This window comes from Advenella sp. S44 (genome assembly GCF_002810445.1).
Lineage (GTDB): Bacteria > Pseudomonadota > Gammaproteobacteria > Burkholderiales > Burkholderiaceae_B > Advenella.
Genome location: NZ_NEXS01000001.1, coordinates 519045 through 633827 on the forward strand (window position 1 = coordinate 519045; position 114783 = coordinate 633827).

Annotated in this window: 107 protein-coding genes, 2 pseudogenes and 1 riboswitch (1 of these 110 cut by a window edge); of the genes and pseudogenes, 73 read left to right on the forward strand and 36 right to left on the reverse strand. The window is 54.3% G+C overall.

Annotation, left to right across the window (positions count from 1 at the left end):
* A protein-coding gene (locus CAP48_RS02435) for a 2-hydroxyacid dehydrogenase (protein WP_100694410.1) crosses the window boundary here: on the forward strand, positions 1 to 159 show its 3' end. The gene continues 843 nt to the left of window position 1, outside the view; only the last 159 of its 1002 coding nucleotides appear in the window; its start codon lies off the left edge, out of view; it ends in the stop codon at positions 157 to 159.
* Between the two features lie 117 nt (positions 160 to 276).
* On the opposite strand, the gene CAP48_RS02440 is transcribed toward CAP48_RS02435, so the two are convergent.
* Positions 277 to 1323, reverse strand: a complete 1047-nt coding sequence (locus tag CAP48_RS02440) for an MBL fold metallo-hydrolase (protein ID WP_100694411.1) — start codon at positions 1321 to 1323, stop codon at positions 277 to 279.
* A gap of 293 nt (positions 1324 to 1616) precedes the next feature.
* Here CAP48_RS02440 and CAP48_RS02445 point away from each other — a divergent pair, with 293 nt between their 5' ends.
* Positions 1617 to 3071, forward strand: a complete 1455-nt coding sequence (locus CAP48_RS02445; protein WP_100694412.1) for a YdgA family protein — start codon at positions 1617 to 1619, stop codon at positions 3069 to 3071.
* 111 nt (positions 3072 to 3182) lie between these two features.
* Here CAP48_RS02445 and CAP48_RS02450 read toward each other — a convergent pair whose 3' ends face one another.
* On the reverse strand, positions 3183 to 3590 hold the full coding sequence (locus CAP48_RS02450) for a RidA family protein (RefSeq protein ID WP_100694413.1): 408 nt from the start codon (positions 3588 to 3590) through the stop codon (positions 3183 to 3185).
* A 139-nt stretch (positions 3591 to 3729) separates the two neighbouring features.
* Here CAP48_RS02450 and CAP48_RS02455 point away from each other — a divergent pair, with 139 nt between their 5' ends.
* From CAP48_RS02455 to CAP48_RS02500, 9 genes are all read left to right on the forward strand, one after another.
* Complete coding sequence (locus CAP48_RS02455) at positions 3730 to 4653, forward strand: LysR family transcriptional regulator (protein ID WP_100694705.1); 924 nt, start codon at positions 3730 to 3732, stop codon at positions 4651 to 4653.
* A gap of 111 nt (positions 4654 to 4764) precedes the next feature.
* The gene (locus CAP48_RS02460; protein ID WP_100694414.1) at positions 4765 to 5100 is read left to right on the forward strand and encodes a helix-turn-helix transcriptional regulator; all 336 of its coding nucleotides are present in this window, start codon (positions 4765 to 4767) and stop codon (positions 5098 to 5100) included.
* Positions 5097 to 5864 (forward strand): arsenical resistance protein ArsH, encoded by a 768-nt coding sequence (gene arsH / locus CAP48_RS02465; RefSeq protein WP_100694415.1) that lies wholly within the window; start codon positions 5097 to 5099, stop codon positions 5862 to 5864. Before CAP48_RS02460 ends, arsH begins: the two co-directional genes overlap by 4 nt.
* Before the next feature lie 675 nt (positions 5865 to 6539).
* Positions 6540 to 10292, forward strand: a complete 3753-nt coding sequence (locus tag CAP48_RS02475; RefSeq protein ID WP_100694416.1) for a nitrate reductase subunit alpha — start codon at positions 6540 to 6542, stop codon at positions 10290 to 10292.
* 15 nt (positions 10293 to 10307) lie between these two features.
* Positions 10308 to 11873, forward strand: a complete 1566-nt coding sequence (narH, locus tag CAP48_RS02480; RefSeq protein WP_100694417.1) for a nitrate reductase subunit beta — start codon at positions 10308 to 10310, stop codon at positions 11871 to 11873.
* Positions 11870 to 12586, forward strand: a complete 717-nt coding sequence (gene narJ / locus CAP48_RS02485) for a nitrate reductase molybdenum cofactor assembly chaperone (protein WP_100694418.1) — start codon at positions 11870 to 11872, stop codon at positions 12584 to 12586. The genes narH and narJ overlap by 4 nt, the downstream gene beginning before the upstream one ends.
* Positions 12587 to 12596: 10 nt before the next feature.
* A complete protein-coding gene (gene narI / locus CAP48_RS02490; protein ID WP_100694419.1) occupies positions 12597 to 13283 on the forward strand; it encodes a respiratory nitrate reductase subunit gamma in 687 nt (228 codons plus the stop codon).
* Between the two features lie 13 nt (positions 13284 to 13296).
* On the forward strand, positions 13297 to 14043 hold the full coding sequence (locus CAP48_RS02495; RefSeq protein ID WP_100694420.1) for a peptidylprolyl isomerase: 747 nt from the start codon (positions 13297 to 13299) through the stop codon (positions 14041 to 14043).
* 39 nt (positions 14044 to 14082) lie between these two features.
* Entirely contained in the window at positions 14083 to 15333 is a 1251-nt protein-coding gene (locus CAP48_RS02500; protein WP_100694421.1) for a nitrate/nitrite transporter, read from the forward strand.
* A 286-nt stretch (positions 15334 to 15619) separates the two neighbouring features.
* Here the strand turns inward: CAP48_RS02500 and CAP48_RS02505 are convergent, their stop codons facing one another.
* Entirely contained in the window at positions 15620 to 16063 is a 444-nt protein-coding gene (locus CAP48_RS02505) for an SgcJ/EcaC family oxidoreductase (protein WP_100694422.1), read from the reverse strand.
* A gap of 109 nt (positions 16064 to 16172) precedes the next feature.
* Between CAP48_RS02505 and CAP48_RS02510 the strand changes: the two genes are divergently transcribed.
* Complete coding sequence (locus CAP48_RS02510) at positions 16173 to 16832, forward strand: NAD(P)-binding oxidoreductase (RefSeq protein WP_100694423.1); 660 nt, start codon at positions 16173 to 16175, stop codon at positions 16830 to 16832.
* A gap of 32 nt (positions 16833 to 16864) precedes the next feature.
* On the opposite strand, the gene nadB is transcribed toward CAP48_RS02510, so the two are convergent.
* Positions 16865 to 18595, reverse strand: a complete 1731-nt coding sequence (gene nadB, locus CAP48_RS02515) for an L-aspartate oxidase (RefSeq protein ID WP_242444296.1) — start codon at positions 18593 to 18595, stop codon at positions 16865 to 16867.
* The gene (nadA, locus tag CAP48_RS02520) at positions 18592 to 19767 is read right to left on the reverse strand and encodes a quinolinate synthase NadA (RefSeq protein ID WP_100694425.1); all 1176 of its coding nucleotides are present in this window, start codon (positions 19765 to 19767) and stop codon (positions 18592 to 18594) included. Before nadA ends, nadB begins: the two co-directional genes overlap by 4 nt.
* Before the next feature lie 156 nt (positions 19768 to 19923).
* Here nadA and CAP48_RS02525 point away from each other — a divergent pair, with 156 nt between their 5' ends.
* Positions 19924 to 20865, forward strand: coding sequence for a hypothetical protein (locus tag CAP48_RS02525; RefSeq protein ID WP_100694426.1), 942 nt, complete (start codon positions 19924 to 19926; stop codon positions 20863 to 20865).
* A gap of 119 nt (positions 20866 to 20984) precedes the next feature.
* Entirely contained in the window at positions 20985 to 21842 is an 858-nt protein-coding gene (nadC, locus tag CAP48_RS02530; RefSeq protein ID WP_100694427.1) for a carboxylating nicotinate-nucleotide diphosphorylase, read from the forward strand.
* Positions 21843 to 21940: 98 nt separating this feature from the next.
* Here nadC and CAP48_RS02535 read toward each other — a convergent pair whose 3' ends face one another.
* Positions 21941 to 22855 carry a LysR family transcriptional regulator gene (locus CAP48_RS02535; RefSeq protein ID WP_161495181.1) on the reverse strand — a complete coding sequence of 305 codons (915 nt, stop codon included), beginning with the start codon at positions 22853 to 22855 and terminating at the stop codon, positions 21941 to 21943.
* A gap of 181 nt (positions 22856 to 23036) precedes the next feature.
* On the opposite strand from CAP48_RS02535, the gene CAP48_RS02540 reads away from it, so the two are divergent.
* Together CAP48_RS02540 and CAP48_RS02545 are read left to right on the forward strand one after the other, a co-directional pair.
* A complete protein-coding gene (locus CAP48_RS02540) occupies positions 23037 to 24305 on the forward strand; it encodes an amidase (protein WP_255411694.1) in 1269 nt (422 codons plus the stop codon).
* Positions 24277 to 25272, forward strand: coding sequence for a tripartite tricarboxylate transporter substrate binding protein (locus CAP48_RS02545; protein ID WP_100694430.1), 996 nt, complete (start codon positions 24277 to 24279; stop codon positions 25270 to 25272). Before CAP48_RS02540 ends, CAP48_RS02545 begins: the two co-directional genes overlap by 29 nt.
* 207 nt (positions 25273 to 25479) lie before the next feature.
* Here the strand turns inward: CAP48_RS02545 and CAP48_RS02550 are convergent, their stop codons facing one another.
* On the reverse strand, positions 25480 to 26325 hold the full coding sequence (locus CAP48_RS02550) for a LysR family transcriptional regulator (RefSeq protein WP_100694431.1): 846 nt from the start codon (positions 26323 to 26325) through the stop codon (positions 25480 to 25482).
* 262 nt (positions 26326 to 26587) lie between these two features.
* Here CAP48_RS02550 and CAP48_RS02555 point away from each other — a divergent pair.
* The 3 genes and pseudogenes from CAP48_RS02555 (at position 26588) to CAP48_RS02565 (ending at position 29005) form a co-directional block, all read left to right on the forward strand.
* Positions 26588 to 27257: pseudogene (locus CAP48_RS02555) on the forward strand (ankyrin repeat domain-containing protein).
* Positions 27258 to 27276: 19 nt separating this feature from the next.
* A complete protein-coding gene (locus CAP48_RS02560; RefSeq protein ID WP_100694432.1) occupies positions 27277 to 27750 on the forward strand; it encodes a nucleoside deaminase in 474 nt (157 codons plus the stop codon).
* Between the two features lie 4 nt (positions 27751 to 27754).
* On the forward strand, positions 27755 to 29005 hold the full coding sequence (locus CAP48_RS02565; protein WP_100694433.1) for a cyanate transporter: 1251 nt from the start codon (positions 27755 to 27757) through the stop codon (positions 29003 to 29005).
* A gap of 12 nt (positions 29006 to 29017) precedes the next feature.
* On the opposite strand, the gene CAP48_RS02570 is transcribed toward CAP48_RS02565, so the two are convergent.
* The 4 genes from CAP48_RS02570 to msuE all read right to left on the reverse strand — a co-directional run bounded on the left by CAP48_RS02570 (position 29018) and on the right by msuE (position 33068).
* On the reverse strand, positions 29018 to 30070 hold the full coding sequence (locus CAP48_RS02570) for an MBL fold metallo-hydrolase (RefSeq protein WP_100694434.1): 1053 nt from the start codon (positions 30068 to 30070) through the stop codon (positions 29018 to 29020).
* Between the two features lie 112 nt (positions 30071 to 30182).
* Positions 30183 to 31106 (reverse strand): LysR family transcriptional regulator, encoded by a 924-nt coding sequence (locus CAP48_RS02575; RefSeq protein ID WP_100694435.1) that lies wholly within the window; start codon positions 31104 to 31106, stop codon positions 30183 to 30185.
* 221 nt (positions 31107 to 31327) lie between these two features.
* Positions 31328 to 32449, reverse strand: coding sequence for an FMNH2-dependent alkanesulfonate monooxygenase (ssuD, locus tag CAP48_RS02580; RefSeq protein WP_100694436.1), 1122 nt, complete (start codon positions 32447 to 32449; stop codon positions 31328 to 31330).
* A 37-nt stretch (positions 32450 to 32486) separates the two neighbouring features.
* Positions 32487 to 33068 (reverse strand): FMN reductase, encoded by a 582-nt coding sequence (msuE, locus tag CAP48_RS02585; RefSeq protein WP_100694437.1) that lies wholly within the window; start codon positions 33066 to 33068, stop codon positions 32487 to 32489.
* 192 nt (positions 33069 to 33260) lie between these two features.
* On the opposite strand from msuE, the gene CAP48_RS02590 reads away from it, so the two are divergent.
* From CAP48_RS02590 to CAP48_RS02610, 5 genes are read left to right on the forward strand one after another with little or no spacing between them, the layout of a single operon-like run.
* Positions 33261 to 34244 (forward strand): aliphatic sulfonate ABC transporter substrate-binding protein, encoded by a 984-nt coding sequence (locus CAP48_RS02590; RefSeq protein WP_242444297.1) that lies wholly within the window; start codon positions 33261 to 33263, stop codon positions 34242 to 34244.
* Entirely contained in the window at positions 34225 to 35067 is an 843-nt protein-coding gene (gene ssuC / locus CAP48_RS02595) for an aliphatic sulfonate ABC transporter permease SsuC (RefSeq protein WP_100694438.1), read from the forward strand. The genes CAP48_RS02590 and ssuC overlap by 20 nt, the downstream gene beginning before the upstream one ends.
* Before the next feature lie 33 nt (positions 35068 to 35100).
* Entirely contained in the window at positions 35101 to 35868 is a 768-nt protein-coding gene (locus CAP48_RS02600) for an ATP-binding cassette domain-containing protein (protein WP_100694439.1), read from the forward strand.
* Between the two features lie 33 nt (positions 35869 to 35901).
* Positions 35902 to 37011, forward strand: a complete 1110-nt coding sequence (locus CAP48_RS02605; protein WP_192871264.1) for an LLM class flavin-dependent oxidoreductase — start codon at positions 35902 to 35904, stop codon at positions 37009 to 37011.
* A 12-nt stretch (positions 37012 to 37023) separates the two neighbouring features.
* Positions 37024 to 38112 (forward strand): LLM class flavin-dependent oxidoreductase, encoded by a 1089-nt coding sequence (locus CAP48_RS02610; RefSeq protein ID WP_100694440.1) that lies wholly within the window; start codon positions 37024 to 37026, stop codon positions 38110 to 38112.
* Between the two features lie 123 nt (positions 38113 to 38235).
* Here CAP48_RS02610 and CAP48_RS02615 read toward each other — a convergent pair whose 3' ends face one another.
* From CAP48_RS02615 to soxC, 5 genes are all read right to left on the reverse strand, one after another.
* A complete protein-coding gene (locus CAP48_RS02615; RefSeq protein ID WP_100694441.1) occupies positions 38236 to 39093 on the reverse strand; it encodes an ABC transporter ATP-binding protein in 858 nt (285 codons plus the stop codon).
* Positions 39069 to 39938: an ABC transporter permease gene (locus CAP48_RS02620; protein WP_100694442.1), complete on the reverse strand. Its 870-nt coding sequence runs from the start codon at positions 39936 to 39938 to the stop codon at positions 39069 to 39071. The genes CAP48_RS02615 and CAP48_RS02620 overlap by 25 nt, the downstream gene beginning before the upstream one ends.
* The gene (locus CAP48_RS02625; protein WP_100694443.1) at positions 39935 to 40981 is read right to left on the reverse strand and encodes an ABC transporter substrate-binding protein; all 1047 of its coding nucleotides are present in this window, start codon (positions 40979 to 40981) and stop codon (positions 39935 to 39937) included. Before CAP48_RS02625 ends, CAP48_RS02620 begins: the two co-directional genes overlap by 4 nt.
* A 189-nt stretch (positions 40982 to 41170) precedes the next feature.
* Complete coding sequence (locus CAP48_RS02630; RefSeq protein ID WP_192871282.1) at positions 41171 to 41725, reverse strand: cytochrome c; 555 nt, start codon at positions 41723 to 41725, stop codon at positions 41171 to 41173.
* Between the two features lie 64 nt (positions 41726 to 41789).
* Positions 41790 to 43103 (reverse strand): sulfite dehydrogenase, encoded by a 1314-nt coding sequence (gene soxC / locus CAP48_RS02635; RefSeq protein WP_100694445.1) that lies wholly within the window; start codon positions 43101 to 43103, stop codon positions 41790 to 41792.
* Between the two features lie 270 nt (positions 43104 to 43373).
* Here soxC and CAP48_RS02640 point away from each other — a divergent pair, with 270 nt between their 5' ends.
* From CAP48_RS02640 to CAP48_RS02665, 6 genes are all read left to right on the forward strand, one after another.
* Entirely contained in the window at positions 43374 to 43985 is a 612-nt protein-coding gene (locus CAP48_RS02640) for a TRAP transporter small permease subunit (protein ID WP_100694708.1), read from the forward strand.
* 1 nt (position 43986) lies between these two features.
* Entirely contained in the window at positions 43987 to 45720 is a 1734-nt protein-coding gene (locus tag CAP48_RS02645; RefSeq protein ID WP_100694446.1) for a TRAP transporter large permease subunit, read from the forward strand.
* 112 nt (positions 45721 to 45832) lie between these two features.
* Positions 45833 to 46795 (forward strand): amidohydrolase family protein, encoded by a 963-nt coding sequence (locus tag CAP48_RS02650; RefSeq protein ID WP_100694447.1) that lies wholly within the window; start codon positions 45833 to 45835, stop codon positions 46793 to 46795.
* Between the two features lie 17 nt (positions 46796 to 46812).
* Positions 46813 to 47655, forward strand: a complete 843-nt coding sequence (locus CAP48_RS02655) for an alpha/beta fold hydrolase (protein WP_192871265.1) — start codon at positions 46813 to 46815, stop codon at positions 47653 to 47655.
* Between the two features lie 85 nt (positions 47656 to 47740).
* Positions 47741 to 48787, forward strand: a complete 1047-nt coding sequence (locus CAP48_RS02660; RefSeq protein WP_100694448.1) for a peptidase M29 family protein — start codon at positions 47741 to 47743, stop codon at positions 48785 to 48787.
* On the forward strand, positions 48777 to 49412 hold the full coding sequence (locus CAP48_RS02665) for an N-carbamoylsarcosine amidohydrolase (RefSeq protein ID WP_100694449.1): 636 nt from the start codon (positions 48777 to 48779) through the stop codon (positions 49410 to 49412). The genes CAP48_RS02660 and CAP48_RS02665 overlap by 11 nt, the downstream gene beginning before the upstream one ends.
* A gap of 106 nt (positions 49413 to 49518) precedes the next feature.
* On the opposite strand, the gene CAP48_RS02670 is transcribed toward CAP48_RS02665, so the two are convergent.
* From CAP48_RS02670 to CAP48_RS02685, 4 genes are all read right to left on the reverse strand, one after another.
* Positions 49519 to 50037, reverse strand: a complete 519-nt coding sequence (locus tag CAP48_RS02670) for an aromatic-ring-hydroxylating dioxygenase subunit beta (protein ID WP_100694450.1) — start codon at positions 50035 to 50037, stop codon at positions 49519 to 49521.
* A 14-nt stretch (positions 50038 to 50051) separates the two neighbouring features.
* On the reverse strand, positions 50052 to 51341 hold the full coding sequence (locus CAP48_RS02675) for an aromatic ring-hydroxylating dioxygenase subunit alpha (RefSeq protein WP_100694451.1): 1290 nt from the start codon (positions 51339 to 51341) through the stop codon (positions 50052 to 50054).
* 35 nt (positions 51342 to 51376) lie between these two features.
* Positions 51377 to 52663: an NAD(P)/FAD-dependent oxidoreductase gene (locus tag CAP48_RS02680; RefSeq protein WP_100694452.1), complete on the reverse strand. Its 1287-nt coding sequence runs from the start codon at positions 52661 to 52663 to the stop codon at positions 51377 to 51379.
* A gap of 64 nt (positions 52664 to 52727) precedes the next feature.
* On the reverse strand, positions 52728 to 53036 hold the full coding sequence (locus CAP48_RS02685) for a non-heme iron oxygenase ferredoxin subunit (RefSeq protein WP_100694453.1): 309 nt from the start codon (positions 53034 to 53036) through the stop codon (positions 52728 to 52730).
* A 351-nt stretch (positions 53037 to 53387) separates the two neighbouring features.
* On the opposite strand from CAP48_RS02685, the gene CAP48_RS02690 reads away from it, so the two are divergent.
* From CAP48_RS02690 to CAP48_RS02720, 7 genes are all read left to right on the forward strand, one after another.
* Complete coding sequence (locus CAP48_RS02690) at positions 53388 to 54479, forward strand: TRAP transporter substrate-binding protein (RefSeq protein WP_100694454.1); 1092 nt, start codon at positions 53388 to 53390, stop codon at positions 54477 to 54479.
* Between the two features lie 31 nt (positions 54480 to 54510).
* A complete protein-coding gene (locus CAP48_RS02695) occupies positions 54511 to 56928 on the forward strand; it encodes a xanthine dehydrogenase family protein molybdopterin-binding subunit (RefSeq protein WP_100694455.1) in 2418 nt (805 codons plus the stop codon).
* Complete coding sequence (locus CAP48_RS02700) at positions 56925 to 57773, forward strand: xanthine dehydrogenase family protein subunit M (RefSeq protein ID WP_100694456.1); 849 nt, start codon at positions 56925 to 56927, stop codon at positions 57771 to 57773. The genes CAP48_RS02695 and CAP48_RS02700 overlap by 4 nt, the downstream gene beginning before the upstream one ends.
* Positions 57766 to 58965, forward strand: a complete 1200-nt coding sequence (locus tag CAP48_RS02705; RefSeq protein WP_100694457.1) for a 2Fe-2S iron-sulfur cluster-binding protein — start codon at positions 57766 to 57768, stop codon at positions 58963 to 58965. Before CAP48_RS02700 ends, CAP48_RS02705 begins: the two co-directional genes overlap by 8 nt.
* 83 nt (positions 58966 to 59048) lie before the next feature.
* On the forward strand, positions 59049 to 60068 hold the full coding sequence (locus tag CAP48_RS02710) for an ABC transporter substrate-binding protein (protein WP_369806314.1): 1020 nt from the start codon (positions 59049 to 59051) through the stop codon (positions 60066 to 60068).
* Entirely contained in the window at positions 60065 to 60781 is a 717-nt protein-coding gene (locus tag CAP48_RS02715) for an ABC transporter ATP-binding protein (RefSeq protein ID WP_100694458.1), read from the forward strand. Before CAP48_RS02710 ends, CAP48_RS02715 begins: the two co-directional genes overlap by 4 nt.
* Positions 60782 to 60783: 2 nt before the next feature.
* A complete protein-coding gene (locus tag CAP48_RS02720; protein ID WP_100694711.1) occupies positions 60784 to 61551 on the forward strand; it encodes an ABC transporter permease in 768 nt (255 codons plus the stop codon).
* Positions 61552 to 61774: 223 nt separating this feature from the next.
* Here CAP48_RS02720 and CAP48_RS02725 read toward each other — a convergent pair whose 3' ends face one another.
* The 3 genes from CAP48_RS02725 to CAP48_RS02735 all read right to left on the reverse strand — a co-directional run bounded on the left by CAP48_RS02725 (position 61775) and on the right by CAP48_RS02735 (position 64102).
* On the reverse strand, positions 61775 to 62296 hold the full coding sequence (locus CAP48_RS02725) for a MarR family winged helix-turn-helix transcriptional regulator (RefSeq protein WP_100694459.1): 522 nt from the start codon (positions 62294 to 62296) through the stop codon (positions 61775 to 61777).
* Positions 62297 to 62419: 123 nt separating this feature from the next.
* Entirely contained in the window at positions 62420 to 63325 is a 906-nt protein-coding gene (locus CAP48_RS02730; protein ID WP_100694460.1) for a LysR substrate-binding domain-containing protein, read from the reverse strand.
* Positions 63326 to 63352: 27 nt separating this feature from the next.
* Complete coding sequence (locus CAP48_RS02735; RefSeq protein WP_100694461.1) at positions 63353 to 64102, reverse strand: aspartate/glutamate racemase family protein; 750 nt, start codon at positions 64100 to 64102, stop codon at positions 63353 to 63355.
* Between the two features lie 224 nt (positions 64103 to 64326).
* On the opposite strand from CAP48_RS02735, the gene CAP48_RS02740 reads away from it, so the two are divergent.
* The 3 genes from CAP48_RS02740 to CAP48_RS02750 all read left to right on the forward strand — a co-directional run bounded on the left by CAP48_RS02740 (position 64327) and on the right by CAP48_RS02750 (position 66064).
* Entirely contained in the window at positions 64327 to 64878 is a 552-nt protein-coding gene (locus CAP48_RS02740) for an AAA family ATPase (RefSeq protein WP_100694462.1), read from the forward strand.
* 196 nt (positions 64879 to 65074) lie between these two features.
* Positions 65075 to 65467 carry a lysozyme inhibitor LprI family protein gene (locus tag CAP48_RS02745; protein ID WP_100694463.1) on the forward strand — a complete coding sequence of 131 codons (393 nt, stop codon included), beginning with the start codon at positions 65075 to 65077 and terminating at the stop codon, positions 65465 to 65467.
* Between the two features lie 114 nt (positions 65468 to 65581).
* Positions 65582 to 66064 carry a GNAT family N-acetyltransferase gene (locus CAP48_RS02750; protein ID WP_100694464.1) on the forward strand — a complete coding sequence of 161 codons (483 nt, stop codon included), beginning with the start codon at positions 65582 to 65584 and terminating at the stop codon, positions 66062 to 66064.
* 507 nt (positions 66065 to 66571) lie between these two features.
* Here CAP48_RS02750 and CAP48_RS02760 read toward each other — a convergent pair.
* Complete coding sequence (locus CAP48_RS02760; protein ID WP_100694466.1) at positions 66572 to 66778, reverse strand: CsbD family protein; 207 nt, start codon at positions 66776 to 66778, stop codon at positions 66572 to 66574.
* A 326-nt stretch (positions 66779 to 67104) separates the two neighbouring features.
* Between CAP48_RS02760 and CAP48_RS02765 the strand changes: the two genes are divergently transcribed.
* Entirely contained in the window at positions 67105 to 67287 is a 183-nt protein-coding gene (locus CAP48_RS02765; RefSeq protein WP_100694467.1) for a DUF3008 family protein, read from the forward strand.
* Between the two features lie 287 nt (positions 67288 to 67574).
* Here CAP48_RS02765 and CAP48_RS02770 read toward each other — a convergent pair whose 3' ends face one another.
* Positions 67575 to 68075, reverse strand: a complete 501-nt coding sequence (locus CAP48_RS02770) for a CinA family protein (protein ID WP_192871266.1) — start codon at positions 68073 to 68075, stop codon at positions 67575 to 67577.
* A gap of 426 nt (positions 68076 to 68501) precedes the next feature.
* Between CAP48_RS02770 and CAP48_RS02775 the strand changes: the two genes are divergently transcribed.
* The 3 genes from CAP48_RS02775 (at position 68502) to CAP48_RS02785 (ending at position 70253) form a co-directional block, all read left to right on the forward strand.
* Positions 68502 to 69026, forward strand: coding sequence for a cytochrome b (locus CAP48_RS02775; protein WP_100694713.1), 525 nt, complete (start codon positions 68502 to 68504; stop codon positions 69024 to 69026).
* A 230-nt stretch (positions 69027 to 69256) separates the two neighbouring features.
* Positions 69257 to 69466: a DUF2945 domain-containing protein gene (locus tag CAP48_RS02780; protein ID WP_100694468.1), complete on the forward strand. Its 210-nt coding sequence runs from the start codon at positions 69257 to 69259 to the stop codon at positions 69464 to 69466.
* Positions 69467 to 69605: 139 nt separating this feature from the next.
* Positions 69606 to 70253 carry a uracil-DNA glycosylase family protein gene (locus tag CAP48_RS02785; protein WP_100694469.1) on the forward strand — a complete coding sequence of 216 codons (648 nt, stop codon included), beginning with the start codon at positions 69606 to 69608 and terminating at the stop codon, positions 70251 to 70253.
* A gap of 130 nt (positions 70254 to 70383) precedes the next feature.
* On the opposite strand, the gene CAP48_RS02790 is transcribed toward CAP48_RS02785, so the two are convergent.
* Positions 70384 to 71445 (reverse strand): LacI family DNA-binding transcriptional regulator, encoded by a 1062-nt coding sequence (locus tag CAP48_RS02790; protein ID WP_100694470.1) that lies wholly within the window; start codon positions 71443 to 71445, stop codon positions 70384 to 70386.
* Positions 71446 to 71994: 549 nt separating this feature from the next.
* Between CAP48_RS02790 and CAP48_RS02795 the strand changes: the two genes are divergently transcribed.
* The 5 genes from CAP48_RS02795 to CAP48_RS02815 all read left to right on the forward strand — a co-directional run bounded on the left by CAP48_RS02795 (position 71995) and on the right by CAP48_RS02815 (position 77731).
* The gene (locus CAP48_RS02795; RefSeq protein WP_242444298.1) at positions 71995 to 72987 is read left to right on the forward strand and encodes a tripartite tricarboxylate transporter substrate binding protein; all 993 of its coding nucleotides are present in this window, start codon (positions 71995 to 71997) and stop codon (positions 72985 to 72987) included.
* A gap of 13 nt (positions 72988 to 73000) precedes the next feature.
* Positions 73001 to 74746, forward strand: coding sequence for an L-arabinonate dehydratase (gene araD / locus CAP48_RS02800; RefSeq protein ID WP_192871267.1), 1746 nt, complete (start codon positions 73001 to 73003; stop codon positions 74744 to 74746).
* Between the two features lie 41 nt (positions 74747 to 74787).
* The gene (locus tag CAP48_RS02805; RefSeq protein ID WP_100694473.1) at positions 74788 to 75597 is read left to right on the forward strand and encodes an HpcH/HpaI aldolase/citrate lyase family protein; all 810 of its coding nucleotides are present in this window, start codon (positions 74788 to 74790) and stop codon (positions 75595 to 75597) included.
* Between the two features lie 57 nt (positions 75598 to 75654).
* Positions 75655 to 76638 carry a tripartite tricarboxylate transporter substrate binding protein gene (locus CAP48_RS02810; protein WP_153045646.1) on the forward strand — a complete coding sequence of 328 codons (984 nt, stop codon included), beginning with the start codon at positions 75655 to 75657 and terminating at the stop codon, positions 76636 to 76638.
* 391 nt (positions 76639 to 77029) lie between these two features.
* Positions 77030 to 77731, forward strand: a complete 702-nt coding sequence (locus CAP48_RS02815; protein WP_100694475.1) for a TerC family protein — start codon at positions 77030 to 77032, stop codon at positions 77729 to 77731.
* 256 nt (positions 77732 to 77987) lie between these two features.
* Here the strand turns inward: CAP48_RS02815 and CAP48_RS02820 are convergent, their stop codons facing one another.
* Positions 77988 to 78566 (reverse strand): TMEM165/GDT1 family protein, encoded by a 579-nt coding sequence (locus CAP48_RS02820; RefSeq protein ID WP_100694476.1) that lies wholly within the window; start codon positions 78564 to 78566, stop codon positions 77988 to 77990.
* A riboswitch (yybP-ykoY riboswitch) is annotated at positions 78550 to 78738 on the reverse strand. Its footprint overlaps the gene before it by 17 nt.
* A 182-nt stretch (positions 78739 to 78920) precedes the next feature.
* Here CAP48_RS02820 and CAP48_RS20530 point away from each other — a divergent pair.
* On the forward strand, positions 78921 to 79052 hold the full coding sequence (locus CAP48_RS20530; protein ID WP_255411692.1) for a hypothetical protein: 132 nt from the start codon (positions 78921 to 78923) through the stop codon (positions 79050 to 79052).
* Positions 79053 to 79111: 59 nt separating this feature from the next.
* Here the strand turns inward: CAP48_RS20530 and CAP48_RS20390 are convergent, their stop codons facing one another.
* Entirely contained in the window at positions 79112 to 79246 is a 135-nt protein-coding gene (locus CAP48_RS20390; protein ID WP_369806315.1) for a putative transporter small subunit, read from the reverse strand.
* Positions 79247 to 79257: 11 nt separating this feature from the next.
* Positions 79258 to 80955: a sodium:solute symporter family protein gene (locus CAP48_RS02825; RefSeq protein ID WP_100694477.1), complete on the reverse strand. Its 1698-nt coding sequence runs from the start codon at positions 80953 to 80955 to the stop codon at positions 79258 to 79260.
* A gap of 758 nt (positions 80956 to 81713) precedes the next feature.
* On the opposite strand from CAP48_RS02825, the gene CAP48_RS02830 reads away from it, so the two are divergent.
* The 12 genes from CAP48_RS02830 to CAP48_RS02885 all read left to right on the forward strand — a co-directional run bounded on the left by CAP48_RS02830 (position 81714) and on the right by CAP48_RS02885 (position 96432).
* Positions 81714 to 82601 carry a LysR family transcriptional regulator gene (locus tag CAP48_RS02830; RefSeq protein ID WP_100694478.1) on the forward strand — a complete coding sequence of 296 codons (888 nt, stop codon included), beginning with the start codon at positions 81714 to 81716 and terminating at the stop codon, positions 82599 to 82601.
* Between the two features lie 104 nt (positions 82602 to 82705).
* Positions 82706 to 83959: a CaiB/BaiF CoA-transferase family protein gene (locus tag CAP48_RS02835; RefSeq protein WP_242444299.1), complete on the forward strand. Its 1254-nt coding sequence runs from the start codon at positions 82706 to 82708 to the stop codon at positions 83957 to 83959.
* Positions 83956 to 84714, forward strand: a complete 759-nt coding sequence (locus CAP48_RS02840) for an enoyl-CoA hydratase/isomerase family protein (RefSeq protein WP_100694479.1) — start codon at positions 83956 to 83958, stop codon at positions 84712 to 84714. Before CAP48_RS02835 ends, CAP48_RS02840 begins: the two co-directional genes overlap by 4 nt.
* Before the next feature lie 20 nt (positions 84715 to 84734).
* Positions 84735 to 85703, forward strand: coding sequence for a tripartite tricarboxylate transporter substrate binding protein (locus CAP48_RS02845; RefSeq protein ID WP_100694480.1), 969 nt, complete (start codon positions 84735 to 84737; stop codon positions 85701 to 85703).
* A gap of 227 nt (positions 85704 to 85930) precedes the next feature.
* Positions 85931 to 87028, forward strand: a complete 1098-nt coding sequence (locus tag CAP48_RS02850; protein WP_100694481.1) for an AraC family transcriptional regulator — start codon at positions 85931 to 85933, stop codon at positions 87026 to 87028.
* A 453-nt stretch (positions 87029 to 87481) separates the two neighbouring features.
* Entirely contained in the window at positions 87482 to 89572 is a 2091-nt protein-coding gene (locus tag CAP48_RS02855; protein ID WP_161495183.1) for a TonB-dependent receptor domain-containing protein, read from the forward strand.
* Positions 89573 to 89589: 17 nt separating this feature from the next.
* Positions 89590 to 90711, forward strand: coding sequence for an ABC transporter substrate-binding protein (locus CAP48_RS02860; protein WP_100694483.1), 1122 nt, complete (start codon positions 89590 to 89592; stop codon positions 90709 to 90711).
* The gene (locus tag CAP48_RS02865; protein ID WP_197707224.1) at positions 90701 to 91792 is read left to right on the forward strand and encodes an iron ABC transporter permease; all 1092 of its coding nucleotides are present in this window, start codon (positions 90701 to 90703) and stop codon (positions 91790 to 91792) included. Before CAP48_RS02860 ends, CAP48_RS02865 begins: the two co-directional genes overlap by 11 nt.
* The gene (locus tag CAP48_RS02870; RefSeq protein ID WP_100694484.1) at positions 91789 to 92598 is read left to right on the forward strand and encodes an ABC transporter ATP-binding protein; all 810 of its coding nucleotides are present in this window, start codon (positions 91789 to 91791) and stop codon (positions 92596 to 92598) included. Before CAP48_RS02865 ends, CAP48_RS02870 begins: the two co-directional genes overlap by 4 nt.
* A gap of 12 nt (positions 92599 to 92610) precedes the next feature.
* Positions 92611 to 93738 (forward strand): siderophore-interacting protein, encoded by a 1128-nt coding sequence (locus tag CAP48_RS02875; protein ID WP_100694485.1) that lies wholly within the window; start codon positions 92611 to 92613, stop codon positions 93736 to 93738.
* Positions 93735 to 95123, forward strand: a complete 1389-nt coding sequence (locus CAP48_RS02880) for an MFS transporter (protein WP_100694486.1) — start codon at positions 93735 to 93737, stop codon at positions 95121 to 95123. Before CAP48_RS02875 ends, CAP48_RS02880 begins: the two co-directional genes overlap by 4 nt.
* Before the next feature lie 61 nt (positions 95124 to 95184).
* Positions 95185 to 96432 carry an MFS transporter gene (locus CAP48_RS02885; protein ID WP_100694716.1) on the forward strand — a complete coding sequence of 416 codons (1248 nt, stop codon included), beginning with the start codon at positions 95185 to 95187 and terminating at the stop codon, positions 96430 to 96432.
* A gap of 86 nt (positions 96433 to 96518) precedes the next feature.
* On the opposite strand, the gene CAP48_RS02890 is transcribed toward CAP48_RS02885, so the two are convergent.
* The 3 genes from CAP48_RS02890 to CAP48_RS02900 form a co-directional block, all read right to left on the reverse strand.
* Complete coding sequence (locus CAP48_RS02890) at positions 96519 to 97796, reverse strand: TRAP transporter large permease (protein WP_100694487.1); 1278 nt, start codon at positions 97794 to 97796, stop codon at positions 96519 to 96521.
* On the reverse strand, positions 97793 to 98341 hold the full coding sequence (locus tag CAP48_RS02895; RefSeq protein WP_100694488.1) for a TRAP transporter small permease: 549 nt from the start codon (positions 98339 to 98341) through the stop codon (positions 97793 to 97795). The genes CAP48_RS02890 and CAP48_RS02895 overlap by 4 nt, the downstream gene beginning before the upstream one ends.
* 112 nt (positions 98342 to 98453) lie before the next feature.
* Entirely contained in the window at positions 98454 to 99458 is a 1005-nt protein-coding gene (locus CAP48_RS02900) for a TRAP transporter substrate-binding protein (protein ID WP_100694489.1), read from the reverse strand.
* Positions 99459 to 100308: 850 nt separating this feature from the next.
* On the opposite strand from CAP48_RS02900, the gene CAP48_RS02910 reads away from it, so the two are divergent.
* From CAP48_RS02910 to CAP48_RS02950, 9 genes are all read left to right on the forward strand, one after another.
* Entirely contained in the window at positions 100309 to 101445 is a 1137-nt protein-coding gene (locus CAP48_RS02910; RefSeq protein ID WP_100694491.1) for a penicillin-binding protein activator, read from the forward strand.
* Positions 101446 to 101475: 30 nt separating this feature from the next.
* Positions 101476 to 102348: a branched-chain amino acid ABC transporter permease gene (locus tag CAP48_RS02915; protein WP_100694492.1), complete on the forward strand. Its 873-nt coding sequence runs from the start codon at positions 101476 to 101478 to the stop codon at positions 102346 to 102348.
* Entirely contained in the window at positions 102345 to 103340 is a 996-nt protein-coding gene (locus CAP48_RS02920; protein ID WP_100694493.1) for a branched-chain amino acid ABC transporter permease, read from the forward strand. Before CAP48_RS02915 ends, CAP48_RS02920 begins: the two co-directional genes overlap by 4 nt.
* Positions 103337 to 104146, forward strand: coding sequence for an ABC transporter ATP-binding protein (locus CAP48_RS02925; protein WP_100694494.1), 810 nt, complete (start codon positions 103337 to 103339; stop codon positions 104144 to 104146). Before CAP48_RS02920 ends, CAP48_RS02925 begins: the two co-directional genes overlap by 4 nt.
* Before the next feature lie 29 nt (positions 104147 to 104175).
* Entirely contained in the window at positions 104176 to 104910 is a 735-nt protein-coding gene (locus CAP48_RS02930; protein ID WP_197707237.1) for an ABC transporter ATP-binding protein, read from the forward strand.
* A gap of 110 nt (positions 104911 to 105020) precedes the next feature.
* Positions 105021 to 106250, forward strand: a complete 1230-nt coding sequence (locus CAP48_RS02935; RefSeq protein ID WP_100694496.1) for an FAD-dependent monooxygenase — start codon at positions 105021 to 105023, stop codon at positions 106248 to 106250.
* 119 nt (positions 106251 to 106369) lie between these two features.
* Positions 106370 to 107200 (forward strand): alpha/beta fold hydrolase, encoded by an 831-nt coding sequence (locus CAP48_RS02940; RefSeq protein WP_100694497.1) that lies wholly within the window; start codon positions 106370 to 106372, stop codon positions 107198 to 107200.
* 36 nt (positions 107201 to 107236) lie between these two features.
* Positions 107237 to 108298 carry a 2,5-dihydroxypyridine 5,6-dioxygenase gene (locus tag CAP48_RS02945; protein ID WP_100694498.1) on the forward strand — a complete coding sequence of 354 codons (1062 nt, stop codon included), beginning with the start codon at positions 107237 to 107239 and terminating at the stop codon, positions 108296 to 108298.
* Positions 108295 to 108927: an N-carbamoylsarcosine amidohydrolase gene (locus CAP48_RS02950; RefSeq protein WP_100694499.1), complete on the forward strand. Its 633-nt coding sequence runs from the start codon at positions 108295 to 108297 to the stop codon at positions 108925 to 108927. The genes CAP48_RS02945 and CAP48_RS02950 overlap by 4 nt, the downstream gene beginning before the upstream one ends.
* Before the next feature lie 65 nt (positions 108928 to 108992).
* Here the strand turns inward: CAP48_RS02950 and CAP48_RS02955 are convergent, their stop codons facing one another.
* Positions 108993 to 109685, reverse strand: coding sequence for a TetR/AcrR family transcriptional regulator (locus CAP48_RS02955; protein WP_100694500.1), 693 nt, complete (start codon positions 109683 to 109685; stop codon positions 108993 to 108995).
* Positions 109686 to 110068: 383 nt separating this feature from the next.
* Between CAP48_RS02955 and CAP48_RS02960 the strand changes: the two genes are divergently transcribed.
* A complete protein-coding gene (locus CAP48_RS02960) occupies positions 110069 to 110893 on the forward strand; it encodes an SDR family oxidoreductase (RefSeq protein ID WP_100694501.1) in 825 nt (274 codons plus the stop codon).
* Positions 110894 to 111011: 118 nt separating this feature from the next.
* Here the strand turns inward: CAP48_RS02960 and CAP48_RS02965 are convergent, their stop codons facing one another.
* The 3 genes and pseudogenes from CAP48_RS02965 to CAP48_RS02975 form a co-directional block, all read right to left on the reverse strand.
* Positions 111012 to 111821, reverse strand: coding sequence for a substrate-binding domain-containing protein (locus CAP48_RS02965; protein ID WP_100694502.1), 810 nt, complete (start codon positions 111819 to 111821; stop codon positions 111012 to 111014).
* 356 nt (positions 111822 to 112177) lie between these two features.
* On the reverse strand, positions 112178 to 113875 hold the full coding sequence (locus CAP48_RS02970; RefSeq protein ID WP_100694503.1) for an L-lactate permease: 1698 nt from the start codon (positions 113873 to 113875) through the stop codon (positions 112178 to 112180).
* Positions 113876 to 114133: 258 nt separating this feature from the next.
* Positions 114134 to 114229 (reverse strand): annotated as a pseudogene (locus tag CAP48_RS02975) (DUF1348 family protein); the annotation flags it as partial.
* A gap of 76 nt (positions 114230 to 114305) precedes the next feature.
* Here CAP48_RS02975 and CAP48_RS20180 point away from each other — a divergent pair.
* The gene (locus CAP48_RS20180; protein ID WP_161495184.1) at positions 114306 to 114455 is read left to right on the forward strand and encodes a hypothetical protein; all 150 of its coding nucleotides are present in this window, start codon (positions 114306 to 114308) and stop codon (positions 114453 to 114455) included.
* Positions 114456 to 114783 lie beyond the last annotated feature (328 nt).

Genomic DNA, 114783 nt, shown 5'->3' on the forward strand with positions numbered 1-114783 from the left:
GGATTTGACAACGTGATGCTCACCCCGCACATTGGCGGAGCCGTTTTCGATAATGTGCAAAATATGGCTACGCACTGTTTTAACAATATGAAGCTATTTATGGCAGGACAACCATTGCCTTTTCGCGATGTCATTGTGAAGGGCAATTCGATGGTTTAAATGAGATTAAGGCCTCTATGATCTATTGATGGTCAATATTGAATGAATCGGAGTTCAATAAATTCCGTCCTGGCGCAGGATGGAACGAAAATCGCACATTCGTCCGCACCTTATCCCTTACACGCTCCACGCCGCCTTGGTCGCCAGCGCACATTCATGCATCACGGTCAACGCGCGCTGCGTGGTTTCAGCGCTTCCCACGAACGGATTGGGTCCGCCCTGTGACATCTGCGCAAGTTTGACATCGGCCAGGTCCATGCCGCTGTGGTTGGACAGGAAGACATCGACGTTCTGCTTGCCGGCCATGTCACGCACGCGGTCGGTCGAATCGATGTAAGCTTGCAGGCGCTCCATGCGATTGGGCTGTTTGCCGAAATTGAATGACGTGCCGCCCCACAGGAAGGCGCGATGGGTTTTGTCGCCCTCTTTGGCGTCGAACGCGACCGAGATGGTTCCCATCGTGTGGCCCGGCGTCATTACGATGTCGACGGTGGTGTCGCCCAGGGTCAGCTTGGCGCCGTCCTCGACGACCGCGTCACGCTTGGGCGGGCGACCCCAGCTGGGCACGTCGAACTCCAGCTTGGTTTCCATCATGGTCCAGTCGGCTTCACTGGCAATAATCTGAGGATGAAAATGCTCCACCAGATAATTGGCGCCGCCGTAGTGATCGCCATGGCCGTGCGTGATGACGACCATCTTGATTTGCGCCGGATCCAGCCCCAGCTTGCGCATGCCGGCGACAATCACATGTTCGGCGTCATCCGCATTATTCATCGCGTCGATCAGGATGATGCCCGCCGATGTCGTAACGGCCCAGGCGCTGACCCATTTGCCTCCGACGAAATACAGATTATCGAACGCTTTGCCTGGCGGCGGTGCTGGCTGCGCCATCAGAGCTTGGACCGATGGACCTTTTTTTTGGCTGGCTGGCAAGGCGACGTTTCCTAGCTTCAATAACTGTGTGAGGTCGCTGCCAGCGGCAGTGCGTGCAGCAGCCAAGTGTCGCTGGACATCGGGCGACTGAGCTGCCGCAGGCGAGATGTTTAGCGCATAGGTAGCACAACAGGCGCAACCTGCTGCCAGAAAATAACGTCTGCCGGACGATGCAACCTGGTTATCGCCAGTGTTGTCATTGTTGTTGATCCATGAGCCGAAAAGCCGCATTAGTGTCTCCTGTTGTTGTCATTAACCTAACGTGCCGCACGCCGCAGGCCTGCGACGCCAATCAATTATAGTCAGATCGCGGCCGGTCACGAGGCCTTGTCAAATTTTTGCCTGTCTTGCCGATTGAATTATTGGTGAACAAGAGCAGTCAAGGCCACAAACCGGTAGCTATTTTTTGTTGACTAAATAACGTTAAGGTGACCATTGGGCAAGCCGCTGAGTCGGGTTTGCCAGCTATAATTGTGTTGACATTTCCAACCATTCTCGGTTCACGTTCTATAGGAATTAATTTGATGAGTAAAGCCGCAATCGTGGCCGGTATTGTTATTGCCGCCGGCGCAGTCTGGACCGGATCAAGCTGGTATCTGGGTACGCAGATTCAGGAGCGACTTGACGACTATCTGGTAAAGACCAACGACTATCTGAAAAAGGAAGGCGAAGGACGAATCAGTATGCAAGTGGTCAGTTATGACAAGGGCGTTTTCTCATCTGACGCGGTATATAAAGTCAATATGAATGTTCCGGAAATCTCGGGCCTGCCCAAGGAAGTTCTACTTAAGAGCCACATTGAACATGGACCGATATCGCTCAATGCCTTGCTCAGTGGCCAGTGGGTCACCGGATACGCAACTGCCTCCACGACACTGGTCAACGACGAAAAGACCAAGCCACTGTATGACGCAGCCGGCGGCAAAGAACCGTACGTGCAGAGCGATCGTATTGATTTTTCTGGAAATGTGCACTCCGTGGCCATGTTGGCGGCGCTGGATGCGACGTTCAGTCAGGCCACCTTCAAATCTCAGCCGGTAACGGTAACATCGGTTGTAAACAAGGACTTTACTCAGGTCGACATGACGTTTGATCTTTCCGAGGCGAGCCTGGCTAATTATGCCGATGTCGACTTTTCCATGAAAAACGTGAAAGGGCAGGCCAGTTCCAGCAAAACTGCTTCGGGCCTGTTCGTGGGTCCGGGGGGAATGAGCATCGGCATGCTTGAGATCAAGCCAAAAAATGATAGGGCTGTATCAATCGCCGATTTCAAGGTCGATGTGAAAACGGAAGAAGTGGATGATTTCCTGAACCTGAGTGTGGGTTACGAGCTTGGCAAGATGCTGGTAAACAATGTCGATTTTGGCGCTATCAAGTTGAATGTCGCCTTTGACCATCTTGACCGCCAGGCGGTTGAGAAATTCAAACAACAAGCCGGCTCGCTAAATCTCACGGCAGACAACATTGAACAGCAAGGTGAGCAAATTGAACAGTATTATGCAGAATTGTTCACGAACCTGATACGCCAGAAACTGCAGGTGCGTGTTTCTCCGTTCTCATGGAAGACAGCAAACGGGGAGGGTTCGCTGAACGCGTCCGCCAATTTTGATGGAGCCAGCCAGTCTGAGGGACAGACTATGCAAGACAAGCAGTTCCTGGTCGAGTCGCTCAAGACAGTTGATTTCGGGTTGAAGGTCGATACCGCCTTGATCCGAGATGTGGTCTCGGGCAGTGCCCAGCTAGAGGGGGCGACCGACAAGACCGCGGCAGACAAGAAAGGCGATGGTCTTGCCAGCATGGCAGGGTTGATGACGCAGACCACGGGCCTTGGGAAATTCGAGAACGGCGTGATCACGAGCGATATTGCGTACGATTCAGCCAAAGGTTCAGCCGAAAAAATCACGCTGAACGGCGAGACCATGAGTCTGATGGAGCTGGCCGGTAAAGCGGGCTCTTTATTTATGGGTGCTCCCCGCTAACCGGCGAGTGTGGGCCGGGCAATCCCGGCAAGTCTTGCAGCGTAACGGCGCCAACTGCACAGTGTTGGCCTCCGGATATGGTTGGTGGCCAGTGGTTTGCCGAGGGGCAGCCTATTGCTTTGTGGCCTCCTTGGGCAGCTTTGCGATGACCTTGATCTCGAAGTCAAATCCGTAGAGCCAGGTAACGCCCACGGCAGTCAGTGTCGGATAAGGGGCCTGGCCCCAATATTCGGGTACGACTTTCCATATCGTTTCGAATGTCGACTGCGGATCGACCATGAATACCGTCACGTCAATCACGTCTTCGAAACTGCTGCCTGCCGCCTTCAAAATACCATTCAGGTTATCAAATGCTCGCCTCACCTGTGCTTCCAGATCCGGTTCGGGCGAACCATCTTCCCGGCTACCGACCTGTCCGGAAACGAACAAAAATCCATTGGCCCGAATCGCTGGTGAATAGTGATTCTTGTCATACAGTGCCTGGCGCCCAGGCGGAAAAACGACATCGCGTTTTGTCATAGCTTCTCTCCATGAATGAGTCTGGCTGACTCGATACCAACAATGAAGTGATTCTATGTTTTCCGGTTTGACGGATAAACCGGCAAATCTGTCCATCACTGTTTGTAAAATACAAACAATCCTATACCTGGGAGCAGACATGGACCGATTCGATGCGATGTGGGCATTTGCCCGGGTGGTGGAAACCGGCAGTTTTACCAAGGCGGCAGAGACGCTGCACATGAGCCGAACCACCGTCACACAATTGGTACAGCAGTTGGAGGCGCGTCTGCGAGTCCGCCTGCTTAACCGGACCACACGCAAGGTCAACGTAACCGCTGATGGTGCTGCCTACTACGAGCGTGTGATCAGATTGCTGGCCGACATGGACGATGCTGAAACCAGCCTGTCCAGCGCTGCAGCACTGCCTCGGGGCAGGTTGCGAGTCGATGTTCCCAGTCCGTTTGCGCGCATGGTGCTGGTGCCGGCGCTGCCGGCATTCCATGCCCGGTATCCTGATATCCAGCTCGATATGGGTGTGAGTGACCGCGTGGTGGATTTGATAGATGACAATGTCGATTGTGTTGTGCGTGGGGGCGAACTCACCGATCTGTCGCTGATGGCCCGGCATATTGGCGACTTGCAACTTGGTATTTATGCCTCGCCGGATTATCTGTCGCGAGCTGGCGTACCGCAGCATCCTCAGGAACTGAATAGCCCGGGCCATCATGTCGTGGCGTTCCTGTGGGCCCGCAGTGGAAAGGCGTTGTCGCCCACCATGCGCTATCGCGATGAACGCGTCACCATACAGGGCAGATACATTCTTTCCGTTGATGATGGCAATGCCTACCTGGCGGCTGGTCTGGCTGGCCTGGGGGCACTTTGGCTGCCTGATTATATGTCCCGGGAACATGTGGCAACGGGTCAATTGACTCCCTTGTTCCAGGATTGGGCGCTGGATCCGATGCCCATGTATGTTGCCTATCCGCCTAATCGACATGTCAGTGCGAAGCTGCGCGTGTTTATTGACTGGGTTGCCCAGCTCACGGCAGAGCATGCGCCCATCGCGCAGCGCAAGAGGTAATCAAGTCCCGGATCCTTCTGCAAAGCGACAAGCGTGGGGCGTCTTGCCTTGGCGAGGTATGAGCGGGAAAAATTGCTTGAATAACTTTGATATTTCCAATAATATTGAAATATGGAAACGAAAAACGCTATCGTCGCCCTTGCGGCCCTCGCCCAGGAATCTCGCCTCACGGTATTTCGACTGCTTATTCAAGCCGGTCCTGCCGGTATGGCAGCCGGGAAAATCAGCGAAGCCGTGGGCATTCCGCCTTCGTCCTTGTCTTTTCATCTGAAGGAACTCTCGCATGCTGGCATGATTGCGTCGCGGCAGGCGGGCAGATCGGTTATCTATACGGCAGAGTATGCAAGGGCAGCCAGTCTGGTTACCTTTCTGACAGAGAACTGCTGCAGTGGGCAAGACTGCGATCTTTCGTGTGCGCAAACTGAAAAAACGACGGTGACAAAATGAGAATCCGCAAGCTTATTGACGCTGAATACCTGCCTGCACTGGATCCGACCTTCGCACAGAACAGACCGGCTTGGGGTCTGGCACCAGACGCCCCGCCCTTGCGCATTTTGCTGTTGTACGGTTCATTGCGTCCACGCTCTTTTTCCCGCCTTGCCGTCGAAGAAGCGGCGCGCATATTGCAGTTTTTTGGCGCTGAAACCCGGATTTTTGACCCCTCGGATTTACCGTTGCCGGACCAGGTGAAAAATGATGATCATCCCGCTGTCAAAGCGTTGCGGGAACTGTCAGCATGGTCAGACGGCCAGGTCTGGTGCAGCCCGGAAAGACATGGTCAGATCACCGGAATTATGAAGGCACAAATAGACCACTTGCCACTGGAAATGGCCGGCATCAGGCCTACTCAGGGGCGTACATTGGCTGTCATGCAGGTATCGGGCGGCTCCCAGAGCTTCAATGCGGTAAATACCCTGCGTTTGCTTGGTCGATGGATGCGCATGTTCACCATTCCCAATCAGTCCAGCGTGGCCAAAGCCTATCAGGAATTTGACGAGGCGGGACGTATGAAACCCTCGCCCTATTACGACCGTATTGTTGACGTCATGGAAGAGCTGGTGCGCTTTACCGCGTTGCTGCGCCCGCATCAGGATGCACTGACCGACCGATACTCTGAACGAAAAGCCAGTGGCCGGATTATCGACCCCAATAAAGATCTTTCATCCATTGCCATGACTCCTCAAAACCGGATTGAACGCGAAACGTCTTAGCCGAGAGAGCCTATATCGTGTCTATGCTGTGTCAGGCAATTTTATCCCCGGCTATAGTGCTAAATTTCCAACCAGCGCGTTGGCCATGTCGGGGGACGCGCTGGCCGGTCTTAATCGGATAGTCGGGCCCTTAATCAGATAGCCTTGCTAATGCCGCGCGAACTGCAGCAAGGACGCATTTGCACGGCAATAAACCAGGATCGTCCTGGACAAACCGCATTGACCATAATTGAAATAATCGCGAATTTAGTGCAGTACGCAACAGCGTTTGCACTGTTGGTGCAAAATATCCGCTGACAGCCCCGCGCAGCATAACGTACCTCACGTTGATCTTCGGTGTTGCCTCCACTATTTTTTGGCCCATCGCAATGGCGTTGCATACGCAGCTATCGCAACTTTCACAAGCCAAAATTCAGCCATTTACAATGAGCAGGTTTACGGACTTGTCATTGTAACGGGCTGGGTATGTCGTAGATATATATTATCCAAACCGGCTCCCGCGTGCGCTGTGCACGTCGCGCCAACGTCGCGAGATAATATTGCAAATGAAATTTAACCTTTCTTGACTCTTTGATGGAAATTTAGTTACTATTTTCATCAGATCTTTATGCAAAACGAATTTCGCTCTATTTTCCAGGGTCAAATTAGCCCACTCTAAGTATACGAGGAGCTGTGGTGAGTCATGTTATTGATCGTCTCAAATATTTCAGTCGCAAGAAAAATGAATTTTCAGATGGACACGGCAATCTCGTAAATGAAGATCGGTCCTGGGAACAGGCTTATCGCGATCGATGGCAACACGATAAGATTGTCCGTTCCACGCACGGCGTCAATTGCACCGGTTCCTGTTCCTGGAAAATCTATGTAAAAGGTGGCATCGTCACTTGGGAAACGCAACAGACTGATTACCCAAGAACGCGGGCAGACATGCCCAATCATGAGCCGCGCGGTTGTTCCCGCGGCGCCTCCTATTCCTGGTACCTATACAGCGCCAATCGCATTAAATACCCGATGCTTCGCGGCAGGCTCGCGCGGATGTGGCGCGAAGCGCGTAAAACAATGTCGCCGCTGCAGGCCTGGGAATATATTTGCACCAATCCGCAATTGGCCGATGAGTACAAGAAAATACGCGGCAAGGGTGGTTTTGTGCGCACTACATGGAATGAGGCCAACGAGCTGATTGCCGCTGCGAATGCATACACGATAAAGCGCTTTGGACCGGACCGGGTCGTCGGGTTTTCGCCTATTCCGGCCATGTCGATGGTATCGTTTGCCGCAGGCAGCCGGTATTTGTCGCTGCTGGGGGGCACTATACTCAGTTTTTATGATTGGTACTGCGATCTTCCTCCGTCCAGCCCACAGACGTGGGGCGAGCAGACCGATGTATCGGAGTCTGCCGACTGGTTCAACTCCAGTTTTATTGTTATGTGGGGATCCAATGTGCCCCAGACCCGAACGCCTGACGCCCATTTTATGGTTGAGGCGCGCTATCGGGGAGCCAAGATTGTTTCCATTTTTCCGGATTACGCCGAGGGCGCGAAGTTTGGCGATATCTGGCTGCACCCGAAACAAGGTACAGATGCCGCCCTGGCGCTGGCCATGGGTCACGTCATTCTCAAAGAGTTTCATCTTCAGGGAAAAAGCGAATATTTTCGTGAATACTGCCGTCAGTACTCGGACATGCCCTTTCTGGTGCGGCTGGTCAGGCAAGGGGATAGATATGTACCGGAACGCATGCTGCGAGCTTCGGATTTTGTCGATTCGCTGGATCAGAAGAATAATCCTGCCTGGAAAACCGTTGCTTACGACGAATTGACCGGAAAAATAGTCGTGCCGCGCGGATCAATCGGTTTTCGCTGGACGGGCGAGTACGCACAGGACCAGGGTAAGTGGAATCTGGAACCGTGCGACGACCACGGCAAGCCGCATCGCTTGCGTTTGTCCATCGTGGGCGAACACGATGAGATCGTTCCGGTCGCATTCCCTTATTTCGGCAGCCAGGTCAACGACTTTTTCCAGGGAACGGACCACGACGACGTGTTGTTGCGAAACATGGCGGTGTTGCGGATCAGCACTACGGAAGGAGACGTGCTGGTCACGACGGTCTACGATCTGCTTATGGCCAATTATGGGCTGGATCGGGGCCTGGGTGGAGGCAATACTGCAAGCACTTATGATGACGATGTGCCGTACACGCCGGCCTGGCAGGAACGGATCACAGGTGTGAAACGTCAGGATGTGATAACGGTTGCCAGGCAGTTTGCAGAGAACGCAGATAAAACCCAGGGCAAATCCATGGTGATCCTGGGCGCGGGCCTGAATCACTGGTATCACATGGATATGGCCTATCGGGGCATTATTAATCTGGTGGTCATGTGCGGCTGCGTTGGCAAATCAGGCGGCGGCTGGTGCCACTATGTCGGACAGGAAAAACTTCGCCCGCAGACGGGCTGGAGTACGCTGGCATTTGGCCTGGATTGGTGTCGGCCGCCACGCCACATGAACGGCACGTCTTTCTTTTATGCGCATACCGACCAGTGGCGGTACGAGAAGCTCAAGGTGTCGGAGCTGTTGTCGCCCTTGGCAGACCCGCAAGCTTATCAGGGCAGTTTGATAGACTTCAATGTCCGGGCCGAACGCATGGGCTGGCTGCCCTCTGCGCCTCAATTGCAGACAAACCCCTTGCAGGTGGTGCGCCAAGCCCAGGAGGCAGGGCAGGATCCGGTGCAGTACGCGGTGCAGGAGCTCAAAAGCGGCAAGCTCAAGCTGTCATGTGAAGATCCTGATCATCCTGATAATTTCCCGCGCAATATGTTTATCTGGCGCTCCAACCTGCTCGGCTCTTCCGGCAAGGGGCATGAATACTTTCTTAAACATTTGCTGGGTACCGATCACGGCATTCAGGGTAAGGAGCTGGGCGAGGATGGCGATCAAAAGCCTGTCGAAGTCGCCTGGCATGACAGCGCCCCGCATGGGAAACTGGATCTGCTGGTTACCCTTGACTTTCGTATGTCAACGACCTGTGTCTATTCAGATGTTGTGCTGCCTACTGCAACCTGGTATGAAAAAAGTGATCTGAACACGTCTGACATGCATCCGTTTATTCACCCGCTGTCGGCAGCGGTAGACCCGGTGTGGGAATCACGCAGCGACTGGGAAATTTATAAAGGCATCGCCAAAGCCTTTTCCGGTATAGCGCAAACCGAGCTTGCTACCGTGAAGGATCTGGTCTTGACGCCGCTGCAGCATGACAGCCCGGCCGAATTGGGAGACCCTTTTGGTGTCACGGACTGGAAACATGATGAAGGACCAATGATCCCGGGAAAAACCATGCCGTCATTGACCGTCGTGGAACGCGACTATGCGTCGCTTTACAAGCAGTTCACCTCTCTGGGGCCTTTAACCGCAAAACTCGGGGTTGGCGGCAAAGGCATCTCATGGCAGGCCAATGATGAATGTGATTTGCTGGCGCAACTGAACTATCGTGTGACCGATGAGGGCGTCAGCTATGGTTTGCCAAAGCTGGACACCGATATTGACGCAGCCGAGACGATTCTGACGCTTGCTCCTGAAACCAATGGCGAAGTATCAGTCAAGGCATGGGAAGCCCTTTCCGCATTCACGGGGCGCGATCATTCGCATCTGGCCAAACCTCGCGAACACGAGAAAATTCGTTATCGCGATCTGCAGGCACAGCCGCGCAAGATCATTTCCTCGCCGACCTGGTCCGGGCTGGAGTCTGATCATGTCAGCTACAGTGCCGGCTATACCAATGTGCATGAGCTGATTCCGTGGCGCACCTTGACCGGGCGCCAGCAGCTGTATCAGGATCATACCTGGATGCGGGCCTTTGGCGAAGCCTTATGTGTGTACCGCCCGCCGGTGGACACCAAATCGATTACGCCAATGCTGCAGTCGCGCGGCAATGGCAATCCGCATCTGCTCCTGAATTTCATTACACCGCACCAGAAATGGGGCATCCATTCTACCTATACCGATAATCTGATCATGCTGACCCTGTCCCGTGGCGGGCCTATCGTATGGCTATCAGAAGTTGATGCAGCAAAAGGCGGTATTGTCGATAACGACTGGATTGAAGCCTTCAATGTAAATGGGGCACTGGTGGCACGCGCCGTTGTCAGCCAGCGGGTGCCCCAGGGTATGACAATGATGTATCACGCGCAGGAGAAAATCATCAATATGCCGGGCTCAGAAATCACAGGAGCCCGCGGAGGCATTCACAACTCCGTGACCAGAACCGTGATTAAGCCCACGCATATGATTGGCGGCTATGCCCAGTTGTCTTATGGCTTGAATTATTACGGGACGGTGGGCTCCAATCGTGACGAATTTGTGATCGTACGGAAAATGTCGAAAACTGACTGGCTCGAATCGCCGCTACGGGATTCGCAAGCATCGAAAACCTAGCGATGGGAGAGGACAATGAAAGTACGGGCACAGATTGCAATGGTACTGAATCTGGACAAATGTATAGGTTGTCATACCTGTTCGGTCACCTGTAAAAATGTCTGGACCGCGCGCGATGGCATGGAGTATGCGTGGTTCAATAATGTCGAGACCAAACCTGGCATTGGCTATCCTAAAGACTGGGAGAACCAGAAGCACTGGAACGGCGGCTGGAAGCGCAATGCAAACGGCCGGATTGAACCCCGGCAGGGCGGGAAGCTCAAATTGCTGGCCAATATTTTCGCCAATCCGAATCTGCCGGACATTGACGACTATTATGAGCCGTTCACGTTCGACTATGATCATCTGCAATCTGCACCGGAGTCCAGGGCGGCGCCGACGGCCCGCCCCCGCTCGGTTATTACCGGCAAGATCATGGAAAAAATAGAGTGGGGGCCGAACTGGGAAGAGATTCTCGGCGGCGAATTTTCCAAACGGTCCGCAGATTACAATTTCGAAGATATCCAGAAAGATATCTATGGGCAGTTTGAGAACACCTTCATGATGTATCTGCCCAGATTGTGCGAGCATTGCCTGAATCCCAGCTGTGTTGCCAGTTGCCCATCGGGGTCCATCTATAAACGGGAAGAAGATGGTATTGTCCTGATCGACCAGGATAAATGCCGTGGTTGGCGTATGTGCGTATCGGGCTGTCCATACAAGAAAATCTACTATAACTGGAAAAGCGGCAAGGCAGAAAAATGCATATTCTGTTATCCCCGCATAGAGGCCGGCCAGCCCACTGTCTGCTCGGAAACCTGTGTTGGTCGTATCCGCTATCTGGGTGTGTTGCTTTACGATGCTGACCGGATTGAGCATGCGGCCTCTGTGCAGGACGAGGCCGCGCTATACGAGGCGCAACTGGAGGTATTCCTGGACCCTGACGATCCTGCCGTGATAGCCCAGGCTCTGGCAGACGGTGTGCCTCAGGGCTGGCTGGATGCCGCGCAGCAATCTCCGACATACAAAATGGCTGTGGAGTGGCGGATTGCCTTTCCATTGCATCCGGAATACCGGACGTTGCCCATGGTCTGGTATGTCCCGCCGTTGTCCCCCATTCAGTCGGCGGCCAATAGCGGCGATATAGGTACATTCGGTGCTCTGCCGGATATCAAGTCATTGCGAATACCGCTGCGTTATCTGGCTAATCTGTTGACTGCAGGAGACGAGGCGCCGGTCGCGCTGGCGCTGGAGCGCTTGCTGGCCATGCGGGCTTATATGCGTGCCAGAACCGTCGATGGTGTGGAACGGCTAGACATTTTGCAGCAAGTGGGGCTGACCCTTGCACAGGTGGAGCAAATGTATCGATACCTGGCCATTGCCAATTATGAAGACAGGTTCGTTATTCCCACTTCCCATCGTGAATATGCAGAAGATGCGTTCGATATGAAAGGCGGATGTGGCTTTTCTTTTGGTGACGGCTGTTCGGGGGGGACATCCAAAGGCAGCCTGTTTGGCAAAAAACCCAAGGGCGATGCACGGCAAGTTGTGTTCATGGATCTGCAACGCAATAAGGCAGTTCCTTCAGGAGAACCCACATGAATCCGGCCTCATCTGCGCAATCACAAACGCAAGAACCTTCACAACAGCGCACCTATGCCGTATTGTCTGCCTTGCTGGGCTACCCGGACGAAGAGCTGGTTGATGCGGTGCCCCTGTTGCGATCATTATTGAACCAGGAGCAAGCCGGCCATTTGGCGCCGATGCTCGATCTGTTTGACAACAGCCCCGATCTGATTCAATTACAAGAGCAATACGTGGAGACGTTTGACCGCAAACCGAGCCACTCTTTGCATCTGTTCGAGCATATCCATGGCGAATCGAGGGATCGGGGGCAGGCCATGGTTGATTTGCGTAATGAATATATTGAATACGGCCTGCTGCCGAAGACCACCGAGCTACCCGACTATATCCCCCTGTTTCTTGAGTTTCTGTCGCAAATTCCGGAAGAAAAGGCCGCCGATCTGCTGGGCGACGCCATTCATATTCTATCTCGCCTTGAAGAAAAGCTCGCCAAGGTACAAAGCCCGTATGTTGTCGTATTCCAGATGTTGCGCAGTATGACTACGGTGGTGCCCGAGCCGCTGCCTGAGCCGCCGCAAGGCGATATGGAAGAAACCATGGTGACCTTCGGGCCGGCTGCCGATGGCACCGAGCCAATGCTTTATCGCAAGCCAATAGTTGATCAGCCGGTTACTTTTTATGAAACCGATCCCAGGAAAGAGACTATCTCAAATATAGCGGCAGAAAAATAGGGAGCGCTCAATGTACTCTTATCTACATCACTTTTTCTTCGGAATATATCCGTACATTGCGTTGGTGATATTTCTGCTGGGCAGTCTGATGCGATTTGAGCGTAGCCAGTACACCTGGAAGAGCGATTCAAGCCAGTTGCTCAAACGCAGCACGTTGCGCCTGGGCAGCATCTTATTTCATGCTGGTATTATTGCGCTGTTCTTCACCCATCTCTTCGGTCTGTTGACCCCGCCGGCGGTCTATCATGCGCTTGGCGTTTCCACGCAGGCAAAGCAGTGGCTGGCCATTGTGATTGGGGCCGTGCTCGGAGTTGTCTGTCTGATCGGGCTATTGCTGCTGATATACCGACGGGTGTCCGAGCCGCGGCTGGTTGCCACGTCAAGATTCAGCGACTGGCTGACCTTGTTCTGGATACTGGTCGTGTTGTTACTGGGGCTACTTTCGATTTTCACATCGGTGCAGCATAAGGATGGTGCGGTCATGCTGATGCTGGGCGATTGGGCGCAACGTATCGTGACATTCCGCAGCGGCGCTGCCGATGTGATGCTGGGCGCGCCCTGGGTCTACCAGGCTCATATGATATTGGGAATGACCTTGTTTTTGATTTTTCCTTTCACCAGGCTGGTCCATGTCTGGAGCGGCTTTGCATCGGTCTCCTATCTTACTCGGGCATGGCAATTGGTGCGCTCACGCTGATGGAGAAATAATCATGATTGTGGTCAATGGCATAAATATTGATGAGGCACAATTGGCAGCTGAATTGCCCAGGCACAGCGAGCAGCGTGATCCGGTCAAAAGCGCAAGCCATGAACTGGTGCTCAGGGAACTGGTGCGTCAGCGCGCAAGAGTGTTGGGTATCAAGCAAGCCAGCACGCAGGCATTGATACAGGCGGTGTTTGACGCCGAAATTCAGACGCCCGAACCGGATGAGCAAGCCTGTCGTCGATATTACGAACAGCATAAAAACCAGTTCATTCACAATGACAGCGTCCAGGTCTGGCATATCCTGTTTCAGCTTACGCCGCAGATTGACGCGAAGCGGCTGCGTGCACATGCAGGGGATATTCTCAACAGCCTTTATCAGGATGTGCCGGAGGCCTTTTCCGAATATGCACGCAAGTATTCCAATTGCCCAACTTCATCCAGTGGCGGATCCCTGGGTGTTATTCACCGTCGCGAAACGGTGCCGGAGTTTGAAAAAACGGTGTTTGCCATGCCAGCGCACTCGCTCCTGAATCGCTTGGTCGATACCCGTCACGGATTCCATATTGTGCGCACCGGCACGAAGCATGCAGGAGAGGTGATGGCATTTGACGTGGTACGCGAGCGCATTGCGGACTGGCTCAGTCAGTCCAGCCGGCGTCGCGCCACCTCGCAATATTTGCAATTGCTGGTAGGGCAGGCCCACATCAAAGGATTGGATATGGAGGGGGCCGATTCGCCGCTGCTGCAGTAATCAACGAATCCCTTCTTACCGTCACATGAGAGACGAACGATGAAGACCGAAAGTCCTAAAGCGTATGCTGTCTTATACAGCAGCACCTTTGCATTTATGGTTTGCTTTGTTGTATGGATGATGTTCGGCGTCCTTGGCATTCAGATCCGTCAGGAACTTGGTCTGAGCGCCTTTGAGTTCGGGCTTCTGACCTCGACGCCGGTCTTGACTGGCGCACTGTTCAGGCTGCCCCTCGGGATATGGACTGATCGCTTCGGCGGACGGGTCATGATGACGATCCTGCTGGCAGGCGCATCCGTTCCGGTCTATCTGGTGAGCTATTCCCAGCAGTTGTGGCATTTCCTGGTCATTGGATTATTTCTTGGACTGGTCGGTGCGTCATTTGCCATCGGCACCCCCTATGTTGCGCGCTTTTTCTCGGGTGACAGAAAAGGCTTTGCCATGGGTTTTTTCGGCGCTGGAACGGTGGGCGCGGCGGTAAACCTGTTTTTAACGCCCATCCTGCTTGAGAGTTTTGGCTGGCGTACTGTACCCAAAATCTATGCAGTTGTTTTATTGATAACGGCGGTCGCGTTCTGGTTTGTGTCGGCGGCTGACCCTGGCGCCGGCAAGACCACTGGTAGTCTTGCCGATCAATTCAGGATTCTGAGAAATCCCAAAGTCTGGCGATACTGCCAGTATTATTCGATCACGTTTGGCGGATTTACCGCGCTGTCCTTGTGGATTCCACAGTATCTTCAGGGTGAGTATGGTTTGACGCTGGTTGCCGCTGCGGCTCTGGCCGCCGGCTTCTCGTTGCCGGGCGCCATAATGCGGGCGGTCGGCGGTGGGCTGGCAGACCGGTTTGGGGCGCACAATGTTACGTGGTGGTGTCTTTGGGTCGCATGGGTTTGCCTGTTCCTGCTGTCGTATCCGGATACCCAACTGACCATCAAAACGCTTGAGGGTTCGGCGACATTCCATTTATATATGCCGATATGGCTGTTTGTTGCGATCTTGTTTGTGCTGGGCGCGGTCTTTGCATTTGGTATGGCGTCCACCTTCAAATATGTGGCAGATGACTTTCCGGACAATATGGGAACCGTCACCGGCATTGTCGGATTGGCAGGGGGGCTGGCCGGATTTTTGTTGCCCATTATGTTCGGCATTCTCGCCGAGCTTTTTCAGATCCGCTCAAGCTGTTTTATGCTGCTTTATGGCGTGGTGTGGGTCTCGTTGATTATCATTTATGTGTCGGAGGTCAAACGCGTCCAGATCTCAGGTGACGTGATCGGCCCTGGCGGCAGATAGCGCGTCGCCGCAGATCTGACAGCAAATCAGCAGATGTTTTGCAGGCTGTTCCTCGGTAAAAAAGTAAGAATAAGGAGATCGCCCCGTGGCGGCCCGATAAGCGCAGGCAGGCATCAGTCGCATATGGCGACGGCGGCGGGCCTATGCCTGCGTAGCCTCGTGCCTCATTGTGCTTTGTTGTGACGAACCAGCGCTGCGTACATCGCACGCCGGCCTTGGGACCAAGGCTCATCACCATTGTAATAGCAATATTTTATTGACTGAGTGTGTCCTGATTGTACCCCTGTCAGGGCGCGACGGTGCCCGGGCCGTCTCTCAACACGTTCTCTCCCGTCCGAGGATTTGTCAATGTGACGTTCTCCAGCGCCTTGATTCGCCAAGCGCCGTTCTCACGGGTGAGAACGGCAAGGATCAGCGTGTCGACCGCATGGGGCCCTGCTGGATGGGCCGTTCCGACTGTCAGGCGGCTCCAGAAGTGCACGATCGCCGCTTCACTGTTGATCGCGACCATATCGATCAATTCATTTTCGATGGTCGAGTCGCTGTAGATGGTAGAGTGAATAGGTGCGTGCAGTCCGACAATCTCATCGACGCCACGTACATAATGCCCAAAACGGTTTACGAACGTAGCGTCTTCATGGAACAATGTGCCAAGCGCCGGCATGTCGTGCTTGTTCCATGCCATTTGAAAGGCGACGGGCGCATCTTGCGGCTGATTCATAGCGTTCATGCCAGTCTCCTGCCGATCAGTAGTGTATCGATCAGTGTAGCAGAGCGAATGATCTGCAGGTACCGCAGATGCCGTTGCTTTACCCGGGCAAAGCATACAAGGAGGAAATATGACAAATGTTTTTATTGTTGGCGGTTCTGGAAAAGTTGCCCGCCATCTTGCCCGGCAGCTGAGCACGCGTGGGCACAAAGCCCGCTCCCTGCATCGCGATGTCAAACAAGCGGATGAACTCGAAGCACTGGGCGCCATCCCCGTATATGGAGATCTGCTCAAACTGGAGACAGCTGAACTGGCCCAACTGATGACTGACTGTGATGTGGTGGTGTTCTCGGCAGGGGCCGGTGGCAAGGGCGGGGCCCAGATGACTAACGCCATTGACGGAGATGGGCTGGAGCTGGCCGTGGCGGCGGCTATGGCAGCGGGCATCCGACGTTTTGTTCTTGTGTCGGCTTTCCCCGAAGCCGGTCGCGGCAAGGCGGTGTCCGAGACCTTTGAAAATTACATGGCCGTGAAAAAGCGCGCCGACGCGCATCTGGCCGCGACGGATCTGGACTGGGTCATTCTGCGGCCCGGCACATTGCTCGATACCCCCGGCACTGGCAATGTACGCGCAGGTCTGGCCATTCCCTATGGCGGCATACCGCGTGCCGACGTAGCAGCTGCCCTGGTCGAAATCATTGAACATTCCGGACTAAACCGGATCATTATTGAACTGACACAGGGCGATACGCCGGTAGGTTCGGCCGTGCAGCAACTGGCGCGCGCCTGACTAATGCGGCGGTCGGCTTGGCCGGGTTCGCTTTAGGCCAGGACTGGCATAGACCGCCCTGGCCGGCCGATCAGACTGGTGACAGGTTCGGCCAGCGTCTGGGGAAAATCGGCCAGGGCATGAAGGCCCCGGCTTTCTTTGCGCTGGACAGCACATGCTGCGATCAGCCAGGCGCAGTCAAGACGGTTGCGCAAATCGAGCAGCATTGGCATTCGGGCAAGTCCAGGCGTCTGCGCCAGCTGTCTGCGCCAATGCCCTAACTGGTCAAGCGTCTGACTGATGCCCGACCTTGTTCTCATGATGCCCATATTTCTCCCCATGAGCTGCCGAATGTCGGCTGCATCAGGCAACGCAGGCGTATCAGGTGCACACATATCAGGCAATGCTGACATATCGGGACTGCCATCGACCGCTTGCAGTGCGTGGCCGGCAAGCGCCGCTGTTGTCGCGGCCGATTGCGTTCGGCCCACGTGATTGTATTGCTCAATAACGGCTTGTGCGCAATTTCGCCCGATCACAATGCATTCGAGCAGCGAGTTACTGGCAAGCCGATTGGCGCCGTGCAGGCCGGTATCGGCAACTTCGCCTACAGCATACAGAGCTTTAACATTGGTGCGCCCGCTCAAATCGGTAATGACGCCACCGCAGGAGTAATGTGCCGCCGGCGCAACCGGAATGGGTTCGCGGGTGATATCCAGGCCCGCGTCCAGGCAAGTCTGGTAAATCATGGGAAAGTGCTCGCGGATAAACTCGGCCGGACGATGTGAAATATCCAGCCATACAGGCTGCCCTTGTTGCCTGGTTATTTCAGAGTGGATGGCCCGTGCCACAATATCGCGAGGCGCCAGTTCCGCACGCGAATCGTAATCAGGCATGAAGCGGCGTTTGTCGGCGTTCACCAGCACACCGCCCTCGCCCCGGACCGCTTCTGAGATCAAAAAGGAGGCCGTGTTCGGCAATGCCAGGGCAGTGGGGTGAAACTGTACGAACTCCAGATTGGCAATCCGGCACCCCGCCCGCCAAGCGATGGCCTGACCGTCGCCGGTAGCGGTGGGCGGGTTGGTGGTATACGGAAACAGCTGTCCCAGTCCGCCCGTGGCCAGGACAGTGTGGCTTGCGGTCAGGGCCAGAGTTTTGCCCGATGCTGTATCTAGTGCCTGGACACCCCAGCAGGCGGATCGAGCTGTGTGTTCATACGAGGCTGACTCGTGGGCGACCCGTTCATCCGTGGTTAATTCATCTCTGGTTAATTCATGTGTCATTAATTCATGCGTGATTAATGCATCGACGCACACGGTATGCTCAAACACGTCCACGTTGGGCCGTTGTCGCAGCCGTGTCTGCAACACAGACGTGATCGCCGATCCAGTACTGTCTGCTGCATGAACGATCCTGCGATGACTGTGCCCGGCCTCGCGCGTCAGGTGTAATTGATCCGCGCCGGCAAGAGTAAATTGGACTCCATGGTGTCTCAACCAGTCAATTGCAGCTGGGGCCGCTTGCACAATGTGGCTGACACTTGTCATATCGCACAGGCCGGCGCCGGCAACCTGCGTGTCACGAATGTGATTGTCGGTATGATCTTCGGCGTCCAGCACCGCCGCTATCCCGCCCTGGGCCTTGCTGCTGGCGGTGGTCTCCAGCGACTGTTTACTGATAATGGCAATCCGCAAACTGCCAGGCAGGCTGAGTGCGACCGACAGGCCGGCCAGACCGCAACCGACAATCAACACATCATAGTCACGAACAGCGCCCTTCATCATGCAGGTCCGATTTGGGAAAATAAATGAACATCGCGGCTCAGATCGCCGCTGGCCCGGATGTTTTTTTTGTAGGCGGCAGCAAAATCAAGCATGCGCCCGATGGGTTTATGCGCCCGATAGCCTAATCCTGGATCCAGTATGATTTCACCACTATGCGTTTGCAGGCAGTTGGCTACGCCGGCAAGCCCGTTCATTGCCATCCATGGGCAAAAGGCGCAGCTCTTACAGGTCGCGCTCTCGCCGGCCGTGGGGGCGGCAATAAAGGTCTTGTCGGGGGCCTGTTTTTGCATTTCATGCACAATGCCCTGGTCGGTCGCCACAATAAAACGGGTCGCCGGCAGCTCGGTGACGGCCTGGATCAGCCGGCTGGTAGAACCGACGACATCTGCCAGAGCAACCACCGGGGCCGGCGATTCGGGATGTACCAGCACACGCGCTTGCGGATTGGCTTTTTTCAAGTCGGCCAGTTCTTCGGCCTTAAATTCATTGTGCACCAGGCACGAGCCCTGCCACAGCAACATGTCCGCGCCGGTTTGCTGCTGTATATATTGGCCCAGATGACGGTCGGGTCCCCACAGGATTTTTTCACCCCTCTGGTGCAGGTAAGTCACGATTTCTAAGGCGATCGAAGAGGTAACGACCCAATCGGCCCTGGCCTTGACTTGCGCGCTGGTATTGGCATACACCACCACCGTTCGTCCCGGATTGGCATCGCAGAACGCCGCGAAAGCATCGGGCGGGCAGCCCAGATCCAGTGAACAATTGGCATCCAGGTCCGGCATTAACACCCGCTTTTCCGGGCTCAGTATTTTGGCAGTCTCGCCCATGAACCTGACGCCGGCCACAACCAATGTGGTGGCCGGATGATCACGGCCGAAACGGGCCATTTCCAGCGAGTCGCCGACACAACCGCCGGTCTGTAGCGCCAGATCCTGTAGTTCAGCATCAACGTAGTAGTGCGCAACCAACGTTGCCTGCTGCTGTGCCAGAAGATCGACAATCAACTGCCGATACGCGTCCCGATCCTGTTTGCCAAGCGGTGCAGGTACGCTGGCCCATGCCTGCTTTACCTGACAGGCCGATCCCACGTCCGCGTCGGAGGCCGGCCGATCCAGCGTCGGAAAATCAATGTCAAAGGTCTTGCGTACAGAAGAGAAGGAGGTTGATGTCATGTGTCTGTGTCCCGTGCCATTTTCGAAAGTATATTATGCTCTAAATGAGTATAAATGGTAAAGCCCTTTTTGATTTCCCGGGCGCATGCGTAGCGGCGCAAATGCCGTCAAGGCCATTCTGATAGAATCCATACATTGTTGAAGGATATGTTAGGTATGGCTTCAGGTTTTTCCGTGTCGAGCACTACAGAGGGCGCTACCGAGGTTGTGGCGGTTTTGATTGCGATTACCAATCTGAACGCGCGGGTGCTCACCGTGGAAAACGGTAATATCCTGCCCTTTGGGCCCTTATCTCCCGTCCATAGCTCCTTGCAGGCCGGCGTGCGCCAGTGGGTCAAGAACCAGACCATGCAGCCCATGGGCTACGTCGAGCAGCTCTACACCTTTGTCGATACGCTTCGTACCCGTGCCTCGGGGCAGCCCGTGCTGTATGTCAGTTACCTGGGCCTGGTCAAGGAAGCCGACGAGCGCCTGCTGGAAGCCAACGCCAGTTGGCAGGACTGGTACCGTTACTTCCCCTGGGAGGATCATCGCGAGGGCAGACCCGAATGGATCGCCCGCGTTTTTTACCCTCATCTGAGAAAATGGGTCGCTTTCGCAGAGAATGATGCGGTTCGCCAGAGCCGGCAGCGACGCGTGGATCTGTGCTGGGGACAGGGTGAACATGCCTGGATCGAAGACAACACCCTGTATCGCTATGAATTGCTCTATGAAGTGGGCCTCATTCCAGAGTCACCGTTGTTCGATGGGTCCATCCCTGAAGCCATAACGGGTAAGGCCATGCAGCACAATCATCGGCGGGTATTGGCCATGGCCATGTCAAGGCTGCGTGCAAAAATCAGATATCGTCCGGTGATTTCCGAATTGATGGCCGCTGAATTTACGCTGCTGCAATTGCAGAAAAGTATCGAAAGCCTGGCCGGTGTTGAGTTGCACAAGCAAAATTTCCGGCGCCTGATGCATCATCAGGATTTGCTCAAGCCGACCGGACAAAGCGCGGTGCAGGAACGGGGGCGCCCGGCACAGCTGTACCGGTTCAAGGATACGGTTTTGCTCGAGAGCCTGCTGTCCGGCAGTAAGCTGCCCGTCAATAAATAAACTTTCCAATAAAATAAACTTTTGAATAATCCATTGTCGGTTTCTTATCGCTGTTATATACTCATTTTGAGTATATAACAGCCCCTCTGGGGCGCTTTTTGGACAGGACCTGTTAGCTTATGAATTGCGCTGCTCACGAATTACCCGACGTTGTCTTATTACCATTTGTACAGGCGGCGCTGGCAGAAGACATGGGTCGAAAAGGGGATATTACTTCCCAGGTGACCATTCCTGACGGCAAGCAGGGGCGCCTGCATCTGGTATCGCGTCGCCCGGGTGTGATCGCAGGAATGGCGCTGGCCCGGTTGTCGTTTGCACAAATTGATCCGGCCATCGACGTCAATATCGTCCGGCAGGATGGCGCGCATGTTCAGGCAGGCCAGTTGCTCGCGACGGTTTCCGGGAATGTCCGGTCTATGCTGGCGGCCGAGCGGACGGCGCTGAATTTCCTGACGCACCTGAGCGGTATCGCCACGCAAACGGCAGACATCGTGAGGCTGGTAGCGGATACGAACGCACGCATTACCTGCACCCGCAAGACGATTCCGGGCTTGCGGGTATTGCAGAAATACGCAGTTCGCGTCGGGGGCGGCTGGAATCATCGTATGGCGCTGGATGACGCCATGCTGATTAAAGACAACCACATTGCGCTGGCCGGCGATCTGCGTACCGCCATTGCCCAGGCTCATGCGCAGGCAGGGCATTTGACGCCTGTGGAGCTTGAAGTCGATACCCTGGAACAGCTGGCGATCGCCCTGGAGGAAGGCGTCAGGCTTGTGTTGTTGGACAATATGGATTGCGACACCTTGCGCCAGGCGGTAGCAATGTGCCAGGGCAAGGCGCAAACAGAAGCGTCCGGCGGTATTACGCCTGAAACGGTGCAAGCCGTTGCGCAAACCGGTGTTGACTATATTGCGATTGGGTATCTCACACACAGTACCAAGGCGCTGGATATCGGTCTTGATTTTGAGGCATGAGCGCGTTGATGCTGCGGTAGTGATCGCCAGGGCGCTGTCACGCCATTCTCAAGCTACATCGTCGGTAATATGGCGGCCAGACGACAAGGAAATGGTATTTAATGGATGTGCTGCGCGAGGGTCGGACAGCGATGCTTTTTTTGCAATAAAGATCCGACAAAGTGGTGAATGACCGGGTTTGGCGCAGCGTGTTCTACCGCGAGAACGATTTTTGCCATCTGCAGATTATGGTCTTCAATTGGGATCCAGGTCAGGATATCTGCACGAGAACGGGCCATAGATTGAGGAACAATTGCCAGGCCCACGCCGGCTTCTACCAACGTTAGTATAGATGGCAGGCGACTCTTTTGTATGACATTGGGCGTCACGCCGGTGCCGGCAAACACTTCGCTAAGCATCGCGGCAAAATAGGGCGATACAGACTCGTCGTAACCCACCAGCGGATGCCGTACGATATCGGCCAGCCTGACTGTCTTGCTGCCAACAACATGGTCTGTTCTTGTCACTAGCCCAATGGGCTCTTCGTAAACCGTCGTGGTTTGTATCTGGTCGCTTCTTACGATGGGACGCATGAGCGCGATATCCAATTGTCGCGAGAGCAAGGCATCAGTCATACAGATCGAGTCCATTTCCCGCAGATCCAATTGGATGCCCGGGTGATCTCGGCGAAACGCGTGAAGGGACTCGACCAGCGGTGAGTTTGCCGCACTTGGCGTGATGCCGATCGACAACGAACCGGTACTGCCGCGCGCAATCTGCCGGGAAGTCTGAAGCATATATTCCATATCGGCACAAATTCGGCGCGCCTGTTCGTACATAACGGCACCGGCAGCAGTCAGAGAGACACTCCGGGTCGAACGCAAGAACAAGGGAGTACCAACCCATTCTTCCAATTGCCTGATCTGACGACTAAGCGGCGGCTGGCTGATAGAAAGGCGAGTTGCAGCCTTTCCAAAGTGCAACTCTTCAGCCAACACGCAAAACGAAACGAGCAAACGCCCGTCAAGCTTCATTATTTCCGAAATCATCATCAATTATGCCAAAAATAGTATTGGACTGGGTATCAATACTTACTCTACCATTTATGGATCAATAGTTAAAGCAATTGTTACCCACCCCCATTCGAGAAACAGAGAGAAAACAAAGATGACGCCCGTGCAGTCTCCCAAGTCCCTTCCGCAGCCATTTCCAAGCATGCAAGCGTTGTCCCGCCTACCGGCGGATTTCGCGGTACGCACCAGCTTGGAACAAATCAGGCAAAGAGAGGCCGATGTACAGGCATGGGTGAGACTACGAAGATGGGATGAACTTGAACGGGATATTGCAACTGCCATGTCAGGATCCATGACGGCCATCCCGTTTGGCGTCAAGGACGTCATTGATGTTTGCGGCCTGCCAACACAATGCGGCATAGATGACGCCGACGAACCTGCAGCCCAATATGATGCGGCTTGTGTTTCCCAATTACGTTCAGCAGGCGCCATCCCCATTGGAAAAACAGTGACCGCAGAGTATGCCTTTCGCACCCCAGGTCGAACGCGCAATCCCTGGAACACGGATCATACGCCAGGAGGCTCTTCCAGCGGATCGGCAGCAGGGGTCGCCGCCGGCATGGTGCCGCTGGCGCTGAGTACGCAAACCGGCGGATCAATCATTCGTCCCGCCGCCTATTGCGGTGTCGTCGGGTTTAAACCGTCTATCGGTTTGGTTAGCAGAAGTGGATTGAAATTGACATGCGAATCGCTGGATGTAATCGGCTGGCACGCCGCATCTGTTGATTATGCGCAAACGATGGCAAATGTGCTTTTGCCGCAAATGGCGGTGCCATCCTTGCATGGGCTGCACGATATTAAAGTGGCAGTCAACTTACAGGGTGATGGGCTACAAGCGGAGTCAGAAGCGTTGACGGTGTTGCGCGGCGTGCAACAGCTGCTCAGTGAGGAAGGCGCAACTTGTTTTGACATCAATATCAAAAAGGAACTTACTCTGCTGGCTCAGGCACATAACGTCATCATGAAGTATGAATTCGCACGAAACCTGGCGCCTATTGTTGATAGAAAGAGCAAGGTGCTCAGTGCCGTATTACTGAAAAACGTGAATGAAGGGTTTGCTGTTCCAGATAGCTTATATCTGGACATGCTCAGCGTTCAGCAGGAGTTGAGAAAATCATGGCGAGCACTAACCGGGGGCGCGGACCTTATTCTGACCGCCAGTGCAGCAAGTACGGCCCCCGCGGGACAAGGACATACAGGCGTACCGGCATTCAACAAAATGTGGTCAGTATTGGGATGGCCATGCTTGCATCTGCCCGTAACCTTAGGCACAGGAGGGATGCCTGTCGGTGTGCAATTGATCGCCGACTGGCATCAGGACTTCAGATTGCTAGCCCTGGCCGCAATCGTTGAAGACAAAATGAATCTACAAGGAGAAGACAATGTTGGTAGCAAACAAATCGTTGAGTAAGGTGGCATGCGCCGTTATTGCGCTTGCCGGTTTATGCAGTGTATTTTCTGCAAATGCCGATACAGTGACCGACTATCCTGTTCGTCCGATAACGATAATGACCCCAACCGCCGCAGGTGGTGGAACAGACATTGTTGCGCGAATCGTGTCGGATAAGCTGGCAGCGCTGCTGGGGCAGCCCATTGTGATCAACAACAAGCCAGGTGCTGGCGGAGTCATTGGCAATCAGGCCATGCTGCGCGAAAAGAACGACGGATATAGTCTTTTTGTAACGGCCAATAGCAACCAGTTGATCACGCCGTGGGTGTTTCGTAATGCCAATTTCGATCCTCTTAAAGACTTTGAACCTGTGACGGGACTAGGTACGGTTCCTTATGTCCTGGCAGTCCATCCGGATTTTCCGGCAAAAAACCTTGATGAATTTCTTACGTTGATCAAAGAAAATCCCGGACAATTTCAATACGCATCCGCGGGTCCGGGTACATTGAATCACCTCATACCGGAAATGCTGACTCACGCAATCGGGACGGAAATGGAGCATATTCCGTACAGAGGGGTTGCGCCCGCAATGGCTGATGTTCTGGGTGGACGCGTACCCGTGGTGTTTGGCAGCTTGTCGTCGGTTCTGGAAAATATTCGATCCGGAAAATTGCGAGCATTGGGTGTCTCAAGTGCAACGCGCACCGACGTTCTTCCGGATACACCTGCCATCATTGAGAAGGTGCCGGGATTCCAAAGCGAGATGTGGGTGGCGCTATATGCCCCTGCAGGTACACCCAAATCGATTATTGATAAGTTGCATTCGTCGGCCCAACGGGCTCTGGATGATCCAGGCACACAAAAGCTTTTTAAGGGTTTGGGAATGTCGGTAATGAAAAAAGGCCCTGCAGAGTTGGCCAAACTGCAAGAAGCTGAATACCAGCAATGGAAAGAAACTGTCGCTCGAGCAGGGGTTCGTGCCGAGTAAAAAAAGTACGCGGCGGTTTCCAAAAGCCAGATCGCTCGATGCGAAACGCTCGTTGGTCTAAGCTGCCAAACTTGGAAAACATAATGTGATTTTGTTGGAGAATGGTATTGCGGCTTGTCTTCCGGTAGCTCAATTTTGCATATGCCAGGATGCGGCCGTCACCGATCCTCTACCCTCTACCACCGGCCGTTAATTCAGCAGAGTCCATTATGGTTCCGGCCGGTGCGCCAGTACCTCAGTCATCTGATTGATCAGCTCTGCTGCCGGCCCGCTTTTATCCCATGCATAGAGAGAGACAACCATCGCGGCCATGTTGCCCAAAGGCGCGTACTGGCGTACACGTCGCCCTGTGGTGGCTTTAACGGGCAGTACAGACAGACCCAGACCGGTCTCTACACCGACCAGCACGCTTTGAAAGCTGCTGCCAGAAAAAGCAACGTACCATTTTCTGCGCTCCCGTTCGATACGATCAAACATGGCTTCGCGGTACAGTCCCCCGGGCGGAAAAGTGACTAGCGCAATGGGGTCGGACCAAGACTGGCCATTGTCTGCACTTTCATACCAGGCCAATGCTTCCGGGAAGCTGGCGTGGCAGTCTGCGCTTGCTGCTGATTCTTTGACGACGACAATATCGAGTTCCCCGCCACGGTAACGGTCGGTCAGATTGCGGCTCAAGCCGGTCGTAATGTCCAGCCGAACCGAGCGGTGCATATGGGTACAGGCCCTGAAGACTGTCGCCATTTGAGCGGTGACCAGATCTTCCGGCAGACCGATGCGTATGGATTGGGTGCCGGCCGGGTCTCCCAGCATGGCTTGTGCTTCGCGTTCAAGCGCGAGAATGCGTCGGGCGTAACCCGCCAGCCGTTCACCGGGAACAGTGGCCTGTACCGGGCGGGCGTTGCGGTGCACCAGTTGCTGGCCAACTGACGACTCAAGCCTTGCCAACTGCTGGCTGACGGTCGATTGCGTGAGGTGCAGGCGATCTGCGGCCGCCGTAAAGCTGCCTGTATCGACAATCTCGACAAACGCCGCCAGAAGACGGGGATCAAGCAATGTCGTTTCCCTGTTTATGAAGTATCGTGATTGTAATTATAAGCACAACATGTGCATTCTTAATATTTACTATTCAACAATTTAATTTCCAAATACAAAGCGACACGACTATACTGGCTGCGGTTCGGTGCTGATATGTGCGAAACCCACACGACGTGCTTGAATTTAAGCGTTCCTGCAGCCCACCATTCCGTGCGTGGTCCGCGATTATGAAGCACCAGGCGCCGATCCCAATCCCAATTGCAATGATTTTGGAGGTCATATGGCCAGATCGATTGTCATGGCGGTATTCACAGTCGTTCTACTGGCCTGCACGCCTATTTTGTCGAAAGCAGTCATGAAAGCATATCCGTTACATAGTGCAGCAGGCAATGACGATGTCGCTGCCATCGAGCAACTTTTATCCGGCGGCACAGAAACAGACGCACGCGATAGCTCGGGCGCGACTGCGCTGCTTGTTGCCACAAGGGCGAATAAGGTGCGCGCTGCGCAAACGCTTATTGCAGCTGGCGCCGATGTCAATGCAAAAGACAATATAAGCGACAGCGCCTATTTGTATGCCGGCGCCCGGGGGCATTTGGACATTCTCAAGCTCACGCTGACTCACGGAGCTGATCTCAAAAGTACCAATCGGTATGGCGGAACCGCGCTGATTCCTGCTGCCGAACGCGGCCATGTGCAAACGGTCAGAACGCTGATTGAAGCCGGTGTCGATGTTGATCACGTTAATAATCTGGGATGGACCAGCATTGCTGGAGGCCATTATTCTTGGCTCAGGCGGTGAGCAGCACCAGCAGATCGTGGACGCCCTGCTAAAGGCGGGCGCCAACCCTAATCTGGCTGATCGCGAGGGCGTGAGCCCACTCGCACACGCGCGCTCACATGGCTATCGCGAAATAGAAAATATGCTGCGCGCCGCTGGCGGGCGTTGATATTCAAAAGGTCACATCAATGCAACAGAATACACATTTTCTCCAGCAGGCGATCGAGCTTGCCTATACCAATGCAGAAACGGGTGGTCGCCCGTTTGGGGCTGTGGTCGTTCGCGACGGGCAGGTGATTGCCCAGGCGGTCAACGAAATCATAACGACCAACGATCCTACCGCGCATGCCGAATTACTGGCCATCAGGGCGGCCAGTCAGCATCTGGGTTCAGCCAGTCTGGCCGGGTGCAGTGTTTTTGCCAGCGGTCACCCGTGCCCCATGTGCATGGGGGCAATGAGACTGGCGGCAATCAAAGAAGTAACCTACGCCTATAGCAATGAAGACGGTGCGCCCTATGGTCTTTCTACAGCAGAAATATATTCCGAGCTGGCCAGGCCGTTTGCCGAGCAATCCATGACCATCCGTCATGTGCCAACCCGGCTTGCTGCCAGGCCCGATCTGTACGCTTATTGGAAACACCAGGAACAAAAAGGGGCTTGAATTCATGATGCGGGTTCAATCGGCGCTTGTGCGAGCCATGCTTGTCGCAACGGTTGCGCTTATAGGATTTAATCTGCGACCCTTCATTACCAGTATCGGACCGCTTGCCGGCAAGATTCAGCAGCACACGGGGTTGGGCCTGCAAGGCATGGCTATGCTGACGTTTGTGCCGATGTTGCTGATGGGCGGTGTGGCATTTATCGGACCGGCCCTGCAAAGTGCGTTTGGTGCGCGCCGTTCTGTCATTGCTGCATTGCTGATGATCTGTTGCGGTTGTGCTTTGCGTCTATTGAGCCCAAGTGGGTGGAGTCTTATTACGACGGCAGCGTTGATTGGTTTAGGTGTCGCAATCATACAAGCGATTTTTCCGGGGATGATCAAGCGTGAGTTTGCCCGCCATGTCGGTCCCATGATGGGGCTATATTCGGCAATGCTCATGGGCGGTGGAGCGCTGGGCGCACTCACCGCGCCTGTCGTGTCTTCGAGTGCAGGGCTATGGACTGTTGGTCTGGCGTGGTTTGCATTGCCGGCCACAGCGGCGCTTTTACTGGCATGGTCTTTTCTACCGATTGATACCGGCAGGAGCAAGACTGAAGGCGCTGCCCGGCTGTTGCTGGCGCGACCTCGCACCTGGCTTTTGATGCTTTGCTTCGGACTAATGAACGGCGGCTACACATCTGTGGTCGCCTGGCTGGCGCCGGCCTATCAAGAGCGAGGCTGGAGCGCCGAGGCCAGTGGCGGCTTACTGGCAGTGCTGGCGGTGAGCCAGGCGCTATCGGCGCTTGCGCTGCCATTGTTTGCCAGGAACGCACCGGATCGCCGGCCCTGGCTATGGTTCACATTTGTGATGCAAGGCATCGGTTTTGCGGGTTTGGCGTTCGCACCGGGCTACGCTGCGCTTGGCTGGGTGATTATGTTGGGCTGCGGGCTGGGCGGCTGCTTTGCCTTAATGCTGATTGTGGCACTGGATCATTTGTCTGATCCTGCACAGGCTGGGGCGCTCTCAGCCCTCATGCAGGGTGGTGGTTTTCTGATCGCCGCGGCGCCTGCTTGGCTTGTCGCGTTACTCCACGACGTGACCGGGGGCTACGAGGCCGGATGGATGGGACATCTGGCAACCGTGCTTGTTGTCGCCACCGTGGTCTCGCGCTTTTCTCCTGGGCGCTATGCAAGCGCCATGCGCGGCGTCGACATCACGAAGCAGGCAACCGGACCTCTTGCTGCCCACTGCCTCTGTGATGCAAACCCACGATAGGCGCTGAAATCATCAATCGCTTGTGCGATTGCGATATTCGACCGGATGCCAGCTGAAATGGGTCTTCGACTCAGCGCGGACATGACCCATACCGGGAAATGGCAAGTGGGGTGCGGCGATCAGCTGACGCTTGCCGGCGAAATCGGAAAAGGCATTTTTTCTTACCGATATTGCGTCTTCCGGCTTCAGGTCATACACAATGGCGATGTCCGGTTCGGGAAATTGAACGGACTCGACATGGACAATGTCACCGACAAAGACCATAGACTGTCCCTGGCTACTGACAGTAAAAAACGCGCTGCCAGGCGTATGTCCCGGATGGATTGTCGCCTTTATCCCGGGAAGAATGGTCTGCTCATCGTCAAAGGTTTTCACTTTGCCCAGCTTGTCATAAACCCCGATTGTCTTGATCGCCTCTGCGAAATACTTATCGTCATAGCCGGTTTTTTCAGCGTTGCCCGCATCCAGAAAAAAGGCCAGATCGGGCGCGCCGACATAAACGGTCGCGTTTGGAAAGGCCGGTTTGCCTTTTTGTACCAGTCCGCCGGTGTGGTCGGTGTGGATGTGTGTGACCAGGATGTCGGTAATTTGCTCAGGCTTGAGCCCGACGCTGGCCAGGCTGTCGTAAAGTTTGCCTCCGTAGCCCGGTCCAAACAGTTCTCCGGACCCGGTATCCACCAGGATATTACGTTTTCCATCGCGGATCAGAAATGCATTAATGGACGCTTCAACGGGATTGGCAAGAAAAGACTGGTCAAGCAGATTATCAATATGGGAATGAGATGCGCCAATCAGTAGTTGATAAAGATCCTGGGGCACAGTGCCATCTGACAGAGCGCTAATCGTCAAATTGCCAAGCGGCATAGAATACGAGTCGGCCTGTCGAGTGTAAGCAGCCGGTTTTGTAGAAGTCGTTGCAGCGGTTGGTGTAGCGGTTGTTGCTGCAAGGGTTGTGGTGGTTGCAACAGTCGTTGCGGCGGTTGTGGCCTGGGCATAGGCAGGCGAGGCAAACACACTTGTGATGGCGAGCGCGCCGGAAAAAAGTAGCGGAGTGATGCGTGACATTGCGTTGATTTTCCATGTTTGTTCGGAGAAATCACATCATGCGTCATTGGCTGGCGCTGTACAAATCGTTAATTTCAATTCGACCTATCGATACTGCTGATGACTTGTAAATTCAATGATTGTGCGTGCTCTGTACCGCCTCGAAAATGATTGATCGCAGCCACCGGTGTGCCGGATCGGCATTCACTGTTGAATGCCAGTACAGCTTCATCGAAAATGTATCAACGGCCATGGGGGGAGTAAACAGATCCAGGCTACTGGTAAATCGTTCTAGAAATCGCCTGGGCAAGGTGCAGATGCAATCTGTTGCACCCAAAATCAGCGGCGCCAGGGCGTAGCTCTGGACCGAAACGGTTACGCGTCGTTGCCGGCCAAGATCGGCAAGCGCCTCATCAATCATCCCGTTGAACATGCCGCCGCTGGTTGAAATCAGCAGATGATCCAATTGGCAAAACGCATCCAGCGATAGCGGGCCCGTGCCACGAGGGTGGCCGGTGCGTTGCGCAGTCAGGAATTCTTCGTTGAAGAGCTGGCGGCCGATGAGGTTTGGCGTGCCAGCATGATCTGCGCCGATAAAGATGTCAACTTCCCCTCGTTCCAGATGCTCGCTAACGCGGCCTTTATCTGGCAGCGTAAAGGCCACCCTGACACCCGGCGCCCGGGCCTGAACCAGCGGCAGTAGCGCAGGAGCAAGAATAGCTGCCGGGTTATCCATTGCGGCAATGCGAAACGTACGTTCACTGGTGGCCGGATCAAAAATGTGGGCCGACTGGACAAATCGTGTCAGTTGCTGCAACAGTCGCTGTAGCTCTGGCTTGAGCGCCAGTGTATGCGCGGTCGGGGTCATACCTCGTCCCGACGAGGAGGGAACAAACAGTGGGTCATTAAGAATACGGCGCAGCCGGGTCAGACGTCCAGAGAGCGCCGACTGCGTGATATTCAACCTGCTTGCGGCATGTGTCACATTCTGCTCCTGCAACAGCGCATCCAGCGCGAGCAGCAGATTGATGTCCAGGTCTCCGATCGGCCGAGTCATCGGCGATACCCTTTGGCATTGGGGCTGCAAGCGCCAATACGCGATGGTATGCAGGACAGCAGTGTTATTGCAGTTGTTATCACTTTACGGGGCATGGGAACGATTTTTCTCAGAACGGCGACACCAGGATAGTCTACTTCCTCATCGCTTTGATCCTGAGTATCTCACAAGGCTGTAGGCCCTTCAAGCAATCATTAGCCGGTGCCGCTATCGTTCCTAGGTCACTCCTGCGCCACCCTGCGGTCAAATGCGCCCCCTGTCTGCGCCAGGCCCTGGGTGGTCACTGCCGCTTTGCCCAGCAATGGGAAAACCAGCTCCGCAAAGCGAATCGCCTCTTCCAGATGAGGATATCCCGATAGTACGAAGGTGTCGATCCCCAGATCGGCATATTCCTGAAGTCGGGCAGCCACGGTTTGTGGATCACCCACCAGTGAGGTGCCTGCGCCACCGCGGACCAGACCTACGCCGGCCCATAAATTAGGCGCCACTTCCAGCTTATCTCGCCGTCCGGCATGCAAAGCCGCCATGCGCTGCTGGCCCACCGAATCCATCTGGGCGTAATTGTGCTGGGCGCGTGCGATATCATCGTCAGTGATATGACTGATCAGCCGATGTGCATCTTGCCAGGCCTCATCTTCCGTCTCCCGTACGATGACATGAACCCGTAGTCCGAATCGTACTGTTCGATGGTGCTTTGCTGCGCGAGCTCTGACATCGGCAATTTTGCTGGCGACTGCTGCAGGTGGCTCGCCCCAGGTCAGATAGGCATCCACGTGCCGGGCAGCCAGCTCGTGCGCCGCCTCGGAAGAACCGCCGAAATAAAGTGGTGGCCAGGGCTTTTGCACCGGCGCATGATAATTCCTGCTTTGTGTGACTGACAGGTATTTTCCATCGAAATCAACGGTTTCCCCCGACAATAGTTTTTTCCATATTTGCAGATATTCATCTGCGGCTGCGTAGCGCTCATCATGGCCCAGTTGCACACCGTCTGCAGCCAGTTCGGCGGCATCTCCTCCCGGCACGACATTGAGCAGCAAGCGGCCATGCAAAGCCTGATCAAGCGTAGCCGCTTGCCTGGCCGAGGGGGCCGGGCCGCCCAGCGAGGTCCTGAGGGCAACCAGCAGTTTGATTCGCTGAGTGACCGGAATCAGGCTGGCGGCGACAACCCACGGGTCCAGGCAGGCGCTTCCGGTAGGAATGAGCAAGCCGTCATAGCCAAGGTTTTCACTAGTGATGGCGATCTGACGCAGATATTCGCTTGTGGGGTACCTGCCAAAATCCGACGTGCCCAGATAGCGTGTGTCGCCGGAGGTCGGAAGAAACCAGAAAATATCGGGGTTCATGACGTTTGCGGTAGAAGATAGGGAATGCACATCGCGCTTATGCAACAGCGCGTTCAGCAATATTGTGGCGTTGTTGATTGACGACGCCGTTAAGCACCGGTGCAGCCAGGGATGCAACCAATTCGAGACGTTTTGCCAGCGTTTCGCTGACAATCTTTCCGTCTTGTATCTCCGCTGACGTGGCGTAAATGCCGGCAGGCAGGCTGAGGGCATGAAAGAACCCAAACAGGGTACGCAACTGATGGTCTATCACCAGACCGTGTCGGGGGCTGCCTCCGGTAGCGGCCAGCAGTGCAGGCTTGCCTGCGAGCGCGTCCATGTCGATCAGATCAAACAGATGCTTAAATAGCCCCGGCACCGAACCGCGAAACACCGGCGCTCCCACGATCAGAAAATCGGCATGCTCAATACGCTGCAGTGCCTGTTTTGCGACCGTGTTCAGGTCGTCTTTCGACATGGCTGTGCCGATGCAGGGAACCAGATCGATAAGGTCGATGAATTGGGTTTGGAGTGCGACATCGTGTGAGATTTTCTGAGTCACTTCTTCCAGCAGGACGCGGGTACGTGACGGACGATGCAGGCTTCCATTTATGACAACTGTGTTTAGGAAACGGGACATGCTGTTCTCGATTGATCGGATAAATAAATGAATATGAGATCCATTACAACATTGCATTCAGCCTGATCAAACAATATTTACAGCATTTGTATATGCCAAATAAACTGCAGGATGCGGCATAAGCAAAATACAAATTGATATTGGAATCATCCATGGTCAGGTTGCTAAGATGAACGGGAATTTCAACCAGACATGGATGCACAAGAAATGACAGACAGCGCTTTCGAGAACCGCAGATCATCATTGAAATTACTGGCGGCACTGGGCGCGTTGGCTGCCATTGCACCCCTGCAATTGGCTTGGGCGCAAACCCAGGCAAAATTATTTCGGGTGGGCTGGCAGAAGGGTTCCAACATTGCGCTGCTCAGAGCACGTGGCAACCTTGATGCACGACTCAAAAAAGAAGGCGTCAGTGTCCGCTGGATAGAATTTACCGCCGGACCACAAATGCTCGAAGGATTGAACGTAGGCAGCATTGATTTTGCCTGCGTCGGCGAAACGCCGCCGATATTTGCCCAGGCGGCAGGGGCAGATCTGGTGTATGTAGCGAGCGAACCTCCGGCGCCGAAGGCCGAGAAAATCCTGGTACAAAAAAATTCGCCAGTTCAGTCGTTCAAGGAACTCAAAGGAAAGCGCGTGGCGCTCAATCGCGGTTCAAACGTGCACTATCTGCTATTGAAAGTGCTGGAACGAGAAGATCTTGCCTACAAGGATATTGATGTGAAGTATCTGCCGCCGGCAGATGCGCGGGCTGCATTTGAAAGTGGCTCGATTGACGCATGGGTTATCTGGGATCCATTCGCCCAGGCCGCTATCGAACAGATTGGCGCGCGCGTCCTGGTTGCCGGCCACGACCAGGTACACAACTATAATTTTTACCTTTCCACCGGCGCTTACGCGAAATCCTACCCAGAGATTCTGAAATGGACGATAGAAGAAGTTGATGCGACCAATAAGTGGACAGTGGCGCATTTTGACGAAGCGGCAGACATTCTGTCGCCCCAGATTGGGCTGAGCCGGGAAATCACCCGGCATGCACTGGAGAACTACGCGTATGGTGTGGCGTACATTACAGACCCGGTTGCGCAGAACCAGCAGAATATTGCAGATGCATTTTCTTCACAAAAGTTGATTCCTCGCGCTCTGGAGGTCAAGAATGTTATCTGGCGCCCATGATAAGCCTGCGGTCCATGTTGCCGATCAGCACGTTGTTGAGCAAGAAAGGATCTTGTTTTGGGCGCGTATTGTGAATAGTAGCCTGGCGCCGTGGCTGGTGCCGATTGCATTGGTTCTGTTATGGCAATTGGCAGCCTGGGCCGGGTGGCTGTCGACCCGCATTGCGCCGTCGCCGCTTGCCGTTGTTCTGGCAGCCTGGGAATTGATACGAAGTGGAGAGATCTTTGTTCACTTGTGGTCCAGTTTCGTGCGCGCGGCAATCGGCTTTTTCATTGGCGGCGCTCTCGGTCTGATCCTGGGCTTTCTGAACGGTGGTTTCAGGGTATGCGAGCGTCTACTGGACACCACCGTACAAATGATACGCAACGTACCGCACTTGTCTCTCATTCCGCTTGTCATTCTGTGGTTCGGCATTGATGAAGCGGGCAAGCTCTTTCTGGTCGCTTTGGGGACGTTGTTTCCCATCTATCTGAATACCTTTCACGGGATTCGCTCGGTTGACCGTGACCTGATAGAGATGGGCAGATCCTACGGCCTGTCAGACTGGCAGCTTTTTACCAAGGTCATTCTTCCCGGTGCCATGCCCAGCATTCTGGTAGGTGTCCGGTTTGCGCTGGGTTTTATGTGGCTGACGTTGATTGTTGCCGAAACGATTTCGGCCAGCAGCGGGATTGGCTACATGGCCATGACGGCCCGTGAGTTTATGCAGACCGATATCGTCGTGGTAGCCATTTTGCTATATGCCCTGCTTGGCAAACTGGCCGATACGGCCTCGCGTTTGCTTGAACGGCGGTTGTTGCGCTGGAATCCGGCATTTAAATAGACACCGGGATAATGTACTGGAGCATTCAAGAGTATGGACTACGTAAACGGCGGAATTGACCTGAGAATGGAAGGGGCCGGCAAACGCTTCGGGACGCGACAGGTATTGCAGGATGTCAACCTTAGCGTTGCAGCGGGTCAGTTTCTCTCTGTGGTGGGACGCAGCGGCAGCGGCAAAAGTACGCTGTTGCGCCTGTTAGCTGGGCTGGATACAGCTAGCGTGGGCAGAATACGCGTGGATGGGCGAGCGGTCGCGCAGTCCCGTCATGATATACGCATCATGTATCAGGATGCACGTCTTCTGCCCTGGCAAACCGTGGCTGACAATGTGGCACTCGGCCTGAAAGGGAAGGGAAGCCAGATTCGCCGGGTTGCCATTGAGGCACTTGATCAGGTTGGCCTGGCGGACCGCGCCGACGAATGGCCTGGCGTGCTATCGGGCGGTCAGCGTCAGCGTGTAGCGCTGGCCCGGGCGTTGGCGCATCGACCGCGGTTGTTGCTGCTGGATGAACCTCTGGGTGCGCTGGATGCCCTGACGCGTATTGAAATGCAGCAATTGATCGAATCACTATGGAAGGATCATGGCTTCACTGCGGTCCTGGTCACGCACGATGTGTCTGAAGCCATTGCGCTGGCTGACCGTGTGATTCTGATTGACCGGAATACGGTGAAATTTGACATGGATGTCAGGCTTGCCCGCCCGCGTGTAAGAGGGGATGCGCAATACGCATCCCTGGAAGGGCAGTTGCTGTCCCGTTTGCTGGGTCGTCAAGGGGCAGCTTTCCAGGCGCAGGCTGCATAGTCCTCTTTCTTTTTTTTGTGAGTAAAGCGATTTATGACAATAGAACTGAATTGGTATCTGCCAAACCACGGTGACTTTCATGGGTTGACGAATAATCGACTAGGCGAGTCGGCCAACAGGATCAGGCAAAGTACACCGGCGTATCTGGAATCGGTCGCACGAGCGATCGAGTACGCAGGCTTTAATGCCGTGCTAATTCCCACCGGCCCCACCTGTCATGACGGCTGGGTCGTCGCTGCCGCATTGTCCCAGGTCACGACCAGACTCAAGTTTCTGGTTGCATTCCGTCCCGGGTTTGTGCTGCCCGCCGTGGCCGCGCAAAGCGTGCAATCGCTGCAGCGAATGACCGGCAACCGCTTGTTGCTCAATGTGGTGACCGGTGGAGATTCGGCTGAGCAGCGCGGTTACGGCGACTTTCTGGATCACGACCAGCGCTATGAACGTACTGCACAATTTCTGGATATTGTCCGGAAAATCTGGGCAGGAGAAAACCTCGATTATGAAGGCACGCATTTTCGTCTGAAAAGCGCGGGGCTGCTTCGTCCGATGGCCAGCCCTCCGCCTATATATTTCGGTGGCGCCTCGGCCGCAGCCGAAGCCGTCGCAGCGCAATATAGCGATACCTATCTGTTCTGGGGTGAAACACCGACAATGGTAAAGGAACGAATCAGTCGGGCCGATGCGTTGGCCGCAAGCCATGGTCGGCGGCTACGTTATGGTTATCGGGTGCATATCATCTCTCGTGATACGCCTGAACAGGCCTGGTCCGAAGCCGATCGACTGCTCAGGGAAGTGCCCCGCGAAACCATCGAAAAAGCGCAGAAACAGCTGCAGAAAAGCGAGTCGGTGGGACAGGCACGCATGCGGGCCTTGCGCCAAAGCAATACCTTCAATGACGTGCGTGATCTGGAGGTCTATCCAAACCTGTGGACTGGTATCGGTCTGGTGCGTGGCGGGGCAGGCACTGCCATCGTGGGAAGTCATGAACAGGTTGCCGAACGCATCGAACAATTGCACGCGTTGGGCATCTCCAGCTTCATTCTGTCGGGCTACCCCAATCTTGAGGAAGCCCTGAACGTCGGCGAAGAAGTCGTACCGCTGCTGACCAGCACCACCGCCATGCGCGCCGTTGCCGGCGCCTGAATAAGGAACGATATGAGTATTGAATTTAACTGGTTTCTTCCCACCAACGGGGACAGTCGACACCTGACAGGCAACATCAGTAACCCACAATTGCGGCCCACGCATCTGGCGCATCGCGAGCCTGATGTGGACTATCTGGTGCAGATCGCCCGCGCTGCAGAGGCGACCGGCTTTAACGCGGCACTTATTCCCACGGGCGCCGCCTGCGAGGATGCATGGCTGATCGCTGCCGCGCTGGCGCAGAATACTGAAAAACTCAAATTTCTTGTGGCGTTTCGTCCGGGGCTCGAGTTGCCGGCGTATGCTGCGCAGAAAGTGGCAGCCATGCAGACGTTTACCAATAACCGCTTGCTGCTGAATGTGGTTACCGGTGGAGATCAGAATCAGCAGCAAGCCTATGGCGACTTTCTTGACCACGATGAACGTTATGCGCGTACTGCCGAATTTCTGCAGGTGGTCAGGCAGGTGTGGCAGGGACCGGGTCAGGATTTTTCCGGCGCTCATTATCAGATTCGCAATGGCGGACTGGTGCGCCCGCTCACTGCAACACCCGCAATTTATTTTGGCGGCGCTTCGCCAGTGGCCGAGAAGGTCGCGAGCGATACGGCCGATGTATACCTGCTTTGGGGAGAAACCCAGAACATGGTGCGAGAGCGGCTGCAACGCGTGCGAGCCCTGGCGCAGCAGCAGGGCCGTACCTTGCGCTTTGGGTTGCGGATCCATGTGATCGCCCGCGGTACGCAAGAGCAGGCTTGGACAGAAGCCGAAAGACTGTGGCGTGAACTGTCGCCGGAGACGATCAGGAAGGCACAAAAATCTTTACGCTCTAGCCAATCTGTCGGGCAGGCCAGGATGCAGCAATTGAATAAGGGAGGTCGCGGCACTGCGGTGCGGGATCTGGAAATCGAACCGGGCTTATGGTCCGGGATCGGTCTGGTTCGCGGTGGAGCAGGAACGGCGTTGGTGGGAAGCTATGACCAGGTCGCAGATTATCTCAAGCAGTATTGTGATCTTGGTATAGATACTTTCATTCTTTCCGGATATGCCAATCTGGAAGAAGCCTGGCGTGTCGGGGAAAATATATTGCCCCGCGTGCATTAATGAGTCTGCTGCGAGGGAGACTCTGTAAAAAACCGGGGCCCAGTACGCAGCAGACAAGACAGATGACATAAAAGGGGGCGATATGTATATCGCCCCTTTTATGGTTACCCGCACTGCATGCGATCATGCCGCACGTCGCGTCCTTGCGGGCGTTCGCGTGACGTCGGATGTTGCCGCGATCTGATCCGGGGCCTGATCCGGGGTCGCTGGAGAAGCCGATGTCGTGGCGTCGGCAAGGTCTGTGTCAACGCCCAGATGCTGCAACAGATAACGGCGGATGCGCGCAGTTTCGTTTTCCCTCGCTGGTGAGTGGTCCGGCAAATTCACCGCAACATCTACCGTCAGCTTGCCCTGATCCAGAATCAAAATTCGTTGCGCCAGATGGATGGCTTCATCCACATCATGCGTCACCAGAAGCACGGCTGGCTCGTGATGCCGGCACAGCCGACGCAACAAAGCGTGCATGCGCAGGCGGGTCAGCGCATCAAGCGCACCAAAGGGCTCGTCGGCCAGCAATAACTGCGGGTTGCGAACCAGCGCCCGGGCCAGTGCGACCCTTTGCTGCTCGCCGCCAGACAGCTCTGCCGGCCAGGACAGGTGTCGATTATGCAGGCCGACTTCTTCGAGTGCCTGCATTGCTCGCCCTTTTACATTGGCACCGGAAAGCCCGAAAGTCACGTTATCGACCAGCCGCTTCCAGGGCAGCAGGCGGGCATCCTGAAACACGACAGATAAAGTGGAAGGCACCTGTAGCGAGCCTTCTCCGAGCACGTCGTGATCTAGTCCTGCCAATGCCCTTAGGAATGTACTTTTTCCCGAGCCGCTGCGGCCGAGCAAAGCGACAAACTCGCCCTTGCTGATGTCCAGGTCGATGTTATCGAGGACAGTCCGGGACCCAAAACGGCGGACCAGGTGCTGTACCGAAACCGCGAGCGCTTTGTCCTGGGGCCGTGTCGTTAATCGTTCAGCGTTTTGCGCCATTTGAGTACCTTTTTCTGTAGTAAACGGACCAGGCCGTCGGAAGCGAGTCCGAGCACTGCGTACAGCGCCAGGCCCACGATAATAACTTCAGTTTGTCCGTAGGTTCGGGCCAACTCAATCATGTATCCGATACCGCTGGTTGAGTTGACTTGCTCGACTACCACTAATGCAAGCCAGGAAGAAGTCACCGCGAAGCGCAGCCCAAGTAGAAAACCGGGCAATGCGCCGGGCAGCACAACGTGGCGTATGAACTGGCCACGAGTGACGCCCAGCGTTTCGGATAATTCAAGATAGCGACTGTCTATACTGCGCAGGCAATCATGTGTCTGAATGTAGATAGGAACCACAACAATCATGGCAATGGCGGTGATTTTCATTGGCTCGCCGATGCCCAGCCAGAGCATGAGCAGTGGAATCAACGCCAGGCTGGGTATGGCGCGCTTGATCTGCACCGGACCGTCAATGACATATTCTCCGATGCGACTCAGACCGGCAAAAACGCCCAGTATGACGCCAAATATCACACCCCAGAACAGCCCCTGCAACGCCCTGAAAAGAGACATTTCGAAGTTGCTCCAGAGACGACCGGACTGGATCAGCTCCGCGGCTGTTTGTACCACGACCCATGGTGGTGAAAGCGTTCGGTGGTCTATTATTCCGGTCCAGGACCCGAGCGTCCAGATGACCAGCAGCAGTATGGGGCCGATTGCGGCTCCGTAGCGAATCTCTTTGCCAGGGCCAAGGCGTGAACGACGTGAATTGGCCGGTTTTCTGTCGGTGGCGGCAATAGGCTTGCGGCGACGATCATTGACGGTGTCGGCGGTGAGTGAATTGATTGTATTCATTGTTCGTTTAACGCCTGGATGGCGACCTTTTCAAATCGACGATCAAACAGTTTTGCGGCGTCCAGACGCTGGTTACCCGTTTCTGTGGCCAGAAGATCAATGGTCGCTTGCTGGCGGGCGATCACATCAGTCCAGTCAGCTGGGATATCAGGCTCCCCGGCCGATTGAGCCAGATATTCGCCATCGGACGTTTTCAGTCCCTGATCCTGGACGTAATAGCCTTCGACCCATTCCTTTGGATGCTCATAGATCCAGCGCGTGGCCTTTGCCCAGGCCTTGACGTAGGCGCGCGCGGCCGCCGCTTTGGCCGGATCGTCCAGAACAGCCTGCAGGGTATAAAGATGCCAGGCGTCATCACGCAAGCCATGTGAAATGACTCGCGCACCGCTGCTGCCATAGTTGGCCAGGTATCGCGGCTGGTTGGCTTCGGCGATGGGCGCAGCATCGACCAGTTTGCTGGCAAGGGCGCTCACATATACGTCGCCGGTGCTTGGCATTTCCACCAGGGTGACATCGTCCTTGGTCAGACCGGCACTCTGAAGGATTCGAAGCACCAGGGCCCCCTGTGCCTGACCAGGGCTGAAGGCGATTTTTCGGTCTTTCAGATCTGCGATGCTTTCAATATTTGCGCCCGGTGCAATACCCAGCTTGTATATTGGATGTTCAAGCGGCGCTTTGCGAAAGGCCGCGGCAATGATCTGCACCGGCAGGCCGGTCCAGGTAGCGTGAATCGGCGGAATATCTGCGACTGCACCAATGTCCAGCGCATTGGCGCGGAACGCCTCGGTCGTCCGGGGGCCGCCGCTGATATTTACCCATCTGGGCGTGAATGGAAGATTTTTTACTTCACCGGAAAGTTCCAGTGCACGCTGTGTTTTTGGATCGCCAATGGTCAGCGTGGTGCCCGCCGGAACGGTATCTGCAATCGGTGCGTGACCTGATTGTGCATTGGCCGGCGATGCGCACATCAGCATGATCGCAATCGTGGCGCAGGCACCCGTGGTGACTGAGGCAAGAATACGAATGTGAATTGGGGAAATCATGTGCGGGCTCCTGTTTATTGACTCTGTTAGCTTGATCGCGCTGTCGTAATGACAGCGCTTGTTTTGAGTCTAAAGGAAACCAAATCTCACACGAAGTACATTGTGCTTATATTGTTATGAAGTGCAATTGCAAGCGAAGCACAGCGGATCAAATTGTGCTTCGCCCGAAGCTGCCGGATCATATTGATATTATTGCGATTGTGCTGCAGGTTTATCGCTGGCGGGCGCCTTGCTGCTGTCAAAGGTTTGGGGAACATCCGGACGAGGATCAGGCACAAAGCCATCCCGATTGGGCATCTTGATTGCAGCAAGCGCCTTGGCATCCAGGCGCGCGTCCTCTTTTACAAGTCCGTTCAGGTGAAGAACATAAGCGGTCACGGCATAAACCTGTTCGTTATTGAGGCTTTGGGGGGCTGTCAGGGGCATGGCGCGTCTGATGTAGTCAAATAATGTGGGCGCGTACGGCCAGTAGCTACCCACTGTCATCACCGGCTTTTCGCTAGCCAGCGTCCCAATGCCGCCCGCCAGTTTATCGCCACTGCCTCCTTCTCCCTTGCTGCCATGACAGGACGCACACTGTTGGGCGTAAAGGGCGGCGCCCTGGGCGACCGTGCCGCTGCTATCGGGCAGATTGCTTCCATCGGCGAACACATTAATGTCCCAAGCGGCTATATCGTCAGGCGTCACGGGATGACCAAAGCCGAATTTCTGTTCAGCATGAGCCACGCCGGCAATTGCGCTCATCAGCACAGTACAGGTTAGCAGCGCTATCTTGCATTTTGCCGCATATGCTTTCGCAAGCGAATTATCAGGCACGCGCATGAGTCACCTTTCCGTCTGATGCGATACGCCAAGGAGTAATCGCGTTGTTGTGATAGGTGCCATTGACGCCGCGCACCTCAATGAGGGATTCCAGCGTAGGCTGTATGTATCCGGTTTCATCAATGGCCCGGCTTTGTATTACGACGGGCTCGCCATTCCATTCCCATGCAAAGAGAAAGCGAGTCAGCGCCTTGCTCAAAACGGGCATCTGCAATCGGGCGGGCTGCCAGGTTTTACCTTCATCAACCGAAATCTCTACTTTGGTAATACGTCCTTTGCCGCTCCAGGCAATGCCGCGGATTTCATGAAATCCCTTGCCTCCGATTTGCTGCCCGCCGGATGGACTGGTAATGATGGATTTGACTTCCATGACAAATGTGAACTCGCGGGCCTTGCCGTCAGGCAGAATGTCCGTGTATTTTGATGTTTCTTCGCGCGAATGCACCGGCTGGTCTGCGACCTGCAGACGGCGCAGCCACTTGATACTCATATTGCCTTCATACCCGGGCAGCAAAAGCCTTAGCGGATACCCTTGCTCGGGCCGCAGGCGCTCTCCGTTCTGGCTGTATACGAGCATGGCGTCATCCAGGCATTTTTCCAGCGGAATGCTGCGTGTCATGCCTGCGCCATCGGCGCCTTCGGCAATCACCCACTTCGCCTCGGGATTGAGCCCGGCCTCGTTCAGAATCGTCTTGAGCGGCACGCCGGTCCATTCGGCGCAACTGACCAGGCCGTTGGCTTCGGCTGCCGTCTTGCCATACACCGTGTACCCAGGGTTACCGGAGCACTCAAGAAAATAAATCTGGGTATGCGAAGGAAAGCGCCGGATATCATTCAGTGTGAATGACAGCGCATTGTCGACCAATCCGTGCACGACCAGGCGGTGTTCAACGGGATTGATATCAGGAATGCCATTATGGTGGCGTTCGTAGAAAAGCCCGTTAGGCGTGATGATGCCATCGAGCTCCTGAAGCGGTGACCGGGTCGATGAAGAAGAGTACTGCTTGTCTGTCTTGCGAAGATGCCGGATTACGTTATTTTCAAACTGAGAGGGCGTGCCGTAAGGACGGCTGCCGACCACCGCGCCGGGCTGCTTGGTCCACGGCGGGACGGTCAATGTATTGTCGGCTGCGGCTTCTTTGGCAGTCGATCCCGATTGAGCCACGGCGGCACTCACCCCGGCGCCGCCGGCTAGAACGCCGGTAACCGCCGTCACGCCATTACGCAAAAATCGCCGACGTCTATGCTGCGTGTCTGCGTCTGTTACCGCCAAAGCTTCTTCAGTCGATTCGTTAGCCATTTAAATGGTCTCCCGTGCGAACGTTGATCAGGTCGGTGTGATATCAAACAGTATAGGGTTGCAGTGTGAATGCGTCCAGTATTTAGTGTTTATCAATCTGGCGGTTGCGGTTGTGTGTGAAACGCGAACTGGTCAGATGCATGGGCTGGGTCCCGCAGTTGCAGTAATGGTTATTACTGATAGAGCATGGAAAAATATATGCAGTATACTGATTAATATTCAGTCATGTCAGGTCGTCCTGTTCAACCATTTCGTAGCGGTCCAATTTTGATGAATCTCTTATCTAGTCTATCCAGAGCGATTGATGCGCTCGTCTACACCATTGGGCGAGCTGTCATCTGGCTTACCCTGCTGGTGGTGCTGATTAGCGCGGGCAACGCGGTGATCCGTAAGACCTTCCATGTGAGTTCCAATGCCTGGCTGGAGATCCAGTGGTATCTTTTTGGCGCCATTTTTCTGCTGGCTGCGGGTTACACGTTTATGAAGAACGAGCATGTTCGTGTCGATATCATTTCTCAGATGATGAGCAAGCGCACGCAGATTGTGATCGAAATTCTTGGCGTGCTGTTTTTTATGTTGCCCGCCTGTCTGCTATTGCTGGACCTGTCCATTCCATTTTTCATGCAGTCTTTTTTGACCAGCGAGCAATCGTCAAATGCCGGTGGGTTGATCCGCTGGCCGGTGAAACTGCTTATTCCCATTGGATTTTTCCTTCTGGTGCTTGCCGGCGTTTCGCACTTGATTAAATGTGCGGCCTTTCTTGCCGGCAAAGGGCCAGATCCGCTGGCGCCGGTGCAGGGCAAGACCGCCGAGCAACTGCTAGCCGAAGAGATCGCTAATGAGGCCAGGCTCAAAGAAATCGAACAAAGGATGGACAAGTAGCATGGAATTCTTTATTAACAATATGCCACCGATCATGTTTATGACATTGATCTGTTTCCTGCTGCTGGGATTTCCTGTCGCATTTACACTGGCCGCCAATGGCATACTGTATGCGTTGCTTGGCATTGTTTTCGGTGAATTTACCTTTTCCTTTTTGCAGGCACTGCCGGATCGGGTATTTGGCATCGTATTGAATGATTCGCTTCTGGCGGTGCCATTTTTCACGCTCATGGGCCTGATTCTGGAGCGCTCCGGCATGGCAGAAGACCTGCTGGAAACAATTGGCCAGTTGTTTGGTCCAATCCGCGGCGGTCTGGCCATTGCTGTGGTGGTGGTCGGGGCCATGCTGGCCGCCACCACCGGCGTGGTCTCGGCATCGGTCATCTCCATGGGACTGATATCGCTGCCCATCATGTTGCGTTATGGCTACGATCGCAAGCTGGCGACGGGTGTTATCGCTGCGTCCGGGACGCTGTCGCAGATTATTCCACCCTCGCTGGTATTGATTATTCTGGCCGATCAACTCGGCCGCTCCATTGGGGATATGTACCGTGGCGCGATGGTGCCAGGCTTTATCCTGGCCGGCGCCTATATTGTCTATGTCGTCATCTGTTCGATCATCAAGCCGTCCAGTGCACCCGCGCTTCCCGAAGAAGCCCGTATCTATCGTGAACCCAATGGAAAAAGTGGCCTTGTTTCGCTGCTGGTGCTGTCGGTGATCGCTGCTGTGGGTGCGTGGTTGCTCGATACCCTGCTTCTGACGGAAAAGACGGCAGCCGACGAAGTGATTGTGCTCAATTTGTTACTCTGGGGTGTTATTGCATTCGTCATTGCGGTAACCAATAAGGCGCTTCGACTGCAGATGCTGTCGCAAATTGCCGAACGGGTGGTATTCGTAATGATTCCGCCCCTGTTATTGATCTTTCTGGTACTGGGCACGATTTTTCTTGGCGTTGCCACGCCAACTGAGGGTGGCGCAATGGGCGCGGTCGGCGCGATTGTGATGGCGCTGCTGAGGCGTCGCCTGAGCTGGACGTTACTCAAGCAGGCAATGGATACTACGACCAAGCTTACCAGTTTTGTGGTTTTCATCCTGGTCGGCTCAACGATCTTTACCCTGACTTTTACCGGCTTCGGCGGACAGCACTGGGTTGAGGGTCTGTTTGCGTCCTTGCCAGGCGGCGAGACCGGGTTTCTGATCGTGGTTAGCGTAGCAACCTTCTTTCTGGCATTTTTCCTGGATTTTTTTGAGCTGGCCTTTATTATTGTGCCGCTGCTCGGACCCGTTGCTGACAAAATGGGTATTGATCTGATCTGGTTTGGCGTCTTGCTGGCAGTCAATATGCAGACCTCCTTTATGCACCCACCTTTCGGGTTCGCGCTGTTTTACCTGCGCTCGGTGGCACCCAAAGAAGATTATGTCGATCGTATTACCGGCAAACTGATCAAGCGGGTCACCACGGGCGAAATTTATCGTGGTTCCATTCCATTCATTGTGATTCAGCTGCTGATGGTTGCCTCGGTCATGATCTGGCCGGGTATGGTGCTGCATTATAAAGGGGCCGGCACGGGGACTGATCCGGCCACGGTCAGATTTGACATGGGCGCGTCCTACGATTCGGGCGGCTATAGCACCGATCCGTATGGCAGTGGCGCCGCCCCATCAGAGCGCTCCGCAACGGATCAGTTTAACGACTCGCAAGAGCAGGAAGATTCAGCCCCGCTGTTCAAGTAATTCCCGTTCAGGGTTGGGGCATGCGCAACAGATTTGAAAGTTGTCGCATGAATATTTAATCAGTATACTGTAGTAAATTTAGAAAACATCATTTAAAGGACAAGGTTCACGCATGACACTGACGCGCAAGATCGCTTTCGAGGAGCATTTTAGTGCCGTGGGATTCGATGATTATTCCAAGGCATTTGTAAAACATATCAACACGCAGGCCAGTAGTGAACTGAATGTACGTCTTGCAGACTTTGACGATACGCGGATTCGGCTCATGGATCAGTACGCGATCGACTATGTGATCCTGTCCCAGACGGGGCCGGGCGTGCAGAATGAACCAGATACGGCAACGGCGGTGCATCGCAGCCGCCAGAACAATGACTTTCTTGCTGCACAGATCGATCGCAATCGTGAACGGTTCGGCGGCTTTGCGACGCTGCCCATGCAGGACCCGGACGCTGCAATCGAAGAGTTGCGTCGGACTGTGAATGACCTGGGCTTCAAGGGCGCGCTGGTCAATGGCCATACGCACGGCGTCTATTATGATGATCGAAAGTATGATCCGTTCTGGGCCGAACTGGAAAAGCTGGGTGTTCCGCTTTATCTGCATCCATTTGATGCCTATGATATTCCTCACGCCTATAGCGGACATCCCGAGCTGGTGGGGGCCACCTGGGGTTGGGGTGTCGAAGCCGGTACCCACGCATTGCGTCTGCTGTTCGGTGGCGTATTTGATCGCTTTCCGGGAGTGAAAGTCATTCTGGGCCACATGGGAGAGGGATTGCCATTTCAGCGCTGGCGTTTTGACAGTCGCTTTGCCGTCTATCCGCATGGCGTCAGCCTCAAGCAGCAGCCCTCGCAATACATTGGCAGCAATATCCTGATTACCACCTCCGGGGTTTGTTCCCACGCGGCGTTGCAGGGCGCGATTGCTGAGATGGGACCACAGGCGGTGATGTTCTCAGTCGATTATCCCTATGAGTCTATCGAGCTTGCTGCAAATTTCATTGATACCGCACCGCTGGATGAGCAGACCAAGAACATGGTGTGCTATGGGAACGCAAAAAAATTGTTCAACCTTTGACCTATCCGGAGATACTTATGAGCACGTTTATGTACGGTGCCAACATTCACGCCAATGGGATCCGCCAGCATTATTTGCGATTTGGCGGGCAACAGGGCGAGCGCAAGACACGCCCAAGCATTGTGATCATACCCGGCATTACCAGTCCCGCCGTGACCTGGGCTTTTGTGGGCGAGCGCTTCGGCTTGCACTACGACACCTATATCCTGGATGTGCGGGGCCGGGGATTGAGCGAGGCCGGTGCTACATTGGACTATAGTCTGGATGCGCAATCGAGCGATGTGATCGAGTTTGCCCGGACTTTGGAGCTGAAAGATTACGTCATTGTGGGCCATTCCATGGGAGCCCGCATCGGCGCCAGAGCGGCGGCGACCCAGCCCGCTGGATTGAGCCGGTTGGTCATGGTGGATCCGCCGGTATCGGGACCGGGCCGCCGGGCGTATCCGTCCAAATTGCCATGGTATGTCGATTCCATGGCGCTTGCGCGCAAGGGATGCAGCGCGCAGGACATGAAAGCGTTTTGCCCGACATGGACCGAGGAACAGTTGCAACTGCGCGCTCAATGGCTTCACACTTGTGATGAGCGTGCCATTGTGGAAAGTTTCGACGGCTTCCATGCCGATGACGTTTTTGCCGATTTCCCGAAGATTCGCGTGCCGGTGCTGTTGATGACCGCAGAGCGCGGAGATGTAGTGTTGCCTGAGGATGTAAAGGAAATGGAAGGGTTGATCGGCGAACTGGCGCATGTGCGGGTAGATAATGCCGGCCATATGATTCCCTGGGATAACGAAGAGGGTTTCTACCAGGCTTTCGGGCCATTTTTAGGGCGGCATCTGACACGCGTAGCGCAGGCTTGCTAGCTTCATGCAGCAGGGGAAGCGAGGGCTGTGATCGTGCTGCTTTCCCAACATTTTTCGATGTGACCATCATTAAAGGAGATTGTCCATGGCCGTTAGCGACTATCAACTCATCAGCGCATGGCAGCATGTACTGACCCTGTCCCGACTGGAAAAAGGACAGATTGTTACCATACTGACCAGCGCCAATACACACCCCCAGACCTTGTCATGCGCTCTGATCGCTGTGCAATCATTGGGTGCCGTTGTCAACCGGCTGGATCTGCCACCTGTCAATGCCGAGAAGTCCCTGAGTCGCGATCCGCTGGCCTATTTGGGAACCACAGCGCTGACGGGTAACCCTGCCGCGATCGCCGCGCTCAAGGCGAGCGATCTGGTGCTGGATTTGATGACCTTGCTGTTTTCGCCGGAACAGATTGATATTCTGGGAAGCGGCACCAAGATACTGTTGGCAGTCGAGCCGCCGGAAGTTCTGGTGCGCTGCCTGCCGACGGCAGAAGATCGCGAACGTGTGCTGGCGGCTTCTGCGTTAATGGCAAATGCCAGGGAAATGACGGTTGTGTCGGATGCGGGGACCGATCTACGCTGCCCAGTGGGAGAATTTCCCGCCATCAGTGAATATGGCTTTGTCGATGAGCCCGGCCGCTGGGACCATTGGCCCAGCGGCTTTTCTCTGACCTGGCCCAATGAGGGAGGCGCCAACGGCACGATCGTCATTGACACAGGAGACATTCTGTTACCGCAAAAATCCTATGTGTCCGCCCCAATTGTGCTTACAGTAGAAAATGGCTATGCCGTAAAAATTGAGGGCGGGATTGACGCCGAGCGACTTGCCGAATATATGGAAACGTTCAATGATCCCGAGGGATATGCCATTTCGCATATCGGTTGGGGATTACAGAAACGCGCCTACTGGTCGGTGCTTGAGCTGTATGACAAGGAACAGACCATAGGAATGGATGCGCGGGCATTTGCAGGCAATTTTCTGTTTTCGCTGGGCCCTAATAATGAAGCGGGCGGTTCGCGCACAACCGCGTGCCACATCGATATTCCCTTGCGCAATTGCACAGTGTGCCTGGACGGTAAAGCAGTCGTGACCAAAGGCAAATTGCAGGAAAACAAACATGGAAGATAACAACGATACGACGATCTACGAGACCCAGGGTTTCGGCGCGGACATTCAATTGAAAGCGCCCTTCGGGCTGTTGATCGTGGATCTGGTCAATGGCTTTGCCGATCCTGCCGTGTTTGGTGGCGGCAATATCGGGCAAGCTATTGACAAGACGGTGCCATTGCTGGCTGCGGCACGTCATGCCGGATGGCCAATTGCGCATACGCGCATTGTCTATGCCGAGGATGGTTCCGATCACAATGTATTTAGTGCCAAGATTCCTTCCATGCTGACACTGACAGAGCAGGCTCACGCCAGCCAGATTGTTTCCGAGTTGACGCCCCGGGAGGGAGAACTTGTAGTTCGCAAGAATGTGGCATCCGCCTTTTTTGGTACATCCCTGGCGGCGTGGCTGACACATCGCGGTGTGCATACGTTACTGGTCGCAGGCGCGGTCACCAGCGGATGCATCCGAGCCAGTGTGGTCGATGCCAGCCAGCTGGGCTTTGTTCCTCTGGTTATCGAGGACTGTGTGGGCGATCGCGCGCAGGGTCCTCACCAGGCCAATCTGTTCGATATGCAGCAAAAGTATGCGGCGGTCATGAAAAGAGACGAGGCGCTGGCTAAGTTGGGTATTGAAGTGCCTTAACGGGCGCGGGCCAGTATGCAAGCGATTGCTCTTCAATATTTGGAAGTAAAAAAAGAGCACGATATGATCGTGCTCTTTTTCTTTATCTGCGTCTGCGACCTAGGCCTCAGATCGGGTAGACCAGGCTGTTTGCCAGTATCTCCGTATCGAAGATGGCATGACGCTCTTTGAGCTTGAGCTGTCCGTCCACACGCACATGAGTATCATGATACGTGCCGGCAAGGTGAACGGTAGACGGGCCCTCGACCAGCGTCTGCATTAACAGGAAATTGGCTTGGGACTCTATCTCGCCGGCAGCAGTTTCTTCCAGGATACGCAGGTTTGAAACAAGATGCAGGGTAAAGCGCGGCGCATACATTTGCGTGCGCGAAGTCGCTACGGCACGGTCGTGCATCATGTCGCGGCCTTCTGCGTAGATCAGGCCCACAGGCATGCCCAATTCGGCGTTCTCGCGCGAGGTGGCGCGATAAAGTCCGTCTTCGGCAAAAAAGTCAGGCCACAGTTCGACCTGGTTCTGATCCAGTACAGCACAATATTCCGCATGGAAATTTTCTATCTCAGGACGCAGTGCCAATACCCTTTCAATTGAAATATTCTGTGCCCGGTAGGCAAACGTATTTTTCATTCGCAATTTCCTTCTTAGATGTCCATGACTTTGCGGTAGTATTCATACATAGAGCGTATGGCAGCTTCGGAGATCAGCGTGTCGGATGTGCCAACCTTATTGGCGTCCAACTTGATGATGCTGGTATCTGTGGTTGAACGGCGCACGCCCTCCTGAACAAATTTCATCGCTTCATTGTCTTCCAGTCCGAGAAATCCGGCCGGACCCATAAGATTTCCCTGGCGCAGCCGATGGCGTACGGTTTCCTCGGAGTCGTCTTCATAGCCGAACATGGTCCATTGCATGATCAGGCTGTTGGGCCCGTTAGGGATAATCTGTCGTACGCCCAGGGTATTCATTTCGCGCTGTACGATCAGGTTGGGCCAGATCGTCTGCATGGTGACCGACCACGGAGAGTCAAACTCCTTAACATAGTTTAGGAAGCGTTCGTCTTTAAGCCGCATCGTGTCAACGTAGGAACGCATTTCCTTTTTGTTTTCTTCGCTGACACTGGCATATTTGTCCTCGGACTTGGCCGAGGCCATGTAGCCATGGCGTCCGTGAACGGTATCGACAAACATTTGTGATTTATTGCCGGCCACCAGCAGTCCAAATACCACCAGGAACGAATGCAGCAGCGTCGCGTGATAGGGATCCTTCAGGTTTTCGTGATACATCTTCCAGTTGCATGGCAGTTCATTGCGATAGTAGCCCACGATCCGCAAGGGTTTGCCCGGAAAAATGACATTGAAATCCTCCAGAATCTCCGGCGTCAGGTATTCCTCTATCGGTTCAACCTGGTCGCAGTAGGATGCAAAAATCACGCCATGATGAGTGGTCACGTGCAGTTTTTTCAAGCCATGGTCCGCGTTTTTGAAGTCGCGCGGCATGCCCCCTTCCTTGTTTACACCTCGTTTGAACGGAATACCCTGCAAGTCCCCTTTCAGGCTGTAGGACCACTGATGATAAGGGCACACGAATTCGTTGGTATTGCCCTGGTTTTTTCGACAGAATTCGGCACCGCGGTGGGCGCAGCGATTTTCAAAGACGTTGATGGAGCCGTCCTCTGCGCGTGATACCACGACTGGCGTTGCGCCAACATAGGAGCGTTTGAAGTCTCCTGATTTGGGAATCTCAGCTTCCAGGGCAACGAAATTCCACGTCTTGCCATGGAAAATGCGTTCCATTTCGCGATCATAAACGGACTGACTGGTGTAGACCCAATCCGGGATGGTATGTAGTTTGTCTTCGGGCCAGATGCACTGGTCGGCAGCAGTATTCTTGGTGCCCAGCGTTTGGCCGATGACCGTTTGCGACTGAAACATAATTTTTCTCCTGAAATGATCCGGCGGCTCGTCACTTACACGACGGCTGCGGCGGTCGCCTTTTTAACGAATTGCTTGATGGGGATATCGGTGTTGCTGAAGGTCGCAGGTTCAATGGCGACTTTCTTTTCCAGAAGGCTGCGGATAGCACGCAACTGACCGGCGGCGTTCACAGCCAGCGCGTAATGAGGTACGTTGTCCTTGAGGCCGAGCAGCACAAACTGCGGGTTTGCGGCATGCGGATCAATTTCGCCGCGTGCCACAAACTGCAGGCCGGCGACAGACGCGCCCAGCATCTGGATATTGCAGGACAGTTGATCCGTCCAGAACCACGGAAAGGCGGCTGCTTTTGGCGTGATACCCAATATGGCTTCTGCCGCGATTCGAGCCTGCTCATTGGCGTTCTGCCAGGACTCCATGCGCACTCGTTCGCCGGTTTGCCGATCAACCTGCGTAGCACAGTCTCCTGCCGCAAATACGTTTGAAATATTGGTACGGCCATGGCTGTCCACCTCAATACCTCTGGTTTGAGGACAAACCGTCACGCCGGAGCGGGCGGCGATCTCCGAATTGGGATTCATGCCAATGGCAACGATCAGATGATCTACGGCAAGTTGGTGACCATTGTCCAGTTCAAGTTTTAGCGTGCCGGACTCCGGACACATCTGGCTGGCTGCCACTTTTGTTCCAAGATGAAGCGTGATGCCGGTCAGGCGGGCGCGTTCCTGCAGCCATTGCGAAAAAAGAACAGGAGCATTGCGCGTCAGAAGCGCGGTCGCCGCTTCTATGACATCGACGGTAGCGCCCAGTTCGCATGCGGTCGAGGCAAGCTCCATGCCCAGAAAGCCCCCGCCCAGGATGGCCAAACGTGTCTCGGGCCGTAATGAGTGTCTGAGCCGCAGTGCATCATCGGCAGTACGGATATAGTGCACGCAGGGGCTGCCATAGGGGTAGGCCGCCAGTTGTCGCGCCTGACCGCCGGTGGCAAATAGACAATAATCGTAGGAAATCTGTTGCCCATCTTCAAGCATGGCAACGCTTTGCTCAGCCTCGATCCGGGTTACCGATTTGCCCAGGATGAGCTCTATCTTCGCTGTGTCGTAGAAATCCCGGGAATGAATACAGATGCTTGGCACATCAGCGACAGGATCGGCAAGCATAGCCTTGGACAGCGGTGGGCGCTCGTAAGCCGGATAAGATTCCTGGCCGACCACTTTTATGGAACCAGCAAACCCCTGACTGCGCAAATGCTGTACTGCCATGGCTGCGGCCTGTCCGTTGCCGATAATCAATATGGTCTGGTTACTGTTTTGTTCAGGCATTATTTACCTCTATGGCAGACTGGATATAACGTATGTCCATCAGAATGGGAGGCCTGAAACAGGATCAAGGAAAGGAGACCAGCACCTGCCCCTCTTCCTGCTTCACCTCATACACTTTGATGTCCACAGTGGCCGGCGCGCTCATCGCCTTGCCGGTTTTCAAACAAAATTGCGCCTGATGCAGCGGACACTCAATACAGCCGTCTTCCAGAAAACCTTCCGAAAGTAGCGCATATTGGTGCGTACAAATGTTGTCGCTGACATAGAACTGGTCCTCCAGCTTGTGCAGGGCAAGTTTGTGGCCTTCTATTTCAAAGCCGAGAGATTCTTCATTGTCCAACTCATTTGCCTTGTCGATTTTTACCCAGGCCATTATTGTTCCTCGCCAAAATGAATAGAAAAAACTCGTGCGCCCGCCAACGTTTTCCCAGCGTGCGGTGCAGCTGAAATATTGCTCAGTATACTGTATTAAATCATACTACAATATTTTTCCGACAACACTAATTTCAGTTGAAATTTTGTTGCTGTGTAAGCCAATTGAATTGAGTTTAAATTTTTCGACAAAAATTTCTCATAAATATCAAGGCATTACAGAGATGGTTTTTAATTATCAGTATTTACCCTGCTTGATCCACAAAAAAATAATCAGCATACTTGCATAAATATTGCAGGCGGTTGGTAATTGAATATTCCATTGACAGTCATTTCGTTCCAGGGGAAAAAAATGAAAAGACGCAGTTTCCTGATTAAATCTGCCGGCGCTGGTCTGGCATCAGTTGCCGCCGCGCCAGCAGTGGCTCAGACGGCCCAGAAAGTCAAATGGCGCATGTCGGCGGGATGGCCCAAGAACCTGGATGCCATTTATGGTTCGGCGGAAAACATGTGCAAGCGTATCGGTCAATTGACCGAAGGAAAATTTCAGATCGACGTGTTTCAGACGGGTGAAATTGTGCCATATTCCCAGAACATGGACGCGGTCTCCAACGGAACAGTGCAATGCAATCATGTGCTCAGTACCGCTTTCATCGGGAAAAATCCGGCGCTGGCTTTTGATACAGGCCTGTCGTTCGGCATGAATGCGCGCCAGCACTATTCCTGGCTGCACTATGGCGGCGGCATGGATCTTTTGCGTGAAATGTATGCCAAGTCCAATATTGTGAATTTTGCCTGTGGCAATGTTGGTGTGCAGATGGGCGGCTGGTTTCGCAAAGAAATAAAATCAATGGCCGATCTCAAGGGCCTGAAAATGCGTATCGGCGGCATCGGTGGCATGGTGCTGCTTAGGATGGGCGCTATTGCACAGCAGATTGCGCCCGGCGATATTTATGCATCGCTGGAAAAGGGTACTATCGACGCTGCAGAATGGATTGGCCCCTATGACGACGAAAAACTGGGTCTGAACAAGGTAGCGCCGTATTACTATACGCCAGGCTGGTTCGAGGGTAGTGCCGCCCTGACCAGTATGGTCAACAAGGCAGCGTGGGAAAAACTGCCCGATACATTTAAGATCGCATTTGAGACGGCCAGCAATGAGCAGTATATGGCCTGCCTGACGCATTATGATGCGCTTAATCCAAAAGCACTACGTGAACTCATCGCTCAGGGCGCCAAGCTTAGTCTGTTTCCCAAGGATGTGATGGACGCGGCCTACCAGGCCTCGCAGGAGCTCTGGGATGAACTGGCCGGCAAGAATGCTGATTTTGCCAAGATCTATCCGCACTGGAAGGCATATCAGAAAGATCAGGCTGCCTGGTTCCGCGTTGCTGAAAGCCCTCTTGATAACTTTACATTCAGGCAATTGAACAAGGACCAGTAAGAGTATTGCTGGGCAAGGATTAGGCAAGACTATGAACGACAGCGAAAAGACCTCGGCGACGGTGAAACCACAGGGCGTAGGAGCGCGACTCCGACGCAAGGAAGACGACCGTCACTTGCAGGGCAAAGGCAACTTTATCGGTAATATGCAAATGCCAGGCTTGCAAGAAGTCGCTTTTCTGCGTAGCCCTATGGCGCACGCCAGATTGCGGGGTATCACGGTTGACGCCCAGGCGCAGGAAAATGTGATATTGCGAGATGCCATGGATTGCGCTGACATCTTCGCGCCGTCCACACTGCCCGGGTATCAGAATTCCAGCGCGCCGCCTTTGGCCAGCGGCAAGGTGCGCCTGGTAGGTGAGGCCGTTGCCATGGCATTCGGGCCTACTCGCGCAGAAGCTGAAGATTTCACGGAAATGGTAGAAGTCGATTACGAAGAACTTCCCGTTTATGCCAATATGCATGAGGCACGTCAGGCGCAGGACAACTTTGTGCATGACAGCTGGAAGAACAACGTATTTGTACAACTGAGCAGTGACGTGAAGTTTGAACAATATGCGGCCAAGGCGCAGCGTACCGTCAGTCACCGTGTGAGTTTGTCACGTCAATGCATGCTGCCTATGGAAGGCAAGGCGGTACTGGCGTACTGGGATCATCAGGCCGATCAACTGGTCGTGTATTGTGGAAGTCAGATCCCTCACATGCATCGCACGGGCTTTGCCCAATTCCTGAATCTGGATCAGTCACGTATCCGGGTTATTTCTCCCGATGTGGGTGGCGCTTTTGGCTACAAGTGCGTGCTCCATCCGGAAGAGCTTTGCGTGGCCTGGCTGGCCAAAACCTATAAAAAACCCTTCCGGTACATGGAAGACCGGCGCGAGCATCTGATCGTGGGGGCTAATACCCGTGAGCACGAGTATACGCTCACAGGTCATATCGATAACACAGGCCGTCTTCTGGCGCTGGATGCCGAAATTACGGTCGACGCAGGTGCGTACTCGGTTTGGCCCTTTACTGTAGGACTGGAAGTGGGCCAGGCCCTGGGCAATTTGCCTGGGCCTTATCGCATACAGGGCTATCGTTGCACCACAACCGGTGTGGCTACCAACAAGCCCGGCTTTATGCCTTATCGTGGGGTTGCTCGTACTGGTGTGTGCCTGGCGATCGAACAACTCATGGACGCCATTGCGCGGGAAGTGGGGCGCGAGCCGTGGGAGGTACGCCTGGATAATCTGGTCCGAGCAGCGGATATGCCCTATGTGAACGTCGCTAATAAGCACTACGATGGTGGCGATTATCCGGCAGGTTTGCGCCGTGCATTAGAGATGATCAACGTTCAGGATGTGCGAGCGCGGCAGCAGTCCCGCAAGCCAGGCGAGCCTTTGCTGGGAATCGGGGTGGCGACCTATACCGAACAGTCGGCCCACGGCACTTCTGTGTTTGCAGCGTGGGGAACCGCAGTGATTCCCGGCTTTGATCAGGCCATGGCGCGCATCTCTGCCGATGGCAGCCTGGAGCTGAGCGTCGGCGTGCATTCGCACGGGCAGGGTATGGAAACCAGTTTTGCCCAGATAGCAAATGAAATTCTGGGAATTGATGTGTCCAGAGTCAACCTGACGCATGGCGACACCGGCCGTACCCCGTTTTCCACCGGGACGTATGCATCGCGCTCTGCGGTGATGTCTGGCGGTGCCGTGTCCAAGGCCTGTAAGGGCCTGTTACCGCGTCTGTTGCAGATCGGCAGCCATATGCTGGGCGTAACCATGGACGAGGTTGAACTGGTCGATGGACAGGTACGCCATGGCCAGCGGCATGTCACGGTCGCTGACATTGCGGATGCGTGGTATATCAATCCCCAGAAGCTACCCGCCGATGTGGACCCAAGCGGCCTGGAAATCACTGTTGGCTATAAACCCAAGGTCGATACCGGCAGTTTTACGTACGCATCCTGTGCGGCTGTTATCGCGCTGGACCCGCAGACCGGCATCGTCAGAATACTGGATTATGCGGTAGTGGAAGATTGCGGCACGATTCTGAATCCACTGATTGTTGAAGGTCAGACGATGGGCGGCACGGCGCAGGGAATTGGCACAGCATTGTACGAAGAAATGCCTTATGACGACACGGCCCAGCCACTGGCCTCGACGCTGGCCGATTATCTAATGCCTGGCGCGCCGGAAGTGCCTAATATTCGCATTGAACACACGCAGACACCATCGCCCAATACCGAGTTCGGGGCCAAGGGCATGGGAGAGGGCGGCGCGATCGCACCGCCCGCCGTTTTGATGTCCGCCATCAATGACGCTTTAAAAGGACAGAACGTGCTGGTCACACGCACACCCATGACGCCCCGGCGCATTCTGCAAGCAATGGCGCAGGCCGATCTTGCGAATGCCGACCAGGATAGCGGACAGGGGTCAGTCACGGCAAATATCCAGGAGGTCGCATGAAGGCCGCTAAATTTGATTACGCCCGTGTCAATAGCATAGACGAGGCGCTTACGCTGCTTGATGTAAATGATATCAATGTCAAGATACTGGCGGGCAGCCAGTCGCTGGGGCCCATGCTTAACCTGCGCCTGGCGCGTCCCCAGAAATTGATCGATATCTCTGCTGCATCCGCGTTGCGCACCGTGGAGAAACAAAAAAACAGTATTCGAATTGGTGCTGCGGTGACGCATGCGGAGATCGAAGACGGGACGCACGACGCTCTGCGCGGTCATATGATGCACTACGTCGCGGGACGGATCGCCTATCGTGCGGTGCGCAATCGCGGCACCATAGGGGGCAGCCTGGCTCACGCGGACCCGGCTGCAGACTGGGTATTGGTGTGCAACGTACTGGATGCACAACTGGAAATTCGTGCAGGCAAGGATGCACGCATGGTCCCTGCCACCCGGTATATGCAGGCGGCCTATACCACGGACCTGCAGCCAGAGGAAATGATTGTGGCGGTGCACGTGCCAATGATGTCGTCCGAAGCGCGCTGGGGGTATTACAAATTTGTGCGTAAGGTAGGCGAATTTGCCGAGGCCAGTTGCGCCTGTTATTTCGACCGTGCAGCCTCGGTGGCGCGCATTGTGATCGGCGCGCTCGACGGTTCGCCACAATTGCTGCCGGATCTTTCTGTCAGCGCGGCCCAATACGGTATGGCTGCAGTAACGCCTCAGGCGATTGACCAAGCTATTGCGCCCCATATCCAAAACAAAGACGCTGCCGAGCGGATATGGTTTCGCACCGTTGTCGAGCGCAGCTTGCGCCAGGCATTGGGAGAACAAGGAATGACAAATGAGTGAACTCGCACTAAAAGTCAATGGCAAGCAAGTAAGCCAAGATGTGACGCCCCGCACCCATCTTGGGGATTTCCTAAGGGATAACCTGCGTCACACCGGCACCAATTTGAGTTGTGAGCACGGAGTCTGTGGCTCCTGTACTGTCCTGGTCGATGACAAGCCGGTCCGGTCTTGTATTACATTTGCGGTTGCCTGTGAAGGAAAAAAGGTAACGACCATAGAAGGGTATGACGATGATGCGATCATGCAAATGCTGCGCGTTGCCTTCAATGAATATCATGCCCTGCAATGCGGATTTTGTACGCCAGGCATGCTGGCGACCAGTCGCGACATTGTGCTGCGGCTGCCTGATGCAGATCAGGAGCGGGTAAGGATTGAGCTGAGCGGTAATATTTGCCGTTGTACGGGCTACCAGGGCATTACGGCGGCGGTGCTGTCTGTGCTGACCAAATTGAAGGAGCAGCCGGACGAGCAGGTGGAGCAGTTGCGTGCCCGATTGCGGCAGAATGCACCGCGAGAATTTCCTGTCTTCCAGGCTTTTGAATCGTTTGCCGCAACAAAGCCAGTGAACGATGCGGCGCCCGTGGTCGCCAGCGAAGCCCCTGCAAGCGACAAGGTCGGTGGCGCCAAGGAGGGCAAGGGCACGACCGTGGAAGGCGGCTTTGACCTGAGATTGCCGGCCGAACAAGTATGGACGTTTATGACCGATCTGAAAGCGGTCGCCAGTTGCCTGCCAGGTGCGGTGATTCAGGAACAGGATGGCGACCGGGTCAAAGGTCAGATCGCGGTCAAATTCGGTCCCATGGCCGCTGCTTTCAAGGGCAACGCCACGCTGGAGCGTCGGGACAACGATCATGTTGCAACGCTGCGCGGCGAGGGCGTGGATTCCCTGAGCAATTCGCGGGCCAAGGGTGATGTGACTTATGCCGTTGTGCAAAAAGATGACCATCTGTGCCGGGTCAACGTATCTCTTGCTTATTCTTTGCAGGGACCACTGGCGCAGTTTTCGCGTTCCGGCCTGGTTCAGGATTTCGTCAAGCGCATGATTGCCGATTTTGGCAAGAACGTGGAGTTCCGGTTACTGAACCCGGATGCAGATGCCAGTGATATTCCACAATCACACATCAGCCCGTTCAAGCTAATGATGAGTGTAGTGTGGGGGCGCATCAAGGGAGTATTTGGCGCCGGACGGTAGGCGCGAGTATGGCCGCCAGAGGACGCGCACGATTGCAGATGTATCGGTTTTCCAGTGTTAACACATGACAGGAGCGAGCATTAATGAAAGCGTTGTTGAGAAAAGCCCGACAGTGCGTCGCGGCAATGGTGGTATGTGGTTGGTTACCCGTTGCCGCAGCAGCCTCGACGGATTTGGTGGTGCGGCTGGACTGGACGCCCTGGGCGGTACAGGCGCCGTTTCACCTGGCCATGCAAAAAGGCTGGTTCAAGGCGGCCGGGCTCAATGTCCGGATGGAGGACGGCAATGGCTCAGTCAGTACCGTGCAGATGCTAGGGGCTGGCGATCATTTCGATGTGGGTCATGCGTCACTGGCAGCGATGATGATCGGTCGCGATAAAGGCATGCCCTTGAAAGCCATCGCGCCGTTCATGACCAGTACCGACATAGGCGCGCTGGTTCCGTCTGACTCAGATATCGAGGGTCCGGCCCAGCTCAAAGGCAAAAAAGTGCTGTACACGGCCGGATCGCTCGAGGCTCCGTTTATTGATTTTTTCCTCAAGGCAGGCAAGCTGAGTCGTTCCGACGTGGATTTGCTCAGTGTTGATGCCTCGGCCAAGGCGGCCACCTATGCCGTCAAACGTGCCGACGCCGTGATTTCCACCATTCCCTTTATTCTGCCCAGCGTCACCCGCCAGCGCCAGTCGCGGCCCTTGCCGTTTTCCGATTACGGCCTGGACATGGTCAGTTTTGGCCTGTTCACCAATGAGAAAAAGCTGGAAGAAAAGAAAGAGGCCATTGGCAAGTTCGCCAGTATTGTCGCGTACGGCTGGCAATATATTATGGACGGGCACGAGGCCGAAGCGGTTGACGCAATTGTTGCCCAGCGTCCGCAGGCACGGCTGGACAAGGGCATTCTTGCCGAACAGCTCAATGCACTCAAGCCCTACTTCCCGCAAGACAGGAAGCAGCAGATTGGCATGGTCAACCCCGATGATTTTAAAAAGTCAGTCAGTACACTGCATAAAGTAGGGTCGATACGGTACAAGCTTGATCCTGACGAATATTATGTGAAGGATCTGATTCAACCCATCGCAGACGCTGCACCGGAGATAGTCAAATGAATGCAGCGGGCGTAATTGCAGAGGATGTATCCAAACAGTACGGCGGAACCAATCAGACGCAGGCGCTGCTCAATGTCAGCGTATCAATCCAGCCCGGCCAGTTCGTCAGTATTCTGGGCCCGAGCGGGTGTGGCAAGAGCACATTTCTGCGCTGTGTGGCCGGCCTGGAGAAGCTCACTGCGGGGTCGTTGCTGGTGGGGCAGGATCCAGTGAAGGGCCCGCCGGATAATATCGGCATGGTATTCCAACGAGATGCGTTGCTGGAGTGGCGCACGATCCGCAATAATATTTTGCTGCCGATTGAATTTGCCGGCAAGCGCAAAGAAGATTACCTGCAACGGGTTGATTCGCTGCTGAGTCTGACCGGGCTGGCCGGTTTTGCCGACAGTTATCCGCATGAGTTGTCCGGCGGCATGCGTCAGCGCGCTTCAATTTGCAGGGCGCTGGATGCGCTTACCCGCGATCAGATGAATGTCGAGATGCAACGGATCTGGACGCAAACCCGCAATACCACGCTGTTCGTGACTCACGGAATCGCTGAAGCCATTTTTCTTGGGGATGTAGTGCTGGTGTTCTGTCCGCGTCCGGGTCGTATCGTGGAGGCTATTCCCATTGATTTTCCAAGGCCTCGTCCGCTGGAAATCAGGGAATCAGCGGCATTCGGACGGCTGTCTGCCCATATTCGCGGTCTGTTTGAAGGCATGGAGCATTGATGATGAATGCCATAATGAACTCCGCGCGCAATGGCTTGCATGGCGTGCTTTCCATGATCGTGTTGATGATTATTTGGGAGATTGTGTGCCGCGCTGGTCTGGTCCCACCCATTATCCTGCCTGCCCCCAGCGATGTATTCGTTGAATTGTTTCGTGAAGCAGGCTGGTACGCCGTCCAGGCATGGCACACCTTGCTGATCACGCTGGCAGGCTTTGCATGTGCGGTGGCGGGCGGTGTTCTTATTGCCGTTGCACTGGTCAGTTCGCGCTTCTTCGAGCGCTATTTCTATCCTCTGATTATTGCCTTCAATAGCATTCCAAAGGTCGCTCTGGCACCCCTTTTCGTGATCTGGCTGGGTACCGGTTCCGAACCGAAGATCCTGATCGCCTTCATGATCGCCGTCTTTGCCGTGATCATCGATACCGTTCACGGACTGCGTTCGGTGCCACCTGACCTGATTGATCTGGGACGTGTGCTCAAGGGCAGTCCATTGGATTTTTTTCTGAAGGTAAAACTTCCATCGGCGCTGCCCTCAATCGTGGCCGGTTTGAAAGTCGCCTTGTCTTTGGCCCTGGTGGGCACGATTGTGGGCGAGTTTGTTTCGTCGCAGCAGGGGCTGGGCTACATTATCATGAGCGCGCAGGGAAGTTTTGACACCGTGCGGGTGTTTGCCTCGTTGTTTATTCTGGCGCTGATGGGGATGGTCCTTTACGGCTTGCTGGCGTGGGTGGAACGCAGGATCATGGGAGGCCGTCGCCGGCACGAGTAAGCAGGCCGACCATTATGCCCCGGCCGTCAGTGATGCATTATCTATAAAGTGATGATAACGGATAAAATCGGGCAAGCGCTGTCATCACGGGCTGGCTGCGGTATCGTTGTGCCGTGCGGGCGAATATATCATTGCGCAGGATATGACTAAGCTGGCGTGCGCCGAGCTTGTGCATTGCTCACGGGAGCGTCGCAGACATGAAGACGGCCTATCCAGGCGTGTGCTACATATCCTTTAGCGCCGCCCGGCCATACTGGTTATTTTCTTCCACCAGCTTGCTTAGCAGCCGTACGAAAATTTCCCGCTCTTCATTGTTCAGCGGTTCCAGTAGCCGTTCCTGTGAGCGAATCATTCCTTTGCGCAATTGCTTCATTATACGAATGCCTTCCTCTGTAATGAAAGACTGACGCGAACGCCGGTCGACGGGATTGACCCTGCGGCTTACCAGGCCCTTATCAGCCAGACGCTTGATGACATCAGCAGAGGTAGTGCGATCCAATCCTACTTTTAGTCCGATGGATGACTGGTCCAGGTATTGCTCGTTCAGCAATACCGATAGCACGCCATGTTGCACTGGGGTGATGTTTTCATTCTTGCATTCTTCGAAGAACATGGAGTAATGAATCTGATTGAGTCGCCGCACCAGGAATCCCGGTCGCGACCACAGGCCCTGGTCATGAAATTTGGTCTTGATTTCGTCTGAATGGTCGGCCGTGGGCAGATCGTCGTTGTCTCTCTTTCTCATTATGCAGTGAACCTTATACTGAAGTGGCTTGAAGCGCAGTTCAGGATTGCCCGATGGGCTGCCCTGGCCGCTAAAGTTACCGGTGCTTTTTCGCAATTCTATCGGGAAAATACGGTCTCTGCACTAGCAATAACTACAGTATACTGTCATTTTTTCTGAAAGGAAATCAAATACCTGTCGTGCGCTGGGTGACAGGTCTCGAATACGCCGGGCGCCAATCAGTATTTTGCGTTCCGCCCACTCTTCATCAAGCCTGACTCTTACTGTATTGGGCACCCGGTATAGGTCCACACAGCCTTCGGGCAGTATGCCAATACCCATATTGGCGTTGATAAGCAGGCACATGGCGTCATAGCCCGATGTCTCAATATCAATCCTGACATTAGTCGACTCTGCTCGCGCTGCATTAATGAGTTGGTAATTGAGCTGGGTGCCTGCTGTAAGCGTAATGTGGCTGTAGCCAAGCGTATCCCTGAACGACACCCGGTCGTGTTTGGCCAGAGGGTGACCGGTCGGTACCAGAACGATCAGTGTATCCTTGCGAAAATGCGCAACCTCGATATCGTCCTGATAGGGAATTTGAGTGAAGATGCCAATGTCCAGTTTGCCAGCGGCCAGCGCCCTCGTAATGGCAAGGCTGTTTTTCTCTTCCAGATGCAATTGGATATTGGGATACTTGCCGGTAAAGTCGGCCAGTAATGGGGCCAGAAATTGCGTTATGGCGGTGGGATTGGCCGCCAGCGTGACGCTGCCGCGCTGACCTTTGCCAAAGTCGCTCAGTTGGTGTTCCACAGCCTGCACGCTATTGAGAATCGCGCGCCCCCGGTACAGCAGTTCCAGGCCCGCGGGTGTTGGTGTCACACCGCGGTTACTGCGGTTCAGCAGCACCAAACCAAGCTTGTCTTCCAGTTCGGAAAGGCGGCGGCTGACTGCGGCCGCCGCGATATTTTCCAGCTCTGCTGCGCGACTGATCGTGCCTTCATCTACAACCCGTATAAATAATTTTAATGTGAGCAGATCAATTTTCACGGCGCGTTCAGTCGGAGAGCGGACTCGCTAGTTACCCGACAGCAAGAATCCGGCGTTGGGCACCCGCGTTTCCAGGTTGAGAGTTTTCAGCATTTGATAAACCGTGGCTACTGCAGCGGACAGAACGGGTTTGCCGATCTTGTCTTCAGCTTTCTGGATGGAAGACAGCGACGGCATTTGTACGCAGGCAGACAGAATCACCGCGTCCACACCATCGATATCCAGGCGTGTGACGTGTTCCAGCAAATTGGCCGGATCCAGGCGACCGACCTCCAGGTTATCAGATACTTCCAGGCTGATGGAGTCATGGACACTGATCCCTTCGGCCTCAATGTATTCTATCACGCGCTGTGTGAGCGGCTTCATGTAAGGTGTGATAATAGAGACCTTGCCAAGGTTTTTTTCTTTCAGACTGTCTACCAGCGCCCCGGCAGAGCTCAGGACAGGAATGTCGGTATTGTTCTGCTGAACCGCTTTTTGCAGACGAGCCTGGGACTGGCGGTGATAGCCGTTGCCCTGAGCCATGATGGCAACCAGGCAGGCATAAGCCATGACGTCCATGCGGGCATCGCTCAGTTCGATGGCGCAACGGTCGCTGGCCTGATCCATCGCCGCCAGCTCTTCTGGCGTGACGCTCATCATGCGCATGCGCGCTGAATGAAAGGTGAAAGTCTCCTGCGGAAACAGCTCGCGGCGCGCGTTCAGCATGGCCGGAATTTCCGTTTCCATGGTGGTATTGGAACTGGGCACAATCTGGCCGATTCGGTAGTTTCTCATTTCTGACCCTTTAAAATCATTGAAAACTGATTGTAATCAGCCATTTAAATTAACCAAATCAATGATTTACTATGGCGCCATCGCGTTTCGCGATGGCTGGGCGGACGGGATCGGCGGCGTTAACTGTTTGCAAATGTCCAGCGATCAGCTCGAAAAATCTGTATATTAGAGCCCCACATACGGGTCGTTTTATCCCAAGTGCAATCCCTCAGGTTTCCGACGCAATGCAAAACACGCTCCCTCTTTCAGCTCTGGGCCCCAGAATTTGTGTTTTGGGGCCGTCAAACAGCGGCAAATCCACCTTGGCCGTGGCGATAGCCCGCAAATGCAATCTTAAGCCGATACATCTGGATCAGCTTTTTCATGAGCCCAATACTGATTGGGTCCCTCGTTCTGCAGCAACGTTTGCCGCTTTGCATGATGCGGCGATAGCGGGTGAAGGCTGGGTAATGGACGGCAATTATTCGACATATATGCAGCAGCGGCTCGCGCGGGCTACCGGCGTTATTCTATTGAATGTCAATACAGCGACGAGTCTGTTTCGTTACTTGCGTCGTACACTATTTGAGCGAGAACGCCAGGGAGATTTGGAAGGCGCCCTCGATAGCGTCAAATGGGAAATGATCCGCCATATTGCATTTGTCACGCCAGGAAATCACAAGCGTTATACAGAACTGCTCGCGCAAACGGCGTTGCCTACTGTATCGCTTCCATCGGTGCGCGACATCAAGCGTGCTTACCGGCACTGGGGGCTCGATAGCGGTCGCGGCGGCTGATCTGCGGTCAAATGTGGCTAATGCGTTACCATTGGCCTGTAGCGGACTGCCAATGACGAGATATCGCAATCCCGCCCAGCCTGCGCGGCGCAAGCCAGGTGTTTAGCGGCAGGATGGTCTCAATTGGACGTTGCTGCGATTGTGGCGGTTCGATTTTCTTTTGCAGTTAATCAATACACATTTGCTCGGAGCATTTATGTTCAGAAACCTATTACTGTATTTCGTGGTGGCCAGCACCGTTGTATTCGCATTGACAAATAACGAGAGCCATGCCCAGACGCAAAGCGATATGAATCAGCAGGCTAGTGCTGACTACAAAAAAGCGGATGCACAGTTGAACAAGGTATATCGCGAAGTGTTCAAAAAACTCGATAAATCCCAAAAGGCCGATCTGAAGGCCGCACAGAACGCCTGGATTGAGTTTCGTGATCTTGATTGCCAGTTTCAAAGTTCAGGGTCCGCAGGAGGTTCCGTACAGTCAATGGTCATCGCTGGGTGTCTGACCGATAAGACGGATGCCAGGGCCAAAGAGCTCAATGCGCTGTTGCAATGTCAGGAAGGTGATGTGTCGTGCGTTACTGCACCGTGATAACCGGCGCAGTCGTGAGCGATTGATAGGCTACTCTGTTTTCGCTTTGGTTTTTGATCCTGTTGTTTGACTCACGGTCGGCCAGGGTGTTTTCATTCCAAGTCGGGAAGACACATGCAAAAATCTCTATTGAAAATCGAATATCGTCGGCTTCTGTCTGACGACGCTGCGTTGCTGCGGCAATTAAACTTATTGTTTAGCCAGGCGTATGACGATCCGGACAGCTATGAAGGCCGGCCCGCGACTGATGCCTATCTGATGGATCTTCTGGCGAAGGATCATATTTCTGTCTTTGTGGCATTAAATGAGGGGCGTGTGCTGGGCGGGCTGGTGGCGTATGCGCTGGATAAGTTCGAAATGGCACGGCGCGAATATTACATTTACGATCTTGCCGTGGATGTCAGACATCGCAGAAAGGGTATCGCTACCGCGCTTATCCAACGTCTATGTGAGTTTGCGACAGAGAATGCAGGCCGGATTGTCTACGTCCAAGCTGACAATACTGACAAGCCAGCCATCGCCTTGTATGAAAAATGGGGCGTGAGGAAAGATGTGCTGCATTTTGATATCCCGGTGCTGGCTCGCAAGGCAATCTAGATGGTCAAACGAAACGATCCAACGAATCAATTACATAGACCGATCAAAAAGTGGAATCACAGCTCGGAAATAGCTGGCCTTTAGCCAAGCGGCTGCGGAGGCCGTTTCAGTATCCCGGGAACCAATCGTTTACCTATGTACAGCTTAGCGTTTTTTGCGAATAAAAATGGTCAGCAGAGTCAGCACCAGAAAGAGTACGAACAAAATTTGTGCGACCAATGCGCCCCAAGTCAGAAATCCTCCAAACCCGAGGATTGCGGAGATTACTGTCAAAACAAAGAAAAAAACGGTGTGCCAAATCATTTGCACCTCCTAGTCTAATGACAAATGTCATGTCGGGACGATGTTCAAAAGATGTCTGCAGGCAGCTTCGGGGCCGGCAGGCTCAGCGAGTTGGCGGAATTTTATTGTGAAGATTGAGACAAGCTTCATTATTACTCGGCAACGCTACCTGGCAAATCTTGTGCCAGAAGGCAGGCACCCGTCAGAGTGCCCTTGACCACTATTTTAGAGTCGATTTTGTTCGGCCCAGAAATCGTTTACCTCGCGCTCGGCGTCTTCGCGTTTTTTGCCATATTTCTCTTGCAATATACCGCACATTTTTTGCGCATTGCCGTTGACCTGCGCGATGTCGTCATCCGTCAGATCGCCCCACTTTTCCTTGACGGACCCTTTGAGTTGTTCCCATTTACCTTGAGCGATGTCCTGATTCATTGTTATCTCCTTTCAGTGCTGACCATTGAAGTGTGAGTGGAACATCCACAAATTCATACTAGCAATTAAAAGCACGGCTCGCGTATTTCTGTTACATGTTCTTAATAAGTCTAGATATCTGAAATATAAAGGTATTTCTGCGTCTTGCGTCCTACTGCCCATTCCATTGCTGCGGATCGGCGATGTTACGGACTCGTTGCACGAACTTATTGCGCAAGCAGATATATGCTTTACCAGTATTTACAAATGACGGCAGTTAACATTTGCCTCCCTGCACGTGGCTGGCAGACAATTGATTTTCCTGAACTGAGAATGGAGATACCAACATGCCAGCCAAATCCAAAAGTCAGCAACAGGCAGCAGGCGCTGCTTTGTCGGCCAAAGAGGGCGACAAGAAAGTAGGCGAGCTCAAAGGCGCTTCTAAATCGATGTACAAATCGATGTCAAAAAAGGAACTAAAGGAAATGGCCAGCACCAGCCAGTCTGACAAGCCCAAACACAAGCATTGATGGCGTGAACGCCCGGCCCGTAAATCATGATGTATTAGATGATGGATCAATACACGATGAATCAATGACATCGATGTTGTAACGAGCGGCGCGTCTGCCAGGGATCTGCGCAAGCGGGACCCATCATGAGGTCGCAGACAACGAGGCCACGAATGATAAGACCGCAAACAAAAAAGCCATAAATACGAGTATTAAGGACAAAAGTACAAATCGTTGAGCGTGGAACCCGATCGGCTGCCGCCCGTGGAGAAAAAGCCCCCCGTCGCTGGCGGCAGCGGCATGCCGATTTAATCGGGCTCTTTCAGGGCCTTTTGCGCATATGCCGGGATACGGCTAAGGGCGTACAGCGCACTTCGCTTGCGGATTTTCCGACTGCTTCCTGTAAACCGTTTGGTTTCGGTAAAAACAATCGGCGGGTCGTCGTCGCCGATTTTGAATGCCCACCCAAAGCACTGAGTCCCGGCCTTGATCGCCGGGTCAATATTGTCTACCACGCCTGTGTCAGAGACGGCAACGGTGGCACTGCTTCGTGCAAGTGCGCCCACTGCCATTTCAGCGGCCACCTGTTCGCTTGTCAGGTTAAATTGTTCAATCGTTTCGGCCTTCACGCCCAACAACCGTTCTTTGGCGTGGACGGTGTAGGTAACAAACGCGCAATCGAGCAGCTTGCCTGCGTTGGGCGCTTCCGACAGGGTAGAGGCGATCAGTCCCGCTGTGCATGATTCGGCAGTAACCAGGGTCAGCGCATGATCTGTCATATATCGGGCAACGAACTTGATGGGCAGCATTAGGAATTCCGCAGTATTAATTGGAAAAAACGGGCATGCAACGGCCCAAAAATACCCTTTTTATTCTAGAACAGTCGGGTGTGAATAGATAACAGTCTTGCACTATCAAGAATCTGGTAGCCGATTGAAATAACTATTGATCCTTATCAAACCTGTCGTCATGTTACCGATATATAAATACGATATGATTGAAATTGCAAGCTTTTTGCAAGAAGATACGTTCAATATTCAGTAATGTCGGTGCACGCACAAGCGAGGGTAGTCATATTGCGGTGCATTTGCCCCTAGGCAAGGCGCCACATCGGCCTTCCTTCAGATTTTCGTCCAGGATCTCACATGCACGCCGGCATAACGCCGTCGACCGTGTTCGTTATGGAACGCGTATCGAAACGCTACAGATCAAATTTTTTTCTCCGGAGGTTGTCATTGTCGATTTTTGATTCTACAGAAAAATATGGTGCGGTTTCGCGTGCATTGCACTGGTTGATGGCTATCGGCTTTACCTGGATGTTCTTCACCGCTGCGTTGCACTTTTTTGCAGATGAGACGCCAATCACAGAGGCGTTATGGCCAACACACTACTTGATGGGCTTCACGATCTTATGTCTGGGCGTAATCAGAGTCATCTGGGCCGCAGTCAATATGTCGCGTCGACCGCCGTCGATCTCGCTCATGGCACGATTGGGGCACGGTGTGATGTACTTGCTGATGCTGGTCATTCCGACTCTGGCATTGTTGCGCAACTACGGTGCGGATCGCCCGTTTTCGTATCTGGGCATCCAGCTCATGGAGCCGACCGGAGAGAAAATCTCCTGGATGGTCGACCTGGCAGGACTGTTGCACGGTGAGCTGGGCTGGACCCTGCTTGCGTTGATTATCGGCCACATTGGCATGGTATACGTTCACAGAAAAAACACCAGCGCCACAGATGTGCTGCCGCGTATGCTGTAGCAGGCAACGTAGTTTCAAATCAACACGGCGATATCAATATAGTCATAAAAAACACAGGTTTGGTGCAGGATTTCCATAGCAGGATCTGTAGACGGCCGGTCTTAGCATTTACAGAGCCGGTCCGCTCATGGACGGGGCACCCGCCTGGTATCATCGCCCTGAATGTGTAGGTGGGCTGACATTGAGTTTATGCCGGGTGTAATATAGTCCTAGAAACTGGAGCCTGCAAGATGACGAAATTCAAAAAGGGTGATCATGTCAGCTGGAATAGCGAAGCTGGCAGGGTGTCGGGCACGATTATTGCCATTCATACCAGCGATTTTGACTACAAGGGACATGTGCATCGTGCGTCAAAAGACGAACCACAATACGAAATAAAAAGCGACAAGACCGATCACATCGCAGCGCACAAGGGTAGTGCGTTGCGGCATATCAAGTAAAGGCGGAACCTGTCTGATTTCAGGGTGTGCCAGACCCTGTCATCGCCTGTTCATATTCAAAATGAAACCGGCCCGATGACCTTTGTCATACTGCCAGCGGCATAATGCTACTGCATTGCCTATCCAAGACATTTCGACTATGAGCGACTTTCTCCCAAATAGCGACGATCCTTCATTTGAACAGTTTATAAGCGATATCCGTAACTGCAGAGTCTGCCATGATCACCCTCGTTATGGTCAGCCCATGGAGCCGGAACCAAGGCCCATTATTCAGGTTTCGCAGACCGCATGCATCTGTATTGCCAGCCAGGCGCCCGGCACGCGGGTATATCAAAGTGGAAAGCCGTTCAATGACGCATCCGGTGTTCGGTTAAGGCAATGGATGGGGATATCTGACGAGGACTTTTATGACGACTCAAAAATTGCGATCATTCCGATGGGATTCTGTTTTCCCGGTCTGAGGTCTGACGGCAGCGACTTGCCGCCACGTCGCGAGTGCAAGGAAATATGGCGTTCGCAATTGTTCGCACGTCTGCCCAATCTGAAATTGCTGCTGACTATCGGCGGCTATGCTCAGCGCTGGCACATGGGACCGCAAACTGCAAAGCAGGGCGTGACCGAAACAGTGCGAGCCTGGCGTCAATACTATCTTGCCGACCCGTCCCTGCGCGTCTATCCGCTACCGCATCCTTCTTGGCATAACAATCGGTGGCTTACGCAAAATGTTTGGTTCGAAGACGAAGTGTTGCCGCAATTGCGAAGTGATATCCGTAGTCTGATTGCATAGTTGCCGCGATATCACACAGTTGCCACGTCTGACACAGTTGAGTAAGGCGCGGCCGCCTCGCTGTAGCGCAAAGCAACGGAACTCAGCCCACTGGATCACAACGCAATCGTGCGCCATGGCGCCGCTACGTTTACAAATGCAATTGGCTGCTTTCCCTGATTATCAGATCGCATGGCAGCAATGCTTCAACGACATTTTTCTTACCAGCCGGCCTGGCCATCAACTGCTCGAGCACTGTTCGCGCCGCATGCTGGCCGATTTGATAGCGTGCCGGGCGCAGGGTCGTCAGGGCGGGGCGCAGCCTTGCGGAAATGGATGCATCGCCAAACCCTGCGACGGCGCAATCGCGGGGCAGGACAAGCTTACATGAAGGGGCATGCAATATGGCGCCGGCCGCCAGATTGTCATTGGCAAAAATCAAGGCCTGGGGCCTTGAGCGCGCAGGCAAACGGGACAATGTTTCAATGCCGATGGCGCCGGCTTCGAACTCGTCGTCTTCCGGAATAATCTGCACATCCGCTTTCAGTCCGGCGTTCACCATGGCTTCGGCATAGCCTTTTGCGCGCTGCTGGGCGCGGAAGTCTTCGGTGGTCTGCGACATGACAAACTGAATACGGGTGGCGCCTTGTTCCAGAAAATGTCTGGCCAATATGGCCCCCGTCTCTATATGCGGAAACCCGACTTGGTGAAATGGCCGGCCCGGTACCAGCCCCCAGGCCTCGATCACGGGAATGTTTAATGCTCGTAGCATGGCCTCTGCCGCCGGCGTGTGATCGTGACGCGTGAGGATCAGGGCGGTCGGGTGCCAGCCAACAAAAGTGCGAATCGCCTGTTCTTCCAATTCCTGGGAATACTGGGCGTTGGCCAGTAGCAGTTGCAGCCCCGATGCCTGCAGTTCGTCAGTCATGCCCTTGACCAGATCGGCAAAGGTGGCGCTGGCAATGTTTTGCATGACCGCACAAACGACACGGCCATGTCCTGAAGCCAGTCCGCCGGCTACCTGACTGGGCACGTAGCCGATTCGATCGATGATTTCACGCAAGCGTTCACGTAGCGCTACGGAGACTTTTTCCGGCGAATTGAAGTATCGCGAAACGGTAATTGAGGAAACGCCGGCCAGCGCGGCCACGTCATGGATAGTGTATGAGCCTGCTTTGCGACGCGTGGTGCGAGATGTTTGTTTTTGAGTCATGGTTTATCCCAATGGCGTGTTGTTTGACCAGCGCCATACAATTATATCAATGTTACCGGTAACAGTTACCGGTAACATATCAATTCAGCGAAATGTGCGGGAACAAGCGGGTAACCGGTGTCCATCTCTATGACCCGGCAGTTCTGGAAGCTCATAGGTCGGCATTTGCGGGCCTGGGTGGTATTGGCCTCTGATTGCAGGCTCACCGCCGCATGTGTCGTCCATGCCGGATATAGGGGTTGACGATAGTAGGGTTGGGGGTGGCCACCTTTCTTTGGGGTGATTTTCGATGGAGTCATGACTGGCTTCGGTCGCCCGAATGGGTACTACGCACCGCATGTCAAGAAGGGCCCTGAAAGGACGACCTCGAAATACCTCTGCAATGGCGCGTGCAGCGGCCACGGTTCTTGGTCCTTGCATGGCCGACGCTTCGGGTAAAACGCCCCAGGCCCTGGCTGCACCGGTGGTAAACAATGTTTTGCAGCATATATCAATGGCAAGTGTCTTATTTCACTTATGAACTGACCCTATAACAAGCAAGGAGACAACATGAAACCATCCCACCTCGTTCGTCGAAGTTACACCATGGTCTTGCTGCTGGTTGGCATGATATTTTTTTCACCGGGTTATGCCCAGGCAGACAAGTATCCCGACAAACCAATCACGTTTGTCGTGCCTTACCCTGCGGGGGGCGTGGCCGATCAGTTTGCCCGCAGCATGGCTAGCGAGCTGGGAAAGCGTTTGGGGCAATCGGTCGTGGTCAGCAATCGTGCCGGAGCCAATGGAAATATCGGGTCAGCTTATGCTGCCAAGCAACCTGCTGACGGCTATACCCTGTTGCTGGGGTCGACCAGCACTCTGGCCGTGAACCCGCATATGTACAAAGATATGGGTTACGACCCGATCAAGGATCTGCAACCGGTGACGTTAACGCACCAGATGCCAAATGTGTTAATTGTAGGCGCAGGTACTCCATACAAGCGTGTTGAGGATGTCATCAAGGCCGCCAAACGCGAACCGGGTCGTATCCCTTTCGGATCTGCCGGCAACGGCAATTCCATGCATCTTGCGGGGGAGTTGTTCCAGAAGCAGAGTGGTACAAAATTGATGCATGTCCCGTATAAGGGTGCGCCACCTGCACTCACAGATGTCATGGGAGGCTCGTTACCCATGATGTTTATCAATCTGCCTGCGGTGGTTGGCTATGCCGATTCGGACAAGATCCGGATACTTGCGATTACGGCTCCTGCGCGCGCCAAAGTCTTGCCCAACGTGCCAACGTTTGAGCAGGCTGGTGTGTCCGGCGTGATCTCCAGCGTCTGGAATGGCATTTTGGTTCGCAGCGGCACGCCCGACGAGATCGTGAAAAAACTGAATGAGAACATTGTGGCGATACTCCAATCAGAAGCGTTTCGCCAGCCGCTGGAAAGTCAGGGTTATGAAGTTCTGTCCTCCACTCCACAGGAATTTGCAGACTTACTGCGAAAAGACACAGAAGTGATGGGCCAGCAAGTTCGCGATGCGGGTGTTCACATAGACTGATTGAGGTATTGTTGTGCAGAAAAAACTGGATCAATTGCGCAGCCAGCGCTGGTTTGCAAGCGATGATATTCGCGGCTTTGCGCATCGTCAGCGCATGCAGCAGCAAGGGCTTTCGCGGGACGAATTCATGGGGCGCCCTATTGTCGGCATTCTGAATACCTGGAGCGATCTGTCGCCCTGCCATGCGCATCTGCGTGATCGCGCCCAGGCAATTAAGCGTGGTGTGCTGCAGGCTGGCGGGTACCCGTTGGAGTTGCCGGCCATGAGCCTTGGCGAGGTCATGGTCAAGCCCACGACCATGCTGTATCGAAATTTTCTTGCCATGGAGGCAGAAGAGTTGATACGCAGTCTTCCTCTGGACGGCGTGGTATTGCTGGGCGGCTGTGATAAAACGACGCCGGGCCTGGTGATGGGGGCCATTTCCATGGATGTGCCGGCGCTGTTCTGCCCGGCCGGATCCATGCTCAATGATCGTTATCAAGGGCAGGCAGTCGGGGCGGGAACACACACCAAGAAATACTGGGAGCAGTACACAATCGGCAACATCAGCCAGCCTGAATGGATTAGTCTGGAAGCCCGGATGACCCGCGCCCCCGGCACATGCAACACGATGGGCACTGCCAGCACCATGACTTCGATTGTTGAAGCCATGGGGCTTGCCCTGCCTGGTTCGAGCAGCCTGCCGGCCATGGATGCAGCACATACCCGCATGGCCTGGGCCTGCGGCCAGCGCATTGTCTCCATGATCTGGGAAGACTTGCGCCCCTCTCGTATTCTGACCCGTGACGCATTCCTCAATGGGGTAGCAACCTGGATGGCGCTGGGTGGCTCCACCAATGCGGCTGTCCACCTGCCGGCAATGGCCGGGCGAGCCGGGGTTCAATTGAGTCTTGATGATTTCGATGCACTGGCACGCCAGGTGCCGGTGCTGGCCAATCTGTTTCCTTCGGGCAACCGACTGATGGAAGATTTTTACTACGCCGGTGGCCTGCCCGCATTACTGCAGCGTATTCGCGAATATCTGCATCTGGATGCTCTCACATGTACCGGGACGACACTGGGCGCCAATATCGAAGGGCAGGCCAGTTCCGATGATGATGTTATCCGCAAGCTAGACAATCCGGTAGTTCCCGCCACGGCGCAGTGTCCGCAGGCGGGTATGGCATTGGCCGTGTTGCGGGGCAACTTGTGTCCGGATGGCGCCGTGATCAAACCGTCTGCAGCGACCCCCACCCTGTTGCGGCATACCGGCCCCGCACTGGTTTTTGATTCCAATGCCGAGATGCTGGCCGCTATCAACGATCCGGACCTGGATGTAACCGAAAATACCGTCCTGGTGCTGCGAAATGGCGGTCCTGTGGGCGGGCCGGGTATGCCGGAGTGGGGCAATTTGCCTATTCCAAAAAAGTTGTTGAAGCAGGGGGTTGGCGATATCGTCCGCTTGTCCGATTCACGCATGAGCGGTACTCATTATGGCACTTGTGTATTGCACATCGCGCCGGAGTCGGCCGTGGGCGGTCCCTTGGCGCTGGTGCGCACGGGCGATCTGATCCGTCTGGACATTAGCGCCAGGACCCTGGATGTCCTTGTGTCCGACAGCGAATTGGCGCAGCGTCGGGCTCAATGGCGTGCCCCGGAGCAAACTTATACGCGCGGCTTCACGCGTATCTATCAGCACGAGGTGACGCAAGCCAATTTCGGTTGTGATTTCACTTCCCTGGCCGGAAATGACAAGACTCCGGAGCCCCCCATCTACTGATTCAAACCATTGCATTTATATTAACGACAACAGGAGTATGTATGCCCGCAGCAACTGATCTGCTAGAAAACCCGTTTCGCGCCAGGCTTGCCCAGCCGGGGGCGCCGCTAGGCACCTGGCTTATGTCTGGCACGTCCAGTACCGCTGAGGCAATGGGACGCGCCGGTTTTGACTGGCTGCTGGTGGATCTGGAGCATGTACCGCTTGATGACCAGGACGCCCTGCATGTATTGCAGGCTATCGCAGGCACCAATGCCTGCGCGGTTGCACGCCTGGCGGCAAACGATCCTGTTCTGTTCAAGCGCGCCCTTGATTTGGGTGCCCAGACCGTAATGGTGCCCTTTGTTGACAGCGCCCAGGCCGCGCGGCAGGCGGTCAGCAATGCCAAATATCCGCCGCTTGGGACACGCGGTTTTGCCGCAGTCCATCGAGCCAGCGGCTATGGCACCGCGACCGATTATGCAAAGCGTGCGAATGATTCGGTCTTCACCATTATTCAGCTTGAAACGCCCCAAGCGGTGGCGGCGCTTGAAGACATTGCTGCCGTGCCCGGCGTGGATGCTTTGTTTCTGGGGCCCGGAGATCTGTCGGCAAACATGGGACATATCGGCAACCTGGCCCATCCTGAGGTGCAGCATGCGATTGCTGACGTGGCGCGACGTTGCAAGGCCATTGGCATGCCTTGCGGCATTGTCGGGCCCACACCGGAAATGGTGGCCAGCTTTATCAGTTGCGGCTATGCGTTTGTGGCCGTTGCCTCTGACATGGGCATGATGATGCGTCAGGCCTCCGCGTTTATTCAGGCGATCCGCCCCGCACTGGCAAAAGGTTATGACGGCGGCGTTTATTGATTGGTGAGCGCCTACGGCAAAGTCACACCGTTGTATTTGAACAATGAGGAGGCAAATATGCAATTTGGCATATCGACATCGTATCGAAAAAAGCTTTTCAAATATGCAGTGCTTTTGATTGCTACATCTGTTTTTAGCACTACCGCCAAAGCCCAAAACGCTTATCCGGACAATCCGGTGACCATTTTGGTGCCGTTCGGCCCCGGCGGCACCTCTGACATCATGGCCCGGATTCTGGCAAAACATTTGCGCCAGGCAATGGGTGGCAATCTCATTATCGACAATAAAGGTGGTGCGGGTGGCGCCATCGGCATGATGCAACTTAAGCGGGCCAAGCCCGATGGCTATACCCTTGGTCTGTCCGTCATCGGGCCGGAAGTGCTGCAACCTGGTATGCGCAAGACGGGTTACACCTATCAGGATTTCGATCATATTTGCGGCACCTATTCAGTTCCGCTGATGATGATGGTGCCCCAGGACTCAGCATTCAAAAGCATGCAGGATGTTGTTGCATTCGCCAGGAAAAATCCGGGGCAATTGTCTTATGGTACGTCGGGCACAGGTACGTTGCTGCATATTGCCATGGAAATGCTTATGAAACAGGCAAATGCAACCGCGCTGCATGTGCCTTATAAAAGCTCTGCGGAAATGGTGACGGGGCTGCTGGGACAACAGGTGATGGTGATCAGCGATACGACAACCGTAGCCAAGCAATACAAATTGCGTCCGCTGGGGATTTTTTCTGATCAACGACTTCAATCCAGTCCACAGGTGGCCACAACCCGCGAAAGTGGGTGGCCGATCCAGGCAACGATTTGGGGCGGGTTGATTGCGCCCAAGGGACTGCCGCCTGAAATTGTCGCCAAACTGGAGGCTGCCTGCGAAAAGGCCGTCAACAGCGAGGGTTATAAAACCGATGTCGAACCGCTGGATACACCTGCCCATTTCATGAATGCCAAAGCGTTTGGCGCTTTTGCGAAAAGCGAATCGGAGAAATACACCAAACTCATTCAGGATATTGGAATAAACGTAGATAAATAGGGCTGGCTTTACCTGCACGCGACCAATGCCATTGGTATGTGCAATAGGGACCAGCCCTAATAGACACATTCTGTCCAAAAGTTATACTTGAACTCATCAAGGGGAGTAGCTTTCCGCCGTCGCATCGTCATTACGGCAGTCGTGCAGCAGCATGACGCCCGGTGCGCGGGCAACGTCATACGTTGCAAGCAAGACCTTGCCAGCAAAGGGCAAGGTCCATAAATATCCTGATTTAGAATAAATGGCCTGTGTCCTTTACGGAGCAGGCCATTTTTCGTTTCCGCCGGTGCTTTTGCGTACCGGCCGGATCTATTGCAGTCTTTCATGCAAGCGAAAAGCGCCAATCCGCATTCAATTCAAATTTTTAGATTAACGGATTTCAGGTGAATTTATGCTTGAGTTTTTTCAGACACTGAGCTGGACGGCAGTTTTTCAAATCATTATGATCGATATTCTGCTTGGCGGAGATAATGCGGTTGTGATTGCGCTGGCTTGCCGTAAACTGCCCAAAAAGCAGCGCATGCAGGGCATTCTGTGGGGTACGGCCGGTGCGATCATTCTTCGTGTTGTGCTAATTTCCTTCGCATTGACATTATTGACGATTCCATACTTGAAGATCGTCGGTGGTTTGCTGCTTATCTGGATCGGTGTCAAGTTGTTGATTCCAGACGATGATGCGCATGACAAGATTGATGGCGGCTCGTCGGTATGGTCGGCGGTCAAAACAATTATTATTGCCGACTTTGTCATGAGTCTGGACAATGTCATTGCCATTGCCGGCGCCGCCCAGGGCGCGCATGCCAGTCATCAGACGGGCTTAGTCATTGCCGGCCTGATTATCAGTGTGCCCATTATTATCTGGGGCAGTACGCTGGTCTTGAAGCTTATCGATCGTTATCCGGGCGTGGTGCTTTTCGGCGCGGCATTGCTGGGATGGATTGCCGGCGGCATGCTGGTCAGCGACCAGGTTATTATTGAGCGTTTCGGCGAAGTCGGCGGTACGGTCAAGATTGCCGTTGAAGTGGGTGGTGCTCTGCTGGTTGCGTTACTGGGAAGCTGGCTGGCCAGACGCAAGAAGGCAATATCTGCGTAGCGAACATCATGTAGCGCCAGTGGTCGGTAACCGCACAGGCGGCCTGGATGGTCGCCTGTGTTAGCATTTCTATGCCTTCTTTGCCCTGAAGCGGCGCAAGTCCTGTCTGGCCGATTCACGATGCGACAACCGTCGAGATGATATTGAGCTCAAGACGACTATCTCCTGTTTACGCCTCGCCATTTATCCGTACCGACACATTAAGCCCGTAGCATTCGCTTTTGCAGCACGCAAAACACGGGTTTGTGCTGCAGAATCAGATTCCCCATTCCGAGCCCACGCCGCACAGGGTGGCAATGCCCAGCGCCAGAAATATACAGGCGGCGATTGTGTGTACGAGCTTCATGGGAACGCGATGCCCCAGTTGCTTGCCCAGAATGACGGCCGGCACGTCTGCGATCATCATGCCTAGCGTGGTGCCAATGACCACTTCAATCGGAAAAGCGCTTTTGGCTGCCAGCGCGACGGTCGCCAATTGTGTTTTGTCGCCCATTTCTGCCAGAAAAAAGGTAACCAGCGTTGCTCCAAAGACGCCCAGTCTACGGCCGACCGAAGCTTCACTTTCGTCTAGTTTGTCGGGTATCAAGGTCCACACAGCCATGGCAATAAACGAAATGCCCAGTATCCAGCGCAAGGTTTGCGGGCTGAGGGCAGTTGTTATCCAGGCGCCGAGCGCGCCGGCCAGTGCATGGTTGATAATGGTTGCAACCAGGATGCCAAGAATAATGGGAATGGGTTTTTTGAATCGGGTTGCCAGAATGAAGGCAAGTAACTGTGTTTTGTCGCCGATTTCGGCAAGCGTAACAACGCCAGTGGAAAGCAAAAGAGTCTGCATAAATCAAAACCGCGACCGGACATAGACGAATGATCACCTTTTTTTCCGGCCTACAAAAAAAAGTGATCAAAGGTCTTGCCAGGCGATGTCGCTGCTTACGCCATGATGCACGCATCAAGTATGTTGACGTAAGCCTCGGGAAACTGAGCGGCTACTCCCCAATGATGGCAGGATTATATCGGACCTGCCCTTGCACCGCAAGCGGGGAAACCATAGTAACCATGAGCAAAAGATTTGAAATAAGAACCATTATTATTGATCTCGGTGCTCTACCTCATTGTGAAACGCATGACTGCCTCTAGGGCGGTTCTTGTCATGCGTCGCCGCATCGTATTTCACCACCTTGGTGGTTGAATGATGGGTTATGAAATCCGCCAGACAATTTTGCAGACTTTTGTTCCGGCAGCGCAAGCCGATTCGAAACAAAAAAGACAGGCGATGCCTGTCTTTTGGAAGAAAGGCCCGGCATCTTGTATGCCAGGCTGATCCATGCCTGATCTGACCACACCGGCCGTCCACCGTTTGCAGATGGCCGGTGTGGGTTGTCAGATCATTTCACGGTCGCTTTTGGCGGCATTACGCAAATCGCGTATCAGTGCAACAACCAGCGTTAACAGGATGGCGGCCGAAATAACAGGCCAGACAAGGATATAGGCGGTCAGTAAAATTCCATTCATCATTTATCTCTCTTTCAAGCACGTGCCGGTGCAACATCACCGTCAACGTCTGTCGCGGGTTCATCGGTTGTATCAGTTTTCTTTTGGAATGACGTAACGCGTTCGGCAAGCAGGGCAAAGTCGAACCGTTCCTTGTTATTCCAGCTCATGGCGATACACACCAGTGCGCTGACCCCGTAAGAGGTGAGCGAGCTAAGCAGTACCGGATACTCGCGCAGGAAACCAATCGCATTTGGAACAGCGATAACCACAGTCGCAAAAGCAACAAAAATGGCAATCTTGCGGTTGAAAAATGCAAACGTCATCAGGCCAAGAACGACACCGCCGCCTGCAGAGGCGCATAACTCAAAAAATACCGCAACAACGCCTTCCAGAGGGAGAAGTTCGAACCTTGCCACCGCGAACAAAGTCACTGCTAATATCACGGATGTCGTAAAAGCCTTGTTCGTTATCTTGTCCCAGTAAAAACTAACGATCACCGGAAACACAATCGCTCCCCATAATGCGCCAACAAATACCAGCATAACCAGGATATCAAGCCGCAGGCTGGCAAATATCACGCCGATCATGGTCGCAACGATCATCGTGGCGCGACCCCACCACAGCATGCGTTTTGGATCCGGCGTACCACGAGCCATATTCTTTCCGTAGATGTCGGTCATCATGATGGATGACAAGGCCGAAAGATCGGAGTCGGCGGTAGAAGACAGAGAGCCGACAACGAGAATAAAAAACAGCGCAATACCGAAAGGCGGCAGGTAAGTGGAGGCCATTTGCGGAATGATATTGTTCATATCCCCGTCTGCAGGTGTCAGACCGACAAAGAGCGCTAGCATGCCCAGCATGCCCAATCCGATTACCACTGCGCCATAACCGATAGTGGCGGTCAGGAAGGTTGACTTGATCAGATCTTCACGAACGGCGAACAGGCGTTGCGCGATCGTTTGATTACCAATGGCATAGGCCAGCACCGCCACAAAATAGGGCGCCCCCTGTTCCAGAATTGCTTTTGTCGAGAAAAAATCAGCCTGTTCCGATGACAGATTGCCCCAATTGGCCACGAGCATGTCGGTGCCGCCGGCATTGAAGAATATCAGGGGAATAATAACGATGGCGGCCAGAATCATGGCCACCAGTTGTGCAAAATCGGTCATGACCGAGGCGCGAAAGCCTGACCACAATGTATAGGATAATACCCCCAGGCCGGCAATGAGCACGCCCTGAATGAACGATAGCGGACTAAGCACGGAAACCAGTGCGCCGGCAGCGGTAAAGTTCACCATCAAGCTGATACAGCTGCCCAGCAAATTGGAAACGGCCATGATCATCTGACTTGATGTTCCATGGCGTGCATGCATGACTTCAGCAAGAGTATGTGCTTTGGGAGCCAGGGCCCGGAAGCGCCGTCCGTATGGATAAATGAACAAAATCATAAGCGCGCCCCAAAAGCCGTAATGGATGGGGCCGGACAGTCCGTACTGGTAACCTGAGGTTGCGCTGGCGTAAAACGACGCGGCCCAGATCCAGGTGGCAATCATACTTGCAGCCGACAGGCCAAAGCCTACGGCGTTGTTCGATACCATATAGCTGTCGACATTTTCTTTTTTCTTGCCGATAAATAAAGACATCAGAAAGGTCAGGCCATAAAATCCAACCAGCAGCAGCAATGCTGTGGTCCCTGATAGCTGGTAGAAGGCGGTTTGTTCTTGCATATACGTTCTATCGTCCTGGTTAATAAAGCCGCGCAACAACGTGGACGCGGTCGTCCCCTGGCCCGAAGTTCGCGAATCCGGGCACAAGGGATAAAAGAAACACAAAAAGGTGCCTCTGTTGGGTCAAGCGCATGTGATCACGATTGCAATGGCAAGCTATCGAACACGAACATTGAAATCTCCACGCCAATACTCTGACTGCGGCTCATGTAGCCGTTAGCGATGTGCGTAAGTTCGACGTTGCGATTGTCGTAATCTGCCCTGGCCGGTTGGACAGGGCATGCGCTGGCGGTCAAATGGACCAGCCGGGTTGTTCCGCAGTCAGAGACTGGGTGTGTTGTTCGGCAAATGCCGGGCTGCGAAGCAGCCTGATGACGAGGAAAAATTCCCTCTGGAGTAAGCCTTATGGGCTCGGTCTGCAGCAATGGGCCTGGTCTGGCCACAGCAATGATTGAGATTTGCTGTTGAATATATGCAGACAATTACCGTTAAAAATCGATATTTCAACTGTAATTCACGGGGTAGTGTATAGGAATAACCGCGTCAAGTCCAGTCGGGGGATATGGATCATATGGATGACCGGTTTTGGGGCATGTCAAAATCGCGCGGTGAAAAGCGCATTTTCAGCGGTGGTAGCCTGAACGGGTTTGGCGATTAGACTGCTACATTTAACTAAAATAGTGTCATTAGAAATGGCTCGATCGCAAATTTTTAACTCGTGCGAGAATAACTAATGCAGAAATTTACAGTAATTACTCATGATTAAACTTTCAATCAAACAGCTATCCGCCATTCGAGAATTAGCTTCTACACGTAGTTTTACAGTGGCGGCCTCGAGTCTTCATACTACCCAGTCCAATCTGAGCATGACGATTCGAGAGGCAGAAGAAATCGTAGGATTGAGATTATTCGACCGAACAACGAAATTCGTTATTCCAACAGCAGCTGGCGAAGCTTTCGCAGTTTCAATTGGAAGGCTACTCGACGATTTAGATCTGCATATTGCCAATCTGCAGTCGATAGGTGAATTGTCTAATGGCACTTTGTCTATCGGTGTCACTCCTTTATTGGGCAGTACGCTGGTTGCCGAAGCTATCGCAACATTTAGTGAACGTTATCCTGGTATTGTTATCCGTATGGAGGATGCGCCCACACACACACTAGTGACACTGCTAATACAACGTGAGATTGATCTGGCTATTGGAACTTTTGACGGAAGGGCGGCCGAAATTCAAATGCAACCGCTATTTGAGGATCGTCTTGTGGCGCTTTCTCATCCATCTGTTGGACTAGCAGACACAGTGAGATGGACGGATTTATCTGATAAAAAAATAATAGGGATTGGCCAAAGTAGCAGTGTCGGGAGAATGATCGAACATGCTTTTTTGAGCGCCACAAAGCGTGTCGTGCGACCAACGATTGCTTCCCATCATTGGTTGACTGTCATGGCGCTTACGTCATACGCAAAGGGTGTATGCATTGTGCCCAGTTATGCTTGTCTATCCGAGTTCACCAATACTCTCGTGCGTTCCGAACTGATTGAACCGAATATGGCTCGCACAATCAGTTTCGCGTCTATCAAGGGCAGAAGTCTATCTCCCGCGGCAGAAGCTTTCATGAATACACTGATTTGCTTGCAAAAATAATAAGTTAAGTTATCAAAAAAATTGATATAAAAATCAGATAATTCAATTTTACTCATTAGATAGAGTTTCGTAGACTGGCCCTGTCATTTGTCTACGGTTAGTAGATGCGAAAGCGCACAAAGCGCATTTTTTCAATACTCATTCTAATTTTAAATTTTGTCTTTATGAACTCAAAGGATAAGCCGTTATCCAATTTCACGATTTTGGATATCACAGTCGCAAGGGCTGGCCCCGTAGCTGTTCGGTTATTGGCCGATTGGGGTGCAAATGTCATAAGAATAGAACCCCCGATTCGTCGAGATAGGGGTTCTATTATTGGTAAGAATCGCGGGTCTGATAGCCAAAACCTGCACAGAAATAAAAGAAGCATCTGTCTTGATCTCAAAAGCCCCGCGGGCCGGGAGGTCCTGTATACCTTTGTTAAACAGGCCGATGTTGTTGTAGAAAATTTCCGAGCCGAGGTCAAGGAGCGACTGGGCATTGACTATGACCAACTTAAAAAGGTCAATGACAAGATCATTCTGGCAAGCATATCCGGATTCGGTCAAGATGGCCCTTATAAAGACAGGCCCGGGTTGGATCAGATTTTGCAGGGCATGAGCGGCTTGATGTCGGTCACTGGAGACCCTGAATCAGGCCCAACGAGAACGGGAATTGCAATTTCCGACACCACTTCTGGCATGTTTCTCGGACAAGGCATCTTACTGGCCCTGTTACATAGGGAAATAACAGGCCAAGGGCAATGGGTACATACGTCATTGTTGGAGAGCATGTTGAGTAAATTGGATTTCCAAGGATCCAGGTATACCGTCAACAAGGAAATACCAGTCTCAACCGGAAACTTCCATCCAACGCTGTCTCCGATGGGAACCTTCCATACCAGGGACGGCTATGTGAACATTGCAGCCAGCACTGACAGAATGTTTGTCACGCTCTGTGAAAAGCTTGGTTGTCCTGAGAGCGCAATGGATGACAGGTTCAATAGTCCTGAAAAACGACGGCAATACAGACAGGCGCTGGATGTGATCATTGAGGAAAATACCAGAAAATTCTCCAGCACAGAATTGATTGAATCATTAAATCCATTGGGAATCCCTTGCGGTCCCATATATAACATCAGGGAAGCATTCGAAGATCCACAAGCAAGACATTTGAAAATGATCATTCCCGCTCCGCATCCAGTGTTGGGAAATATTGACCTGGTTCGTTCACCCATTAATTTGTCTGCTTTCCCTCATGACGATCAATTTCATCATGCAGGGCCAGATAACGGCGAGCATACGGCTCAGATAATGAATGATATGGGCTATGACACAAAAGAAATTATTGCGTTAAAAAGCAAAGGGGTTATCCAATGACAAGCACGGAAACGACCCTGCCGAAATTAAACATAGACGGCCATCTCGCCATCATCACACTCAATAAGCCGCATAAAGCGAACAGCCTGGATTCCACTGATTTACTGGAACTCTCAAAGCACATATACACAATCAATCAGCAAGAGGAGGTACTGGTTCTGCAAGTCAAAAGTACTGGAAAATACTTTTGTAGTGGCTATGACTTGCGAGGATTTGGTGAAAAAAAATACTCTTTTGAAGATATTTCGAACATGCTGGAAGACGCGCGGCCCGTGACAATCGCGGTACTTAACGGTGGAGTATATGGTGGTGGAACTGACCTTGCCTTGGCTTGTGATTTCAGAATCGGAAACCCAACCGTAAACATGTTCATGCCCGCTGTAAGGCTTGGCCTGCACTTCTATGAACGAGGTCTGAAACGTTATGTAGCTCGATTAGGACTAAATGCTGCAAAACAATTATTTCTAACTGCGGAAAAAATCGATGCAAACGAGATGCTGAAGATTGGATATCTGACACATTTAATCAATGTCGAAGATCAAGAAAAAGTTGTAGACGATCTTAGTCATAAATTAAATCAAATGGCCCCTTTGGCACTACTCGGGATGAAAAAACATCTCAATAGAATTGCGCGTGGTTCCTTGGATTTGAACGAGTTAAAAAACGATATTTCTATCGCGGCTAAATCGGAAGACATAAGAGAGGGCGCTTTGGCTTGGGCCGAAAAAAGACAGCCTGTATTCAAAGGCAAATAAGTTCCACCCATGGAGGAAAAATGAAGACACAATCAATGCTTAAATTGGTTTTAGCCTCAATACCGATGTTAGCCGGTTCAACTGCATTTGCAGAATACCCAAACAAGCCGATCACACTGCTTGTCGGTTATCCACCGGGTGGCGCTGCTGACCTGACAGCCAGACTATTTGCTGAAGAACTAAGTAAACAGTTAAAACAAACGGTTGTTGTCGAAAATAAGCCTGGCGCTGGTGGAACAATTTCCACTTCGAATCTGGCGCGTGCCAAAGCCGACGGCTATACCCTGGGCATTGGCACTGCAAATTCGTTTGGGGTCGACCAGTTTTTATACAGAGTAAAATATACGCGAGAGGATTTCACACCGATTAGTCAATTGGTTTCCTCGCCGCTTATTCTTGCTGTCAATAAAGATATCCCCGCTGATACTGTGGGTGAACTCAAGGCACTCATCAAAAAAAGCCCGAATAGTTTTAATTATTCATCTTCTGGTATTGGCGGTTCTCCTCATATAGCCGGACTCATGTTCGAAAAAGCGGTAGATGAAAACATTCTTCACATACCGTACAAAGGCGGCTCTGATTCGATGACCGCTATTGTGTCGGGCGAAGTGAAATATTCCTTTGGCACAGCTGCATCTGTCCTGCCTTTAGGCAGGGCCGGTAGGTATAAGATGATGGGCGTTACTTCGTATGAGAAATCGCCTATTGCTCCAGACTTGCCTTCACTCAATGAATCTGGAATGCCGGGATTTACCTATCAAATCTGGTTTGGGCTCCTGGCGCCCAAAGGTCTGCCTGACAATATTGCCGACAAGCTATTCGATGCGACCCAAAAAGCTTTAAGCGATAAAGAAATGCAGAGAAAACTGTTAGTTGAGGGTAATATCGTCGAAGCTTCGGCTTCTCGGCTCGAGTTCAAGGATTTCGCAATAGAAAAAGGAAATGAGTCACTTGACCGCCTAAAAGCATCCGGGATTGAGATTAAGTAGTCGCTTTTCGTTTGTGATATCCATGGATCGATGCGGTAGAAGAGCTCATATTAGCAGCAGGAATGCGTATCCGGGTCGGCGCCTTTTTAAAGATCCCAGCCCGGCTTTAGGCCTACGAATTATCCTGCAGTTCCATGGATAAATTGATTAAATAAGAATCATTCTCAATTTTGTGCAATAATCGTGTACTGTTACTACCCATTCGGACCTCCCGGCCCGCTGCTCTTATGAAACCCGCCTTTGAAAGCGCTGTCGACTTCGCCAATCCGCCCTTGCGCCCAACGACGGGCACAAGGCCCTGGCGTGCGCTTGGCATGGTGCGACGGCTTGATTTCGACAGTCCTGGTTACCGGTTCGAATCCGATTCGGTAGCGGCCAATGAGCCGGTGCTGGAAGGACGTATCCGCAGTCTTGCCCTGCAGCCGGGCTTGTCCATGCACGGCACCGAGGTGCTTGATCTGCACAATATGGTGTCCCGGGTGAACATAACCGCAGGCTTGCGGGTGGTGCTCGTGCTGGCCGGAGAAGTCGATGTGCGCATCGGCGGACAACGCGTGCATCTGCATGCGGACGACCCAGCTCTTGCCGCCAAAGCGGCCATTGTCAGCATGCCCGAGGACGCCTTGTTTGAGCGTCGATGGCAGCGCGGGAAGTGGGAGCGCAAACTTGCCCTGCATGTCACGCCCGAGTGGCTGCAAAGTCACGGCTGGCTACGCTCAACAGATCAACGATATGACCCCCCGGGGCTCCGTCCGATTGCTGACTTGCGGCCGACCAGTCTGAATTTTCCCGACACGCTGTGCATCAAAGCCTGGAAACCGTCGCCGCATGCGCTTGCGCTGGCCGAGCAAATGCTTTGTCACTCTGAAGACCCGACGGACGATCTGAGTCGCTTGCGACTTGCCAGTCGTGCGCTGGAACTACTGTACGAAGCGCTTGCCAGTCAGCGTGCCGATTTGGGTCCGGCAACCGTGGTCAAGGGCAATCTACGACAACGCGACCAGGACCGCATGCTCAGGCTGCGCAGTTTCATTGACAGCGAGTTACAGCAACCGTTTGCGCAACCGACCATGATTCCAGAGCTCGGGCGTCGTTTCGGATTAAGCGCCAGCGCCCTGCAACGGCAGTTTCGTCATGCTTTCGGGACATCGGTCAATGATTATCGGCGGGCGATGAGATTGCATCAAGCCCGGACCGGTCTGGAGCAGGGGCTCAGTATTACCGAAGCAGCGTATCAGGCGGGCTATTCCAGCGCGGCCAACTTTGCCACGGCCTTCCGACGCCAATTCGGTCTAAGTCCCAAAAGTCTTTGCTCGCGGCTTTGATTCGAGCCAGTGCATCCCGCCTCGGAAGGTAAACGCCGGTGGCCTCCGGATCAGCATTAACGGTTAGCTTCAGCATCAGCTCATGATCATCTCAGGATGAGCGTCGGCATTGGTATTGGCGTCCACCTCAGCTGATGATCGGCTCAGGATCAGCTTAGCCTCAGCGGCAACGCCGCCATCGCCACAAGAATGAAATGAATGAGCGCTTCAGGACATGGGTGTTCATGGTGAACCATTCATATTGCAATCGAGCACAATCGCTGTTTGCAGGCGCTGTGTGATATCCGACGAGTCAGAAACTGACCTGGACGCAAAGAACTTTGCGTGTTAGCCAAACTTATTTTGTAAATGAGAATGATTCAATGTGGTCTTGCTACACCCGAAGGGGCGATGGCGGGCCCCACGTGCCTGAGTGGCGCCCTTCGATCAGTAAGGAATCACAAGGAATCAATAATGAATATGTCCGGCAAGCATGAGAGCAGTAGACGGTTTGGCATTGGCATGACACACGCGTCCCTGGCGCTGGCGCTGTTCTTTTCCGGCGCCGTGTATGCGCAGGAAAAAGCGCCGGTTGCCACACTGGATGCGGTGGTCGTGACGGCCAGCGGTGTGGAACAAAGTGCCAGGGATGCCCCTGCATCGCTGACCGTCATCACTCAGGACGATATCAAAAAAAGCGGCTATACCTCTGTGGCGCAAGCAGTCAGTAAAGTGGAAGGCGTCTACATGGTGGGGGGCGATCCCAATAGCCGCGATATTGCCATTCGCGGCCTGCCCGGCGAATATACACTGATCATGGTTGACGGCAAGCGCCAGAACACGCGCGAGACGATGAACCGGGGTACTGGCGGCGTCCAGTACGAGTTCATGCCGCCACTGGCCGCCATTGAGCGTATTGAAGTGGTGCGCGGCCCCATGTCGTCCCTTTACGGCTCTGATGCAATGGGTGGCGTGGTCAATATCATCACAAAAGATGTGCCCAAGACGTGGTCGGTCGCCGTGGACAGTTCTGTCACGTTGCAGACGGATAACGACTACGGTAATGGGCGCCAAGCCCAGTTCTGGCTGGGCGGGCCGATCAAAGATGAGGTGCTGGGACTGCAGATTTATGGTTCATACGATGACCAGAGCGAGGGCAATAACTACTTTTCTAACGTGAACGGGCCCTATGGCAGGAACAATAAAAGCATCGGCTTAAAACTGGGGGTCAAGCTGGCAGAGAACCAGGATCTTGTACTGGATGTGGCCTCACAGCGCCTGACGACTGAAGGAACACCGGGCAAGTCGATTGGGCCGACCCTGCCGTGGAACAAGGTGCAATATCAACGCACATCCTTTGGAGTTACTCATACCGGCCGCTGGCGTCTGGGCGACTCGAAAATCTCCCTGTACCGCGAATCCAATGACCAGGAAAACTGGCCCAAAACCGGCGAATACACTGAAAATCGCCGCATCGTCAACACGACGCTGGATGCGAACTTCAGTATGCCATTTACTTCCCACACCCTGCGTTTTGGGGGCCAGTATCTGCACAGTCGCCTGGACGGCATTCAGAAAGAAGCCGCATTTGACAATTACCCGACCAATACGAATGAGGTGTCGCTCAGCAACTATGCGCTTTTCATCGAAGACGATTACTATCTCACCGATAAATTTACGGTGACCGCCGGCGTTCGCATGGACCACGATGAGCGGTTCGGGACCCATTGGTCGCCCCGGCTCTATGGGGTTTATCATGTGACTGACGCACTCACGATCAAGGGCGGGATTGCCAGCGGCTTTAAGGCGCCGACCATTCGACAGAGTACGCCGGGCTATTGCATGTCGACTGGGGGCACCTCAGGGTTCCGTGGTCCGCTTTGCGGCAATCCGGATCTTGAGCCGGAAACCAGCGTGACCCAGGAGCTGGGACTGGTGTATGAATGGGAGCAGGACAGTCGTCTTTCGGCCACCCTGTTCAACACGAATTTTAAAAACAAGGTCGCCAGCTACGATACCGGCAAGCAAGACCCGCTAAATCCTGGCAGTAATAACCACTTATATGTGTATGACAATATCGATAAAGTCCAGATCTATGGCCTGGAGTTGGGCCTGAACGTGCCACTGACCGACGCGCTGCGTTTGTCTTCGAACTACACCTACACCAAGTCCAAGCGCAAAGGCGGTGGTGAGGTCGCCTTCAACGGACGCTCGCTGGATGGCGAACCACTGGAGACAACGCCAGAGCATGTGCTCAATACGCGGCTGGACTGGCAGGCCAGTGACAAGCTGTCTGCCTATGTACGCTGGAATCTGACCGGAAAGGCCTATTATGCAGCCTATCGCAATGGCGCCATGGATGTGCGCACTCGTCCCGGCGGCTCCACATTTGATGTCGGCGGCAGCTATCAGGTCAACAAGAACCTCGCGCTGCGTCTTGCAGTGCTGAACCTGACGGATCACAAGACGCCGCTGGATCTTCGTGATCGCTACGAGGGGCTGGACGGCAACTGGATGGTGGATGAGGGTCGTCGCGTGTGGCTTGGCGCCAGCATTAATTTCTAGGATGGTACGTGCCTGAGATGATAAGAAAGTGGATTTTTGCGACATGGCTGGCCGCTATGTTGCTGATCAGCCTGCCTGCAACCGCCCAAATCGAAATTACCGATCAGGCGGGAAGAGCGGTGCGCCTGGCACAGCCGGCGCAACGTATCTTTTTTTCCGAGCCCGGCGATTTCACCATCATGGCCATGCTTGAAGACAATCCTGCCAAACGCATTGTGGCGTGGAACCGATGGCGCCTGGACAAACATACGCTGGAGCATTGGCGCAGCATCGACCCGGTGGCTTTCGATACAATCAACCAGATGGTGATTGATGGCCCGCAGAATCTGAGTGCAGAAATGCTCATCGCCAATCAGCCTGACCTGGTGGTGCTGGACCGGTATTTTGGCAACGCAAAGCAGACAATTTCGCGTCTGGAGCAGGCTGGTATTGCAGTTGCCATTCTTGATCTTGAAGCTGATCTGCGCCAGGATAACGCCACGGAAGGCCTGGAGAAGATGGCCATTCTGATCGGCCGCCAAGAGCGTGGCCAACAAGTGGCCGACTTTATCAATCAACACGTGGACCGTATCACGCAAGGCGTGGCCAAACTCAAGCAACAGCAATCGAAGCTGCCCACGGTATTGATGGAGCCGCATGCAGGCAGCGGGCCCTGCTGCACGTCCGTCGGCTCTGGTGTGCTAATGGGTGATCTGATTGTGATGGCAGGGGGACAACTGCTCGGCAGCGAGATTGTGCAAGGACTGTCCAGCCAGCTGAGTGCCGAATATGTCATTGCCAGCGACCCCGAGGTCTATATCGGCACGGGGGGCCGGCACATCGAAGCGCGTGGCGGGCTATTGCTGGGTCCCGGTGTGGAGCCTGCGGCCAGCCGAGCCAGCCTGCAGCGCGTCACCCAACGGGTTGGTATTGCGCAAACGCGCGCAGCCCGCAATCAGCGTACTTATGGCATTTGGCATAGCGGTTATCCTGTTGTCAATCTGGAACTGATTGCCACCTGGTTGCATCCCGAACTGTTCGGCGATGTCGATCCGGCAGCCACGCTTGACCAGATCAATAAGCGCTTTATGGCCAAGCCGCTGACCGGTACATTCTGGATTACCCCCGACACGACGCAAAAGCACACCGATGCACCTTGAACCCGATATGGCCCGTGAACCGGGTCCACAGAGCATCGCGATCCATGCGCGGTGGAAGCAGCACAGACGCATCGCGCGCCGCCGCCAGTTCATTGTGGCGGCACTGGCCTTGCTGGCCATTGCCGCCGCCCTTGCAGACCTTTTTACCGGAAGCGCTGCGCTCACGCCGACGCAGGTCTTGCAAGGTTTATGGCATCCCGACTCCCTGACCACACCTATGCAGGTTGTGCTGTGGCAGGTCAGGCTGCCCGTGGCGCTAATGGCTTTACTGGTAGGAGGCGCGCTGGCGCTGGCCGGGGCCGAAATGCAAACGATTTTGAACAATCCGCTGGCCGAGCCTTTCACGCTGGGCGTTTCCTCATCTGCGGCGTTGGGAGCGGCGCTGGCGATTGTGCTGGACTGGGGCGTTATCGGTAACGATGCCGCCTGGCTGGTGCCTGCCAATGCCTTTGTTTTTGCTCTGACTTCGCTAATGTTATTGCAGTTTCTGGCGCAATGGCGCGGCGCACAGGCGCAAACCTTGGTGCTTTTCGGGATTGCCATTGGTTTTTCTGCCGGTGCATTGCTGTCATTACTGCAGTTTATGGCCAGCGAAGAAGCGCTACAGCAGCTAGTGTTCTGGAGCATGGGCAGTCTGGCCCGCGCTGACTGGCAGAGCGTTGCCATTGTGGCGGGCACGCTGGCCGTGACGCTGCCGTTCTCGTGGCGCGCGGCTGGCCAATTGACGGCGTTGCGCCTGGGCGAGGAACGTGCCCGCAGTTTTGGTATCGATGTAACTTCGCTGCGACGGTGGGCGTTGGTGCGAATCAGCCTGCTGGCCGCCACTGCCGTGGCTTTTGTTGGCACGGTCGGGTTTGTCGGCCTGGTTGCGCCGCACGTGGCCAGAATGATTGTCGGGGACGGACACCGGCATCTGTTGCCGGCGAGTGTGCTGATTGGGGCCGCGCTGGTTGCGCTGGCGTCCGTGGCCAGCAAGTCATTGCTGCCCGGCGTCACGCTGCCCATTGGCATAGTGACGGCGTTGGTTGGCTTGCCGGTCTTTATGGGCCTGATCCTGCGCCGCAGCGGGAGCCATTTATGAGCGCGGCAGCAGCAATCCTGCATATCCATGACCTGCATGTTCGTTACCGACAGCGCAAAGTGCTTTGCGGTGTAGATTTGCATGATATTCAGCCCGGTGAACTGGTGGCGCTTGCCGGACCGAATGCTGCTGGCAAATCCACACTTCTGAAGGCGATCGCGGGGCTGGTGCCGGCCAGTGGTCAGGTTCGCTATGGAAACGACAACTGGTCTGGCTGGTCTGCACGAAAAAGGGTCGAGCATATTGGCTTTATGCCTCAGACGTCGGCCGAGACCAGCAACCTGACCGTGCTGGAAGCCACGCTGGTGTCATTGCAGTGTGCACGGACCGGCTCGCGCAAAGACGATGAATTGAATGCCTTGCGGGTTATTGAACACCTGGGGATTGGCGAGCTGGCCCTGCGTGCGTTGCATGAGCTGTCGGGCGGACAGCGCCAACTGGCAGCCCTGGCCCAGGCCGTTGTGCGGGGCAGCCCGATTCTGTTGCTGGACGAACCGGTCAGTGCCTTGGACTTGGCGCATCAGTGGCAGGTCATGAATGTGGCGCGACGCCTGGCCGATGAAGGCAGGATTGTAATTGTCGTCTTGCATGACCTGGCGCTTGCGGCGCAATGGGCAGACCGGATTGCGATCCTGCACAGGCAGCGCATCCATGCGTTTGGTCGCCCTAATGACATTATTACCGATTCGCTGCTGCGAGAGGTATGGGGCGTGCACGCCCGTGTGCGAACCTGCGAGCAGGGTCGCCCTTTTGTACTTGTAGATGCAGTCGCGACCGACAGGAACGCTTGCGACACCAGCCAATAATAGGACCTCTTGATGACCGATTTTCAAACAAGCACAACAGTTCGTCATATCGACGCCGAAAAGGTACTTGCACAGGTACTGGAGCATTTGCGCGAACACGATCTTGTCGCTTCGCGCCGGGACAATGCCTGGCTTGTCGACTATGCTGAATCAAAAATTATTTTTTCCGCACAGGCAGATGCCCTGTACGCGCAAGTCACCGCTTCGTCCCAGATGGCCCTGTATGAAGGCCGGATGATGGTTTTTTACCATATTCAGGAATTTGCCCAATGTGAGCCGCAAGACATTCAATGGCAGGGCGACGGCGTGATCCTTGAGCGCCCGCCGGCTTTTCGTCTGGTCACGGCGCAGGCCGTGTCCGAGGTTGGCCCGCATATGCGACGCATACGATTCGGTGGTTCGGATCTGGCCCGCTATGATCGCCAGGACAACATCCATTGCAAGCTCATCTTTCCTCAGCCGGGTATTGAGGATCCGGAATGGCCCACGCTGGGCGCCAACGGCGTGCCGCAATTTCCGAAGGGCGATAAGCGCCTGGATGTGCGCACGTACACGATCCGGCGCATTAATGCGGCGCAAGGCTGGTTTGACGTTGATTTCGTACTGCATGAGGACGCAGGGCCGGGATCGCGCTGGGCGGCGCAGGCCGTTTGCGGTCAGCAGATTGGTTTTTCAGGGGTGGGAGGCCGCACGGCAACCCAGGCAGCCTGGATGCTGCTGGCTGGCGATGAAACGGCCTTGCCGGCCATTGCACGCATTGGGGAATCTTTACCTGCGAGCACCCACGGCGTCGTGATTGTGGAAGTGCAAACGCCCGCAGACCAGATCCGCCTGACCATGCCCCAGGGCATGACTGTGCAGTGGCTCTATCGCGAAAACGCCCAGGCCGGTACAACGACGCAGCTTACCGATGCCATACAGGCATGCCCCATTGCCACTGGCGGTGATCGGTTTGTCTGGGTGGGCGCCGAGTTTTCCACGGCCCAGGCGGTACGCGGCTGGCTGCGTCATACCGTGGGCCTGGGCAGCAAGGAGCAATTGGTTGTCGCCTACTGGCGTCGTGGCCTGGACGAAACCCAGATGAAAAGTGCGCCAGCCAGACAGGCAGACAACTCGCCAGCGCAGAAGGCGCCGTCATGAGCGAATCGTCTGAAGAAGGCCCGCCGAATTTATCGGCCAGGCGCAGTGGGCCGGCCCCTGGCAAGCGGCGGCAATGGTCGCGCATGACGCTGGATCTGGATCCGCTATCGCATCCCGCATTTCGTAGTCTGTATCTGGCCCGTTCTGTCTCCTTGCTGTCAATCGCGATCCTGGCCGTTGCGGTCGCCTGGCAGGTTTATGCCATTAGCGGGTCTTCCGTGCATGTTGCCGGCGTCAGTATTGGTCTGGCAGTGGGGTCGCTTGCCGGGCTGGTGTGGGGTGGGGCGCTGGCAGACCGGGCAGATCGCCGGCGTATCATGATTTTGGGACGTGCCGCCTATGTGGGCGTGGTCGCCTTGTTGTGTGTCAACAGCCTGCGTACAGAACCGGGGCTGACGGAAATCTATGTGGCTACGTTGTTGAGCGGCCTGACCAGTGGCATCAGTGCGCCTTCGTTGATGGCAGCTATGCCACGACTGGTGCCTGCGCATCAACTGGCGGCGGCTGGCGCGCTAAACGCACTCACGATGGAGCTCAGTCGCCTGATCGGCCCGCTTATCGCCGGGGCGCTGCTGGCAAAGGTTGGGTCAGCCGCCTGTTTTATCGTCGTACTGGTGGGTGCGTCTCTCGTCCCTGTGTTGCTGGCCCGTCTGCCTCGGGACGTGCTCATGCCCGAGGCCACAAGCCAGCCAGCGACCAAGCCTCCTATCTATTCGCAATGGTTCGATGGGCTGCGGTACGTGCGGCACAATCGCATCATTGCCTGTCTGCTGGCACTGGATCTGGTCATGATGCTTTTTGTCAGCGTGCATGTGCTGATGCCGCAATTGGCACGGGAAGTGCTGCAGGGCGGACCGCAAATGGTGGGCTATCTGTATGCGGCGCCGGCCTGTGGCGCGCTCCTGGTTGCGTTGACCTCGGGCTGGACCCGCCAGTTGGCGCGTCCGGGCCGGCTGGTCGTGGCATGCGCACTGTTTTGGGGGGTGGCCATTGCCTTTACTGGTGTAGCGGCCGGCGGTCTGACCCAGGGATTGCCGTGGGGCGTGTGGCCGATATTGCTGCTTCTTGCGCTGGCCGGGATGGCCGATACGGCTTCAGATATCGTTCGCGGCGCCTTGCTGCAAATCCATACGCCAGATGCATTGCGTGGCCGTGTTTCCGGCTTGTGGCTGCTGCAGGGATACCTGGGCCCGGCGCTGGGTGGTTTGCAAGCGGGGTCGCTGGCCACGCTGTGGTCGCCCGGCCGTGCGCTGGTCATTGGCGGCTCTGCGTGTGCCTTGGCGGTCGGCTTATTTGTCGCGGTGCCACGAACGGGGCTGCGCGATTCATTGTGGCGGGCCGGCATCAAAGACAGCCGACAGTCCAGCACATCGGAAAAAGCGTAATATATGCTGGTAGTAAGTGTATATAATCTATTTCACTGAAATATCCGGCTACCGTTTCATTATGTCTTTGGCTCCTACGCAAATCCGACCGCTTTCTGTATGGCAAATCCTGTTCTGTGGAGGCATGATCGTCACCTTCTCCATGGGCGTGCGCCACGGCTTCGGCTTGTGGCTGCAGCCGATAATCCAGGCTAACGACTGGGGGCGCGAGACCTTTTCATTTGCCATTGCCATCCAGAACCTGGTCTGGGGAATCACAGGTGTGTTTGCCGGCATGCTCGCTGACCGCTTTGGGGCGTTCAAAGTCATTATTGCAGGTGCACTTTTGTATGCACTGGGTCTGCTGGGCATGGCATACACTACCTCGCCGGTCATGTTTACGCTTACGACCGGCGTACTGCTTGGGATGGCGCAGGCAGGAACCACTTATGCCGTCATCTTCGGGGTGATCGGCCGCAATATTCCGGTCAGTCGTCGCTCGTGGGCCATGGGGGTGGCCGCAGCAGCGGGCTCTTTCGGCCAGTTTCTGATGCTGCCCACCGAAAACATGCTTATCAACAGCTTTGGCTGGCAGCAGGCGCTTGTCGTGCTCAGCTGCGTCGTGCTCTTGATCGTGCCGCTTGCTTTCGGCCTGCGCGAGAAAAACCTGAACGCCACAGAGCCTACGCTGCCCGGTGCACCTGCCGCGCCCAGCCAGCAAGGCATTATTCAGGCCATTCGCGAGGCGTTTGCCTACAACAGTTTTCGTTTACTGGTGCTGGGTTATTTCGTTTGCGGCTTCCAGGTGGTGTTTATTGGCGTTCACATGCCCAGCTATCTGAAAGACGAAGGGCTCAATGCCGAGGTGGCCAGTTATGCATTGGCGCTTATCGGTCTGTTCAATGTGTTTGGCACGTACCTGGTCGGCTCGCTTGGCCAGGTGTGGCCCAAGCGCTATCTGCTAGCCTTTATTTATGCGGCGCGCGGAGTCGTCATTGCCATTTTTCTGCTTGTGCCCATTTCGGCGGTAAGCGTTTATATTTTTTCGGCTGTCATGGGTTTCCTGTGGCTGTCCACCGTGCCGCCAACCAATGCGATCATTGCCCAGATATTTGGTGTAAGGCACTTTTCCATGCTCGGTGGCTTTGTTTTCTTCAGTCACCAGATCGGCTCGTTCCTGGGGGTGTGGCTTGGCGGCAAGTTATATGACATCTATGGCAGTTACGATGTGGTCTGGTATCTTGCAATCGCCCTGAGCATATTTGCCACGCTGATGAATCTGCCGATCAAAGAAACCGCCATTGACCGCAAGGTCGCCGCGGTAACTTGATGTCCCGAACATGGTGATAAGGACGGTACAAAAAAAGACAGGCACAAGGCCTGTCTTTTTCACGTAAAGCGCAAGTTGCTCTTGCGTTATCCCAGCAATTGCGGAAGCCACAAGGAGATGGATGGTACGTAGGTTACCAGGATCAGGAATCCCAATAGCAGGATAAGCCAGGGAGATGCCGCGCGCATCATCTGCCCAATAGACATCTTGGTAATGCCGGCGGTCACGAACAAGTTCAACCCAATGGGAGGCGTTACCATCCCGATCTCCAGGTTGACGACCATAATAATGCCCAGATGCACCGGATCGATGCCCAGTTCCATGGCAATAGGGAACAGGATCGGCGCCAGAATCAGGATAATGCCCGTCGGTTCCATGAACATACCGGCAATCAGCAGCAGAATATTAACAACTATCAGGAACTGCCAAGCCTGCATGTCCCATGCGATGATCTGTTCTGCAATGATTTGTGGAATACGTTCTGTGGTCAGTACATGGGCGAACAACAGCGCATTCACAACAATGAACATCAGCATGATGGTCACTTTGGCCGCATCAAGCAGAACGTCCGGGATTTCGCGCAGGCCGATATCACGATAGATGAAGACGGCAACCAAAAATGCATACACAGCACTGACAGCGGCCGCCTCGGTGGGCGTAAAGACACCGCCGTAGATGCCGCCAAGAATGATGAAAATAAGCGCCAGGCCCCATATGGAGTCACGGCCCGCAGTCAGCACTTCCTTGAGGCTGGCGCGTTCCTGGCGCGGATAGTTCTTGATTCTTGCCACAATATAAATGGCGATCATCAGCAGTATGCCCAGGGAGATACCCGGTATGACACCTGCCATGAAAAGCGCACCAACTGAGGTTTCGGTTGCCGCCCCGTACACCACCATAACGATGGACGGAGGAATCAGAATGCCCAGCGTACCAGCATTACAAACCACGCCCGCGGCAAACGACTTGGGATAGCCTGAGCGCACCATGCCCGCAATGACAATCGAGCCAACCGCAACCACGGTGGCAGGAGAAGACCCCGATACTGCAGCAAAGAGGCAGCAAGCCATGACCGAGGCGATAGCCAGCCCGCCATGGAAATGCCCGACGGTGGCCACTGCAAACCGGATCATGCGCTTGGCCACACCGCCTGTTGTCATGAAGGCGCCGGCCAGCACGAAGAACGGAATGGCCATTAGCGTGAAGTGTTCGGATGTTTCATACATTTTCAGCGACAGCGAAGCCAGCGAATCTGTGCCGAAAAACAGAATGGTCAGTAGCGAGGACAGCCCCAATGCCACTGCAACCGGTGTGCCCATAAACATGAACACGAACAGCATGATGAACAGGGCAATGGTAGTCATTTGACCTCCTGAGTGATGACAGAGGTGTCGTCACTGGCATATTTGAGGGCGTCCTCGGCCTCATCGCCTAGCAACTGAGCTCGACGACCACGCAGCATATCGATCAGGATTTGCGCAAATCGTATGAATAAAAGTAAAAAGCCTATGGGCAGCACCAGTCGTGGAATCCATTGAGGAACGGGCATGTCCTGAGCCAGAATTCCGATGGTGTACATTTTGTCTACGTAAATCCAGGCACCATAGAACACGATCACGGTGTAGATCAGGCACAGTATGCATGCAGCAATACCGGTGACACGGGCGGCTCGCTTTGGCAGGGCCTTGATCAGCGCATCGACACCAATGTGTGCCTTGATCCGAACGCCATAGGATAGTCCCAGAAAGATCAGCCCGCCAAAGACGAACATGGCCAGTTCAAGCGCCCAGGTAAAGCTGTAGTCGAATACATAGCGCGCCACGACCTGAGCGAAGGTGATCAATGTCATGGCTGCCAGCAGAAAGGCAATCAGCCCCTCTTCAAGCCGATGAAACCAGTTAGCGTTCATTATGATGCCCCTTTTTTTACCGCGAAAAGCCTGTCGGTCAGGCTGTGTTCATGCAATGGCTGCCGGCCCTGATGTCGGGCCGGCAAGCGGTCAGCGTAAAAGTAAATACAGCTTACTTGTTGGCTTCCTGGGCGGCCTGGATCAGGTCTGCGCCAATATCGCCTTCAAATTTCTTCCATACCGGCTCCATGGTGGTGCGCCATGCTGCCACGTCTTCGTCGGACAGTTGCACCACCTGGGCTTTTTTGGCATCAACAATGCGCTGCTTGTCCTGTTCGTTCAGATCGGCAGCCTTGTCGTTGGCGAACGTGGTGGCCTCGGCCATGGCCTTCTCCAGGCCTGCACGAACATCTTCGGGCAGACCATCCCACCACTGGGCGTTGGTTACGACCATGTAGTCGATCACACCGTGATTGGTTTCGGCAATGGTTTTCTGAACTTCATGGAACTTTTGCGAGTAAATGTTTGACCAGGTATTCTCCTGGCCGTCAACCACACCGGTTTGCAATGCCTGATAGACTTCACTGAAAGCCAGTTTCTGAGGATTGGCGCCAAACGCCCGGAACTGCGCCTCAAGCACATCGGACGCCTGGATCCGGAACTTCAGGCCCTTAGCATCTTCGGGGCGTTGCAATTTCGCCTTGTTGGTCGACAGCTGCTTCATGCCGTTGTGCCAGTATGCCAGTCCCTTCAGTCCGCGATCCTTCATGGAATCCAGCAGTTCTTTACCCTTCTCGCTCTGCTGGAAGCGATCTACGGCGTCCATATCATTGAACAGGAATGGCAGATCAAAAAGCTGGACCTGTTTCGTGTAGCGGTCAAATTTTGACAGTGAAGGGGCAATCATTTGCACGTCGCCCAGCAGCAAGGCTTCCAGCTCCTTGCCATCGCCAAACAATTGCGAGTTGGGGAATACCTGTACCTGGACTTTCCCTGGCAGCAGTTTTTCGGCCACTTCCTTGAACTTCTGGGCACCCTGGCCCTTCGGGGTGTTGGCGGCAACCACATGGCTGAACTTGATGACAATAGGCTTGTCTGCGGCCAGCGCACTGGCAGAAAAGGCCAGTGCAAAGCTCATGCCGATCGCGTTGACTATGCGCATAGGAGCGAATTTCATAGGTGTTGTCTCCGTAATTATGAATTTTGTGATAACGTCTCTCCCAGAGCTGCACTCCTGAGAACAGGAACAATATACTACATTTGGTCGATCCTATAGAATTGATAAAAACACCTACGGATTGTTTCTTTGGTGTTATGGCCCTGAATTGCATCTCAACTGAAATTATTGCAGTTGTTGATACCTGCTAAGATCAATGCGATATCAGCAAAAACAAACGCGATATCAGCAAAGAAGCGAAATGTGCATCCAGGCTGTTCGCAAGGGCTTATTTGTACGCGAACGCCTTCGAATCACAGACCTCTTGGAATGGCAGGCCTCCTGGAATTACCAGATCCCTTCACATTGCAGCCCCTATCGTCTGCCGCGCTGCGGAGCAGGAAAGATCCGTGTTGGCCAACGCCGACTATCGGGCAAAACCGCAAGACCCTGCGGTAGTCTTGCGGTAAGTGCAAGATGCAAAAACATCAATTGCATCGCTGACCGAGATTGCAAAAATGGCAGCAGGCGGTCGTGATGCGCGCAGGCGCTGTCGATCGGAGCGCGGGACGGCGGCGCAGCAATAGTACTCTGTTGCTTTGTCCATGGTCGCAATGGCTTTTGTCGGCGTTTTCCGGGCGATGTCGCCATCGCGGCTAAAATCAACGGAATACGGATGTTCGCTGTTTCCCAGCGCGACAGATATCGGAAGCACATCTGCATTAACGTTTTCCCTTATTGCACTTGTAATAGTGATCGTTGTACTTTAATAATTAATTGAGTGTTTAATTATTTAATCATTCGTGCATCCAAACCAAACCAGGGAATGCGCTTAGGCGCAATCGCCAGCCATCATAGTTGGAGTGTTTTTATGAAATATCTCACATCAGGTATCAGCGGATTACTGCTTTTGAGCTGTACGGCGGTTGCTGCGCCAAGTACAGAGCCGATCAAAATCGGTGTAATCCAGCCGATGACCGGGTCAGTCGCGTATAACGGCCAGGCCTATGTCAAGGGCGCAAAACTTGCTGTTGCGCAACGTAATGCACAGGGTGGCGTCAGCGGCCGCCAGGTTCAGCTGCAGGTCGAAGATGGGCAGTGCCAGCCGGCAAACTCCGTCAATGCCGCCGAAAAGCTGATTCAGCGCAACAAGGTGCCGGTGCTGGCCGGCGCATTCTGCAGCTCGGCAACGGCCGCGGTTATGGCTGTAGCGGAAAAATACAAAATACCGCTGTTGTCCGGCGTGTCGTCAAAGGCAGATCTGACCGAAAAAGGCATGAAGTATTTTTTTCGTTCGGCAGAAACGGACCGGGTGATGGCCAAAACATTCAGCAAAATTCTAGCTGAAGATCTCAAGCTCAAATCTGTGGCGTACATCGGTGTCAATGATGACTGGGGACGCGGCGGTGTTGAAGATTTTGAAAAGGATTTGAATGAACTGGGTGTCAAATCGGTCATGAAGGAATACTTCGATCACGGAACGACCGATTTCTATACGCTATTGACCAAACTGCGTGCCCTCAAACCGGACGGCGTTTTTGTCGCAGCCGAAACGCAGGATGGCTCTATCCTGGTGAAACAGCTCAAAGAATTTGGCATCGAAACTAAAGTTTTCGGGGTCGGTTCATGGGGTACATCCGACTTTATCGGTTTGACCGGAGAAGCCTCGGAAGGCATTTATGCTGCGGTGCCTTATGTGTCCAACATGGAGGGCGAGCGCAATGCGGGGTTTGTGAAAGATTACGAACAGCAATACCAGCAGTTGCCCGGCAAGTATGATGCCTCCGGCTATAACGCCATGAATATCCTGATGCAGGCGATTGAGCGGGCGGGCACAGACGAGCCGGAAAAAATCCGCGACGCACTGTATGAAACAGACTATAAAGCGCCTAACGGACGGTTCCAGTTTACCGACAAAGGCGAAGGATACGGATTTGACACCGTGCTTGTGCAAATCCGGGGCGGCACAACACATGTGGTCACCCAGGCACGGACCGAAAAGCCGTAAATACATCGGATCACGAAATAAGGAATCGGTATGGAGTTATTACCGCAATATATTGCCAACGGGCTGGTCATTGGGTCTTTTTATGCACTGTCGGCGTTGGGCCTGACATTGATATTGGGGTTGATGCGCGTTGTCAATTTCGCGCATGGCGAGCTGTACATGGTGGGCGGCGTCATGGGATGGTGGGCCACCACGCGGCTGGGGCTTGATTTCTTTTCCGGGCTGCTGCTGGTTGCAGTGGTACTGGGCACGTTTGGCTGGCTGATTGATCGGTTTCTGATTGAACGGATCCGCGATCAGGGCGAAGAGCCCGGAATCCTGCTCACTATCGGGCTTTCGATATTCCTGGCCAATACCGCTTTACTGCTGGTTGGTACCGCGCCGCTGAAAATTGAATCGGCGGTGGCAGGCGGGCCGCTATTTCTGGGGCCGATTGTGCTGACCAAGGCCCGGATGTTTGCCGTCGGGGTCAGTATCGTGTTGATGGTCGTCACGTATCTTGTCATCCAGAAAACGCGGCTGGGTCGTGCGATGCGCGCAACGTTCCAGGATCCGATGGCGGCAAAACTGGTTGGTATCCGAACTGCCAATATCTATGCAGGCACTTTTGCTATGGGCACAGTAATCGCATCCATGGCGGGCATGTTGCTAGGATCAATTTATTCGACCCAGGTCTCCATTGGCGGACTGGTCAGTATGAAGGCGTTTGTGGTTGTTGTTCTAGGCGGAATGGGCAGCTTTGCCGGCGCGATTGTTGGCGGATTGTTGCTTGGTCTGGCCGAAGCGCTGTGGGGTGGCTATGTTGCTACCGGCTGGGTGGATATTATTGGTTTTATTCTTGTGATTCTGACCCTGCTGTTTCGCCCTTACGGATTGTTTGTTAAACGCGCGGAGAGAGCATGACTATTCAACGCAATTGCCTGGCGGCATTCATGCTGCTGGCGGCAGTACTGCCATTTATCGTACATGACCAGTATATTCTGCATGTGGCTATTATTGTGATGTTCTATGCAGTTCTGGCCACAAGCCTCAATCTCGTGGTCGGCTATGTCGGTGAGTTTTCCCTTGGGCACACGGCCTTTTTGGGGACCGGCGCCTATGCGGCTGCGTTGCTATCGACCCAGGCCGGCTGGCCCCTGTGGGCAACGATTCCGGCAGCCGGGCTGTGCGCGGCGATTATGGGAACGATCATTGGTGCGATCACATTGCGATTGCACGGTCCGTTTTTCGTCATTATCACCTTGTCATTCTCGGAAGTGCTGCGTCTGATCGCCAATAACTGGGTCGCCGTCACCAAAGGGCCCATGGGAATTGCCGGAATCCCTCAGCCGGCGTTCCTGGCGCAGATCGACAATTTGGCGGGCAAACACTTTTATTATGGCGTTGCTTGGCTGCTGTTGGCCATTGCCCTTTACCTGGCATATCGCTTTGTGAACTCCAATGCCGGTCGTGCTGCCGTGGCGGTCCGCGAGAACCGGTACGTTGCGCAGTCTATCGGCATTCGTCCGCTGAACTATTCCATGATGGCGCTGGTGCTGGGTGCGTTCCTGAGCGGCACTGCTGGCGGATTTTACGCTCATTACATCTCATTTGTCGGGCCGGAAATGTTCCGTTTCGCGTTCATGGTCACCATGATCACGATGGTGCTCATCGGTGGCAAGGGCACGCTGATCGGGCCCCTGGTTGGCGCCTTGCTGGTCACATTCCTTGAAGAGTATCTGAGAGAGGCGCAGGAATTGCGATTGTCATTGTTCGGCCTGATCGTTATTGCAATTGTGCTGTTCTTGCCCAAGGGCATCATGGGGTTTGTTACCCATCGTCGCGAAAAGCGCGAACAGAACCACGCAACGTCAGTAGGCGCGCCTATCGGCGGGACAAAAAGGAGGTCGGCATGATGAACACGCAGGCGCAAAATGCGCAGGCCAGTGGCGCACTGCAAGTTAACGGGCTATGCAAGTCATTCGGCGGCATACATGCTGTCAGAGACATCAGTTTCAATGTAAAACGCGGAGAGATTGTCGGGCTGATCGGGCCTAACGGTGCGGGAAAGACGACATGCTTCAATCTGATTACGGGTTTCTATGCGCCTTCCTCGGGCACGGTTCATTTCGATGAACAGGAGGTGACCGGCGAAAAACCGTATAGCATGGCGCGGCGCGGCATCGTGCGCAGTTTTCAGAAAACCAATATCCTCAAAACGCTCTCGGTCTTTGAAAATGTGCTGACCGGTCATTACATGGAGGCACGCCAGCCGATATGGAAAACGTTTTTCCCGACTGCGAAGGTTCGGCAGACCGAAGCTGACATCCGAGATAGCGCTGCACGTATTGTCAACACCATCGGCTTGGGCAGGCATATGAATGTGCCGGCAGCCCAGCTGTCTTGCGGCGACTTGCGTTTGCTGGAAGTGGCGCTGGCCCTGGCGGCAAAGCCCAGAATCCTGATGCTGGACGAGCCTGCAGCCGGACTCAATAGCCATGAGGCCCGCGAGTTTGGCGAGGTACTCAGAAAACTGGTGGGTGATCTGGTCGAGTCCATTTTGCTGGTCGAGCACAATATGGGCCTGGTCATGAGCGTTTCTGATCGGGTCGTTGTCATGCATTTCGGTCAGAAGCTGGCCGAGGGAACGCCAGAGCAGGTGCAAAAAAACGCCAAAGTGGTGGAAGCCTATCTGGGAACAAGCGCCAAGGAGCAATCATGAATGCAATAGCATTGGAACAAGACACTTCAATGGATAGCCACAGCGCGCCGGCAACGCCGATACTTGAGATCAAAGACCTGCATGTCAGCTATGGCAAAACCCAGGCACTGCATGGCGTGAATCTGACCGTTAAGCAGGGCGAAGTGATTGCCTTGATCGGCGCCAATGGCGCCGGAAAAAGTACAACGCTGCGCGCCATTTCCGGGCTGCTCAAGCCGACCCAAGGGCAGATTATTTATCAGGGGAATTCCATCGCCGGCGTCGCGGCCGATCGCATCGTGGCCCAGGGTATCGCTCAGTCGCCGGAGGAACGCCATATTTGGCCGACCATGACGGTGTACGAGAACCTGACTTTGGGCGCGTACCTTTGCAAGAAAGAATCAGAAGTGGAGCGGCGCGTGACGCTGGTGTATCACCGGTTCCCGCGCCTGAAGGAAAGGCATCGCCAACTGGCCGGAACGCTTAGCGGTGGCGAACAGCAAATGCTGGCTATCGGCCGCGCGCTGATGTCGGAACCTTCACTATTGCTGCTGGATGAGCCCAGTCTCGGGCTGAGCCCGCGAATGGCTGAGGAAGTATTTGAGTTTGTCCGCGAAATTAATGCGCATGGGGTCACCGTTATGCTGGTTGAACAGAATGTTTATAACGCGCTGTCGGTCTCTACAAGGGCTTATGTTTATGAAACCGGCAAAGTGGTTGCAGAACGGGAGGCCGCGGGCCTGCTGGATGATCCCGAGCTGCTGAGCGCCTATCTTGGGGCCTGACAGGCACGACTTGCGGAGACTATCTCCGTATATTCGTGAATTAATTAAATGGTTATTTAATAAATGGTATGTGCTGATCAGCATATGTGATTGAAACTGGAGTGAAATACATGTCGAAAACTTTGAAAGTAGGAATCATCGGAGGCGGTATCGGCGGCGCCGCGTTGGCAAGGGCGTTGCAATTGCACGGAATAAACGCCTATGTTTTTGAAAAGGCGCCGGCATTTGGTGAAATTGGGGCCGGTGTACAGATGACGCCCAACGCGGTCAAAGTGCTCAGGGCATTGGGACTACAGAACGATCTTGATCGAATCGGCTTTTTGCCCAAGGCGATGGTAGGCCGCAACTGGGACGATGCGCGCGAATTATTCCGTACCCCATTACAACAGATATGCCGTGACAATTTCGGCGCCGACTTTCATCATGTTCATCGCGCGGACCTGCATGCCATCCTGTGCAAGGACATTCCGACAGACCAGGTCAGATTCAACACGATTTGCACAGGCATCACGCAAGACGCCGATTCGGCCACGGCGCATTTTGATGATGGCTCAAGCTTTGAGGCCGATATTATCGTCGGGGCGGACGGCATTCATTCGGCCGTGCGCGATTCACTCTGGGGCAAAGACCAGGCCAGCTTCACAGGCCATATGTGCTGGCGCGCCCTGGTGCCGGTAGAGCAGCACCCACTGCCTTTCGTGAGCCCGGACGCGTCGTTCTGGTTTGGCCCCAAGGCGCATATTGTGACCTACTACGTCAAGGGTGGCGCCGCTGTCAATATCGTCGCAGTCAATGAAAGTGCAGACTGGGTCGCGGAATCGTGGACTGAACCCAGTACCCGTGAAGAACTGCTGGCCGCCTATGAAGGCTGGCATCAGGACATTATCGACCTGCTTGAGCGTACCGATCCGGACCAGACATTCAAATGGGGGCTGTTCGATCGTGATCCCATGGCGCAGTGGGCAAAAGGCCGCGCCACCCTGCTGGGAGACGCCGCGCACCCCATGCTGCCTTTCCTCTCGCAGGGCGCGGCCATGGCACTGGAAGATGCGTTTGTGCTGGCCGAAATGATCGCCCATTTCCCGACGGACCACGAAGCGGCCCTGCGATGCTATGAGGCTGAGCGGCTTGCGCGTACCGCGCGGGTGCAGCTTGAGGCGCGCGAGCGTGGTCGTACCTATCATCTGTCTACGCCCGAAGAGCAGCGTGCGCGTGATGAAGCGCTCAGGAAGCAGCAGGCAGAAAATCCCAATGCGGTCGGCATCAAGGCCGAGTGGGTTTATGAATACGATGCCACCCGTTGTAAAGAGCGTATCGGTGCGGAGGAACCGGTTGCCTGAGCCAGTGTTGAGTTGTCCCGTATGCCCGGCGATCGACATGGGCAGGAATAACAATGCAGCAATGGCAGCGTTGACGCCGGTCATCCTGTGCCGGCAATGACTATTAGGAAACGAATTCGATGACAAATACTTATCTTTATGGCGCCAATGTCTGGGCCAATGACATCCGGCAGCATTATCTGCGTTTTGGCGGTCAGTCCGACGGCCGGGATGCGCGCGACCCGGTAATCGTGATTCCGGGTATTACCAGCCCGGTAGAAACGTGGCGGTTTGTCGCAGAGCGCCTGGGGCGTCACTTTGATACCTACGTGCTGGATGCACGCGGCCGGGGCCTGAGCCAGGCCACGGATGATCTGGACTACAGCCTGGACGCAATGGCGGCAGACGTGATTGCATTTGTGAAGGCCCTAAGCCTGCCATCTTGTTCGATTGTGGGCCATTCCATGGGAGGCCGCATCGGCATACGCGTCGCCGGGCAGCGGCCTGCAGGCATCAAGCGTCTGGTCGCCGTGGACCCACCTGTCTCGGGCCCTGGTCGGCGACCGTATCCGGCAAAGCTTGAATGGTATGTGGACTCAATCAGGCAGGCTCAGCGCGGAATAAGTGTTGAACAGATGCGCCAATATTGCCCGACCTGGACCGAAGAGCAATTGCGGCTACGGGCGCAGTGGCTGCATACCTGCAACGAGCGCGCCATTACGGAAAGTTTTCACGCATTCCAGACCGATGATATTCATGCAGACTTTGCCCGTATTGACGTTCCCGTCCTGTTGATGGCTGCAGAACGCGGCGATGTCATTCGTGATTCAGATATGAACGAGTTGCTTCAGTTGCTGCCCTCAATGCAACACGTGCGCGTAAAAGATGCAGGGCACATGATTCCTTGGGATAACGAACCGGGGTTCTATCAGGCCTTCGGGGATTTTCTGGGACGTCCTCTGGACGAGTGAAAAACGGAATTTATACGACAGATACTGGGAGGTATTATGGCTGTCCGCGATACAGATTTGATCCAAGCCTGGATCAATGTACTGAAATTGTCAAAACTTGCAAAAGGAGATGCGGTCACCGTGCTGACCAGTGATCACACCCATCCGCAGACGCTGCGTTGCGCCATTACTGCGGCGACCATGCTGGGGGCGGTGGTCAGTCGCCTGGATCTGCCGCCGGTGAATGCAGAAAAATCATTAAGCCGCGATCCACTGGCCTATCTTGGCACGACTCCGCTCACCGGCAATCGCCCGGCAATCGCCGCGCTCAAGGCCAGTGATCTGGTCCTGGACCTGATGACATTGCTTTTTTCTCCCGAGCAGCATGAGATTTTGCAAGGGGGCGGAAAAATCCTGCTGGCTGTGGAGCCGCCAGAGGTGCTTTTACGAATGGTGCCCACGCAAGAAGATCATGTGCGTACCCAGGCAGCTGCAGCGCTTCTGAAACAGGCCCGCCAAATGCGGGTGACTTCTGCAGCCGGAACTGATTTGCGCTGTCCGCTGGGGCAGTATCCCTGCGTGTCGGAATATGGCTTCGTCGATGAGCCGGGTCGCTGGGACCATTGGCCTAGCGGCTTTACCTTCACCTGGCCCAATGAAGGAGAAACGCAAGGCACGATCGTGCTGTCAAAAGGCGATATTCTGTTGCCCATGAAGTCCTATGTCGGCGAGACCATTACCTTGACGGTGAAAAACGGCTTTGTGACAGATATCAGCGGCGGGGTCGAAGCACAAATGCTATCGGAGTACATTGAATCCTTTGACGACCCGGAAGCCTACGCAATTTCGCATATCGGCTGGGGTTTGCAGAAACGCGCCTACTGGTCTACGCTGGGCCTGTACGACAGGGAAGCAACGATAGGCATGGATGCACGCGCGGTCAGCGGCAACTTCCTGTTTTCACTGGGCCCGAACAATGAAGCGGGCGGCAGTCGAACCACGGCGTGTCATATCGATGTGCCGATGAGGCGATGCGACGTCTACCTGGACGATTTGCAGGTGGTTGCCGATGGCAAAGTGGTTGAATCCACGTTATTGCAATCTGAGGCAGTATCATGAGTGAGAACCAGGTCTTTGAACGACAGGGCTTTGGCGCAGAAATGGAATTGGCCCCGCCTTTCGGATTGCTTATCATCGACTTTGTGAATGGTTTTGCCGACCCCGATATTTTTGGCGGCGGCAATATCACAAGTGCAATTGAGTCCACACGACCGCTTCTGCAGCAAGCAAGGGAAAGTGGCTGGCCGGTGGCCCATAGCCGCATCGTGTTTGCGGATGACGGTGCCGATCATAATATTTTCAGCAGAAAAGTGCCCGGCATGCTGACGCTAAAAGAGCATAGTCACGCCAGTGCAATTGTGCCGGAACTGGAACCTGCGCCAGGCGAATTGGTCGTACGCAAGACGGTGCCATCGGCGTTCTTTGGTACAACGCTGGCGGCGTGGCTTACGCAGCACGGGGTCAGCACATTGCTGGTGGCCGGTTGCGTAACCAGTGGCTGCGTGCGTGCCAGTGTCGTGGACGCGATGTCGCTGGGTTTTACGCCACTGGTGGTGTCCGACTGCGTGGGCGACCGGGCGATCGGCCCGCACGATGCCAGTTTGTTTGACATGCAGCAGAAGTACGCGATGATTATGGACAGACAGGCTGCGCTGGACTTTTGTCGTTCGGCCATGTCACCCGATTAAGGCACAAACCAACGCTCGCAGCGAGCCTGCGCCGGGAATGAAAGCCTGCCCGGCCGCAGGCTTTTTTATTCCGCTTCCAATCCTCCCACCATAAACCGCGTCACCTGATCAATCAACTCGTTCGTATCGTTCACATCGTAGCGTCCTTTGGGCGCCATCTCTTCCATCCTGTGAGTGTCGGAAAACGCATATAAATAGGTGCCGATCATGAAGGTCACGCGCCAGCAGGCGTCCAGCTCACTCAGCTTTGGCAGCGCTTTTCTCAATACCGCCACATAGCGCTGAGTAGAGCCGCCGTAGGCCTCGGACCGCAGCGAGTACGAAATTTCCGAGGGCTCGGTATGCAAACGTGCCTGAAGCCTAAGAAAGGCGCGACCCTGATACGTATCACGCAGGGACAGGACCGGCTCAAGGAAGGTTCTGACGATATCGCTCACTTGAGGGGTCTTCTGCCGCTCCAGTGCTTCCAGGCGCTCTACGCGTTCGCGGGACACCATTTCGCCTCTGCGCAAAAAGACCGCCTGGAAGAGCCCGAATTTTGAGCCGAAGTAATAGCTGATCAACGCCTGGGTCACATTTGCCTGATCGGCAATCTCGCGCAAGGCGGTGCCCGCATAACCTTTATCTGAAAAAATGACTTCGGCGGCATCCAGAATTTCGTCGCGCACAACGCTGGCTCCTTCGGGACGGCCGGGACCATTGATTTTCCGAGCTCGTCTTACGGACGTTTTTCTTGCAAGCTGCTCTGTTTTTTTCATAATTGATCGATTAATTAAATATTGGTTTATATCTGTTCTTCGCGCCTTGGCTCGCCAGCGAGCTCATGCACCATAAAATATCATAAATTGTCCGACGTGAATACACATCGGGCAAATGCGCACCGCTCGCGTGCGCGTTCGGTTGCATTACGACGACAGCAAAGCGGACGCATGCCGGCTGAAATATCCCGTCTTCTGTTGTTATGAGCGGCGTGTAGGCCCGTCTTTACGGCAGCGTGTATACCCGCCTTTATCGTAGGTGCGACAACACGGACGACATATTTCGTTTATGATTTCCCCATGGTGTGCACATCTGTCGCTTTTGCCTTGTGCACGGCAAAGTAATGTAAACATTATCGCAATAGCATCAAAAGGAAGCAGGTATGAATCTGGAAATAGCGGGCAAGTGGGCCCTGGTTTGTGGTGCCAGCAAAGGGTTAGGATTTGGCTGTGCCAAAGCACTGGTCGATAATGGCGTCAATGTTGTGATTAATGCAAGGCGCGCCGAGGTGCTGGAGCAAGCCGCCGGTGAGCTGACCAATTTGGCCGAGACCGCTGCCAAACGTGATGGATTCACTGCAGCCAGGGTTATTGCGGTTGCCTGCGATATCACGACGCCCGAGGGGCGCGAGGCGGTATTCAGTGCAGCCGGCGGGCCTGGGAAGGATTTTGATATTGTGTTAACCAATGCGGGTGGCCCGCCCCCTGGCGATTTTCGCCAATGGGATCGGGATGCCTGGATAAAAGCGATTGACGCGAATATGCTGACTCCGATAGAGCTTATCAAGGCAACCGTTGACGGTATGGCAACACGGGGCTTCGGGCGTATCGTCAATATCACCTCTAGTGCAGTCAAGGCGCCTATCGATATTCTGGGGCTATCCAATGGCGCACGATCCGGCCTCACAGGATTTGTGGCCGGTGTGGCGCGTTCCAGCATCGCAGCAAAAGGCGTGACCATAAACAATATACTGCCTGGAAAATTTGCAACCGATCGTCTGGAAGACACGTTGAAAGCAGCGGCATCTAAATCCGGCAAGGATATGGACGCCATCAGACAGTCCCAGCAAGCGGTGGTGCCGGCCAAACGGTTTGGCCATCCCGATGAGTTCGGCGCCTTGTGTGCTTTTTTATGCAGCCAGCACGCCGGTTATATCACGGGGCAGAACATGCTGATTGACGGCGGCATGTATACGGGAACGTTTTGATATTCAGCGTTGTGCACCGCTAACCGGCCATTGAGCCGGGCTGGGCCTCGTCATAGGGCAGGACCGGCCCCGCTACTGAGCGGTACCGGCTGCGCCGCTTACAACAACTGTACCGATCCTATTTTGCCGAAAACGCCGGCTCCAGCCCGTTCTTTTTTATTGTTTCTACCGCCGCCGCAGAAGTCAGATACTTAATCAGCTCGTTGGCGCCTTGCGGGTTACGTGCGTGCGTGGTCACACCGGCAGAAAAAATTGTCGCCTTCTGCAGAGCGGGTGGCAGCACGCCAACATAATCGGCCCCCTTGATCGGCAGCAGTTCGCTGACTTGTTGCAGACCGAGAGCGGCATCGCCGCGGGCCACAACCGCACCGACGCGTTCGGAAACAATGCGTTTGCTCTTTGGTTTGACCTGGGCTTGGATACCCAGTTTCTTTATCAGTTCTTTTTCATAATAGGTGCCGCTGGCGCTGGCGGAATAAGCGATGGATGGAGCGGCCAGCAGGGCGCGTTTGACTGCATCGGCGCTGCTGATATCCGGCTTGGCAGCGCCTTTTTGGACAGAAATGCCGATAAGCGAGCGAACCAGATCCACCTGGCTGTCCTTGACGACCTGTCCTTTATCGACCAGCTGATCCAGTGATTTGCGGGCCAGGATCACCATGTCTGCCGGTTCCTGTCGGTCCAGTCTGGCAGGAATGGAATCGGTCGCGCCGCCCATCGATGAACCATGGATAATATCAACCTGATAGCCCGACTGTTTTTCAAATTGCGGCGCAAGCGCTTCGACGGAAGAGGCAAAGCCGCCCGAAGAGATGACCGTGACGGTATTTTTTTGCGCGCCACCTGGCAGATGACCGCAGGCGGCGAGCGCCGCAGATAACGCAATTGCTGCTAGCACGGCACGACGGCGCGGGAAGTTTATTTGCATAATATTTTCTCCTTGGGATATTGTTAGAGCGTCACTGTTTTTATAGAGCCGACAACTGTCAGCGCGAATCCGAGTTTAATTGCAGTTGTCATAATCTCGGGTTCGATTGCATGATAATCACAAAAGAAATAAAAATTTACACGGTTGCCGTTTCTTCGTCACAGCAGGTCACCGCACGAACCACGAGGCGAGCCATTGGCAACAAAAGCCTGCCGACTGTCAGCACTGGCGCGTGTTGCGTATAGGGCTGTGTCAGATTCCGGACGCCTGCCGTTGTCTTTCATATGATCCTCATACAAATTTGGCCGCCTGGTCTTTTCAGACTCAGGCGGCCAAATCCTCGGCAAGCGGGACAGTTATTTGCTGATCAGTGGATCAGTGAAATCAAAGGTATAGAACGCCAACATGGCGATAATACCGGTGAAAACGAGATAGTAAATGGTGGGTTGAATGGTTTTGCGAAGTGTATCTCCTTCACGACCCAGCAAACCGACGGTGGCCGATGCCGCCACCACATTATGGATGGCAATCATATTGCCCGCTGCCGCCCCAACCGCTTGAACTGCAATCATCATGGCCGTCGATACGCCCAACTGCTGGGCCACATTGAACTGAAAGTCAGCCAGCATCAGGTTCGAAGCGGTGTTGGAACCGGTAATAAACGCACCAAGCGCACCCATGGCAGGTGCGAAGAAGGGATAAACGCTGCCCACGGAATTGGCGACAAATTGAGCCATGGCAACCGGCATTGAGACTAGGTCCGCTGCGTTGACGCCTGAGTTGATGAGGATTCGCACCATGGGGATGGTAAAAACCAGGACGAAGCCGGCGCCAAGAATCGTGCGGCAAGACTCGCCAACGGCAGCCTTGACATCATTGGCGCGCATGCGGTGCAGGAAAATCGTAATGATCACCACAAAAATCAGGATCCCGCCAGGCAGATACAGCGGTTCCAGCGTACCCGACACCTTGTCCTCTCCCATGATATTGCTCCATCCGAACGTCACGGAATTGAGCGCCTGTTGGATTGGCTCGACGGTGCGGGAGATCACCAGAAAGACCGCCAGAAGAACATAGGGCAGCCAGCCATTGAAGGTAGAAATTGGCTTTTTCCCGACCGTTTCTACAGGCTGAACATCAATATTACCGATCCACGATGCCGGCCACCGACTGGATTCAGGAAAGTCCCAAACCTCGCGAGGAATCAGAAAACCGCGCTTGGCAGCAGGAATGACAATCGCCAATCCGACCAGTGCGCCGATCATTGAAGGGAATTCGGGGCCAAGAAAAACACCTGCCAGCATATAGGGAACGACAAAGCAGACTCCCACGAACAGGGCAAACGGTGTAATGGCAAGGCCTTCTTTCCACGAGCGGTTTGCGCCAAAGGCCCGCACCATGATGGTGACCATGATCAGCGGCATTAATACGCCAACGATGCCATGGGTCAGCGCCACTTCCGAAGTGATCAGGCGGAAATACGTCTCCCATGAAGAGCCTTGCGCCACCAGCTGTTCGGTAATGCCGGCTTTATCGACCCCGCCCGATACGCCAACGACGATCGGGGTGCCGACTGCGCCAAACGAAACCGGCGTCGATTGAATCATCATGCCGACGACCACCGCCGCCAGCGCCGGAAAGCCAAGCACGACCATCAGCGGTGCGGCTACAGCCGCCGGCGTACCGAACCCCGAGGCGCCTTCAATAAAGCAGCCGAACAGCCATGCAACAATCAGCGCCTGTACGCGGCGATCGGGGCTGATATCCGAGAATCCCTTGCGGATCGCTGTGATGCCGCCCGAGTGTTTCAATGTATTGAGTAGAAGAATGGCGCCGAAAATAATCCACAATATGGAGGCCGTCAGGATCAGGCCCTGCAAAGCCGAAGCGACAACGCGGTTGACGCTCATTTGCCACGCAGTAAGCGCGATGACAGTGGTGACAACGAAGACGATCGGCATGACGACTTTGGCGGTCATTCTGAATCCGATCAATAGCACTCCGGCCAGTATAAGCGGCAGAAATGCGAGTAAGGCAAGCATAGTATTGCTCATTAATTGCTCCTTTTTTGCGAATCATTTTTCTGAGATGTTATCGATTTCCTGCTCCGTACACCGGATCATATCGCCACATCTTAGCTGGCGCATATGAACATGGTTGTCCCGACCATGTCCGCGTTGACGATAACGCAGCCAAATGTACTGCCATAGTAACCTGAATATATGCGAGAACTTTTGAGTGAGGCATAAAACTGACGCTGAACTTAATAGTGCCGACTGCTGCAAGGCTTACGTCGGCCGGTTCTGCAACGCAGAATTTGGTTTGCCTTCGTAGGCGAGTCGCACGGCAATGCGCTTGTCTTCTTCAAAAGTCCACAGTTCCTTGATCAGGCGATAGTCTAGTTCTCTGACTCATTGAGCAGATATTGGCGCGCCAGTAAATGGGAAATGGCGCATTTATATGCCGGTTCGAGGCGGTGCCGCCTTGATTCGTATCAATAACAAAGGCACGCGGCATGCGCGATATCGGGTTCTTGAGCTTGGTGGTTTACTTTGTACGCTTGCCTTTTTTATTGCGCCGATATGTATCGTTCTGTCAGGCGCGATCGAAGTGGGTAAACGTCTGCGTACGTGAGGCGCTCGCCGGTGGGGCGGCCAAACGGCATAGATACAAGTTGGGAAGCAGGGCGCATCGCTGATGCAATCACCAGGCCTTGTAACGGTCTGGCATCACGAAAAACGCGAGGCACCGAACAACTTGACGGTCCAGAGCAGGTCGATATCCACAGTGGCGCCGGGTTTGGTTTGATGATTGACCGCGCCGACAACGACTGCGCAGAATATCGCGAGAGTTTTGCGCGGCAAGTGTGCCGGCGTGCAAGAAAAGATGGCGGCCCCAATGGAAGGTTACCCGTGCCCGGGAATATCATTGTGCCGCCTGTCAGGGTTTTGTTTAACGTGCC

What these genes read in the sequence shown, in the direction of transcription:
- CAP48_RS02940 (WP_100694497.1), top strand. Translation starts at nt 106,370, where the DNA reads ATGACAAATACTTATCTTTATGGCGCCAATGTCTGGGCCAATGACATC.
- CAP48_RS02675 (WP_100694451.1), bottom strand. Translation starts at nt 51,341, where the DNA reads ATGTTTCAGTCGCAAACGGTCATCGGCCAAACGCTGGGCACCAAGAAT.
- CAP48_RS02825 (WP_100694477.1), bottom strand. Translation starts at nt 80,955, where the DNA reads ATGCAAGAACAAACCGCCTTCTACCAGCTATCAGGGACCACAGCATTG.
- CAP48_RS02500 (WP_100694421.1), top strand. Translation starts at nt 14,083, where the DNA reads ATGAAGACCGAAAGTCCTAAAGCGTATGCTGTCTTATACAGCAGCACC.
- CAP48_RS02795 (WP_242444298.1), top strand. Translation starts at nt 71,995, where the DNA reads ATGAAACCATCCCACCTCGTTCGTCGAAGTTACACCATGGTCTTGCTG.
- soxC (WP_100694445.1), bottom strand. Translation starts at nt 43,103, where the DNA reads ATGGCTAACGAATCGACTGAAGAAGCTTTGGCGGTAACAGACGCAGAC.
- CAP48_RS02625 (WP_100694443.1), bottom strand. Translation starts at nt 40,981, where the DNA reads ATGATTTCCCCAATTCACATTCGTATTCTTGCCTCAGTCACCACGGGT.
- CAP48_RS02760 (WP_100694466.1), bottom strand. Translation starts at nt 66,778, where the DNA reads ATGAATCAGGACATCGCTCAAGGTAAATGGGAACAACTCAAAGGGTCC.
- nadA (WP_100694425.1), bottom strand. Translation starts at nt 19,767, where the DNA reads ATGACATCAACCTCCTTCTCTTCTGTACGCAAGACCTTTGACATTGAT.
- CAP48_RS02640 (WP_100694708.1), top strand. Translation starts at nt 43,374, where the DNA reads ATGAATCTCTTATCTAGTCTATCCAGAGCGATTGATGCGCTCGTCTAC.
- CAP48_RS02720 (WP_100694711.1), top strand. Translation starts at nt 60,784, where the DNA reads ATGAATGCCATAATGAACTCCGCGCGCAATGGCTTGCATGGCGTGCTT.
- CAP48_RS02845 (WP_100694480.1), top strand. Translation starts at nt 84,735, where the DNA reads ATGAAGACACAATCAATGCTTAAATTGGTTTTAGCCTCAATACCGATG.
- CAP48_RS02785 (WP_100694469.1), top strand. Translation starts at nt 69,606, where the DNA reads ATGAGCGACTTTCTCCCAAATAGCGACGATCCTTCATTTGAACAGTTT.
- CAP48_RS02870 (WP_100694484.1), top strand. Translation starts at nt 91,789, where the DNA reads ATGAGCGCGGCAGCAGCAATCCTGCATATCCATGACCTGCATGTTCGT.
- CAP48_RS02880 (WP_100694486.1), top strand. Translation starts at nt 93,735, where the DNA reads ATGAGCGAATCGTCTGAAGAAGGCCCGCCGAATTTATCGGCCAGGCGC.
- CAP48_RS02440 (WP_100694411.1), bottom strand. Translation starts at nt 1,323, where the DNA reads ATGCGGCTTTTCGGCTCATGGATCAACAACAATGACAACACTGGCGAT.
- CAP48_RS02970 (WP_100694503.1), bottom strand. Translation starts at nt 113,875, where the DNA reads ATGAGCAATACTATGCTTGCCTTACTCGCATTTCTGCCGCTTATACTG.
- CAP48_RS02750 (WP_100694464.1), top strand. Translation starts at nt 65,582, where the DNA reads ATGCAAAAATCTCTATTGAAAATCGAATATCGTCGGCTTCTGTCTGAC.
- CAP48_RS02945 (WP_100694498.1), top strand. Translation starts at nt 107,237, where the DNA reads ATGGCTGTCCGCGATACAGATTTGATCCAAGCCTGGATCAATGTACTG.
- msuE (WP_100694437.1), bottom strand. Translation starts at nt 33,068, where the DNA reads ATGTCCCGTTTCCTAAACACAGTTGTCATAAATGGAAGCCTGCATCGT.
- CAP48_RS02460 (WP_100694414.1), top strand. Translation starts at nt 4,765, where the DNA reads ATGGAAACGAAAAACGCTATCGTCGCCCTTGCGGCCCTCGCCCAGGAA.
- CAP48_RS02660 (WP_100694448.1), top strand. Translation starts at nt 47,741, where the DNA reads ATGGCCGTTAGCGACTATCAACTCATCAGCGCATGGCAGCATGTACTG.
- CAP48_RS02690 (WP_100694454.1), top strand. Translation starts at nt 53,388, where the DNA reads ATGAAAAGACGCAGTTTCCTGATTAAATCTGCCGGCGCTGGTCTGGCA.
- CAP48_RS02610 (WP_100694440.1), top strand. Translation starts at nt 37,024, where the DNA reads ATGAGTATTGAATTTAACTGGTTTCTTCCCACCAACGGGGACAGTCGA.
- CAP48_RS02735 (WP_100694461.1), bottom strand. Translation starts at nt 64,102, where the DNA reads ATGAGAAACTACCGAATCGGCCAGATTGTGCCCAGTTCCAATACCACC.
- ssuC (WP_100694438.1), top strand. Translation starts at nt 34,225, where the DNA reads ATGTTATCTGGCGCCCATGATAAGCCTGCGGTCCATGTTGCCGATCAG.
- CAP48_RS02710 (WP_369806314.1), top strand. Translation starts at nt 59,049, where the DNA reads ATGAAAGCGTTGTTGAGAAAAGCCCGACAGTGCGTCGCGGCAATGGTG.
- CAP48_RS02670 (WP_100694450.1), bottom strand. Translation starts at nt 50,037, where the DNA reads ATGAAAAATACGTTTGCCTACCGGGCACAGAATATTTCAATTGAAAGG.
- CAP48_RS02570 (WP_100694434.1), bottom strand. Translation starts at nt 30,070, where the DNA reads ATGTCACGCATCACTCCGCTACTTTTTTCCGGCGCGCTCGCCATCACA.
- CAP48_RS02865 (WP_197707224.1), top strand. Translation starts at nt 90,701, where the DNA reads ATGCACCTTGAACCCGATATGGCCCGTGAACCGGGTCCACAGAGCATC.
- CAP48_RS02650 (WP_100694447.1), top strand. Translation starts at nt 45,833, where the DNA reads ATGACACTGACGCGCAAGATCGCTTTCGAGGAGCATTTTAGTGCCGTG.
- CAP48_RS02645 (WP_100694446.1), top strand. Translation starts at nt 43,987, where the DNA reads ATGGAATTCTTTATTAACAATATGCCACCGATCATGTTTATGACATTG.
- CAP48_RS02855 (WP_161495183.1), top strand. Translation starts at nt 87,482, where the DNA reads ATGAATATGTCCGGCAAGCATGAGAGCAGTAGACGGTTTGGCATTGGC.
- CAP48_RS02445 (WP_100694412.1), top strand. Translation starts at nt 1,617, where the DNA reads ATGAGTAAAGCCGCAATCGTGGCCGGTATTGTTATTGCCGCCGGCGCA.
- CAP48_RS02455 (WP_100694705.1), top strand. Translation starts at nt 3,730, where the DNA reads ATGGACCGATTCGATGCGATGTGGGCATTTGCCCGGGTGGTGGAAACC.
- CAP48_RS02815 (WP_100694475.1), top strand. Translation starts at nt 77,030, where the DNA reads ATGCTTGAGTTTTTTCAGACACTGAGCTGGACGGCAGTTTTTCAAATC.
- CAP48_RS02890 (WP_100694487.1), bottom strand. Translation starts at nt 97,796, where the DNA reads ATGACTACCATTGCCCTGTTCATCATGCTGTTCGTGTTCATGTTTATG.
- CAP48_RS02655 (WP_192871265.1), top strand. Translation starts at nt 46,813, where the DNA reads ATGAGCACGTTTATGTACGGTGCCAACATTCACGCCAATGGGATCCGC.
- CAP48_RS02780 (WP_100694468.1), top strand. Translation starts at nt 69,257, where the DNA reads ATGACGAAATTCAAAAAGGGTGATCATGTCAGCTGGAATAGCGAAGCT.
- CAP48_RS02820 (WP_100694476.1), bottom strand. Translation starts at nt 78,566, where the DNA reads ATGCAGACTCTTTTGCTTTCCACTGGCGTTGTTACGCTTGCCGAAATC.
- CAP48_RS02830 (WP_100694478.1), top strand. Translation starts at nt 81,714, where the DNA reads ATGATTAAACTTTCAATCAAACAGCTATCCGCCATTCGAGAATTAGCT.
- CAP48_RS02450 (WP_100694413.1), bottom strand. Translation starts at nt 3,590, where the DNA reads ATGACAAAACGCGATGTCGTTTTTCCGCCTGGGCGCCAGGCACTGTAT.
- CAP48_RS02935 (WP_100694496.1), top strand. Translation starts at nt 105,021, where the DNA reads ATGTCGAAAACTTTGAAAGTAGGAATCATCGGAGGCGGTATCGGCGGC.
- CAP48_RS02630 (WP_192871282.1), bottom strand. Translation starts at nt 41,725, where the DNA reads ATGAGCGCAATTGCCGGCGTGGCTCATGCTGAACAGAAATTCGGCTTT.
- CAP48_RS02965 (WP_100694502.1), bottom strand. Translation starts at nt 111,821, where the DNA reads ATGCAAATAAACTTCCCGCGCCGTCGTGCCGTGCTAGCAGCAATTGCG.
- CAP48_RS02525 (WP_100694426.1), top strand. Translation starts at nt 19,924, where the DNA reads ATGGCTTCAGGTTTTTCCGTGTCGAGCACTACAGAGGGCGCTACCGAG.
- CAP48_RS02900 (WP_100694489.1), bottom strand. Translation starts at nt 99,458, where the DNA reads ATGAAATTCGCTCCTATGCGCATAGTCAACGCGATCGGCATGAGCTTT.
- CAP48_RS02665 (WP_100694449.1), top strand. Translation starts at nt 48,777, where the DNA reads ATGGAAGATAACAACGATACGACGATCTACGAGACCCAGGGTTTCGGC.
- CAP48_RS02850 (WP_100694481.1), top strand. Translation starts at nt 85,931, where the DNA reads ATGAAACCCGCCTTTGAAAGCGCTGTCGACTTCGCCAATCCGCCCTTG.
- narJ (WP_100694418.1), top strand. Translation starts at nt 11,870, where the DNA reads ATGAATCCGGCCTCATCTGCGCAATCACAAACGCAAGAACCTTCACAA.
- CAP48_RS02510 (WP_100694423.1), top strand. Translation starts at nt 16,173, where the DNA reads ATGACAAATGTTTTTATTGTTGGCGGTTCTGGAAAAGTTGCCCGCCAT.
- CAP48_RS02605 (WP_192871264.1), top strand. Translation starts at nt 35,902, where the DNA reads ATGACAATAGAACTGAATTGGTATCTGCCAAACCACGGTGACTTTCAT.
- CAP48_RS02840 (WP_100694479.1), top strand. Translation starts at nt 83,956, where the DNA reads ATGACAAGCACGGAAACGACCCTGCCGAAATTAAACATAGACGGCCAT.
- CAP48_RS02600 (WP_100694439.1), top strand. Translation starts at nt 35,101, where the DNA reads ATGGACTACGTAAACGGCGGAATTGACCTGAGAATGGAAGGGGCCGGC.
- CAP48_RS02925 (WP_100694494.1), top strand. Translation starts at nt 103,337, where the DNA reads ATGATGAACACGCAGGCGCAAAATGCGCAGGCCAGTGGCGCACTGCAA.
- CAP48_RS02685 (WP_100694453.1), bottom strand. Translation starts at nt 53,036, where the DNA reads ATGGCCTGGGTAAAAATCGACAAGGCAAATGAGTTGGACAATGAAGAA.
- CAP48_RS02495 (WP_100694420.1), top strand. Translation starts at nt 13,297, where the DNA reads ATGATTGTGGTCAATGGCATAAATATTGATGAGGCACAATTGGCAGCT.
- CAP48_RS20390 (WP_369806315.1), bottom strand. Translation starts at nt 79,246, where the DNA reads ATGATGAATGGAATTTTACTGACCGCCTATATCCTTGTCTGGCCTGTT.
- CAP48_RS02680 (WP_100694452.1), bottom strand. Translation starts at nt 52,663, where the DNA reads ATGCCTGAACAAAACAGTAACCAGACCATATTGATTATCGGCAACGGA.
- CAP48_RS02920 (WP_100694493.1), top strand. Translation starts at nt 102,345, where the DNA reads ATGACTATTCAACGCAATTGCCTGGCGGCATTCATGCTGCTGGCGGCA.
- CAP48_RS02770 (WP_192871266.1), bottom strand. Translation starts at nt 68,075, where the DNA reads ATGCTGCCCATCAAGTTCGTTGCCCGATATATGACAGATCATGCGCTG.
- CAP48_RS02960 (WP_100694501.1), top strand. Translation starts at nt 110,069, where the DNA reads ATGAATCTGGAAATAGCGGGCAAGTGGGCCCTGGTTTGTGGTGCCAGC.
- arsH (WP_100694415.1), top strand. Translation starts at nt 5,097, where the DNA reads ATGAGAATCCGCAAGCTTATTGACGCTGAATACCTGCCTGCACTGGAT.
- CAP48_RS02930 (WP_197707237.1), top strand. Translation starts at nt 104,176, where the DNA reads ATGGATAGCCACAGCGCGCCGGCAACGCCGATACTTGAGATCAAAGAC.
- CAP48_RS02895 (WP_100694488.1), bottom strand. Translation starts at nt 98,341, where the DNA reads ATGAACGCTAACTGGTTTCATCGGCTTGAAGAGGGGCTGATTGCCTTT.
- CAP48_RS02700 (WP_100694456.1), top strand. Translation starts at nt 56,925, where the DNA reads ATGAAGGCCGCTAAATTTGATTACGCCCGTGTCAATAGCATAGACGAG.
- CAP48_RS02590 (WP_242444297.1), top strand. Translation starts at nt 33,261, where the DNA reads ATGGATGCACAAGAAATGACAGACAGCGCTTTCGAGAACCGCAGATCA.
- narI (WP_100694419.1), top strand. Translation starts at nt 12,597, where the DNA reads ATGTACTCTTATCTACATCACTTTTTCTTCGGAATATATCCGTACATT.
- CAP48_RS02505 (WP_100694422.1), bottom strand. Translation starts at nt 16,063, where the DNA reads ATGAACGCTATGAATCAGCCGCAAGATGCGCCCGTCGCCTTTCAAATG.
- narH (WP_100694417.1), top strand. Translation starts at nt 10,308, where the DNA reads ATGAAAGTACGGGCACAGATTGCAATGGTACTGAATCTGGACAAATGT.
- ssuD (WP_100694436.1), bottom strand. Translation starts at nt 32,449, where the DNA reads ATGAACCCCGATATTTTCTGGTTTCTTCCGACCTCCGGCGACACACGC.
- CAP48_RS02575 (WP_100694435.1), bottom strand. Translation starts at nt 31,106, where the DNA reads ATGACTCGGCCGATCGGAGACCTGGACATCAATCTGCTGCTCGCGCTG.
- CAP48_RS02885 (WP_100694716.1), top strand. Translation starts at nt 95,185, where the DNA reads ATGTCTTTGGCTCCTACGCAAATCCGACCGCTTTCTGTATGGCAAATC.
- CAP48_RS02875 (WP_100694485.1), top strand. Translation starts at nt 92,611, where the DNA reads ATGACCGATTTTCAAACAAGCACAACAGTTCGTCATATCGACGCCGAA.
- CAP48_RS02715 (WP_100694458.1), top strand. Translation starts at nt 60,065, where the DNA reads ATGAATGCAGCGGGCGTAATTGCAGAGGATGTATCCAAACAGTACGGC.
- nadB (WP_242444296.1), bottom strand. Translation starts at nt 18,595, where the DNA reads ATGATGAAGGGCGCTGTTCGTGACTATGATGTGTTGATTGTCGGTTGC.
- CAP48_RS02955 (WP_100694500.1), bottom strand. Translation starts at nt 109,685, where the DNA reads ATGAAAAAAACAGAGCAGCTTGCAAGAAAAACGTCCGTAAGACGAGCT.
- CAP48_RS02745 (WP_100694463.1), top strand. Translation starts at nt 65,075, where the DNA reads ATGTTCAGAAACCTATTACTGTATTTCGTGGTGGCCAGCACCGTTGTA.
- CAP48_RS02565 (WP_100694433.1), top strand. Translation starts at nt 27,755, where the DNA reads ATGATGCGGGTTCAATCGGCGCTTGTGCGAGCCATGCTTGTCGCAACG.
- CAP48_RS20530 (WP_255411692.1), top strand. Translation starts at nt 78,921, where the DNA reads ATGATGGGTTATGAAATCCGCCAGACAATTTTGCAGACTTTTGTTCCG.
- CAP48_RS02915 (WP_100694492.1), top strand. Translation starts at nt 101,476, where the DNA reads ATGGAGTTATTACCGCAATATATTGCCAACGGGCTGGTCATTGGGTCT.
- CAP48_RS02560 (WP_100694432.1), top strand. Translation starts at nt 27,277, where the DNA reads ATGCAACAGAATACACATTTTCTCCAGCAGGCGATCGAGCTTGCCTAT.
- nadC (WP_100694427.1), top strand. Translation starts at nt 20,985, where the DNA reads ATGAATTGCGCTGCTCACGAATTACCCGACGTTGTCTTATTACCATTT.
- CAP48_RS02545 (WP_100694430.1), top strand. Translation starts at nt 24,277, where the DNA reads ATGTTGGTAGCAAACAAATCGTTGAGTAAGGTGGCATGCGCCGTTATT.
- CAP48_RS02620 (WP_100694442.1), bottom strand. Translation starts at nt 39,938, where the DNA reads ATGAATACAATCAATTCACTCACCGCCGACACCGTCAATGATCGTCGC.
- CAP48_RS02740 (WP_100694462.1), top strand. Translation starts at nt 64,327, where the DNA reads ATGCAAAACACGCTCCCTCTTTCAGCTCTGGGCCCCAGAATTTGTGTT.
- CAP48_RS02790 (WP_100694470.1), bottom strand. Translation starts at nt 71,445, where the DNA reads ATGACTCAAAAACAAACATCTCGCACCACGCGTCGCAAAGCAGGCTCA.
- CAP48_RS02535 (WP_161495181.1), bottom strand. Translation starts at nt 22,855, where the DNA reads ATGAAGCTTGACGGGCGTTTGCTCGTTTCGTTTTGCGTGTTGGCTGAA.
- CAP48_RS02695 (WP_100694455.1), top strand. Translation starts at nt 54,511, where the DNA reads ATGAACGACAGCGAAAAGACCTCGGCGACGGTGAAACCACAGGGCGTA.
- CAP48_RS02540 (WP_255411694.1), top strand. Translation starts at nt 23,037, where the DNA reads ATGCAAGCGTTGTCCCGCCTACCGGCGGATTTCGCGGTACGCACCAGC.
- CAP48_RS02765 (WP_100694467.1), top strand. Translation starts at nt 67,105, where the DNA reads ATGCCAGCCAAATCCAAAAGTCAGCAACAGGCAGCAGGCGCTGCTTTG.
- CAP48_RS02615 (WP_100694441.1), bottom strand. Translation starts at nt 39,093, where the DNA reads ATGGCGCAAAACGCTGAACGATTAACGACACGGCCCCAGGACAAAGCG.
- CAP48_RS02705 (WP_100694457.1), top strand. Translation starts at nt 57,766, where the DNA reads ATGAGTGAACTCGCACTAAAAGTCAATGGCAAGCAAGTAAGCCAAGAT.
- CAP48_RS02810 (WP_153045646.1), top strand. Translation starts at nt 75,655, where the DNA reads ATGCAATTTGGCATATCGACATCGTATCGAAAAAAGCTTTTCAAATAT.
- CAP48_RS02805 (WP_100694473.1), top strand. Translation starts at nt 74,788, where the DNA reads ATGCCCGCAGCAACTGATCTGCTAGAAAACCCGTTTCGCGCCAGGCTT.
- CAP48_RS02860 (WP_100694483.1), top strand. Translation starts at nt 89,590, where the DNA reads ATGATAAGAAAGTGGATTTTTGCGACATGGCTGGCCGCTATGTTGCTG.
- CAP48_RS02910 (WP_100694491.1), top strand. Translation starts at nt 100,309, where the DNA reads ATGAAATATCTCACATCAGGTATCAGCGGATTACTGCTTTTGAGCTGT.
- CAP48_RS02835 (WP_242444299.1), top strand. Translation starts at nt 82,706, where the DNA reads ATGCGAAAGCGCACAAAGCGCATTTTTTCAATACTCATTCTAATTTTA.
- CAP48_RS02950 (WP_100694499.1), top strand. Translation starts at nt 108,295, where the DNA reads ATGAGTGAGAACCAGGTCTTTGAACGACAGGGCTTTGGCGCAGAAATG.
- CAP48_RS02725 (WP_100694459.1), bottom strand. Translation starts at nt 62,296, where the DNA reads ATGAGAAAGAGAGACAACGACGATCTGCCCACGGCCGACCATTCAGAC.